This window comes from Campylobacter sp. BCW_4332, from assembly GCF_001763175.1.
Classification (GTDB): Bacteria; Campylobacterota; Campylobacteria; order Campylobacterales; family Campylobacteraceae; genus Campylobacter_D; species Campylobacter_D jejuni.
Genome location: NZ_MJYF01000064.1, coordinates 1 through 115,343 on the forward strand (window position 1 = coordinate 1; position 115,343 = coordinate 115,343).

The following is a 115,343-nucleotide window of genomic DNA, read 5'->3' on the forward strand; positions in this document are numbered from 1 at the left end:
TTATAGATAGTTTAATCTTTTTCTTCAAAGAAAAAGTTATAAAAGATTAAAAGAAAAGCTTTTAATCTTTTTAATATTAGATTGAATAGATTTTACATAATTGCTTATGCCTAAATCTTTCTGGCTCAATCGATCACTTATTTAGATTTCAAAGATTGACTAATAAGATTTGAATAACAATACTAAGTTAAAAGAACAAAACAAAAAATCATTTTTAAAAGAAAAGTTTTTAAATTAAAAACAAGATTTATAAAAAAGCTTTTAGTTTTAAATTAAAAAATTAAGAAAGTTAAAAACTCAAATAATTTAAAAACTTAAAAAATCTAAAATAAAGTTAATTTATAAAATCTACTCAGTTAGTGAAACTTTATAATTTAAAAGATTTTAAGTCCTTTTTTCAAAAAAGGAAATGAAAGTATAACCAATTAAACTTAAAAGGGGATTAAATAAAGGATTAAATAGTATAAATATTTGTGTAAGTATTTATATAAGTATTTGGTGGGTTAAAAAATGGGGGTTATATTTTAGAGCACTCGTAATTTTTATTTTTTATATTAACAAATTGACTTTTAAGTGTTTTAAAATCTGGAATATAAGCATAACCGCTAAGCGTATCTATAACGATACAAAGAGCATCCTTTTTTGATAACAAACGTATAATGCAATCTGAATTATTCTTTGCTAAAGTTTTTTCATATGCATAATTGGCATTTTTTAACGGAGAATACACTCTGCCCATTTCATCAAATACTAATCTAGTAAATCCTGAACAAGATCCTTTAAATTCAACCTTTTCTATTCCGAATCTTTTTGTAAGATTAAATCTTTGTGTAGTTTTTTCATCATCTTTACTAATAACTCCACTTTGACCTGAATTCATTAATTTGTTATGATTGATTACATCAACAGCAATTTCTCTATCTATATTGATTTCAGTTTTACCTAAATTAGCATTTCCATCGCCATTTTTATCCAAGAAAATAGTATATGTTTGATCATAACCTGTGGCAGCTGATTTTATAAAATAAATCTGCCATTTACTTTTAAACCACTCTCTTTTTGCGATAGCCAACTCATCAACTCTTATGCCTTCTTGCATCATGGCTAAACTTTGGGTATATTGGATATCATTAAGAATTTGTATTGCACCTTCTAGTAGATTGTCTTTTTTTAAGTAAAGACTGCCTAAATTAAAAACTATACCTAAAATGAGAATTATAAACACAAATTCCAACAAACTGAAAGCTTTAATCATAGTTTAAAATCTGATATACTTTTTCATATTTTCCAAGTTTTACTTTAACAATTTTTTTGTCCATATCATGCTTATCGGCTTGTTTTAAAGCTTTTAAATAAAACTTATTGCTATTTTTTATTCCATAAAATCGCAATCTTTTTTGCAAACTTGGGGCTGTTGCAAGCTCTAAAACATCTTGTTTTTTTAATTCTAGCGCCAATTCTTTAGCAAAATGATAATTATTGGCAAAATGACGATTTGGATTGTTTATGAAATAATACAATAATTGATTAGCGACGATTAAAAAGTAACAAAATATCAAAAAAATTATAGAACATTCTATAAAGATTTTATACCTTAATCGAAAAACTGGTAATCTCACCCTATAACTTTGCATTAAAGTTTTTATAAGTAAAGGAGTGCAAATAACACAAAAAGGCAAAAAATCATCTAAAAAAAGTTTTTGTCTTAAAGAAAGCAACAAACAAAATACAAATGTTACGCTCATTAAAAACCATAATAAATTTTTATATTTCTGAAAAGTCAAACGATAAATAGTATAAAAAAAATACACAAAAACCAAAGGAGAAAAACATGCAGCAAAAATTCCTAAAGTATCTAAAAAATAACCTCTTGGACGACCACCTGTATCAAAACCATAAAAACTAATACTCGCTCCAAACAAAACAAGAGATAAGGTAAATAAAATAGCATTTCTTTTATAAATTCCAAAAAAGAAAAAAGTTAAAAATAAAATATTAAAAGATTTATCAACAAATAACACTATAATCAATAATATATAAAAAAGCCATTTTTTTTCATATTCGTAAGCACATAATATAGCAAGGGTTAAAAAAATCACCAAAGATGCGGCATTAACCAGTAAAGCACTTGCAACAGTACCCGGCAATAAAACAAATAACAATAAAGAAAAAAAAGCATCAATTTTAGTTTTAGTATATTTTAAAGCTAGCAAATACAAAAGCAAACAACTTAAAAAATGAAAAAATAAAAAAGGAAGCCTTAAACCAAAATCATTTTGCCCAAAAATAAAAGTTCCAAAATGAGATATATAATAAAGCAAACTATGGGAAAAAATAAGTGATTTACCCTGCTCACCAAAATAAATATCAGCTTCATCAGTACTAATACTCAGTGTTGAAATTCCATAAAGCAAAGCCAACAAATCAAGACTAAGTAAAATGATGATAAGTTTATAATTTTTGATTTTTTCCATAATGAAAATTTTACAAAATTAAACTTAAAATATCAATGCAAATCATATAAATATCAAATATCTTAAAAATTAACATCAAATTGATTTTAGTTTTTATAAGTATAATTTTAAACAAAAAAAGGCAAAAATGCAAACTATTGATCAAATTTTTCAAACACAAATCGATATTAAAAAATCTATTTTCTTATCTTTTCTTTGCCCTTTTAAAGATTTTAAATTTTTAATAGAAACGCTAAAAAAAGAGCATCCAAAAGCTGTTCATTTTGTCTATGCTTATCGTGTTTTAAATGATTTTAATCAAATTGTAGAAGATAAAAGCGATGATGGAGAGCCTAAAGGAACTTCTGGAATGCCAACTTTAAATGTTCTAAGGGGGTATGATCTTATCAATGCGGCTTTAATCACTGTAAGATATTTTGGCGGTATAAAACTTGGTACAGGCGGACTTGTAAGAGCTTATAGCGATGTGGCAAATGCCGTGATCAATAATTCTTCTTTACTTTCATTCGAATTGAAAAAAAATATATCCATTGCTATTGATTTAAAAAATTTAAATCATTTTGAACATTTTTTAAAAACTTATTCTTTTAATTTCACAAAAGATTTTAAGGATTGCAAAGCTATATTACATATCAAATTAAATGAAAAAGAGGAGCAAGAATTTGAAATTTTTTGTAAAAATTTTGCACCTTTTGAAATAGAGAAATTATAAATTCTTGCAAGTAAATACAAAAGCTCCAAAATGGAGCTTTTGATTAAATTGCGTTCAATAAATCATTTAACAAAGCATTATTCTTACTTTGTTCATTTGCACCTTGTTGCGCAAGATCATTGTGAATGCTAGCACTTTGAGCTCTCATAGACAACTCGCCTTCATTTTGTCTAAAACGATAAGCGTAAACATTTGACATTTGAGCATAATTACTTAAATTTGAATTTGAGTTTTGCGCATTGCTTTGAAAACTACTGCTAGAATTTAAAGCATCTCCGCTTGACTTCTCATCCGCCTTATTTAACATATCCATAAAATCAGAATCTCCAGATGAAGAATAATCTTCAATCTGTTTATCCACCTGTTTATACTGACCACTAATAGCATCGTATTCATACGAGCTAATCGTTCTATAATTTACCTGCATAGTTTTCTCCTTTCAAAATATGCAAAAACTATACAAGCAAAAAGCGTTCCTTTTTATGTAAAATCAATGTTTTTTAATCATGATGAGTAGGCAAATGCTCCACATCAAGCTCATTGTTGGCTATAAATTCTTCCTTGGCTTTTTTACAGTTTTCATCACGCATTTTGCGGTATTCATTGCGAATGGCGATTTCTTTATCGCTTAGAGGTCTATCTTCTAAAAAACTGATATGAAAATAAGTATCATCGCTCTTTGAATAAGTTTTATAAAAATCTATATAATCAAAATAATCCTTGCCATTATCAAACTCTACCACTTCTTCTATATAAATCGTAGGGCCAAAACCCTTGTGATTTTGTGTATAATGCCCAAAACCTGCGCTGTATTGAATTCTAAATTTAGCCATCATTTTCTCCTAAAAATTCTTGATAAGTTCCACGAAAATCTGTAAGCTTACCATTTTCTAAATGCCAAATTCTATTAGCAAAAGCAGAAACTAATTCCCTATCGTGGCTGATACAAAGCACTACACCTTTGAAATTATACAAAGCCTCACCTAGTGCAATAATACTTTCAAGATCTAAATGGTTATCAGGCTCATCTAAAAGCAAGAAATTCGGACGCTCTAGCATTAAACGAGAAAGCATTAAACGATGTTTTTCACCTCCACTTAAACTTGCTGCCATTTTTTCTTGATCACTACCACTAAAAAGCATTCTACCTAAACACTTGCGGATTTCATCTAGATCTTTAAATTTTTCACTCATCAGCCATTCATAAAGTTTCAAATTTTCACAAATTAAATTACTTGTATCTTGAGGAAAATATCCAAGCTCTATAGTTGCCCCAAGGTGCATAGATCCACTATCTGGACTTATAGCATGAGCGATGATTTTTGCCAAAGTACTTTTGCCCACACCATTTGCCCCAATCAAAGCGATTTTATCATTTTTTTCTATTTTTAGCTCCAAATTTGAAAATAGTTGTTTATCATAAGCCTTGCCTATACCTTTAAATTCTAAAACTTCATTACCTATTTCACGATTGGTTCTAAAAACTATGCTAGGATCTCTACGGCTTGAAATTTTAATCTCTTCAAGCTCTAGTTTTTCAAGTGCCTTAGCACGGCTCGTAGCTTGTTTTGCCTTAGAAGCATTTGCGCTAAAACGGCGAATGAAATTTTCTAATTCTTCTCTTTCTTTTAAGGTTTTATCGCGTTTAAGCTCAGCTTGTTTTGCCAAAAGCGTTGAGGCCATATACCAATCATCATAATTTCCCGCAAAATCACGAATTTGTTTAAAATCCACATCCAAAATTCTTGTGCAAATTTTATTTAAAAAATGCCTATCATGAGAGATGACAACTAAAGTCCCTTCATGTCTTAAAAGTTCATTTTCAAGCCAAGAAATCGCCTCTAAATCAAGGTTATTTGTAGGCTCATCTAAAAAAAGCACATCCGCACCCAAAAATAAAACTTGAGCCAGTAAGACTTTAAATTTATCCGCACTTTGCAAGGTGCTCATTAAAGCATCAAAATCTTTAATCTTTAAAGAACTTAAAATTTTTTCACAACGTGTTTCACAATCATAATTTGGATCTTCTTCGGCCGTTATTATCTCAAGCTCACCTAAGCGTTCATTGATCTCATCAGTAAATTCCTCGCTCATATAAAGCTTTTCTTTTTCTTTTAAAGCCTCATACAAACGCTTATTTGCACACATCACTGCATCTTTGATGGTGTAGTTTTCAAAAGCAAATTGATCTTGCCCTAAAACTGCAATTTTCAAGCCTTCATCAAATGCTATTTCGCCACTACTTGACTCAATTTCTCCTGAAAGAATTTTCAAAAAAGTCGATTTTCCCGCACCATTAGCACCAATAAGTCCGTATCTTTGTCCTCGAACAAGCTTTAAATTCACATTTTCAAATAAAAGCTGATTTGCAAAACGCATAGTAAGATTTTTTACTTCAACCATGATTTTCCTTAAATTTTTTACTTATAAAAATTTTTAAGAAATTGTATCAAAAAAAGACTTGAAATTAATTGAGTATAAATTTTATATAGACAATGAAAATAAAATTTCATTGTCAAAATAAATTAATAATCCAAAAGTTCTACAAAAACTTGCTTTTTATCATCGCTAAATCTAGCACTATAAGAAATTTGAGTTTCATATTCCCCTCCATCAAATAAAATTCCTTTTAAAGCGCCTCTTGAATATTTTTCTCGCATTTCATTAGGCATTTGTGGATAAGTAAATTTTAAACTAGCCATACAAAAACTAGTTTTTTTATCCTTGCTATCTTTGGTTATAAAACTTTCAAAAGAAGTATAAACCACTTCATTAGCATAATCTTTCAAATCAAGTAAAGGTTTAAAATGTGCCCTTAAAACTCCAAGCGTGTCAGTAGATAATGCAGCCTCTAAATCCCTCATATCCATACCATTGGAATTTATCCTTAACGCCCTTAAGGATTGTTCATTTAAACCATACTCAACATAAACCCATTCATCATCATCTAAAATACTTTTTAGCGTAAGCTTAACATCTTCATCATCGCATTTTGGCTTATTATTAAAACATCCTGCAAATAAAAAAACCAACATCAAGCTTAATAAAATATTTTTCATTATTTCTCCATTATTATTTTAATAAATTCTATGATTTCATCATTTTTAGCACCATCTTCCCCTAAAAGACTTTTTAATAAATCTAAGTTAAGCTGTGGAGGAAATATAAGATAAGAATTTACTGGAAAACCATTTGATTTTAAGCCTATGCAAAATTTTCATCTTTATTTGTGTATGCTTTTCCTGCAACAATTTTATAAGTATCTTTCTCATAAAGTAAAGTAGGCTCTACTTCAAAAGGTGTATATTTTTCACTCATTTTCATCTCCATTCTTTCATTAGTTTTAAAATAAAATAATCATCACTGTATGATATTTACAATTTTTTCATAATTTTGTTTGCGAAGTTTTTTACCTACTAAAAACATATCTACAATCCACCAAATAGTCCAATTGACTATCCAATTCATAAGTGCTAATATATATGCTATGTTCTGCAAAGATTCACTTGCAACAATATTAAAAATTATTGGAATAATCACAAATGCTAAACGCACAAAACCTAAAACCATATCACCTATCATAAAACGCCCTACTCCAAAAGGGCCAAATAAAAAAGTTCCTACCCAAAACACCAAAGCAGGGCTTTTTAGTTTAAGCATAGGAAGTTGATTTAACACATCTTTTTTTCTTTCTTCGCTTAAGCGTTCAAATTTTTCTTTTAGCGTAATTGCCGCTAAACCATCTCTTGGTAACTTATCACCAATATTAGAAAGAACTGAATTAAAATCCATAACTTCTCCTTGAAAATTAAAAAATATCTCGAATTATTCCATACTATAACTTAATTAATATTGAAATATTAAATATATTTTATATAAAAGATTGAATATTTCAAGTGTTTTTAATAAAGAAATTTTAATGTAAAATTTTTTAAAGGCTAAATTTTTAAGGTAAAAAATGACAAAAAAGAGCAAGCGTGATATGGCATATGAACTAGACATTGATGTTAGCACTTTATATAATTGGAGAAAATATAAACCCAATTTATATCGTATTGTTATGCTTGGCTTTAAATTTGATGAACTTTTAGAAAATAGCAAAAAAACTCATGAAGAATTACTTCATATAGAACAAACCATACAAGATGAAATTGCTAAATTTAAATAAAGTCCACTTTTAAGCTTTTTTCTATACAATTATCACTTTTATAAAAATCAAGGATTTGAAATGTTTTTATTAGATTTTTTAATATCATTGAGCTTTATTTTTGAAATTTCAGCACTTGTGTTATCCTTTTACTTTAAAAATTCAAAAATTTTCTTTTTGACTTTAGTATTATTAGGAGCTAAGTTACCTTATTTTTATACAAGTTTTTTTCAAGCTAATTTATTTGTCGCCTTGTTTTTACCTATGGTTTTTACCCTATTTTGCCTTGGAAAACATCATGTTTTAATTTTAAATAAAAAAAATATTGCTTCAATTACAACCCTTATTTTTATAGGCATTTTAAGTATCATTTTACCTAGAAATACTACTTTTAATAGCGCTGGTTTAGAATTTCATTTTATTGCATTAGATTTTTTTAAGCCTGTGAGTGAATTAGGATTTTTATTTTTTTTAGTCGGCTTAATACTCATTTTTATCAAAACCTTTAAAACTAAAGAATATTATCTTCTTATCGCATTTTTTACTGCGTATTTTCAATTTTTATTCCAAGAAGGAGCAGGAATAAGATATTTTGAATTTGCAAGCTTGGTTTTTTGTCTTTATCTTTTAAATTACGCTTATAGGTTAGCTTTTTTTGACACCTTAACAAAGCTACCCAATGAAAAAAGCCTTACACGCTTTACAAAAGGAAAAAACAACTATATCATTGCCTTGCTTCATTTTAATGAACTAAAAGATACCAAAGAAAGCTATACCAAACTCATTTTAAAACAAATTGCAAAAATTTTAAAACGCTTTAGAGCAAAAATTTTTATCGTAGAAAATGATTTTATTTTAATTTTTAATGATAAAAATCAAGCTTTAAATCATCTTGCTTTTTTAGAATCCACCTTGAAAAACACGGAATTTAATTTAGAAAATGAAAATTTTAAACCAGATTTTAAATTGATTTGGCAAGAAAGTGAAGAAAATTTGGATAAAAATTTACAAAGTCTAAGAGCAAGACTCTTAGACTAAAAAATTATTTTTCGTTCGCTTCAACTTCGATATTTAAATTAATATCATCACTTAAAGTAATAGTTGAAGTACTTGCTGCAAATTTAAAATCAGAGCGTTTGATTTTTCCATTTAAAGAAAAGCCTATTTTTTCTTTTCCATCTTTGCCTTTAGCTACACCGCCGATTTCAGTATCCAAAACGATATCTTTAGAAACCCCAGCCATAGTTAAAGTTCCTGTCATTTTGCCTTTTTCATTACTGATTTTTTCATATTTTTTCATTGTAAAAGTCATATCAGGATATTTTTTTGCTTTGAAAAAATCATCTTGTTGTAAGTGATTATCTCTTGTTTGATTTTCTGTATTTACAGATGCGATTTTTATAGTTGCATCAAGCTTTTTAAATTCAGCGCTCACAGGATCAAAATCAATCACCGCAGAATAATCTTTGAAATTTCCTTTTACATTGCTAATTTGTAAATGTTTGATTTTAAAACCTACATCTGTATGTGCTTTATCTAAAGTATATTCTTTAGCAAACAAACCTGTGCTTAACAAAGACACCGCAACCAATGAACTTAATAAAACTTTTTTCATTTTTTTCCTTTTTTATAGTAATTTTCAATATAAAAATTTTATTAGATAAAACATAACAAATCATTAATAAAAATTAAAAAATTTTACTATTTAAAAATTTTACAAATTCTTCAAATTTAGGCAAATCAAGCTTTATTGCTTCTCTTTGCTGTTTTCCCCACATACACTCAGGAAAAAACGCATCTTCTTTAAATCTTGCCATAACATGAAAATGCACCCTTGGCACATAATTTGCAAAAGAGGCGATATTGATTTTTTCAGGTTTGTAAAATTCTATCATAGCCTTTTCACAAATTAAAATTTTTTCAAAAAGTTCCTTTTGCAACTCTAAAGGACAATCGCTAAATTCTTTATAAATTTCTTTAGTAAAAATTTTAAGCCAAGGCACTTGAGCCTCCTCTTTCTCTATATAAATCAAATCATTTTCATAAATCATTACATTCCTTTGAAATTGTATTTATGATTATTTTACAAAATTTATCAAATTTTTAAGTCAAAATGCGTTAAAATTCCTAAAATTTAAAAAACAAAAAGGAGGATAAATGCAAATTAGTTCAAGTTATAACTCTTATGATTACTACTCTAGCAAACCTTCTTTTGATAAAACAAATCAATCTGATTCCACTCAAAAAGATGAAAAAAATCTTAGTGAAAATAAAGATGACAAAGAAAAAAATGGCGAACAAACCCAAATGGTTAATGGCGTAGAGCTAAGCCAAAAAGAAGTAGCTCAAGTTCGCGAACTCCAAAGTATCGATAGAAATGTAAAGGCTCATGAAGCTGCACATCAAGCAGCGGGCGGTGGCTTAGCAGGTGCCGCAAGTTTTACTTACACAAGAGGCCCTGATAATCAAATGTATGCTACAGCGGGTGAAGTTCCTATCAGCATGCAAAAAGGAAACACACCAGAAGAAACTATAGCCAATGCAAGACAAATCGCAGCAGCAGCTATGGCTCCTGCTGATCCTAGCCCACAAGACTATAAAGTTGCAGCAAATGCTGCAAAAATGGAATTTGAAGCAAGAGCTGAAGCAATGAAGCTTAAAGCCGAGGAAGCCAAAGAAAAAGAAGAAGAAAATAAAGAAAAAGATGACAAAAATTCAGAAAATAGCTTAGAAAAAACAGATAAAGATTCAAAAAACAACGATAAAAATTCAAATTTTGATAAAGATTTTAAAAATTTCATAGCCAAAACTTATCAACAAAACTCACAAAATAACGACATTAAATTCAACATCGCATCTTAAAATTCTTAATTTAAATAAAAAATTTCCTTATGAAAATGATGGCTTGAATTTATATGTTAAGATATTTAACATTTTTTATCCTTTTTATAATTTAAATTTTTGCATTTTCAAGCCTTAATATCTATACTTTTTGGTGCAGAATTTAAAGAAAGGATTTTGTTAAATTCTCCTGCATCATCACTAAATTTCACACCAAAAAGAAGTTCTAATTCTTTACTAGTGCTAAATTTACCTTCTAATAGTTTTTTTACAAGCTCATTCATTTTACTATCATCTTTGTAAGTTTCTTTGTTTTTACTTTCTGCTTGTATAGGTTTGAAAGTTTCTTTGTCTTCTTTTTGATTGTTTTTATTAGTTAAGAACCTATCTATATCTTCTTGAGTAAGTGGCTTACCAAGTTCATTAAAAAATTGTTTTTCCCTTTGTGCCCTTTCAGCACCCCATATTTTCTCAAATTCATTCATACTTGTAAGAGTTTTTAAAAGATCAACTTTTCGTCTATGAAGTGCGGACAAATCTACGCCTTCTGTAAGATAGTCTGTGCCAAATTTATTAAGTATTTTTATTTCATCCTTGCTTAGTTTATCTTCCATATATCTTTTATATAAAGAGTTTTCTACTTCTTTTACATCAGCAGATCCATTATAGCCATTTTCTTCTTTAAATTTTTCAAGATCTCCAAATTTTTTTATTATGGATTCATAATAAGCATCATCATCATTTTTAAGCACAGCTTTTTTATTGCTTGTGTTATTATTTAGATAATTGATATTTGTATATTGAGTATCAAAATTTACCATAGAAAACCCTTTTTTTATGATATTTTATTAAAATAATCTTGGATTCCAACCACCAAGAGCAGACTACATTTGCCTTTTTGTATAATTATAGTTTGAATAAGAATTTGTACCATTAATCATTTTCGCCTTCCTTGATATTATATACTATATCGGAAGAAAATTAAAAATTTATAATCTTGAGAGTTTTCAAAAACTCTCAAGTTATTATCAAGCTAAGCTTTTTCCACTTTTATGATATTTTAAAATACCTTCAGCACAGCGATAAGCCAAAGCTCCCACAGTATCAGTTGGATTATATCCACTATTGTGTTGGAAATTTCCTGCTCCTACAACAAAAAGATTATCCGCATCCCAGTGTTGTAAATAAGTATTAACCACACTAGTTTCTCTATCTGCGCCCATGGTTGTTCCACCTGTGTTATGAGTAGATTGATAAGGTACAACGCTATAATCCTTAAGATAAGCGCCTTTTTTAATTGATTTTACTCCTTGCATTCTTTTTGCTACCTCAGCTGTTTTATCTGTGATAAATTTATGCAAAGCTCTATCTTGATCGGTGAAATTATAAGTTAAGCGTAAAAGTGGCATACCAAAAGCATCTTTATAAGTTGGATCAAGACTTAAATAATTATTCTTATGAGGCAAAGAAGCACCTTGTCCTGCTACGGTAATAGCTCTTGTGAAATTATAGTTTAATGCTTTTTTAAATTCAGCACCCCAAGTTGGAGCTCCTGCTGGAAGTGGGGCTGATTGTATAGGGCGAGTTCCAAGCTGAACGCTATAAATCATAGCTCCATGAAGGAATTTTTCCTTAGAATGATCAAAATTATCTCCGTTAAAATCATCACTCGTAGTTCCTAAAGCACCTGAACCCATGAAGGTGTTAAATTGCTCATCAAAGAAAGCTGTTGTACCCATATTCATTTGGTAACAATAATTTCTACCTAAAGTTCCTTTACCTGTTTTTGGATCGTATTGCTCACCTATGTTGCTTACCATTAAAAGCTTAGCATTGTTAAACATATAACTTGTAAGCACAACTATATCAGCAGGCTGGATATACTCTTTCATCGTTCTAGTATCGACAAATTTTACCCCTGTTACTTTTCCATCTTTTTTAAGAATTTGCGTTACATTGCTATAAGTGCGTATGGTGTATTTACCTGTGCTCATAGCCTTTGGAATTACTGTGTTTAAAGGACTTGCTTTTGCGCCATACTCACAACCAAAGCGTTCACAATACGCACAGTATTGACAAGGAGCTAAATCTTGACCATCAGGGTTTGTATAGCCACCTTTAGAATTTGAAGCTGGCAAACGATAAGTGTGTAAATTTGAACTTTTTGCTGCACTTTCAAATCGTTTAAGCATTTTAGTATTTTCAAGAGGTTCTTGTGGATAAGGACTAGATCTAAAAGCTCCCATTTTTTCTGCTAAAGGATTTGGCTCACCTGATACCCCACAGGTTTTTTCAAATTTATCATAATAAGGCTCCATATCCTTATAAGTCACACCCCAATCTTGCAAGGTATAATCATTACCTAATTTATTACCATATCTTTGTTTGCTTAGGGTTTGAATTTCAAAGTCATAAGGCATAAACCTAAAAGTCCAACCATTCCAATGCACCCCTGCACCGCCAACATTATTACCCAATAAAAACGAACCCATTTTACGATAAGGCAAGGCTAAACCACTAGGATCATGGCGAAAAGTCACAGTGTCTTTCGAGCAATCTTGCATCAAACCATAATTAATCCCATATCTCCACTCATCATGGATAAAATTAAAATTTTCAGTACTTTGCATATGTCCGCGTTCTAAACTAAGTACATTCAAACCTGCTTTAGTAAGCTCTGCAGCCACTATACCTCCAGTCCATCCTGCTCCAACTGTTACCACATCTACTTTTTTTAATACTTCAGCCATTTTAACTCTCCATATCTGCTAAACCCATAGGTTCAATGTTAAAAAATTCATCACTTGCAATTTTATCCACATAGCTCATTTGTGCGCCTGGATATTGCATCATTCTCCAACCATTTTTATTATCATTTCCGCCATAAATTGGATCAGCTAAAACTCCAGCTACTGTCATATCTCTTAAAAGTGTGAAAAAATAAGAAGATTTAAAACCTGTAGTTTGAATTTTTCCTTTTTCAAAATCGCTTAAAATTTTATCCTGATCTCCACCTTTAAGCAAAGAAAAAGATTTTTTATAACGCTTTTGAGCATTTTCTTCAAGAGCATGCACGCCTTCTAAAAAAATATCTTTGCGTTGCATAGGAGTTTGATAGCCTTGTTCAGCTTTACCCTCCATGAAAGGCCCTTGCATATATTCTCTATCATTATAACCATAAGCACTAGCTAGCTGATTATCGATAAAATAAGGCACGCCTAAACCTATAGCTCCTTCTCCTTGCTCATCTTTAGGATAAATTCTTTCACAGGCTGCACTTAAGGTATCAAATTCAGTTTGAGTTTGAAAAAACATTCTACCTCTAACTTTATTTGATTTCCCTTGTGAAGCTTGATGCGAATGCGTAAGTTCTGCTGCCTTTAAAACAGCACCGCCACCTATAGTGCTAGCTGCTACTACAGAACCACCTAGAAGCCCTAGTTTAAAAAAGCTTCTGCGATCAATAATATTGTCTTGCATTACTTCTCCTTGATAATAATTTAAACAAGACTATATTAGTCCTATTAATATAAATTTAACTTTAAAAAGCGATAAATTTTGTGTTATTCTTAATTTTATTTAAGTATATCTTTGAAAGTAATGAAAATAGAACTTTTAATAAAGCTCTATATCTTTAGAATTAAGTTCTCTATAAGCTGCGCAAGCTTCTTGATGTTTTTGATCGCAAGCCATTCCAAAATATCTTTTTGCCTTTGTTAGATCTTGTTTTTCTAGTTGATTATAGCGTCCTAGCAAATAACAAGCCTCACCAAAACCTAAAGTGCAAGATTTAGAATAAAAAGCAAGAGCAGATTTTACACTTGCTTTAACAAGTTCTCCTTTATCATATAAAGATCCTAACTGATAACAAGCTCTTGCATTTTTTAAGTCACAAGATCTTTTATAAAAACTTGAGGCCATTTGTCCATCTTTTTCTTTTTCATAAAATAAAGCTATATTATTACAACTTAACGATTCTCCTAAAGTGCAAGCTTTATTAAAAGCCAAAAGAGCTTCATTTTTATAACCTTGATTTTGCAAAAGCAAAGCCATATTAGAACACGCATTTGCTAAACCCAATTTACAAGCTTTATCATAAAATTTATAAGCTTGATTTAAATCCTTACTCACACCCCTAGCACTTTCATGCATAAAAGCTAAAGAAAAACAAGCTTTAGAAATATCTTTTTCACAAAGACTTTTAAAAATTTCATAAGCTTTATCAAATTTATTTGCCTCGTAAAGTTTTAAACCCTCTTCTAGTTCACTTAATGCAAATAATGAATTAAAAAATAAAAATAAAGTTAAAAATATTCTCATTAATCTTCCTTTATACTTTCTCTAACATTTAAAATCTGTGCTCTTCTTTTTTGAAGTTCTGCTTTTTTAAGATCTAAAAATTTATTTTTTTCTTGGATTAAATTTTGACTTTGTTCTAAAAAATTTTTTGCAATTTTTGTCAAAATAGGCTTATTAATAAGCAAAGTTTCAAACTCATAAACATTTAATTCATTTAAAACTCTTTCATAAATTTCGCTTTTTTTAGGATAAAAAAGTACGAATTCAGAACTATCAAGCTCATAAAGAACACGACTTTCATTGATTTTACGACTAAAAAATGCAAGGCTTAGTTTCGTAGCATTTTCATAATTTGCAAAAGCCTTAAGATTTAATTTTTCAAAAAATAAATCAAGCTCTAAAATACTTTTAAATAAAAGCTCCTTAAAATCTTTCAAAAAGTACTCATCACTTGCATTGCAAAAAGCTCTTAATTCACTAAAATTTTTATCACTTTGGAAAATGTGATCTTTTTGTATATTTGAAAATTCTGCTTTAAAAAGCAAAATTTCTCTCTCAAGTATGTTTATAAAGTCTTTTAATTTCATCTTGATTTCTTCAAAAGATTTATAAAGTTCATTTTTGATTTTTTTAAACTCTTTACTCATCACATCACTATTATAAAACATCGCCAAAAAAGCATCATCGCTTGAAATATAAGGCGCTTTATAATCATATCTTGTGTATAAATCTTTCTTTAAAAATCCTTTGCTTTCTTTGTAAAAATAAGCATCTTTTTCCTTAACACTTGCAAAAATTTCACTAGAAATTCTTTCGCTAATGCTTTTAAGCTGTTCTAAAATCTGATGATTTAAAATTTCAATCTCTTTTAAAAAATTTTCATATGCTAAAAGTAAATGCTTTTCATAACTTTGAAATTGATTTAATAAACGATCAAAAATACCTACAAAAAGTTGGTTTTCATCTTCTAAAATTTCGCATAAATTTAAAATTTTTCTTTTAACAAATTTTTCTTTTAAAGCTGTTGTATCTAGCTGAGTTAAAAAATCAAGCAAAGATTGAAAATTAGATTTTTCATAGCTTTGCTCATCTTTAGCTTCTTTGCAAGAAATAGCAATAAGCTCATTAAAATATTTTAAAAACACACTTTTTGCATAATTTAAAACATTATCTAGCTCTTCTGCGCTTAATTTATCTTTTTGATTTAATACACAAATGCTATTTTCTCCTAAAAGTTCCAAATTTGCTTTTATGGCATCTTCTTCACTTTTTTTACCTGCATTATCAATTAAACTTAACCAAATCGCCCCATGAATATTTTTAAGCTCATCAAGAGTTGTTAAAGTATCATTTTCATTTGCATTTAAACCTGGAGTATCTACAAGAGTGATTTTTTCAAGTAAAGGAATGGGTGCAAAAATATGCAAACTTTTTGCTTGTTTTACTTCATTTCTTTGATCCGTATAAAAGGCTAATTTTTCTATATTTGTGATAATATCACTTCCATCTTCAAATTCTACTCTTAAAAAATATTCTTTTGCATAGCGTAAAAAAGTAGGTTTAAAAGTAACAGGAACAACACCCGTAGGCAAACAATCACATCCTAAGATCAAATTTAGCAAACTTGATTTACCACTTGAAAACTGCCCTATAATAGCGATATTAACATTCTTATCCAAAGAAAACACAAGCTCTTTTAATTCATTTTCTAAAGCATAACTTGCATGCATAAAAGGCTCGTTAAGTTCCTTACAAAGCTCTTGAATACGCCCTTTAAAACTATCATCAAAACTCACACTATAGGTATTTTCATAGGCTTTTATAAAATCATTTAAAAGATTAATCTGCATTTAAAAGCCCCATTTCAAGTTGTTTTAATTTTTCAATTTTTTCTAAATTTTCTTCAAAAGAATTTAAAATATTAGCATCTTGATTTTTCAGACTCTGTAAAACTTTTTCAAGACTTTCTAATTTTGATTTTTGATTTTTTTCATAATGTTTTAATTTATCATTTAAAAACTCAAAAAATGCTCCATTGATATTTAAAGAGTTTAAAATTTCGCTCATTTTAAATTCTTTAAAAGTATCAAAAATAACCGTATCTAAATTCGTTTCAAGCTCATATAAATCTGATTTTAGATTGCTTAATTTTTCAATTTTCAATCTTAAAAGTGCAAATTTTTCGCTTTGAAAAATACTATCTATATTTTTTGAAATTCCATCTTTAAAACCTTCAAAACCATTGTCAAAATCATCTTTTAAAAAATCATATTTTAAAGATAAATTTGTTTTAAGCTCCTCGATTTTTTTAATATTTTCAAATTTAATTTCTCTTAAAATATCATTAATCCCATCTTTTGTGGTAATATCAACTATATTTAAAATACGAGAAAGATTAAGCTTTTGTGCATTATTTTTCAAATATTTAAACTCATCTATCAAGCGTTCTTTTAATTTTTTAGCCAAAAGTAAAACAAGATTATCTATGCCACTATCTATATTTTTAAGTTTTGCAATGGAATTTGAAATTTCATCTTGTGCTTCTTTTAATAAGGTGTTTTGCTTTTGAAGTTCAAGTAAAAGCTTTTGATTTTCTTCACTTACACCTTGTTTATTCTCCTTAATAAGACGATTTTGCATTTCATATTCGCTTAGAATATTTTTAAGCTCTAAATGCAATTCTTTTTTGTAAGCTCTTAAGGCAATCTTACTTTTTTCTCCTGCATAAAGCTCGTTAAAAAGATAGTTTTCAACTTCTTGCATACCACTTTTTTGCAAGCTTTCATTAGATGCTAAACCTTTATAAAAATCACTTGCCATTTTAGCGCTCACACATAAAAAATCAATCTTTTCCACTAAATTTTCATCTAAATCCACAAGTCTTGATTTTAAGCTTTCCTTGGTATAAACAATGACTTCTTCTAAATCCTTTTTGCTTAACAAATCCGCTTTAGTTAAAACAATTAAAAACTTACTCAGCCTTGAGTTTAAAAGACAATGCACCAAAAAGTCTGCATCTTTTTGAGTTAAGCTTTGAGAAGCATTCATTAAATGAATTAAAAAATCACTTTCTTTAAGATACTCATTTGTAACAATTTCTCTTTGAACTACAACATCATCAAGTCCTGGAGTATCAACTATGGAAATATTATTTTTTAAAAAATCTAAATGACTTTTAATTTCTATTTTTTTAATTAAAGCTGAAATTTTATTTTTAGCTGAACTGAAATTTTTAAGCTCACAAAGTGCGATATTTTGTATTAAAGGTTTATCTTTGATAAAATCCTCTATATTTACACTCTTATCCAGCTTGTCAATAAATTCTTTTAAATCTGCATTAAAGTGCGAACTTTCAAGTATATTTTGCCATTCTTTCTTATCCCAAAAATATATCTTTGCTTCTTCACTCTTACCATAGCTTAATACTGTTAAATTAGCTGTTTCAGGTATGTTTGAAACCCCTAAAAAATCTTCTTTTAAAAGAGCATTTAAAAGACTTGATTTTCCTGCATTCATCACGCCAGTGATGGCTATATTAAACTCTAAATTTTGAAATTTTTCCAAAGTTTTTTGAAGTCTTGATTTTAAATTTTCATCAAAACTTAGCTTTTGAAGCTCTAAATTAATGGTGTTTAATTCTTTAAAATCATTTTGAAATAAAGCTTTTTGATCTATACTTTGAACTTTTTCTTGTGAAATAAAATCAAATATTTCGGTATTTTTCGAAATTTTTTCTAAAATTTTTAGAGCCTTAAGTAAATCTTGCTTTGAAATAAAACCTGATTTAAAAAGATTTAAAATACAAATTTGAGCATTTTGTATACTAAAAATATCCACTCTTAAATCAATTTTTTTGCAAAGCTCTTGAAATTCTTTTAAGAGAAAATATCTTTCATAATTGTCTTTATTGACACTTAAAATAATCGCACACTCGGCCGTATCAAGTTTGTTTTTATCTTGAAATTTAGCATCAAAATTTAAAAATTGGAGTTCATTTTGCCAAATTTTTTGGAATAATTCTTTCATAATCTTCCCCTTAAAAAGGGGAAAGATTTATTTATTTCTTTGAGCGACAAGTTGTCTTCTCATGTAAGCAATTTTACTTTGCAAAGGTAATTCTTTAGGGCAATTATCTTCACAAGCAAGCAATGACATACAACCAAAAACACCATCATCATCGCCCACTAATTCATAAAAATCTTCCACACTTCTATGGTCATGCGGATCTTGTAAATATCTAGCTGTTCTTAAAAGCCCTGTAGCAGCTATGAAATTTGGGCGCATAAGTTTAGTTGCACAAGAAGCTACACAAATTCCACACTCTATACAACGATCAAGTTCAAAAGTTTCATCCGCAACTTCTGGCTCAATGCGTTCTTCAAGTTTAGAAATATCAGTTTCTTTTTCATTATGCACCCAGCTTTCAACACGCTTACACATGTCTTCAAACCACTCGCCTGTATTCACGCTTAAATCTTTAATATGCCTAAATGCAGGCATAGGCATAAGCTCTATCACTCCATCAGGATAATCTTTAGTCAAAGTTTTACAAGCAAGTTTTGGCACTCCATTAATCATCATTGCACAAGATCCGCAAATCCCTGCACGACAAACAAAGTCAAAACTCAGATCTGCATCCATTTTTTCACGGATCAAAGTCAAACATACAAAAACCGTCATAAAAGGAGTTTCTTCAAGCTCATAAGTCACAAAATGTGGTTTAGAAATTTTGCTTAAAGGATTGTATTTAAATGCCTTTATTGTCAATTTTCTACTCATAATCAACTCCTATTCTTTGGTTTGGTGCTTTATATTTAGCTTGCAATTCATAAGGCATTAAGGCGTTTTGAATTTCATAACGACCTTTGCCTTCAGCTTCCATTTTTTCACGGATAGCATCCACTTCAGCTTGGCGTTTTTCACTTAAAGGATTTTCTATAATATTTCCTTTAGCACCGTATCCACGAAATGCTGGTGGAATTTCCATTTTCATAATATCAAGCTCTTCGTATTCTATGCGTGGTAAGGTTTCGCCTTCTACCCAAAAAGTATTGGTTCTTTTCATCCAATTTAAATCATCTCTTTTTGGATAATCTTCCCTATAATGCGCCCCACGACTTTCTGTTCTTAAAAGCGCTCCATAAGCTACGCAAAGTGCTATTTTTAACATTCTTGGCACTCTATACGCTTCTTCAAGCTCTGGATTTGCACAATCAAGTTCTTTACAATGTACTTTAACGTCTTGAGAATCTTTATAAAGTTTTTCAAGTTCATCTACTGCTTCTTTCAAACCTTCACCTGTTCTAAAGATGGCCACCTTATCCCACATGATTTCTTTCATTCTGTTTTTGATTTCAAAAACATTATGTTTACCTTCTTTATCTACTAAAGATTTTAAATATTGATACTCTTTAGTTAAGAAGTCTTTTACTACATTTGTGTCAATTACTTCACCATTATTTTTACAATAATCTGCAAAATAATCTCCCACTATCATACCTGCTACAACAGTTTCAGCACATGAATTTCCACCTAAACGATTAAATCCGTGCATATCCCAGCAAGCTGCTTCTCCACAAGCAAAAAGTCCGTTTAACCATTGACTTTCACCCGTTGGTTTAGTTCTAATTCCACCCATAGAATAATGCTGCATTGGAAGAACTGGCGCCCAACCTTTTGGACCCTCATCTGCTGGATCAATACCATTAAAAGTTTTACAAATATCTTGTACATCGCGGAGATTTTTTTCCACATGAGCTCTTCCAAGTATAGAAATATCAAGCCATAAATGATCCCCATAAGGGCTTTTTACACCTTTGCCTTTACGAATATGTTCCATCATTCTACGACTTACCACATCACGGCTTGCAAGTTCTTTTTTCTCTGGTTCATAATCAGGCATAAAACGATATCCATCCACATCGCGTAAAATTCCACCATCACCACGACAGCCCTCAGTAAGCAAAATACCGCTTGGCACAATAGGAGTTGGATGAAATTGCACTGCTTCCATATTTGAAAGTCTGCAAAGCCCTGTTTCAAGAGCGATGGCTGCACCCGTTCCTTCGCAAATTACCGCATTTGTAGTTTGTTTATAAATTCTACCATAGCCCCCTGTTGCTATCATGGTTCCTCTTGCAATATAAGCAATGAGTTGTCCATTAGTTAAATCTCTAGCAATTACACCTAAGCATTTTTTACCATCATGGATGATTCTTACCGCTTCCATTCTATCGATGATCTTTACTTGGTGCTTAATGGCTTCATTTGCTACACCATAAAGCATACAATGCCCTGTTGCATCTGCGATATAGCAAGTTCTCCATTTTTTAGTTCCACCAAAATCTCTAGCATTAATAAGCCCGTGCGCTTCTTCTTTTTCTTCAATCACAGTTTTTTGTGCATTGATTACAACAGTTCTTGGACCTTTAGCAACTCTAGTCCAAGGCACACCCCAAGCCGCAAGCTCACGCACTGCTTTTGGCGCAGTTTGAGCAAACATTCTTGCTACTTCTTGATCACAGCCCCAATCACTTCCTTTTACTGTATCTGCAAAGTGAAGATCTTCATTATCACCCTCACCTTTTGCCCCATTTGCTAAACTTGCCTGCATACCTCCTTGCACCGCTGCAGAGTGAGAACGCTTCACTGGACAAATACTTAAAAGTGTTACACTTTGACCACTCTTTGCTACTTCAATAGCCGCTCTAAGACCTGCTAATCCTCCGCCTATTACTAAAGCATCACTATATTGTATATTCATAATTTGCTCCATTGTAGTTTTTTATCATCGCAGTAGTTTGGGTTTGATTTTGGTAGTTTTCATAACCTATTTTTATAAATGCTGCAAGACTTAACACACCTAAAACTAGGAAGAAAATACTGATTATCCATTTAGCAGTTTTAAGCTTTTTGCGACTTTCTTTTACATTTTTTCCTTCAAACCAACCCCATTTAACACAAAGTCTATAAAGCCCTATACTTCCATGAAGTTCAACACAGACTAAAAGAACAGCATAAAAAAGCCACATAAAATGACTTACAACCCTATCTCCTGACATATCGCCGCTGATTTTATCTGCATTGGTTACAATAAAAATAAGATGAGCAGAACCTAAGAAAAACATAATAAAACCTGTAAAAGCTTGAACCCACCATAACGAAGTATCGCTGTGATTCATTTTTTTACTGTGTGTTCTTAGTATTTGATACTGACGGTAATTAATAGGAAATTTTCTCATTGCAAGTAAAGCATGAACGAAAAAAACCACTAAAACACAGGCGGCTAAAAATGAAGTAAGATAACTCATAACAGGATTATCGTAAACAAATTTTAATTCTAAAAAATGCACTACAGAATTAAAAAAATCCTCACTGACTAAAATTGTAGAAACAAAAAGCATATGCACCCACATAAAAAGACCTAAAAAAAGCCCTGAAGCACTTTGGATAAAGTCTAATTTCGCAGGCATTTTACTTTTTTTGCCCTCAATGCTCTTACCCAAATAACCTTCGATAAGCTCACGCATCTTTACTCCTTTGTAAAAAGAAATTAAAAAAATCCATTTCATTATATTACAAAAGTCTTTAAGATAGATTAAATATTTACTTTTTTAAACTTTATACAAATATAAACTAACAAAGCTGTTATAAACATTATAAAACTTAAAATTTGTCCCATACTCATACCCCATAAAACAAAACCTATACCAAAATCAGGCTCGCGATAAAATTCACATATAAATCTTGCCAATGAATAAGCACCAGCATACACAAGAATCAATTCCCCTTGAAAGCTTTGCTTAAATCTTGCTAAATAAACTATAATAAAAACAACAATACCTTCTAAAAATGCTTCATAAAGTTGCGATGGATGGCGCAATACTCCATCAACATAAATTCCCCAAGGCACATTTGTAATGCGACCAAAAAGCTCTTGATTTAAAAAATTTCCTATACGACCAAAAACATAAGCCAATGGAACACTTAAAGCAACCAAATCAAGAAAAATCCAAGGATTTGTTTTATATTTTTTACAAAACAATAAAGTAGCTATCAAAAATCCTATAATTGCTCCATGATAACTCATACCTCGAATACCTACAAATTCACCATTAATATAAGGATTAAAAATTTGCCAAGGATGAGTAATATAATACATAGTATTTGCATCATAAATCAAAATATATCCAAGCCTTGCACCTAAAATAACCCCTATTTCAACCCATATAAAATAACTATCCAAATGTTTTTCATTAATGTCTAGTTGAAATTTTCTTACAAAAAATTTAGCCAAAAGCAAAGCCAAAAGCAAAGCTATAACATACATAATGCCATACCAATGCACCTTTAAACCAAAGATGCTAAAAGCTATAACATTAAAATTTGAATAAATATGCTGCCAAAATTCCATATATCTTTCCTAATTTTCTTTTATAAAAATATAACAAAAAAACTTTAACTTGCTATAATTAACACAAACACATTAAATAAAGGTAAAAAATGAAAAAATATATTTTACTTGCTAGTAGTATGTTAATTTTAGCAGCTTGTGGGGGTACAAGCAGTAATTTTGTCAATGTTTCTATGCCAAATTTTAAACCCCAAGTTCCAACAAAGGTTGAACCTATTGATTCTGGAGTAAGCATTGCTCTTGAGCCTATTAATATAGAACAAAATAACAATTATTCTGATTATTTTGAAAATTCAGTGCTTAAAATTCGCATAGAAAAAGAAATTGATCTTTTAAAACGAAATTTAGAAGAGCAGATCAAAACCATCGCTCAACTAAAAGGCTATAAAATAGTTACTACTAATCCAGACTACACTCTTAAAAGTTCAATCAGTATTTATACGGAAGAAAAAAATGCACAAAAAACAAGCAATTTTATGAGTGGAGATTATGTAAAATCCAATTTAGGTATAAATTTTAAAGGTAAAATAGATTTTATAGATGCACACAATCCACAAAATTCAACCAATCTTTCAAGTAGTACTAAACTAGATTCTTTAGTTGCGCTTAACTATCCTATTAAAAATGATGATGGGGTTAATATGTTTAAAACTACTATCTCCACCGTACCAACTCAACTTAATAAAGGTTTAGAGCAACCTGCTTTTGAAATTGATAAAAGTTTTTTAGCTTTTTATAAAAATACATTAAATACACTTTATAACAATCTACCAAAAGCAACAGACATAGGCAAAACTATACCTAATACAAACAGTGGTTTTAATAGTTTTGATGGCGATGCTACCTTTGAAGAAAGCTTACCTCAAACAAATTCTAATCAAAATAATACAATTGAAAACACGCCTACACAAAATATTCCTACAAATCCATCTTCAACAAATCAAAATAATCAAAGTAAAAATCAAGATGGGGTAGAAATATTTGAATGATAAAACTTGTGAGAAAATTAAACTTTCTCACACAAAAAATAAGATTTTCTTATACAAAAAATAACTATCATTCTACTTTAAAATCAATGCCTGTTGCATTGCATTTTTTATCATCTCTCTTTTATCTCGTATTTCAAAAAAAAGCTCAAAAGCAAAAACCCCTTGCCATAAAAGCATATCAAGTCCATCTTTAATTTTTAAATGATACTCTTTACACAATCTATAAAAAGGTGTTTCTCTGCCATAAATTACCTCAAAAGCAAATTTAGCTTTAGGTAAAATTCTATCTAAAAGCTCTCTATCACAAGGTAAATTTTCATCTTTTAATCCAGCAGAAGTTGAATTTATAACCAAATCAAAGTCAAAATCTTGCAAGTTTTTATAAAGATAAGTTGGATAAGCTAAAAAATCTTTAAATCTTTCTTTACTACGATTAGCTATATACACTTCTACGCCTTTTTGTTTTAATGCATAAGCAAGCGCCAAAGCTGTACCTCCAGCACCCAAAATCAAAGCTTTTTTTATATTATCAAAATCCTTAATAGCTTCTAAAAAACCTAAAGCATCAGTATTATAAGCGTAAATTTTATCTTCTTTTAAGCATAAAGTATTTGCAGAGCCAATATTTCTAGCAAAATCATCCTTCACATCAGCAATATCTAAAGCTTTTTCCTTAAAAGGCAAAGTAATATTAGCTCCACTAAGTCCTAATTTAAAAAAATCTTCTCTTAAACAGTTAGCATTTCTTAAATGATAGCGTGTATAAATGCTATCAAGCCCTAAGGCTTTAATAGCATTATTATGCATTCTAGGCGATTTAGAGTGAGAAATAGGATCGCCTATAACTGCTAAAAATTTCATTTTAAAGTAAAAGAAAAAGCATCTTTTGCAATATCCTTGCGGATTTTAGCAAGTTCTGCTGCAATATCTGCCTTTTCAAATGGTCCTATTAAAACCTTGGTAATTTCTTTACCTCCAACTGTAGTTTTATAAAGTTTATAATCATAACCTTTCTGTTTTACAGAAGCAAGTTCTTTTGATTTTTGATCCAAATTACTTACTGAGAAAATTTGCACATAAATACCCGATGCTAAACCACTTGGATGCACAGGTTTAGCATCAACATTTTTAAATAAATCATTTGCATTTTGTTCTTTTTTAGGGGTTTGTTTTGTGCTTTCTTTTTCTTTTTTTACAGCTGTTTGTTTTGCTTCTTCCTTAGGTTTTGCAGTTTGTTTTACTTCTTGTTTGGGAGCACTTGCTTGTGGAGTGGTATTTGCTGAAGTAGTTGCTATTGGTTCTGCTGGAACTTCTTGATCAGGCATAGCAAAATTTGTAGTATCATTGTTATTTGAACTAGAGGTTGTTGTATTTTGAGTTGTATTTTGTTCATCTTGAAATTGTTTTCTTAATGCCTCAAATTGATCTTCTGCTGAAGTATTATCTGTAATTGGCATACTTTCAAAAGAAGTATCATTGTTATTGTCTTGAGTTGCTATAGGTTCACTTGGCAATACACTTTGATTTTGCGTATTTTCATCACCACTACCATTAATAAGCTTCATAACTATCATGATAGCTAAAAACAAAATAACTAAAGCAATAACTCGTAAAAGAATTTTTTTTACTTTTTCACTTTTATTACTTTTTTCTAAAATAATATCATCAAATTCATTTTTTTGATTTTCCATAATTTGTCCTTTCTTACATATGCTTAGACCAAGAACTTCCTCGTTCCTTTTGATAAACCTCATAAGGCAATATTAAAATATTAAATTCCCTAGGTACATCCATACTAGGAAACACCTTCCATTCTACTGGCATTTTACTTGCAAACATCATTGAAAGTTTAGACGCTAAAGAATAACCTTCGTTTAACGCCGTATGTCCTTTATGAATATAAAGATGTAAATGTCCTGGAGTTTTAGTTTTATAGGCTGTGAAATTTATAAAACCTTCTTCTCTTAAAATAAGTTGTGCACGGTGATAAAATCTTTCAGCATTAAAACCATTATAATCAAAGACAATATTTTCTACTTTATTATCTTTTGTTATTAAATCATGAGCGACAACAATTTTTTTAGCAGCGTGTTCTCTCATGACATTTAAATTTAAAGGAGCATCAACTCTTTCAAATTTATCAAAAAATAAGCGACCTCTATGTGTAATTTTATTTACAATTTTATCGCGTCTTATATAATAATGATCGCCAATTATTTTAATTAGCGACATATCCATTGGTGAAATCAAAACATAGCCCTTTCATAAATAATAAAATTACTTGCAAGTTTTTTTAATTCTTGTTTAATATTCTTTTGTAATTTTTCATTATTAATATCATCTAAAATATCTGCAATATAATTTGACACAATTTCCATTTCTTTTTCTTTAAAACCTCTGGCAGTAAGGGCTGGAGTTCCAAGTCTTAATCCACTTGTGATAAAAGGACTTCTAATCTCTCCTGGAACGGTATTTTTATTTGCGGTAATTCCTGCATTTCCAAGAGCTAAATCTGCATCTTTTCCACTAAATTCACGATCTAAAAAACTCATTAAAACAAGGTGATTATCCGTTCCATCGCTAACAAGTTTAAATTTTCTATCCATTAAAACATTAGCTAAAACTTGAGCATTGGTTCTTACTTGTTTTGCATAAACTTTCCACTCATCGCTAAGATTAAATTTAAATCCTACTGCTTTTGCAGCAATTACATGCATCAAAGGACCACCTTGAATACCTGGAAAAATGGCAGAATTAATTTTTTTAGCAAGCTCTTCATCATTTGTCATAATAATACCACCTCTTGGGCCACGCAAAGTTTTATGCGTAGTTGAGCTTACTACATGAGCGTGTGGAAAAGGACTTGGATGCTCACCTGCCACAACAAGACCTGCAATATGTGCTATATCAGCAAAAAGATAGGCGCCTACTTCATCAGCGATTTCTCTAAATTTAGCAAAATCAATCACTCTTGCATAAGCACTAGCTCCACAAACTATAAGTTTTGGTTTTTCTTTTTTAGCAATTTCTCTTACTTTTTCATAATCAATTCTTCCATCAAGTTCTACGCCGTAAAAACAACTTTCGTACATTTTACCTGAAGAACTTACTTTTGCACCATGAGTCAAATGTCCACCATGACTTAAATCCATTCCTAAAATTTTATCACCTGGATTAATCAAAGCCGCATAAACACCTTGATTAGCTTGAGAACCTGAATTAGGCTGAACATTAGCAAATTTACAATTAAAAAGTTTTTTACATCTTTCAATAGCTAAAGTTTCAATCTCATCAACAAATTCGCAACCACCATAATATCTTTTACCTGGATAACCTTCTGCGTATTTGTTTGTCAAGATACTTCCCATAACTTCCATTACTTCAGGTAAAGTGAAATTTTCACTCGCTATCATTTCAAGACCTTCACATTGACGCTCTAACTCTTTGTTTGTCAAATCAAAAATTTCTTTATCAAACATTTCTAAACTCATTCTTTCTCCTTTAGTTCTGATTTTAATGGACGCATTGCAGGAAACAATATCACATCTCGAATAGATTTTTTATTTGTCAAAAGCATAACAAGTCTATCTATGCCTATACCTTGCCCTGCCGTTGGAGGCATTCCATAACCCAAAGCATTTACAAAATCTTCATCCATTTCACAAGCCTCTTCATCGCCTGCATTTTTAGCTTCAATTTGTTTTAAAAATCTCTCATATTGATCAAGCGGATCATTAAGCTCATTAAAACCATTTGCCAATTCTCTTCCGCAAATAAACAGCTCAAATCTCTCAGCAATCTGAGAATCCTCATCACTACGTCTTGATAAAGGACTTATGGAAATAGGAAAATCGATCACAAAAGTAGGATTGATCAATTTTTCTTCCACATAATTATCAAAAAGTTCAGCTTGTAAATGTCCAAGTTCAAGCTTTTCATTCGCTTCAAAACCATCAGCTTTTAATTTAGTAAGAATTTTTTCCTTATCTTCGATTAAATCCCCATCTAAACCACCATATTTACAAAGTGCATCTTTATAGGTTATTCTTTCAAAAGGTTTAGAAAAATCTATCATTTTTCCATCAAATTCTATTGTTTTTCCCAAATTAAGCTTATCTAAAAGTAAAGCAAAAAGTTCTTCAGTTAAATCCATTAAATCTTTATAATTATGATAAGCCCAATAAAATTCTATAGTTGTAAATTCGGGATTATGAGTTAAATCCATACCTTCGTTTCTAAAACAACGATTGATTTCAAAAACTGCCTCAAAACCACCCACTACAAGTCTTTTAAGATAAAGTTCTGGAGCAATTCTTAAAAATCTTTCTACGCCTAAAGAATTGTGAAAAGTTACAAAAGGCTTAGCGTTTGCTCCACCTGCAATCGGATGCATCATAGGAGTTTCTACTTCTAAAAAGCCTTTATTTTCAAAAAAATGACGAATCAAACTCACCACTTTAGAACGCACTAAAAAATCTTTTCTAACTTCTGCATTCATTATCATATCAACATAACGTTTACGATATCTTTGTTCAATATCTGTTAATCCATGATATTTTTCAGGTAAAGGAACAATAGCTTTTGTAGCGAGTTTTACTTCACTTGCATGCAAACTAAACTCACCTGTTTTAGTTACAAAAGGAAAACCTTTAACCAAAACAATATCACCTACTTCTAAATTCTTTTTCAAAATCGCATAAAGTTCTTCACCTACGCTATCTTTACTAAAATAAATTTGTAAATTTGTATCCTCATCTTCAATGTTTGCAAAAATCGATTTCCCAGCTATACGCAAAAGTTTCAAACGTCCTGCAACAACAGCATTGACACTTTCATCTCTTTTTTCAACTTGCTCTAAAATATAAGAAAATTTATCCTTAAAAGTCTTTAAAGACATTTCTTTTTCTAAAAAATGAGGATAAGGATTGATCCCTAAATTTTTTAATTCCTTAGCTTTTTCTATTCTTTGCTGCTCTAAAATATTATCAAACATTTATATTTTTACCTTTGCTTTTTGATTATTACAATCACCACAAACACCATAAAGCTGCATCAAATGCCCTGTAAGTTTAAAACCATGTTCTTTTGCAATCAAGGCTTGCTGTCTTTCTATAATAGGATTTTCAAATTCTATAATTTTTCCACAATTTTTACATATCATATGATCATGGTGAGGTTTATTGGCAAGCTCGTATTTTTTACCTGCTGAACCAAAAGAAATGGAAGTTACCATTTCTGCTTCTTCAAGCAAATTTAAAGTACGATAAACAGTTGCAATTCCTACATTTAAATCAGGTTCAGCTTGTTTGATTTCCATATATAAACTTTCGGGTGTGTAATGAGTATCACTGTGATAAAGAGTTTTTAAAAGCACTTCTCTTTGCTTAGTATATTTAAGTCCGCCTTGTCTTAATATTTTTTTAAACCTCTCAAGTAAAACATCATATTCCACATTTTCTATCAGCATATCACTCCCCTTTTTGAGTATTGTTTAAATCACTTACAATATCTTGCAACTTTTCATTAGCATGATCTAGACTATTTTCTGTTAAAGGTTGATTCATAATAAAAGATCCAGTTTCTTTAAGCAAATTCAAAGTATAGCTATTTTTAGCAAAATTATCTAATTTATCATTTAAAAAATCGATTCTTGCTACACAAAAAACCAAAATTGCAAAAATTAAAAAGATTTTTGCCCCGCCAAATATAAAGCCACTAATACGATCTAAAAAACCTAGGCCACTTAATTTAATCAACTTAGAAAGAAAATTACCCACCAATAAACAAACTATCCAAAAAATAATTAATATGGCCAAAAATCCAGCAAATCCAGCTAAGCTTTGATTTTCTATCTTATAAAAAGTACTTTGTATAAATTCAGCTGCTTGAGTTGCATATTTTGAAGCAATAAAAACACCACCAATAATACCCAAAAGCCCAAAAATTTCTTTTATCAAACCATTGATAATACCCTTAAGCCCTAAAAGCAAGGTAAATCCTAAAATAAAAGCATCAAACCAATAAAAATTCATTTCAATCACTCTCTGATTTTTTTGTTTTAAATTTATTCTACAAATAAGCACTAAATGCTAAGTTAATCATTCTATGATTTTAGGAACAACAAAAAAATGTTCTTGTTTTTTTGGAGCACAATCCAAAACCTCATCAATAACATTGCTATTTCTTATCTCATCAATCCTCAAAGGAGCTCCACCTTTTATAGTACTCACAGTAATCTCTTGGGAATCTAAATCAAGTTCGTTTAATTTTTCAACAAAATTCACAATTTCACTTAACTGTACAATGGTTTCATTTCTGTTTTTTGTTATTTGTAAAGCACTTAATTTTTCAAGCTTGCTTAATAATTTCTCATCTATTTGCATTTCTTAAACCTTAATAAAAAAGTTAAAATTTTGAAAATTATATCATAAAAAGCTTTAAATTGTTTAGGATATTTTGCAATTTATATGATACAATACCATAATTTTTCTATACAAAAATAAAAATATTTTTTCAAGGATAAATTTTGGGACTAAAAGATAATTTAAAAGCTGTTAAAAATGAACTTAACACAGAAGAACAATTTATAGAAAATTTTATCAAAGGAGAGAGATTTATACGCAAGTATAAATTTTATATATCTGCTGTTGTGATAATTTTAGTTGCTTGGTTTGCTGGAAATTTTATAATCTCAAAAATAAACGATTATAAAACAAAAGAAGCAAATGAAATTTATGCCAATCTAATACAAGATCCTAGCAATAAAAATCTTTTAGAACAACTTAAAAATAAAAATACTAATCTTTACGCTATCTTTTTACTAAAAGAAAATATTAATGATTTTAATAATACAACTCTCCAAAATGAACTAAAACAAATTTATAATAATGCTCAAACAAACACTTTACTTAAAAATATTATCGCATTATCTTTAGGGGATAAATCGATATTTTTAAAAAATTATGATAAATTATTAGAAGCTTACAAACTTTTAGAGCAAAATAAAATCGAAGAAGCTAATGTTTTACTTTCTCAGATAAAAGAAAATTCAAGTTTAAATCAAATAGCTAAAAACCTCAAACATTATCAAGGCATTACACAATGAAAAAAATATTTTTAACACTATTTTGTTTAATATTTCTATGTGCTTGTGGCACCAAAAGACAATATTTTGAACCAAAACAAACCGATGGAGATTTAAGTCATAATAGCAATTTAAAAAGTAAAATCGTTGATTGGAATCTAGTTTCTGCAAAACTTAGCAATAATACAGCTATCTTAAAAAATAATATCTCCATAGACAAGTTTAAACTTCCTAAAAATTATATGCTTCTAGCTTATCAAGATGGGGAATATTTTACTGCAGATAACAATGGAAATTTAAAAATTTTTGACAATTCTTATAATGAAATTTATAATTTTCAATTTGACGCTAGTGTTGTAGGAGTAGCTTCTAATGGAGATGATTTAGCCCTTGTACTTGCAAACAATACCATAGTTCTTGCAAATCGTTCTTTGGGTATTAAATTCAGTCAAACCCTAACCTCAGCTCCAGCCCAAGACAGTCGTACCGCTAATCCTATATTTTTAGACAATATCATCGTTTATCCAACACTAGATGGTAAAATTTTAATTCTTTCAAGAAACAATCTTCAAATCATTAAAGATGTGGTTATTTCAGCAGAAAATTTTTTCAACAATGTAATCCATCTAAGTGTAATCGGAGATAAACTTATAGCAGCAACAGCTAAAAAAATCATTGTTGTAAGCCCTGCTAGAACTCTTTATCTTGACGCTGACATAAAAGATGTTGCACTTAGCGATGATGGTATTTTTATACTAGAAAAAGATGGCACTATTATTAAAACTGATTATAACTTAAGAAAAATTGCGGAAAAAAAATTTGAATTTGCTATTTTTGTAAAAAGCAATATATACAATAATTATTTATATATTTTTGAAAAAACAGGCTATCTTATCAAAATGAATCTAAATTTAGATAATGCACAAGTATTTAAACTTTCAGAAGCTGTTGATAAAATTTCTTTCATGGGAAATGGTAAATTTTACTACGGAGATAAAATTTTAGATTTGCTATGATAAAAATTTTAGAACAAACAATAAAGGCTTTAAAATTAAATTTAAAGCCCTATGACTTAAGTATGTTGACTAGAAAAAAAAGTTATATTTGTGCTAAAGATCAAAATAACATTCTTTTTATGTATACAGGAAAAACAAAATTTTTAACGAAAGATGCCTTATTTTTAGAAAATCTAGCACAGCAAATTAACATAAATAACAAATATTTTTTTAGCATGGCTTCTCTTTGCTCTAAAGCAAAAAATCATCTAGAAATGAAAGGATTTAATATCTATGCTACTCTGTGATATTGGGAATTCAAATGCTAATTTCCTAGATGATAACAAATATTTTACTCTTAGTATAGATCAGTTTTTAGAATTTAAAAATGAACAAAAAATTTTTTATATCAATGTCAATGAACATCTCAAAGAACATTTAAAAAATCAAAAAAATTTTATCAATCTTGAACCTTATTTTTTATTTGATACTATTTATCAAGGATTAGGAATCGATCGCATAGCAGCTTGTTATACTATTGAAGATGGAGTTGTTGTAGATGCAGGTAGTGCTATTACAATTGATATTATTTCTAATTCTATACATCTTGGTGGTTTTATCTTGCCAGGTATTGCAAATTATAAAAAAATTTATAGCCATATTTCACCACGATTAAAAAGTGAATTTAACACTCAAGTTAGTCTTGATGCATTCCCACAAAAAACCATGGATGCTTTAAGTTATGGTGTTTTTAAAGGAATTTACCTACTGATAAAAGATGCCGCTCAAAATAAAAAGCTTTATTTCACTGGTGGAGATGGGCAATTTTTAGCAAATTATTTCGATCACGCAATTTATGATAAACTTTTAATCTTTCGAGGAATGAAAAAGATTATAAAAGAAAATCCCAATTTACTTTATTAAAAATGTTACAAAAATTCTCATTGATATCAAACCTTAATGAAATTTAACTTTTTGTAAAACAAATTCAATTAAACTTCTATTTAGAAAAAAGTTTATTAAAATAAAAAAAGGAAAAACAATGAGCCAACAAGAATTTGATGTGCTTATCATCGGAGCTGGAATTTCAGGAGCAGCATTATTTTACGAGCTTGCAAGATATACAAATATTAAAAATATTGCTTTGATAGAAAAATATAATACAGCTGCAACATTAAATTCTAAGGGAACGAGTAATTCTCAAACCATTCATTGTGGAGATATTGAAACCAATTATACTTTAGAAAAAGCGCGAAAAGTAAAAAGAACAGCTGATATGATAGTTAAATATGGACTCATGCAAAATGCGCAAAATAATTTCATGTTTTCTCATCAAAAAATGGCTCTAGCTGTTGGAGATATAGAATGTGATTATATGAAAAAACGCTATGAAGAATTTAAAGAACTTTATCCTTATATAAAATTTTTCGATAAAGCAAAAATCAAACAAATTGAACCCAAGGTTGTTTTAGGAGAAGATTGCAATCAAGATAGACCTGAAAATATCTGTGCCATGGGTGTTGAAAGCGGCGAGGTTTTTACAACTGTAGATTTTGGGAAAATGAGTATAAATCTAATAGAACAAGCCCAAAAACAAAATAAAAATACTTTCGTTGCTTTTAATCAAGAAATTATTCACATAGAAAAAAAGGATGATATTTTTATATTAAAAACCTCAAATCATCAAGAATACCATGCCAAAAGCGTAGTTGTCAATGCTGGAGCGCACTCTTTATATTTAGCACATAAAATGAACTTAGGTATGGATAAGTCTTGTTGGCCTGTTGCAGGAAGTTTTTATTTAACCAAACAAAAACTTTTAAATGGTAAGGTTTATATGGTGCAAAATCCTAAACTTCCATTTGCAGCTCTTCATGGAGATCCTGATTTACTTGCTGATATGAACACTCGCTTTGGACCTACCGCACTTGTTATTCCAAAACTAGAACGTTATCATGGTCTAAAATCAGTTCCAGAATTTTTTGAAGCGCTAAAACTTGATAAAACTGTTTTAAAAGTAACTTTTAATATGTTTAAAGATGCAACAATTAGAAATTACATCTTTTATAATTATCTTTTTGAACTACCTTTTGTTGATAAAAGCTTATTTGTTAAAGATGCCAAAAAAATAGTCCCAAGTCTTAAAGCAAGCGATATTTATTATGCGAAAGGTTTTGGAGGCGTAAGACCGCAAGTTATTGATAAAACTAAAGGAGAATTAATGCTAGGTGAAGCAAGCATCACAGAAACCCCTGGTATTATTTTCAATATGACTCCAAGTCCTGGAGCAACAAGTTGTTTAGGAAATGCTGAAAGAGATGCAAAGCTTGTGTGTAATTACCTAGGAATGGAATTTAACGAAGATAAATTTTCTTCAGAATTATTGTAATCATTTTGTTTCTATTTTTAGCTACAATAATTTCAAAAGGAGTTTACCATGCTTAAAAAAACAAAAATTGTAGCCACAGTAGGTCCAGCAAGTGAAAAGGAAGAAATTCTACGCCAAATGATTATCAATGGTGTAAATGTTTTCCGTTTAAACTTTTCTCATGGAACACATGAGTATCATAAAAAAAACTTAGATACCATAAGAAGAGTAGCTAAAGAATTGCATACTCGTATTGGAATTTTACAAGACATTAGTGGTCCTAAAATTCGTACAGGCGAACTTAAAGAACCATTTGAATTAAAAAAGGGTGATAGACTTGATTTTTATCGTGAAACAATTTTAGGGGAGAAGATTGCTCAAAATCATTATAAAATCAGCATCAATCAAAAATCCATTTTAGATATGTTAAAAATTGATGAATATATTTATCTATATGATGGATCAATTCGTGCTAAAGTAGTAAGCATAGATAATCAAAAAATTGAAACCATTATAGAAAATGATGGTTTTTTAAACTCAAATAAAGGTATTAATTTTCCGAATACTAAAATCAATATTGATGTTATTACACAAAAAGATAAAAATGATTTACTTTGGGGTATAAAAAATGAAGTAGATTTTTTAGCAATATCTTTCGTACAAAATGCACACGATATTGATGAAGTTCGTGAAATTTTAGCACAAAATAACGCAAAAATATCTATTTTTGCAAAAATTGAAAAATTTGATGCAGTAGAAAATATTGATGAGATTATTAAATCTAGCGATGGTATAATGGTTGCAAGAGGAGACTTAGGTATTGAGGTACCTTATTATAAAGTTCCTAATATCCAAAAAGAAATTATACAAAAAGCAAACAATGCCTCTAAGCCTGTTATTACTGCAACTCAGATGCTTTTTTCATTAGCCAAAAGCAAAACCGCCACAAGAGCTGAAATTTCAGATGTTGCAAATGCTGTTTTAGATGGAACAGATGCAGTAATGCTAAGTGAAGAAAGCGCCGTTGGTATAGATCCTGCAAACGCTGTTGATATAATGTGCCAAACTATAATAGAAACAGAAAAACGCTATCCATATAACAAATTTAATGATTTTAATGATTTAGACAATACAGATAAAATCATGCGTTCTTCAGCTCATCTTGCAACAGATCTTAACGCTGATGCTATTTTTTCTTTAACAAGTAGCGGAAAATCTGCTATTAAGATTGCAAGATATCGTCCAAATATAGAAATCATAGCAGTAGGGCATTCTGAAAAAACCTTAAACTCTTTAAGTATAGTTTGGGGAGTTAATCCTGCGATCTTGGTTAACAAAAGTAATGAACTTACAGAATTATTAAAAGACTCTGTAAGATCAAGTGTTGAAAAAGGTTTTATGGATGAAGACAAATGCTATCTTCTAACTGCAGGCTTTCCAACAGGAGTAGAAGGTACTAGCAATCTTATCCGCATTCTCAATAAAGAGCAAATTGCTTATTATCTACAATAAAACATTAAATTCCTTTGAAAATAAGGAATTTAATGTCCTTATAAATTTTTTAAGTCAAAAGTCGATATAAATTAAAGCCTCACACAAAGGAGCAAATATGCAAGTGAATACTTTTTCAAATATCGCTAGCATGGCACAAACACAAGTTAGCAATAAGAAGGCAGATGATGCTAAGGAAAATACAAAAGACAAAAATGTTCAAAGTGCTAATTCTAGCAAGGATGTAGATAAAAATACCCTTGAAAAATTAAATGCACTTGGTGGAAAGGGCATTACACAAATTTACCTAGTTCAGTTTCAACAGCAAACAATGAATGCTGTAATAGGTTCGAGCAATGCCCAAACTGGACTAGATAGTCTTTTAAATGGTGCCAATTTAGATACTGCGAAATCTATACTTACAAATATTGATTTTGCATCCTTAGGCTACAGTGGCAAAAATCCACTTGATATGAATACAGATGAACTTCAACAACTTGTAAGTGAAGATGGTTTTTTTGGAGTGGAAAATACAGCCAATCGCATCGCGGATTTTGTTATTAAAGGCGGTGGCGACGATGTTGAAAAATTGAAAAAAGGTCTTGAAGGTATGAAAAAAGGATTTGAGCAAGCAGAAAAAATGTGGGGTGGAGAACTTCCTCAAATCAGTCAAGATACAATAGATGCGGCACTTAAAAAAGTTAGCGATCGCATTGATGAACTAGGCGGAAAAACTCTAGATCTTCAAGCTTAACTAAAAATGCTTAGAAATTTCTAAGCATTTTTAGTTGTTATTAATATCAAAAGTAAAAAATTCACTCTTAAAATTATTAGGTAAAGTTTTATACTGAGATATCGCAGCTTCATAGTTCTTTACTTCTTGATACAACATACCAAGAGCTGCTTTACTTTCTTTGTTATTTTTATCTGTAAGTTTAGAAAGCTGCAAAAGCGCTATAGCTGAATTTGGATTATTTGCACCTACGGCTGCTACGGCTGCTAAAAATAAAGTTTTAGTATCTTTAGCTCCATAATCATCAATCAAAGAATTGTAAAGCGCATAAGCCTCCTCGTATTGCTGTGCAAAAATATCCAAATAAGCTAAAGTTTGCAAAATACCCTCATCTTTTGCTCCTGAAACATTAATCAACTCTTTAAATTTCTGTCTTTCTAAATTTAAAAGCCCTGCAATATGCATTAAATTAACATAAAATTCCCTAGCTATATTTGGCCCACCAAAAACACTACGATAATCAAGTTTTAAATTTTTAAAATGAATTTGAGCATTTTGAGCATATTCTTTAATATTTAAATTTGAATTTAAAGAATTAAAATACAAAATATTTGCCAAAATATCTTCAGGCAACTCTGAACGCAATTTAGCAATTTTCACATCTACTTGATTATTAAGGTTATTATTTTTAGCAACAATAGCTTCAAAAATCAAACTCAAAGGCGTGTCTTTTTTTGTTTCATCTAAATAAGGAAGCATAGAAATATAATCATTATTAACTAAAAACAACATACTTTTTTGCATATTAGCTTTAAAATTAGAATCAGCAGCTATATTATCAAGAATTTCATTGTAAAGTTTAGTTGTATCAATATCAATTAATTTTGCACAAAACATAGCAAAAGCACCTGCTAAGTAATTTTTAGGATTAAGATGATATGAACTTGAAAAATGCTTATAAGCAAGTTCATAATTTTGCATTTGGGCATAGGTTAAAGCCAAATTATAATGTAAAATACTATGTTCTGGATAATCCTTGATAAGTTTTTGAAATTCTTGGTTAGCAAGGCGTAACTTCTGATTTAATGCATAGTTAATAATATTGGCAATTTTTACATTGGTAGATGAAAGAGCCTTGCTTGTATTAAGATAAACTCCCGCATCAGCACTATCATCAACGAAATCTGTAACATTAGCTTTTTTAATATATAAAGCAGCCTGCTTACTATCAAAAACCTGATAAGGTGCAAAATAAAAAAGCAAATCGAATTGATCTTTTTGTTTTTTTAGCAAATCTTTTGAAAAAGAATTTTGAGCAACTGCTATATTAAAAAGATCCTTATTTAAACGAACTTGAATTTTATAAGTATCTAAAATCTTATATCTATCTTTATCGTTATCATAAGAATTTTGTAAGCGCGCTAACATATCTTGATAATTTCCTGTTTTAATATCAACCAATGTTAAAGCCGCTAAACTTTGATTAAAATCTCTTTCAATTTTCATCGCTGTACTTAAAGCGACTTTAGCTTTAGCATATTCTCCTATTCTAGCGTATAAAAGACCTAAAGATAAACTAGATTCAAAATTGCCTTGAGAATTTAATTGCTGTATAGCCTTGGAATCAAAGTCCATTTTTGCATAAATTTTAGCAGACAAATACTTTGCAACATCAGAATACGGCTCCACATCTGTTCTTTGTAACATTTGTAAAGCCTCAGGGTAATATCCTTTGTAATAATTAATCAAGCTTAAATAATAATCATATAATTTTGATTTTCCTTCTTTTGGAAGATACACTTGAGCTAAATCAATATAATATCTAAATTTTTCCTTATCATTAAGCTTTAAAGCACAAACAGCAGCATTGATAGCAGCTACACTTTGATTTTCTCCATTGGCTATAGCTTTCTTGAAGCTTTCAAAAGCTTCTTGGAATTTATTCTCATTCATTTGAGAAACGCCTAAATTATAATTAGATAAAGATTCGTTATATACGGCAACTTGCTCATAAACTTTTAAAGCCTGTTCAACTTCACCCTTTAAATATAAAGCATTTGCTTTTTGGATCATACCATCAATTCTTTGCATATCATTGTATTTATATGATTCATCAGGCATAACAACAGGTTGTTCTAAAGGCTTAGAAGCTATAATATCTGGTTTAATTTTTCCTTCACTAAAAGTTAAATAAAAAAGTGTAAAAACTAAAATACAAATAATCCCCAAAGATAAACCCACAAGAGACATAAACTTACGATCTTTATACCAAGGCGTAGGCTCTTGACTTTCAACTTCTTCAAAAGTTGATACATCTTCAGGCGCACTTTCTCTTGTAAATTTAAAACCACTATCACTATTTTCTTGAGGTAATTCTTCTGGCAATGATGCAAATTCTTCATCTTCTGGAGCTTGCCCCTCTTGCCCTTTAAATCCCTCTAAACTCTCATCAAGTCTTGGTTGATTTAAGCCATCTTCGGGTTTTTCTAGTATTATATCTTCTTGTTCAGCCATCTATACTCTTTAAAAATATTTTTTCAAAGCATCAGGAATATGAATTTTTCCTTCTTTATCTTGATAATTTTCCATAATCGCTACCAAGGTTCTTCCTACTGCCAAAGATGAGCCATTAAGAGTGTGAACGAGTTCATTTTTTCCTTGTTCATTTTTATAGCGAATTTTAGCACGTCTTGCTTGAAAATCACGACAATTTGAAACCGAGCTGATCTCACGATATTTATTTTGTCCTGGAAGCCACACTTCAAGATCCACAGTTTTTGCTGCACTAAAACCCAAATCTCCAGTGCAAAGCATCAAATGTCTATGCGCTAAACCTAAAGAACTCAGCAAATCACTTGCACACTCAAGCATTTCATTAAACACGCTATCACTTTGCTCAGGTTTAGTAATACTTACAAGCTCTACTTTTTCAAACTGGTGTTGTCTTATAATACCTCTTGTATCACGCCCTGCACTGCCTGCTTCTTTTCTAAAACAAGCGCTATAACAAGTCATTTTTATCGGTAAAGTTTCACTCGCTAAAATTTCTCCACTATAAAGATTGGTTACTGGAATTTCAGAAGTTGAGATCAAATACAAATCCTCATCATCTACCTTATACATATCTTCTTTAAATTTTGGCAACTGACCTGTCCCAAACATAGTAGCACCATTTACCAAAAAAGGCACATTAACAAATTCAAATCCACGACTTCTATTAAAATCTATCATATAATTTACCAAAGCGCGGCTTAATAAAGCTCCTTCGTTTTTAAGCACACAAAAACGACTTTGTGAAATTTTTACCCCACGCACAAAATCAAGCCAATTTAAACTCTCACCTAATTCAAAATGTTCTTTTGGAGTAAAATCAAAGCTAGGTGGATTTAAAACTTTTTTAAGCTCCACATTTTCATCTTCGTCTTCACCCACAGGCACACACTCATCAGGGATATTTGGGATGGCATGAGCAATTTCTTCAAGCTCATTTTCTAAAGCATTTACTTTAGTGCTTTGCTCATTAATTTTGCTTTTATTTTCGCTTAATTTTGCTTTTAAACTTTCTTTATCTTCGGCTGTAGCAAGCTCTTTACTGAATTTATTTTGAAAAGCTTGAAATTCTTCTAAAGCTGTTTTTTCTTTTTTTAAACTTGCAAAAAGTTCAGCAAGTTTTTTTAAGATATTTTCATCAACTTTTTTATTTTTCAACTTTTTAGCCACTTCATCAAAATTATTTTGCAAATTTTTTAAATCTAGCATTTTCTACTCCTTAAAGTCCGATTTTTTCATAAATTTTTTGCATTTTTTCTTGGGCGATTTTTCTTGCTTTAGTCGCACCAAAATCCAAAATTTCTTTCAAATGCGAAGGCTTTTCTAAAAGCTCATTGTATTTTTCTCTTGCTTCTTTAAAATAAGCATTTACAAGCTCGTTTAAATACATTTTAAAATGTCCATAACCCTCACCACCTTTTTCATAGCGTATTTGTAATTCTTTTTGCCCTAATTCATCTAAAAAAAGCTTTGCGATTTTAAAAACATTGCAGCTTTTAAAATCTTTTGGATCTTCTAAAGCGGTACTATCGGTTACTATGGAAGAAATTTGTTTTTTTAAGGTTTTTTCACTGCTAAAAATATCTATAGTATTTTGATAAGATTTACTCATTTTTGCTCCATCAGTACCCACAACTACAGCTACTTCTTCATTCACTCTTGCTTCTGGAAGGGTAAAAATTTCTCCCCATTCATTATTAACTTTTAAAGCAATATCACGTGCGATTTCAACATGTTGGATTTGATCTTTTCCCACAGGGACAATTTGCGTATCAAAAAGCAAAATATCTGCTGCCATTAAAACAGGATAAGAAAAAAGTCCGTGTGAAGCACTAAGCCCCTTAGCAACTTTATCCTTATAACTATGCGCACGCTCTAATAAACCCATAGGAGTAAATTGCGATAAAATCCAATAAAGCTCCATAACTTCCTTAACATCACTTTGCAACCAAAAAACGCTCTTTTGCGGATCTATACCAAGGCTTAAAAAAGCCGCAGCAGCTTTTAAGGAATTTTGTTTAAGTTTTTCTCCATCTTGAGAAGAAGTCATGGCATGATAATTAGCAATAAACATAAACATTTGGCTTTTTTCTTGTGCATCTACCATTTGCTTAATCGCACCAAAATAATTACCTATATGCAAATCGCCACTTGGCTGAAGGCCTGTTAATACTCTCATTTTACCACCTTTTTAATCTCGCTTAAAAGCTCATCTATATTTTTATTTTCTATATTTAAAATAAAATTTGCCTTTAGTTCATACTTGCTTAAACGCTCATTATATAATTTTTTTGCTTTAATTTCATCATAAAATAAAGGTCTTTTAGAAATTTCATCTTTGTCTAAACGCTTTTTTAAATATTCAAAACTTGCTTTTAAATAAATACAAAAACCTACTTTTTCTAAATTTGAAACATTAACAAAACCCCCGCCTGTAGCAATACAAGTTTTCTCACAAGAACTAAAAAAATCAGCCATTTTTTGCTCTTGTTCTCTAAAAAAAATCTCGCCTTTTTGTGCGAAAATTTCACTGATTTTTTGATTAAATTTTTGTTCTATTAAAAAATCACTATCTAAAAAAACAAGATCTAAATCCTTAGCCAAAGCTCTTGCTAAAGTGCTTTTTCCAGAACCCATAAATCCTATAAAAACGATATTTTTAGCTTTCATCATTTTCTTTACTGCCCTTTTTACGCGAAGCAATCACTAAAGGCACACCTTCGAAATTAAATTCTTTTCTGATTTGATTTTGTAAATAACGCTTATAGCTAAAATGCAAGGCCTTAGGACGATTCATAATAAGTGCAATTTTTGGCGGTGCTAAGTCATATTGTACTGCATAATAAATTTTAACCAATTTCCCATAATCATGCGGCAAAGGATGTGCTCTTGTGGCATTTTCTATCAAAGTATTAAGCTTAGAAGTTTGGATTTTTTGAGTGAAATTTTCAAAAATTTGCAAAATTTTATCGAGTAAAACATGCACCCTTTTTCCACTTAAAGCTGATACACTAATCACAGGTGCGTAAGCTAGAAATTTAAAACGATCAAGACGCAATTCTTTTACAGTCTTATCAAAATCCATCTCACTTTTATCCCATTTATTTAAAACAATAATCACACCCAAATAATGCTTAGCCACAAGCCCAGCAATGCGTTCATCAAGCTCGTTAAAGCCCTCATGCGCATCTAAAACCAAAAGTGCTATTTGAGAATGAGATAAAATTTTTTCCGTGCGATTTAGGGCAAAGCGTTCGAGTCCTTGAATTTTACCCCTTTTTCTAATACCTGCAGTATCAACAAATTCTATCACTTTATCTTTATGAACTACACTTTCATTAACAGGATCTATAGTAGTTCCTGCGATAGAACTTACAACACTGCGTTCTTGTTTAACCAAAGCATTTAAAAGACTTGATTTTCCAACATTTACACGCCCTACAATACCCACTCTGATATGATTTTGATCGACTTCTTTAAATTGAAATTCTTTTCCTTCTTCATAATGCTCTAAAAAATCTTCTAAATTTTCTTCTTCATCGGGGATTAAAAACTCTTCATGTAAAAATTTTTCAAGCCATTCATAAAGTTCATCTAAGCCTACATTATGGGTTACTGAAAGATTAAAGATTTCCTTTACGCCAAAATTTGCAAACTCCCAAGCCCTTTCTTCATCTTTTTTATTATCTACTTTATTAATCACTAAGGCTATAGGTTTTCCAAGTTTTTTTAAAGAATAAAAAAACTGTCTATCCTCATCATCAGGCGCTAATTTTCCATCAACTAGATAAAGTATGATATCGCTTTCTTTGGCTACTTTTAAAGTGTTTTTTTTCACATTTTTAAAAAGTTCATCACTTTCATCAAGCCCTCCACTATCAATAAGCATGGCTTTTTTTGAATGAATATGAATTTCTGTTTTATTTGTATCTCTAGTTGTACCTGAAATATCACTTGTAATAGCTATTCTTTGTCTTGCCATTCTATTAAAAAGACTTGATTTACCAACATTTGGCTTACCTATAAGTATGATGCTTTGCATTTTTTTCCTAGAAAATTATATTTTTAAAATTATATAAAATTTGGCTTAATATTAAGCAAAAAAAGACTAGAATTAACCCAGATTTTAGTCAAGGAAAAAAAATGCTAAAAGTAATCAAGCATAATTTAGGAATTTATTTCATGATTTTAGCATGTTTGGACTTTGCACTTATGGGAGCTTGTGCAAAAATTCTTAGCAAGGAAATGAGTTCTATAGAAATTATGTTTTTTAGAAATATTATAGGAATTTTTTTCATAGTCTATCTTTTAAAACGATCTAAGGCACATAAAGAAGGGGGACATTTTTGGCTCTTGGTATTTCGTGGAGTAGTAGGCACGCTTTCACTATATATGTTTTTCTATAATGTTTCAAATATTACACTAGGTGGAGCTTTTGCTTTTCAAAAAACTGCTCCTATTTTTATTACTTTAATAGCTTTTGTTGTTTTTAAAGAAAATATTGGCATCAAAGGCTGGATAGGAATTTTAATAGCATTTGGTGGAGTACTTTTAATCGCTCAGCCTTGGGCTCATAATTTAAATCATTCAGGCTTTGATTTAAAAAATTCAGTTATAGGTATCACGAGTGGATTTTTAGCTGCTTTAGCTCTTACAAGTGTAAGAGAACTTAGAAAATCTTACACTACAGAACAAATTGCCTTTTCTTTTATCCTTTTAGGAACCTTAATGCCTTTAATTTCTATGATCAGTGCTGAATTTTTTGAACCACAGCATCTTGATTCTTTACATTTAGATTTCATTCTAGCACCTTTTGTGATGCCAAGTCTTACAGCTTGGCTTATCATTGCCATTATGGGAACTTTAGGCACCATTTATCAAATTCATGTCACTAAAGCTTATGGTATCGCTAAACAAGCAGGAGTAGTTGCTGGAGTTAGTTATCTTGATGTGGTATTTAGTATGATAGTTGGGATAATTTTAGGAGATAATTTACCAAGTACTATGGTTTTTTTAGGTATAATAGGCATTATTTTTGGTGGATTAATTTTAGTTAAGAACAAAGGAAAAAAATGAAAAAAATGATACTCATTGCTGGTCCTTGTGTGATAGAAAGCAAAGATTTGATTTTTAAAGTTGCCGAACAATTAAAAAATTTTAATGAAAACCCAAATATAGAATTTTATTTCAAATCAAGTTTTGATAAGGCCAATCGCACAAGTATTAATTCTTTTAGAGGTCCTGGTCTTGAAGAAGGATTAAAAATTTTACAAAGCGTAAAAGATGAATTTGGCATGAAAATCTTAACCGATATACACGAAAGCAATCAAGCAAACCCTGTAAGTGAAGTAGCTGATGTCTTGCAAATTCCTGCTTTTTTATGTCGTCAAACCGATTTACTTGTAGCCGCAGCAAAAACTAAGGCAAAAGTTAATATCAAAAAAGGACAATTTTTAAACCCAAGCGATATCAAATACAGCGTTAAAAAAGTTCTACAAACCCGTGGTATAGAAGATGAAGGCTATGAAGCTGCTCAAAAAAATGGTGTTTTTGTAGCTGAAAGAGGAGCTAGCTTTGGCTATGGAAATCTAGTAGTAGATATGCGTTCTTTAGTTATCATGCGTGAATTTGCTCCAGTTATTTTTGATGCTACCCATAGTGTACAAATGCCAGGGGCTGCAGGTGGAAGTAGCGGAGGGAAAAGCGAATTTGTAGAACCTTTAGCAAGAGCGGCAGCAGCCGTAGGCATAGATGGCTTTTTCTTTGAAACACATATTAATCCTTGCGAGGCTTTATGCGATGGACCTAATATGCTTAATCTTACACGCCTTAAAAATTGCGTTAATACATTACTAGAAATACAAAATATCATAAAGGAAAACAAATGAACATTATTGAAGGAAAATTAAATTTAGACTCAAATACAAAAATTGCTATCATTAATGCAAGATTTAATCATATCATCACAGATCGCCTTGTAGAAGGAGCAAAAGATGCTTTTTTAAGACACGGAGGCAAAGAGGAAAATCTAAGCCTTATACTTGTTCCTGGTGCTTTTGAACTTCCGTATGCGTTAAAAAAAGCTATAGAAAGCAAAAAATTTGATGCAATTTGTTGCGTAGGCGCAGTAATTCGTGGCTCAACTCCGCATTTTGACTATGTTTCAGCAGAAACCACCAAAGGCATAGCCAATGTGAGTTTAAATCATAATATCCCTGTAAGCTTTGGTGTTTTAACTACAGATACAATAGAACAAGCCATAGAAAGAGCTGGAAGCAAAGCAGGCAATAAAGGCTTTGAAGCTATGACAACTGTAATCGAGATGTTAAATTTAAGCAAGGAGCTTTAATGGCAACGCGTCATCAAGTTCGCCAAAGCGTCATCTCCTTACTTTATGCTTTTGAATTAAATTCTCAAAACAACGTTTTTGTAGATGAAATTTTAGATGAAAAAAAAATACGCAATGAACAAAAAAATTTTACTTTAAATTTATATCATGGAATTTTAGACAATTTAAACAATATTGATGAAACCTTAAATTCATTTCTAAATGATAATCAAATTACAGCTTTAGGACATGTAGAAAGAGCTATACTAAGACTTGGAGCTTATGAGTTACTTTTTACCGATACTCCTAGCGCCATTGTTATCAATGAGGCTATAGAACTTGCTAAAGAACTTGCTAATGATAATTCTCCAAAATTTATAAATGGAGTTTTAGATGCCTTGATAAAGGCTAAAAAATGAAGCTTTGTGTCGCACTTGATCTTTCTACAAAAGAAGAATGCTTGCAACTTGCTAAAGAATTAAAAAATTTAGACATATGGTTAAAAGTAGGTTTAAGAGCATATTTAAGAGATGGTTTTAAATTCATAGAAGAACTTAAAAAAGTTGATGATTTTAAAATATTTCTTGATCTTAAAATTCATGATATTCCCAACACTATGGCAGATGCTTGCGAAGAAATATCAAAACTTGGTGTTGATATGATCAATATCCACGCAAGTGCTGGAAAAATAGCTATGCAAGAAGTTATGACACGGCTTAGCAAATTTTCAAAAAGACCTTTAGTTTTAGCAGTTTCTGCTCTTACGAGTTTTGATGAAGAAAATTTCTTTAGTATTTATAGACAAAAAATCGAAGAAGCTGTAATTAATTTTTCAAAAATATCCTATGAAAATGGACTTGATGGTATGGTATGCTCTGTTTTTGAAAGTAAAATCATCAAAGAACACACTCAAAGAAATTTCCTAACTCTCACTCCAGGAATTCGTCCATTTGGAGAGAAAAATGATGATCAAAAACGCGTCGCTAATTTAACAATGGCTAAAGAAAATTTAAGCGATTTTATAGTAGTTGGACGCCCTATTTATAAAGATAATAACCCTAGAAAAATTTGCGAAAAAATTCTACAAGAAATTTAATAATCATTATCCTTGTTATGTTTTAATAATAAAAATTTTTAACAAGGAAAAATTATGATTATAACCCCTGAGAATTTATATAAAAAAAGAAGAGATTTTTTAAAACTTGGAGCAGGTGCTTTAATAAGTTCAAGCGTGCTTGCTTCTAAATTATCTGCTTTAAATTTCACAAGCGATACTAATCCAAACAAACTTGAAATCAGCGATGAAGAACTGGCTACAAATTATGTCAATTTTTATGAATTTTCAACAGATAAAAAAAAGGCTGTATCATTGGCACAAAATTTCAATACTCAAAATTGGAAAATCGATATCAGTGGAGAAATAGAAAAACCTTTAACTTTAAGCATGGAGGATATTTTAAAATTCCCGCTAGAAGAAAGAATTTATCGTTTTCGCTGTGTTGAAACTTGGTCTATGGTGGTACCTTGGGTAGGCTTTGAATTGCGTCGTTTGATTGAAATGGCAAAACCTACAAGCGAGGCAAAATTTGTTAAATTCACCACTCTTTTAGATAAGAGCCAATTTCCCGATCAAGACGCTTTATTTCCAACTATAGACTATCCTTATGTAGAAGGACTTCGCATGGATGAAGCTATGCATCCTCTTACCTTGCTTGCAGTAGGAATGTATAAAAAAGCCTTAAAGCCTCAAAATGGCGCTCCAATACGCCTTGTTGTCCCTTGGAAATATGGCTTTAAAAGTATTAAATCCATAGTTAAAATAGAATTTACCAAAGAACAGCCTAAATCCACTTGGGAAAGTTACGCTCCAAACGAATATGGTTTTTATGCCAATGTCAATCCTAATGTCTCTCATCCTAGATGGTCTCAAGCTAACGAGAGGGCTTTAGGAGACTTCTTTACCAAGCCTACTTTAATGTTTAATGGCTATGAAAAAGAAGTAGCAAGTTTATATAAAAACATGGACTTGAAAGTGAATTTTTAATGCAGACAAAATACTTTAAATTTCTTGCTTATTTTAGCTTTATCATAAGTTTAATCTATGGCTTTTATCGCATCATAAAAGCCTTTGATTTTGTAAAAGAAGCCTATATTTACACCGGAATATTTGCTTTGATCTTTTTAAATTTAAGTCTTTTATTTTCTTTGCTTAAATTTAAAAAAACAAAAAATTATCCTAAAATTTTAGGTATTTTTGCAGCTTTTTGGGCGATTTTGCACTTTTTAAATTATTTTATTTTTGATAGAAATGCTCAAATTTTAAGGCTTTTCGATGATATTTCACATCGTTTATTAGAAGCAAGTGGATTTATCGCATTTTTAATCATATTTTTAATGCTTTTAAGTTCTTTTAAAATCTTTAAAAAACTTAGTAAAATCAGAAAACTAGGATATTTATGCTTAGTTTTGGCAAGTTATCATTATTTTTTAACCCCAAAAATTCCTATGTTTTGGGAATGGAGTGCTTTAATTATAGCTTTGTTTTATTTTATAGTTCGCTATACAAAAACATTAAAAAAGTTAAAATCCAACAATCTTACTTTTATCAAAACTTGAATTTAATTCTTTTTGTATGCTTTCTATAAAATCTTGCATTTTAAAAACCCCATCTTGTGATACAGCTACTTTCAAAGCTGTATTCTTCACCACCATTAAAATTTGTGCTCCACTTAATTCATAATTTGATAAAATATTTATATCAAAATCTTTTTCAAATAATGCTTTTTTAGGTAGAAATTTTTCCCAAATTTTAAGCCTATCTTTAAAATCAGGTTTTTTAAATTCTATCTTATAATCAAATCTTCTTGAAAATGCACTATCTAAGCTTTCTAAAAAATTTGTCGTAGCGATAATCACACCACTAAAACGCTCAATTTGCTCTAAGAATATATTTTGCATTTGATTATGCATTTTATCACTACCACTACTTCCATCTACACGCGTACTTAAAAACTGATCGGCTTCATTGAGAAGTAAAATAGGACTTTGTTTGCAAGTTTGCACGATATTTTTATAGGTATCAAAAATTTTTCTTACATTTTGCTCACTCTCTCCAACCCATTTGCTCAAAATTTTAGAACAGTCAAAACTAAGAACAGATTTTTTCATTGATTTAGCCATAGCTAAAGCTGACATAGTTTTTCCAGTACCAGCAGGACCATAAAAAATAATTTTAGCTTCTATATTTTTATTACTCTTTATACCCCAAGAATGAAGTCTTTCTAGGACTTTTTTATCTTGTTGTTTTAAAATATTTTCTAAAAGCTCTTTTGTATTTTCAGGCATAATAATATCATTGATATCAGTACTTGGTTCTATAAGCTCAAAAATATCCTGATCTTTTAAAACACTTTCAATTTTGATTTTTTTACTTTGTTTTGGTTCAAAATTTATAATTCTTTGTAAAATTTCATCAATAATAAAAAAACTTTTAGAAATATCTCCAAAAGCATTTAAATATTCATCATACTCGATTAAGTTTAAAAGAGGAGCATTTTCTTGTAATAGTTTTTTATTTTTATGCCTTTCTAAATCATTTTCACTGATTAAAGAAAGTAAAGAATTCATTTCTCTAGAAATCGAACTTTCATTACTTAAGGCGTATTCTTCTTTTAAAAGTGCTAGAAAAATAATTTGTTCTTTATGTTCAAGATTGTATTCTTTAAAAATATCAGCCAATACATTATAAAATTTACTTTTTTTTAGTCTTTCTTTGATATGTTTTTCATAAAGTTTAATTTGATTTTTTATTTCACTATTATAAGCACTTTTTTGTATAAAACTTAATCTTTCGTATAATTGAATACGCACAAATTCATCTTTTAAATATTCTAAATAATCTGCATAAGCCTCTTGTTTCTCAAAGTTTAAACGAGGTTTTGCTTCTAAAAATTCTAAAAAATATTCACTTAGACTAAGCTCGCTTTGCAATAAGGCAAGAGTTAATGTTTGAGTTTTATTATTTTCTAAACTTTTAAAAAAACTCGAATTTTGATTTACAAAACCTCTTTCGATAAGTTTTTTTAAATCCTCCAAAGCATCAAGATAAAGATACTTATCATTTCCAAAAACTGTCGATAATAAAGTAAAGGCATTGATAGAAGAAATAGAAACGACATAATTTCTACAAAGTTCTCTAAGAATCAAAGCCTCATTTTTAGCACACTTAAGCTCTTTATAAATTTGGGTATCTTCTATATTTTTCAAACTTAAAAAATTTTTTAATTTTTCCATTATTTTTTAAATTCCTTAAGCTCATCTTCGTTAAATTCTACGCAAATATTTTCATCTAAAAAATGACCTTCAAAAGGTAGATAACAAATTTTTAGTTTTCCATTATTAAGCAAAAAATTATTATTAAATTGTAAATTTTGCAGATCTTCAAAACACTCATCACATGTATTTTTAAGCTTCTCATGTAAAAGATTTTGAAATTTTTTATTTTCAGTATTATACAAATCATTTAGTTTTACAAATGCGTGAGCATTAATATCATAAACAAAATTATTTAACTCTAAAATAGCACGACTCATACCATCTTCATAAAAATAATACCATTCTTCAAAACTAATTTTTCCATCTTGTAAAAAAATAGGTTTTTGGCGAATTTGTTCAAAACTAAATACACCCTTATGAACAGGATGAAATTCTTTAAAATCATCATTAAAACCTATAAAATCAAGACTACGCTTTATACGAATGCCATCTTGCGTTTCAACAAGTTCTAAAGTAGTTGTTCCTAAATTTTCTCCTTGAAAATTTTTATTATCATATGTAAGCATTTTAGAAGAATTGATTTTATATTTTTTACGCTCATCCTGCCAAAAATCATTTGTCTTAACGAGCGGAATCTCTAAATTTCCATTTATATCATCAATAATTAAAAAACTAGAACTTGTTTGATTTTTATCCCTGTCAAAAAGTGGAGTCATAGGTGCATTATCATAAACTATGGCAAAAATTTCTTTATCCTGTAAATGATAAAAATACAATTCACCTTTATAAACTTGTGCTAAAGCTAGATTGACAAAGCAAAATACCAGTAAAAAAAATTTCAAACTCTATCCTTCAATTTTGAATATGCGTTAAGATAATTTTAGTATGTGAAATTTTATCAAAAAAACTTACTTTATTATCACAAACTTGATAAAAAATTTCATAATTTTTTGCTTTTAAATTTTGCTCAAAACCACAATCAGTTTTTTCTAAATTTTTACCCTGCCATAAAGCATTTGCCTTTAAAATATCACTTAAAATATCATCATAATATACATTTTTAAAAAATTTTTGATTAAACACTTTTTTATCATAACACACTGCATTGATGCAAATTTTATCCTTGATTTTGAGTTCAAAAAAAGCTTGCCCTAGTTTATAAACTTCCAAATTTAAAGCATTATTTTCTTTTTTTAAAAAAGCTGCATCATTGATTTTTATCATAGGAGAAGCAATCAAAACCATCAAGCTTTGACTTGAAAAATTTTGATTTTTCACACTACAAGCACAAAGAAAAAAAACAAAACATAGAGCTAAACAATGTTTCAAATTTAACCTTATTTGAGATTTTTAAAACTGATATTTAACTCTAAATCAAGCTCTTTTACAAGCTTCATCACAGCTTGTAAATCATCGATTTGTTTTGCTACAACACGAATTTCTTCACCACGAATCGAAGAGTTAACTTTAAGCTTGCTATCTTTAATAGCTTTATTGATTTTTTTAGCATTTTCACTATCAATAGCATCGTTTGCTTTCAAATTTAAACGAAACATTGCTCCACTTTCACGAGAAAGCTCTTTAATAGCATTAGGATTAATTCCTCTTTTGATAAGTTTAGAAATCACTATATCTTTTAGAACATCAAGTTTTCCTTCACTAGAAGAACTGAGTTTAAAAATACTCTCTTTTTCGCTTAAATCAATCTCACACTTAATTCCTTTTAAGTCATAACGACTATCAAGTTCTTTTTTAGCTTGTTCAAAAGCATTTTTTAACTCTTGCTTATCTAAAGCTGCTGAAATATCAAAACTATGTTCACTTGCCATTTTCTATCCATTCTTTTAAATTATTATAAACTATATCCATTAAAGCATTTAAAGCTTCCTTACTCGCCCATGCAACATGAGGGGTGATAATAAGATTTTCTTTATTTTTAATGCTTAAAAGCGGATGATTTTTCATCATAGGTTCAATTTCTAAAACATCGAGCCCTACACGAATATTTTTTTCATCTATGATTTTAGCTAAATCATTTTCATTGACAATCCCACCTCTTCCTACATTAATCAAAATCGCATTATCTTTTAAAAGCTTTAATTCTTCAAAGGTGAGTAAATTTTTAGTTTTTTCATTTAAAGGTGCATGGATACTTATAATATCGCAAGTTTTCAATAAATCTTTTAATTCCAAATGTACAAAATCTGCGTTTTTATTAGCTCCACTCGTAGAATAATAATAAATTTCGGCTCCAAAAGCCTTTGAAATTTTTGCCACTTCTTTACCTATGGTTCCTAAACCTATAATACCATGTTTTTTACCACTTAAGGTGTTTAAAATTCTACTATAATCTGTAAAAATAGAACTTTCACACCATTTACCCTCTTTGCTCCATTTGTCATAATAAAGCACTTGATTTAAAAAAGCAAACATAAACGCAAAAGTATGTTGTACAACACTCATGGTAGAATACCCAGCAGCATTTTTTACAATAATACCTTTTTCTTTAGCATACTCAATATCGATATTATTAACCCCTGTAGCAGTTTCTAAAATGAGTTTTAAATTTTTACAAGCATCAATCACATCTTTATCAATTACAACCTTGTTTGTCATGGCGACATTAGCATCTTTTAAACGCTCTATGGTTTGCTCTTTATTTGTTGTAGTATAAATTTGCAAAGAACCAAATTTTTCAAAAACACTTAAATCATAATCCCCTAAAGTTGCCGCATCTAAACAAACAATTTTCATTTTTCAATCCTTTATAATATGTCCTACAAATTTAGAATAATTATCAAGCACAAGTCCTCCTTTTCTAAATCCTAAGCCACACCCTTCATAAGCAAAGAAAACACCTGCTTGATAGTATTCGTTTTCACATGAATTAAACTCTACATATTCTTGATAAATAGCCTTATTATTCCCGTAAGGACCTACATTCTCATGCAAAGTTTTTCCATCTTTAATTATACTGATATTTGCACCTTCTCTACCAAAAACAGGTTTTTTAACATAGTTTTTACCCTCTAAAGGAGTATCTTTTGTTTCTAAAAGTAATGGATGATTTGGATAAAGTTCCCATAAAATTTTTAAAATTCCCTTAGATTGAAATAAAAGCGTATAAGCAGGATTTAAAATAATTGCTCTTTGATTACGCATAATTTGAGTTAAAAGCATGGCAAGTTCACCCTCTTCTATGGCTATATCTTCCCAAGGAATAAGCTTAAACCAATACTCATAATTTTCGCCCTCTTTAAAAATACCCTCTTCGCTAAATTCCACCTCATCCACAAAGGAAAAATTAGTTTGAAAACCTGCTTCATTGGCTATATGAGAAAGTAATTTTGTAGTGATTTCTTCTTCTTTACTTCCTGCAACACTTGAAAAAAGAATTTTCCATCCTTGATAATGCTCTTCAAACCCTTCAACACTTTCATCAAGGGTAATAAGTCTTTTAAAATTATCCATCAAACTTTCATAAATGCTGTTAAATTGTGCGCTTTCATCCATTCCATTTTGTTTTAAAAGCGCCCATTGTAAAATCGCACTTTCAAAAAGAGCAGTAGGGGTATCAGCATTAAATTCTATAAGTTTTATAGGCTTACCATCAAGTCCACCCGCTAAATCAAAACGCCCATATAAATGCCAATGAACCTCATTTTCCCAACTCATCTTAATCGCATCAATAAGATTAAAAGGAATTCCAAGCTCATCAAAACGATCATTATCAATCACTTCTTGCGCTGCAGCAATAAACATATCATAAAGCTCATTTACCGCTTCATAATAAGCATTAGCTTCACTTTCCTTAACACAAACTAACTTATTGCTAATATAATCACTTCCATCTTCATCTGTATGCCAAGAAAAACCTATATTTTCTAAATAATCTTTTTGAAGTTTGTCTACTTGTAATAATTGCATTATTTATCCTTAAGAACCAAAAGAAGAACTAGAACTTGCAGCTTTAGAGCCTCCACCAAAAAAGCCTGATTTTTTAGCGCTTGAGGTAGAACTCGTTGAGCCTGCTTTATTAAAACTATTCACACTTCTTTGATAAGCACTTTGATTTGAAAAAGCACCGCGTTGTTGATTAGCAAAATTTTGATTATTGAAAAGTTTTGAACCTATCCAACTTCCCAAAATAGCACCTGCAGCACTTGCAAGTAAAGTTTCTCCTAAACTCAATCCTCCGCTACTGATTTGTCCATTGTCTTTAGTTAAATTTGAAGTTCCATTATCAATTTTAGCTGCTTCTTCTTTAATCAAAGCATCCATTTCTTCTTTGGATAAAATTCTTTCTGTACCATTAAGATCTTTTAAAACTACCCTTGTTTCATCACTTGGATATTGATCTTTGATTTTATACTGCCCTGGAGCTGTTTCTTCGATAATTACAAAAGCTCCTTGAGCATTAGCTGCTTGATTTAAAGTATCTGCATTGTCATTATTACTTCCACAACCTGCTAAAGCACCTCCAGCAACAGCTGCTAAACCACCTATCATACCAATTTGAATGATTTTTTTGATTTTTTTCATAAGTTTATCCTAAAAACAGAAAATCTAGATTAGAAATTTTAACAAAAAATAATAAATACTTTTTAATACCAAATGAAGTTTGCAGATATAAAAAAAGCCCTTTCGGGCTTTTGGGTTAGAGTCTTGACTCGTAGCGTCTAAGCATATAAAGTCTTTTAAGCATTTTTTTGCGTGCTGAAATTTTTTGTTTTTTGCGAATTTCAGTCATAGGCTCGAAAAATCTTCTTGCTCTTACTTCAGTTACAACTAGATTTCTATCTACTTGTTTTTTGAATTTACGATACGCTTCATCAAAAGACTCGTTAGGATGCACCTTGATTCCTGGCACAGTCCTCACCACCTTTCTGTGTAAATTTTTGTTGTGAAATATAATTATAAAACACTTCTTATTAATTCTAACTTAGAAAGCATTTAAAAATTGTTTTAGTTTTTATCGGCTATAATCCTTAGTTACAAAGTGCTAAAAATTATAATTAAGGTCTAAAAATGCAAGGACACATTACAAACTATACAAAAAAACGATATTTTATATATTTAATTGCAAGTATTGTCATATTTGCTCTACCTTTCATAAGAATTAATGAAAATCATTTTTTTCTTTTAAGTTTTGATCACTCTAAATTAAACCTATTTTTTATTTCTTTTTCAACACAAGAATTTTATCTCATGCCTTTTATTCTTATATTTCTTTTTTTATTTATTTTTTTTATTACAACTTTAGGTGGAAGAATTTGGTGTGCTTGGAGTTGTCCACAAACAATTTTTAGAGTTATATATAGAGATATCATACAAACTAAAATTCTTAAAATTCGCAAAAATATCAATAACAAACAAAAAGAATATGAGGGACAATATTTTAAAAAATTTCTTGGAGTAATAATTTTTTATTTTATATCTTTAGTTGCTGTTAGTAATTTACTTTGGTACTTTATTCCTCCTGAAGATTTTTTCAATTATATTCAAAATCCTGGTGAGCATCTACTTTTACTTGGAGTTTTATTTTGTGCTAGCTTACTTTTTACTTTGGATATTACCTATTTACAAGAAAAATTTTGTATTTATGTCTGTCCTTATGCAAGAATACAATCTGTAATGTTTGATCATGATACAATGCAAGTGATCTACGATGAAAAACGCGGGGGTTTGATTTATGATGGACACATCAAACTTCATAAAAAACCGCCTGAAGGAGAATGCATAGGTTGTGAAGCCTGTGTTAGCATCTGTCCAACTCATATTGACATACGCAAAGGAATGCAACTTGAATGTATTAATTGTCTTGAATGTGCCGATGCTTGTTCTAAGGTACAAAGCAAATTTAATCGTCCAAGTTTGATCAATTGGACAAGTGCAAAAGCTATTGAAACACATTCTAAGGTTCATTATTTAAGATTTAGAACGATAGCATATTTTATAGTTCTTTTAATTGCTTTATTGGCTTTAATTATCATGGGAAGCAAAAAAGAAAGCATGCTTTTAAATATCAATCGTAGTAGTGAATTATATAATATTTCAAATGTTAAAGGTAAATTAGTCATTTCAAATGCTTATACCTTTTTGTTTCAAAATACAGATTCTAAACCTCATGAATATTATTTTACAGCAAATTTAGAAGGAATAAATGATGGAATTGAAATCATAAGACCAAACAAACCTTTTAAATTAAAAGCAGGAGAGCAAGTTAAAAAAATAGTTGTTATCAAAGCTACAAAAAAATTAGCAAACAATGATAAAAAAGATGTAATCTTTCCTTTACATATAAAAGCTTATGCAAAAGATAATGAAAAAATTTCGGTTTTTAGAAAAAGTATATTTGTATACCCCAAAAACACTCTTACAAAGGATAAAAAATGAACTCAAATAGAACACCATCACAAAAAGTTTTAGCTAGACAAGAGAAAATCAAAGCAGTGGCCTTAGAGCTTTTTTTAACAAAAGGTTACCAAGAAACAAGTTTGAGTGATATTATTAAATTATCCGGAGGATCTTATTCTAATATTTATAATAGTTTTAAAAGCAAAGAAGGATTATTCTTTGAAATTTTAGATGACATATGTAAAAAACATTTTCATCTTATTTATTCCAAAACACAAGAAATTGAAAATGGTACTTTAAAAGAAATTTTAACTTCTTTTGGTTTAACTTTTATAGAAATTTTTAATCAACCAGAAGCTGTAGCTTTTGGTAAAATTGTTTATTCTCAAGTTTATGATAAAGATAGACACCTTGCTAATTGGATAGAAAACAATCAACAAAATTTTTCCTATAACATACTTATGGATTTTTTTAAACAACAAAATAATTCTTATATGAAAAAAAATGCAGAAAAACTTGCTGTTCTTTTTTGCACTATGTTAAAAGAACCTTATCATCATCTTAATGTTTTAATTAATGCTCCTTTGAAAAATAAAAAAGAACAAAAAGAACATGTTGAATTTGTTGTAAACGTTTTTCTAAATGGGATCAATGGCTCCAAAGCTTAAAAAATAATTTTATTAACCAAAATTAAGATATAATTAGTCAAAAATTTTTGTAATAAATATTACAATTTTTAATTTAATTTTTCAAGGTAAAACCATGAAATTATTTCAAAACAATACTATTTTAGCTTTAAGTGTTGTGCTTTTACTCACTGCTTGTAGCAAAGAAGAAGCACCAAAAATACAAATGCCGCCTCAACCTGTAACGACAATGAGTGCTAAATCTGAAGATTTGTCACTTAGTTTTACTTATCCTGCTAAACTTGTCAGTGATTATGATGTTATTATAAAACCTCAAGTTAGTGGCGTAATAGTAAATAAACTTTTTAAGGCTGGAGATAAGGTAAAAAAAGGACAGACATTATTTATTGTAGAGCAAGATAAATTTAAAGCTAGCGTTGATTCAGCTTACGGACAAGCTTTAATGGCTAAGGCAACTTTTGAAAACGCGAGCAAGGATTTTAATCGTTCCAAGGCTCTTTTTAGCAAAAATGCAATCTCTCAAAAAGAATACGACTCTTCTCTTGCTACATTTAATAATGCAAAAGCTAGTCTAACAACTGCTAGAGCACAACTTGCAAATGCAAGAATTGATCTAGATCATACCGAAATAAAAGCTCCTTTTGATGGTACTATAGGAGATGCTTTAGTTAATATAGGGGATTATGTAAGTGTTTCAACAACTGAACTAGTTAGAGTTACAAATTTAAATCCTATTTACGCAGATTTCTTTATTTCAGATACAGATAAACTAAATTTAGTCCGCAATACTCAAAGCGGAAAATGGGATTTAGACAGCATTCATGCAAATTTAAATCTTAATGGAGAAACCGTTCAAGGCAAACTTTATTTTATTGATTCCGTTATAGATGCTAATAGTGGAACAGTAAAAGCCAAAGCTGTATTTGATAACAACAACTCAACACTTTTACCGGGTGCTTTTGCAACAATTACTTCAGAAGGTTTTATACAAAAAAATGGCTTTAAAGTGCCTCAAATAGCTATTAAACAAGATCAAAATGATGTTTATGTTCTTCTTGTTAAAAATGGAAAAGTAGAAAAATCTTCTGTACATATAAGCTACCAAAACAATGAATACGCTATCATTGACAAAGGATTACAAAATGGCGACAAAATCATTTTAGATAACTTTAAAAAAATTCAAGTTGGTAGCCAAGTTAAAGAAATTGGAGCGCAATAATGTTTTCTAAATTTTTTATCGAAAGACCTGTTTTTGCTTCAGTTGTTGCAATTATCATTTCTTTAGCTGGAGTCATCGGTCTTACAAATTTACCCATAGAACAATATCCTTCTTTAACTCCTCCTACAGTTAAGGTAAGCGCAACTTACACAGGAGCTGATGCACAAACCATTGCTTCAACGGTTGCAAGTCCTATCGAAGATGCAATCAATGGTGCAGATAATATGATTTATATGGATTCAACTTCAAGTTCTTCAGGAACTATGAGTTTGACTGTCTATTTTGATATCGGCACAGATCCCGATCAAGCCACTATAGATGTTAATAATAGAATTTCAGCTGCAACTGCAAAAATGCCAGATGCAGTTAAAAAACTTGGAGTAACTGTTAGAAAAACTTCTTCAGCAACACTTGCTGCAATTTCTATGTATTCAAATGATGGTTCAATGAGTGCAGTGGATGTATACAACTACATCGCTTTAAATGTTTTAGATGAGTTAAAAAGAGTTCCGGGAGTTGGGGATGCAAACGCTATAGGAAATCGTAATTATTCTTTAAGAATTTGGCTAAAACCTGATTTATTAAATAAATTTGGAATCACAGCTACTGATGTAATTTCTGCGGTTAATGACCAAAATGCTCAATACGCAACTGGTAAAATTGGCGAAGAGCCCGTAACTCAAAAATCCCCTTATGTTTATTCAATCACTATGCAAGGAAGACTACAAAATCCTAGCGAATTTGAAAATATTATTTTAAGAACAAATGATGATGGATCATTTTTAAGACTTAAAGATATAGCTGATGTAGAAATAGGATCACAGCAATACAGCTCACAAGGACGATTAAATGGCAATGATGCAGTTCCGATTATAATCAATCTTCAATCAGGGGCAAACGCATTGCATACAGCAGAACTTGTCCAGGCTAAAATGCAAGAACTTTCAAAAAATTTCCCAAAAGGTTTAACATATAAAATTCCTTACGACACAACAAAATTTGTGATAGAATCAATCAAAGAAGTAATTAAAACTTTTGTTGAAGCTCTAATTTTAGTTATCATTGTTATGTATATGTTCTTAAAGAATTTCCGTGCAACGCTTATTCCTATGATAGCAGTACCTGTTTCATTATTAGGAACTTTTGCTGGACTTTATGTTTTAGGCTTTAGTATTAACTTGCTTACGCTTTTTGCCTTGATTTTAGCTATAGGGATTGTTGTAGATGATGCGATTATAGTTGTGGAAAATATCGATAGGATTTTACACGAAAATGAACAAATAAGCGTAAAAGATGCTGCTATCCAAGCGATGCAAGAAGTTAGCTCTCCGGTTATTTCAATTGTTCTTGTACTTTGTGCTGTTTTTATACCCGTTTCTTTTATATCAGGTTTTGTTGGAGAAATTCAAAGACAATTTGCCCTTACCTTAGCAATATCTGTAGCCATATCAGGTTTTGTTGCTCTTACTTTAACACCTTCTTTATGTGCACTCTTTTTACGACGTAATGAAGGAGAGCCATTTAAATTTGTAAAGAAATTTAATGATTTTTTTGATTGGAGTACTTCTGTATTTAGCGCAGGAGTAGCATATATTCTAAAAAGAACCATTCGTTTTGTTTTAATTTTTTGTATTATGCTTGGAGCGATTTTTTATCTTAATAAAGCTGTGCCAAATTCTTTAGTTCCCGAAGAAGATCAAGGTTTGATGATTAGTATTATCAACCTTCCTTCAGCTTCAGCACTCCATAGAACAATTTCAGAAGTTGATCACATAAGCCAAGAAGTTTTAAAAACTAATGGAGTTAAAGATGCAATGGCTATGATAGGATTTGATCTTTTTACAAGTTCACTCAAAGAAAATGCCGCTGCAATGTTTATAGGTTTGCAAGACTGGAAAGATAGAAATGTAAGTGCTGATCAAATTATAGCCGAACTTAATAAAAAATTTGCTTTTGATCGCAATGCTTCAAGTGTATTTATAGGCTTACCTCCTATACCTGGATTGAGTATCACAGGCGGTTTTGAAATGTATGTTCAAAACAAAAGCGGAAAAAGCTATGATGAAATACAAAAAGATGTAAATAAACTTGTTGCTGCGGCCAACCAAAGAAAAGAACTATCAAGAGTAAGAACAACACTTGATACAACTTTCCCTCAATACAAGCTTATAATTGATAGAGATAAATTAAAACACTACAATCTTAACATGCAAGATGTTTTTAACACGATGAATGCAACTATAGGCACTTATTATGTTAATGATTTTTCTATGCTAGGTAAAAACTTCCAAGTAAATATCCGCGCAAAAGGTGATTTTAGAAATACACAAGATGCATTAAAAAATATTTTTGTAAGATCAAATGATGGAAAAATGATACCACTTGATTCTTTCTTAACTTTACAAAGAAGTTCAGGGCCTGATGATGTAAAACGATTCAACCTTTTCCCAGCGGCACAAGTTCAAGGTCAACCCGCACCAGGTTATACTTCAGGTCAAGCTATAGAAGCGATTGCTCAAGTAGCAAAAGAAACTTTAGGGGATGATTATTCCATAGCTTGGAGTGGATCAGCTTATCAAGAAGTTTCTAGTAAAGGAACAGCAAGCTATGCTTTTGCTTTAGGTATGATATTTGTCTTTTTAATTCTAGCTGCCCAATATGAAAGATGGCTTATACCTTTAGCAGTTGTAACAGCTGTACCTTTTGCGGTATTTGGATCATTTTTATTGGTATATTTAAGGGGATTTAGCAATGACATATATTTTCAAACAGGACTTTTGCTCTTGATTGGACTTTCAGCTAAAAATGCTATCTTAATAGTAGAATTTGCAATGGAAGAGCGCTTTAAAAAAGGCAAAGGAGTTTTTGAAGCAGCTGTTGCAGCAGCAAAACTTCGTTTTCGTCCTATCATAATGACTTCTTTGGCATTTACTTTTGGGGTCTTGCCAATGATTTTCGCAACAGGAGCAGGAAGTGCTTCAAGACACTCTTTAGGAACAGGGCTTATTGGTGGAATGATCGCAGCATCAACTTTAGCGATATTCTTTGTGCCTTTATTTTTCTATCTTTTAGAAAATTTTAATGAATGGCTAGATAAAAAAAGAGGTAAGGTTCATGAATAAAATAATTTCAATTAGTGCTATAGCAAGTTTTACTCTTTTGATTTCAGCTTGCTCTTTAAGTCCAAATTTAAATATTCCCGAAGCAAACTATAGCATTGATAATAAGCTTGGAGCCTTATCTTGGGAAAAAGAAAACAATAGCTCTATCACAAAAAATTGGTGGAAAGACTTTGATGATGAAAATTTAAATAAAGTGGTTGATTTAGCACTTAAAAATAATAATGATTTAAAACTTGCCTTCATACACATGGAACAAGCTGCTGCTCAATTAGGTATAGATTTTAGCAGTTTGTTGCCAAAATTTGATGGTAGCGCAAGCGGTAGTCGTGCAAAAACAGCTATAAATGCTCCAAGCAATCGAACCGGGGAAGTAAGTTACGGTAATGATTTTAAAATGGGGCTTAATTTAAGCTATGAAATCGATCTTTGGGGAAAATATCGCGATACATATCGCGCCTCAAAATCAAGCTTTAAAGCAAGTGAGTATGATTATGAAGCTGCAAGACTTTCTGTTATTTCAAATACAGTTCAAACTTATTTTAATCTTGTAAATGCTTATGAAAATGAAAATGCTCTTAAAGAAGCCTATGAATCTGCAAAAGAAATTTATAGGATCAATGATGAAAAATTTCAAGTTGGCGCTGTAGGTGAATATGAACTTGCTCAAGCAAGAGCCAACTTAGAAAGTATGGCTTTACAATATAATGAAGCAAAATTAAATAAAGAAAATTACCTTAAAGCTTTAAAAATTTTAACTTCAAATGATTTAAATGACATACTTTACAAAAATCAAAGCTATCAAGTTTTTAATCTTAAAGAATTTGACATTCCAACTGGAATTTCAAGCACCATCTTGCTTCAACGTCCAGATATTGGCTCTTCTTTAGAAAAATTAACTCAGCAAAATTATCTTGTTGGAGTAGCTCGCACGGCTTTCTTACCTAGCCTTTCTTTAACAGGATTATTGGGATTTGAAAGTGGGGATTTAGATACCTTGGTTAAAGGAGGTTCTAAGACTTGGAATATAGGTGGAAACTTTACTCTGCCTATTTTTCATTGGGGTGAAATTTACCAAAATGTAAATTTAGCTAAACTTAATAAAGATGAAGCTTTTGTAAATTATCAAAATACTTTGATTACTGCTTTTGGAGAAATTCGCTATGCTTTAGTAGCTAGAAAAACTATACGCTTACAATACGATAATGCACAAGCAAGCGAACAATCTTATAAAAGAATCTATGAAATTGCTAAAGAACGCTATGATATAGGAGAAATGTCTTTGCAAGATTATTTAGAGGCACGTCAAAATTGGCTTAATGCTGCGGTTGCTTTTAATAATACTAAATATTCTTATGCCAATTCCATAGTAGATGTAATCAAAGCATTTGGTGGAGGATTTGAGCAAAGTGAAGATACGAGTAAAAATATAAAAGAAGAATCAAAAAATTTAGATATGTCTTTTAGAGAATAGTTTGTTCTATTCTCTAAATAAATCAAAAATCTTTGTCTAAATCTGCATCTGTAATTTCATAAGCCTTGTAAATAGCAGGCAATAATTTTCTTATAGCATAATCAAAATGATAAAATTGCTTATATACCTCTTCTGGATTTAAATTTTTAGCATTCTTAAAATCAAATACTTCAGTATTATTGATTTTGGCAATATTTTCATCAAAATAAGAGTAAAACTCTGCTCTTTGTTTAAACAAAGCATTTAAATTTTGAACAATTTTGGCTTTATCCATTTTATATCCTTTTTAAATAATTTAAAAACTTAATCCCATTTTTTATTTAAGAAATAAAAAATTTACTCCTATTTTAGCTAAAAATTGATAAAGTTATGTCTTAAATATTTTAATATATAGGCCACTTATGAATTTATTTCAAAATTTAGCTTTAAAATACTCTCATACTATGATGGAAAAATCCCTCCAAAAAGGTTTCAATGTCGAACTTTTAAAACAACCCAAAGAAAAAATTCCAAAACAAGACAAAAGCTATATGCTTTATGCCCATGTACCTTTTTGCCATACTTTTTGTCCTTATTGTAGTTTTCATAAATACTATTATGATGAAAATTTAGCCAAAGTATATTTTCAAAATCTTAGAGAAGAAATTAAAATCATGAAAGATAAAGGTTTTGATTTTAGCTCCATGTATGTGGGTGGTGGTACAACACTGATTAATGAAGAGGAATTATTAAAAACCTTAGAACTTTGTAAAAAGTTATTTAACATAAAAGAAATTTCATGCGAAAGCGATCCAAATCATATTGATCCAAATAAGCTTTCTATGTTTAAAGGTATAATTGATCGTTTAAGTTGTGGGATTCAAAGTTTTGATGATGAAACTTTAAAAAAAGTGGCAAGATATAATAAATTTGGTTCATCTAAAGAACTTCAAGAAAAAATTTCAAAAGCTTTAGGAATTTTACCTATTTTTAGTATAGATCTTATTTTCAATCTTCCAGGACAAAGCGAAAAACAACTTTTAAATGACTTAGAAATTGCTAAAAATTTAGCCCCGCAACAAATCACAACCTATCCTTTAATGAAATCAAATCTTACCAAAGATAATATCGCTAAAAGTTTAGGAGTAAGCATTAAAGATAATGAATTTACTTATTATCAAATCATACGCGAATTTTTTAAAGACTATACTCAAAACAATGGTTGGAGTTTTTCTTTGGAAAAAAATAAACTCAATGACGAATATGTCAGTTCTCATCATGAATACCTAGGAGTGGGCAGCGGGGCTTTTAGCTTTTTAGATGGGGAGCTTTTAATTAATGCATTTAATCTAAATGATTATGCTAAATTTATACAAGAAAAACAAAATGCTAATATAGCCAAAGCTTGTTTTGATAAAAAAGAAATTATCAAATATATCTTTTTAACTGAAATTTTTTCAGGGAAAATAGAAATTGATAAATTCAACAAAACTCTAAATTGCAACCTCGAAAAAGAACTTTTCATAGAACTTTTAGGGCTTAAAACAAGTGGTGCCATCATAAAAGATCAAAATGCTTTAATCGCAACTGAATTTGGTCAATATCTTTTTGTGGTTTTAATGAAAGATTTTTACACAGGAATGGATCTTGTGCGTGCAGTATTTAGAGATGATAAGCGTCTTAAAAATAAAGATTATATCGATATCATGAAAGAAAATATTGATCCGCTTAACTCCGCTAGTATGGAATTTAAAGCGGAGACAAACTAAAAGGGGCGAATAACCATCATTAAAGCGATAATAATAAACATTATAGTTGGGAATTCATTATAAATTCTAAAGTATTTCCCACTTTTAGCAGAAGTATCATTTGCTAAAGCTTTTAAACAATAATAATTATGTATATGAAAAATAATCAAAAGTGTAACACAGGTAAGTTTAACATGCATAAAACCCGCACCTACCATTAAAACTTCCTTATGAGCATGTAACATTAAACTTCCTGTGATTAAAGTTACAATCATTGCAGGAGTTTGTATATAAAAATAAAGTTTTCTTTCTTGAATTTTTACAATCTCGACAAAACCTTTATTGTCTTTATGTTCAGCATGATACACAAAAAGACGAGGTAAATAAAAAAGTCCAGCCATCCAAGAAACAAATGCCAAATAATGCACCCATTTAATCCAAAAATAATAATCATTAATCCATTCTGTCATCTTTTTTCCTTTTTTTAAATATTTCTTGTATTAAAATCAAAGCCACACTTATATTTATCATGACATCTGCAACATTAAAAATAGCAAAATTAAACCATTTATGCCAAAAAAACATATCCACTACACCTCCGTGTATAAAACGATCCAATAAATTTGAAACGCCAGCACCAAGCATCATTCCAAAAGCTATGCTATGAGTTTTTAAAAGTGTTTTTTGCCAAAAAAGATAAATAAAAAGCACGACAATTAAAGCAAGATGTAAATATTTTAAATTATGTTCTAAAAAACTCAACATTGAAAAAGCTACGCCTGTATTTAGAGCATAAGTTAAATCTAAGTATTCACTCTGCCATCTAAGTCCTGCTAAAGTTAAGGATTTTACCCATTGATCAAGGACAAAAACCAAAACAAAGGCACCCCAAAAATAAAAAATAAATTTAAAAGTTTTAGCCATTTAAAGCTTTCTTAAAAAACTCCACAACATTTTTCATTTCTTTTTCTAAGAGCTTAATATCTTTGGCTTCTAGTAAAAGTCTTATCAAATTTTCTGTTCCAGAATAGCGAAATAAGGTATTGATATTTTTATTTTCTAAATCTTTTTTTAATTCTTTTAAACCTTTAATTTTATCTAAATCTTTTTTTTCTGCAATTTTAAGATTGGTTAAAAGCTGAGGATAAGGTTTGACTTGACCCAAAATAGAGCTTGCAGATTTTTTCTTAGAAAGCATTAAAGCACTAAATTGCAAAGCAGCTATCAAACCATCTCCAGTTTTTGCATAATCACTAAAAATAATATGCCCACTTTGCTCTCCGCCAAAATTTCCACCATTGGCTTTTAATTTTTCAAGCACATATTTATCGCCCACATTACAAGTATCAAGTTCTATGCCATGTTTATTTAAAAATTCTTTTAAAGCACCATTACTCATTATAGTGGCTACAACACTTGATTGTAATTTACCTTGTTCTTTAAGATAAAGTGCTAAAACTCCTAATAAACTATCTCCATTAGCCACTTCGCCTTTTTCATCTACAACCACCAAACGATCTGCATCACCATCAAAAGCAAAGCCTACATCTGCACGCAAACGCTTTACCTCAGCAGCTAAATTTGCAGGATGTAAAGCTCCACAATTTTCATTGATATTAAGTCCATTGGGTTTATCGCTCATTACTATAACTTCAGCACCTAATTCCTTAAAAACAGTAGGTGCTACCTTATAAGCTGCTCCATGAGCCACATCTAAAACCACACGCAAAGACTTTAAAGTAAGATCTTTTGGAAAAGAATTTTTAATAGAAACAATATACCTTCCTATAACATCATCAATTCTTTTTGCTTGACCAATTTTCTCCATATCTACCTTAGAGGCTTGTATAAGCTTATCATCAAAATAAATTTCTTCTATTTTTTTCTCTATATCTTCACTGAGTTTATTTCCATGAGCATCAAAAAATTTAATACCATTATCATAATAAGGATTGTGAGAAGCTGAAATCATAATCCCTGCATCACAACGCATATCTTCAGTTAAGAATGCAATCGCAGGAGTTGGCATAGGACCAATTTGTATAACATTATACCCTATAGAAGTAAGCCCTGAAACAATAGCATTTTCTATCATATAGCCGCTTCTTCTTGTATCTTTTCCTACTAAGATATTATTAGTAATACTTTTATCTTTAAAATAAATACCCGCAGCCATTGCTAAACGCATAGCCAAAAAACTATCTAAAAATTCACCCGCTTTTCCACGAACTCCATCAGTTCCAAAAAGTTTCATTGCAAACCTTTCTAGCAAAATTTAAAGACAATTATAACAAAGCTAAGATAAAGAAATTTAAACAAGCTCTAAAATTAGAGCTTGTTTGGAACCTTATAGTTCAGGTTTAGGAGTTTTTTCAGTAGAAATAGGAAGTTGTGGATAAACAATTGCTGGTTTTGTTCCTGTTAAAGATTTTAAGAAAGTTTCAATACTTTTTGCTTCTTTATCAGAAATTTTAATGCCAAGTTGCACACTACCCATTTCCTTAATAGCATCTTTTAAATTCCAAATCGCACCATTATGAAAATATGGAGCAGTTTCAGCAACATTTCTTAAAGTTGGAGTTTTTACCATGCCATTTGCATCACCTTTAAAATCACCTAAATTTGCAAATTTATATTTACCAGCAACTTCAAACGCTTGCATATTGCCACCTAAATTCACACCATTATGACAAGCTACACAACCTTTATCTATAAAAAGCTTTAAGCCTTTTTGTTCTTCTTTTGTTAAAGCTTTTTCATCGCCTTCTAAAAATTTATCAAAACGAGATGGAGTGATCAAAGTTCTTTCAAAATTTGCAATTGCATCAGCAATATTGTCAAAATTTACACCGCTTTTACCATAGATTTTTTTAAACTCACTCACATATTCAGGCAAAGATGAAATTTTTTCTACTGCAAGTTTAGCAGGAGTTGCCATTTCAGGATCAGCTTGGATTGGACCTTTAGCTTGATCGGCTAATGTTCCTGCACGACCATCCCAAAATTGAGTATTATTTAAAACTGCATTATAAACTGTTGGTGAATTTAAATGATGAGGATTTGCTGTCCATTTATGACCTATTGCAGTACTGATTCCATCTGTTCCACCAAGTCCTACATTATGACAGGTATTACAAGAAATGATACCACTTTTTGAAAGACGTGGTTCAAAATAGAGCTTTTTGCCAAGCTCTGCTTTTTCAAGAGTAAATTCACTAGCCTTTACTCCATTTTGTTTTAAAATTTCATCAACGCCTTTTTGATCTTTTGGTAAGGCAACAAGACCTGAATTTTTAGCTTCATCTATAAGACTTGCAGCATTTAAGCTTGAAAAAGCAACTAAGGATGCGATTAGCAATGATTTTACTTTCATTTATAAACTCCTATTAAAGATAAATTAAAATAAAATAATAATCATTTAGAGCTTAAATAAAAATAAATATTATTAAAAAATATTTACAATTAATTAATACTATTTTTATCTTAAAAATTATTTTTTGTTTATTTATTTTCATAAGATATAATTTTTAGTTATAAATCTTAAAATTTTAAGATGATTTGAAAAGGATATTATGGAAAATTTAATAATTTACGCTTTTATATATCTTTTAGGTTCAATCCCTTTTGGGCTAATCCTAGCTAAATTTTTTGCTAAAACTGATATCAAAAAAGAAGGTTCAAAAAGTATAGGAGCAACCAATGTTTTAAGAGTAGTAAAAGAAAAAAATCCCAAACTAGCAAAAAAACTTGCCATTGCTACAATAATTTTAGATTTTGCAAAAGCAGCTATTCCTTTACTAATCTTGAAATTTCTTCATTATGATCAAGCTTTGCTTTGGAGCGTCGCAGTTTTGGCTATTTTTGGACACTGTTTTTCAATTTACTTGTTATTTGAAGGAGGGAAAGGCATAGCAACAGGAGCAGGCGCTATGATAGTTTTACTTCCATTGGAAGTGCTTACAGCATTTATTGTGTGGGTAGTTATTGGAAAAATTTTTAAAATATCTTCGCTAGCTTCTTTAGCAGCGTTACTTGCTTTTGTTATAAGTTCTTTTATATTTAATTATGACTTAGAAATTCATACACATGCACCCGTTTTCATTATCGCTTTTATTATAGTATATAAACATCTACCTAATATTAAAAGATTGATTTTTAAAGAAGAATGCAAAGTCATATAAAAATAAAATTTCACTTTAAGTGTATCATTGGTATATTAGATTTCGAAAGAAGAAAAAAACAAAAAATTATTATCAAGCTTAAAGCTAAAGCAAATGAATTTTTAAATTATGCAGAGGTAATTACCAAAATTAAAACATGGTATAAAAAAGAACAATTTTACACCCTTGAAGAGTCTTTAGACTTTGTAAGCTTAAATTTAAAAAAAGATTTTCCTAATTTAACCAATCTTAACATAAAAATTTTCAAACCCCATATAATAAAAAATGCTACAGTTGGGGTTAAATTGAAAAAAAAATATTAATTTTTTTTTAAAGATATCTAAACATTTACTTAAGCTATGATATAATTCTTTAAATTTTTCTTAATAAGGATAGAACAAATGAGAATTTTAGTTATAGAAGATGAGATTAGCCTAAATAAAACAATTATAGACAATCTTAATGAATTTGGTTATCAAACTGATTCTTCTGAAAATTTTAAAGATGGAGAATACTTTATCGGCATTAGACATTATGATTTAGTTTTAGCAAACTGGACTTTACCTGATGGAGATGGAGCGGAACTTGTTAACACTATTAAGCATAAATCTCCAAGAACTTCGGTTATGATTATGTCTTCAAAAACAGACAAAGAAACAGAAATCAAAGCTTTGAAAGCTGGAGCTGATGATTTTGTTAAAAAACCTTTAGATTTTGATATTCTACTCGCAAGAATTGAAGCAAGACTAAGACTTGGCGGAACCAATGTTATTAAAATTGAAGACTTAGTTATTGATCCAGATGAGGAAAAAATTACTTATAAAGGTCAAGATATAGAACTTAAAGGAAAACCTTTTGAAGTTTTAACGCACTTAGCAAGACATTCGGATCAAATTGTATCCAAAGAACAACTTTTAGATGCCATCTGGGAAGAACCTGAGCTAGTAACTCCAAATGTTATCGAAGTAGCTATCAATCAAATTCGTCAAAAAATGGATAAACCATTAAATATATCTACCATAGAAACAGTTCGTCGTAGAGGATACCGTTTCTGCTTCCCTAAAAAATCTTAACAATTTTGCACCTTCGGTGCAAAAAATTTATCTTTATTTCTATTTTTATATTTTATTTAAGTTTGGTTATTGTATAAACTAAAATTATTTTTTAAATTTTTGAAAGGTTATGATGTCTCTTTTAATTACAAAAGACTGCGTATGTTGTGATGCTTGCAGAGAAGAATGTCCTGATGAAGCTATTTATGAAAATAGTCCAATTTATGTAATAGACCCTGATCTTTGTTCAGAGTGCGTTAATGATTTTTCAGAGCCTGCCTGTATTGTTGCTTGCCCATATGAATGTATCATTCCTGATCCTGATAATGTAGAAACTATAGAAGAATTAAAACTCAAACATAGAGATAGAGAATTTTAATGGCAAAAAAAACAGCCGTTGTTGATCTTGGCTCAAACTCCATTAGAATGGTGATTTTTGAAAAAACTTCTAGATATGGTTTTTATACAACTTGCGAATACAAACGCAAAGTAAGACTTGGAGAAAATGCTTATAATAATGGCAAAATTCTCCAAGAAGAAGCCATGCAAAGAGCCGAAGATGCCTTAGCTTTTTTCAAACAATGCGCTTTAAAGCATAAGTGCAAAAAAATATTTATAGTAGGCACATCAGCCTTAAGAGATGCCCCAAATTCAAAAAATTTCATTAAAAGAATCAAAGATAATCTGTCTTTAAATATACGCTGTATAGATGGAAAAAGCGAAAGTTACTTAGGTGGTCTTGCAGCTCTAAATTTATTAAGTCCTTTTAAAGATGGAACCACTTTAGACATAGGTGGTGGTTCTAGTGAATTGTGTTTAATAAAAAATAATAGAATTATTTCTTGCATATCTCTTGATATTGGCACTGTTAGGCTAAAAGAATTGTTCTATGATACTGGAAAAATGGATTCTTTAGAAGAATTTATAAAACCAATTTTAGAACAAATTCCTAAAGAATTTTGCAATCAAAACCTTATTGCAATAGGTGGAAGCTTAAGAGCAATATCTAATTCCATCATGCAAAAAAATTCCTATCCACTGAAAAATTTACATGATTTTCGCTATATGCTAGATGAAGAAAAAGGGCATATTTTAAAAATTTTTAATTCAAACTTAGACTCTTTAATCAATTTTGGCATAAAAAAGGATCGTTTTGATACCATTAAAGAGGGTATATTTATTTTTTTAAAGATTGCGGAAAAAATAAAAGCCAAACAAGTTATCACGAGTGGGGTTGGAATCAGAGAAGGAGTTTATTTGCAAGATTTACTTCGTCCTAAAATCACTTTTCCACCAAATTTTAATCCTAGTTTAAAATGTTTACAAGATAAATTTTTACAATCAAAACAAAAAAATAAAACTCCACATTTTGCTCTGCAAATTTTTACAACCCTTAAAAATCTTCATAAACTTAACGATAACTATAAGCATACTTTACTAAATGCTGCTAAATTATGCCATATTGGAGAATATTTAAATTTCTATTTTGCTAATGAACACTCTGCTCATTTTGTACTAGGTGGATTAAATTATGGATTTTCACATAAAGAAAAAGCTTTAATTGCTAGCATTATTAAGCTTAATGGAAAAAAAGTTAACCCTTATAATCTTGAACCCTATAAACAACTTTTACCCAATATTCATACCATTTCATGGCTTAATTTTATTTTGTGCCTAGCTAAAACTTTAAGCACAAATGAAGATAAGATTGATTTTGCTTTTGCAAACAATACTCTTTATATATATCAAGAAAACAAAATTCTTAATTTACCCAAAGATGAGCTCAAAAAAATTGCAAAACCAGCTACCATAGCATTAGCAATCAATCAAAAAATTTAAGATTTTTTACCTTTTTGACGCTGCTCTATAAGATTTTGAATTCTTTTTTTATTCTCTTCAAAAAAAGAATCAAAATTTTTCTCTGTTTTTTCTGTATGTTTTATTATTTGTTCCTCTGGAATTTCAACACTTTCTAAAAGCACATTGGAATTACCTATTATCATTGTATAACGTTTATTAGCGTGATCAAAAACAACAAGTTGATTATTTTTATCTAAAAATCTTTGGAAAATCATAGTAAAATCTCTAGAAACATTGTTATTTTTATAAACCATAGTCTTTTTAAACCACCAAAGCACTATTAACAAAATAACTAAAATCAGCATTACTAAGATATAATTTGTATAATCATACCCTTCTAAACTTGTACTTTTTGGTTTAGGCATTAATTCTTGAGAATTATTCGCAGTAGTTGTAGGTACAGATTCGATATTTGCTTTTCCTTGCTCTATAGCTCGTATCCTTACTCCAAATTTATCATTGATAGAGCTAAGTTCTAAATTAATATTTTGTTTGTTTTGTAGCATAATATAGGTATTATTATTTTTAGAACTAATACTAATTTTATCTACAAGTTGAGAGTTAAGTTCTTTTAATTCATCTTTAGAATACGTTAAATCACTAAAAGTTAAAAGAGTTAAATTTTTTTCTTTTTTTTGAGAAATCTTGCCATTATAGGCATTATCAAAAGAAAGCATTAAATCTACTCGATCATTTCTATCGTAGATATTAAAACTAATCAGCTCAACACTATATAAAGGTAAAATTAAAAAAAATAATACTAGCAATCTCATTTAAATTTCTTTTTTAAAGTATTGAAGCACAGTCTTAGAATCCAAAATTTCATTAATTCTTATAGCGAGATTTTTTTCATAAACCATAACCTCGCCTTTGCCAAAAATTCTTTTATTGATATAAAGCTCAACGCTTTCTCCAGCAGGCTTTTCAAGATCAATAACCGAACCTACTTCAAGTTTTAAAAGCTCCGCTACACTCATATTTGTAGTTCCAAGCTCGCTTACAAAATCTACTGTAATATCTAAGATATCTTCATAAGATTGTAAAAGCCCATGATGAATGTTAAACTCTATATCATCGCTCATTATTTGCAATATCCTATTCTAAAATAACAATTTTCAAATTTATAAGTTAAAGCTTCATCTAGAACTATTTCAGAAAAATCAACTTTTCCTAAATATTCCGGAATTCCGAGTTTATACTCGTCATCACCCTTGGCATCATTTAACAAATTTTTAGCATAACCTATAATCTGATTGGCACATTCTTTAGTTAAATCGCACCAGTCATCTTCTTTAAATTTTTCATCATTAATTAAAATTTCTGCAATTTTTTTTAAAAATTCTTTTGGAAAAAATAAATAAAAATTACATTCTCCTTCGCTTTTGCCCATGATAGGAATACTCGCTCCATAAAGTTCACCGCTTATATCTTGAGCTGCTTCAATGCGAAGTCTTAAGATATGCTCGCAAAAATGAGTGATGGAATACTCAAGAATCTTTAACATAGCTACCACCTTTATAAAAAACTTAATTTAAAATTATAGTAAATATAAAATAAAAATATGTTTTAAAATTTTATTTTTTGAAAATTTCTTCAATATCTTTCATTATTATATCCAAATTTCCTTGTTTAAAACACTTTACTATGCTAGTTCCCACAATCACTCCATCAGCAACTTTTCTCATTCTTTTTACATCTTGATTATTTTGAATGCCAAAGCCTACAAAAATAGGCAAATTTGTAAAAGATCTGATTTCTTTTACTTTATCTTGTAAGATTGCTTCTTCGACACTTTTCGTACCTGTAATACCTATGCTTGCTAATAAATAAATAAAACCTTTAGCATGTTTTACTAACTTTTTAACCCTTTCTTTAGGGGTTGTAACACTTACAAGTGTAATTAAAGCTATATTATATCTTTCACACTCTTTAATTAAATCATCACTTTCTTCAAAACTCAATTCAGGCACAATCAAAGCACAAATCCCTAAAGATTTTGCTTTTTTCACAAATTTTTCCAAGCCATAAGAAAAAATTAAATTATAATAAACCATAAAAACCAAAGCTTTTTTAGTTTTTATCCTAGCTAAAAGCTCAAAAACACTATGAATATCCACGCCTTGATCAAGAGCTATTTTTGCCGCATCTGCAATAATCTCACCATCGGCAATAGGATCACTATAAGCAACACCAAGTTCTAAAATATCAATAGGGCTTTGATCCAATCTTTGCAAAAAAGCTTCACTTGTTTGAAGATTTGGATAACCTAAAACCGTATAAGCCACATTTGCATTTTCTTTATAAAATTTTCTAAAATCAACCATAAATCACCCCTTTTTTATAATCTCTAATCATTTGCATATCTTTATCTCCCCTGCCTGAAAGATTTACTACTATCACGCTTTTCTTTTTTAAAGTTGGACAAAGTTTTTCTAAAAATGCCAAAGCATGCGAACTTTCAATCGCTGCAATAATACCTTCTTCTTTACAAAGTAATTTTAAAGCCTGCATACATTCTTCATCACTTATAGCATGATATTGCGCTCTTTTGCTTTCAAATAAAAAAGCATGCAAAGGACCAATTCCTGGATAATCAAGCCCTGCAGAAACACTATGTACAGGCAAGATATTGCCTAAATCATCTTGTAAAACCTTGGTTTTCATACCGTGAATAATGCCTGTTTTTCCCTTATTTAAAGTCGCTGCATGATAAGGCGTATCAATGCCAAGCCCCCCTGCTTCAATACCTATAAGTTTAACATTTTCATCTTTGATAAAATCATAAAAAATCCCAGCTGCATTGCTTCCACCCCCAACAGCTGCGATAATATAATCTACTTTTTTATTGAGTTTTTGAAGTTGCATTTTGCATTCTTTTCCTATAATACTTTGAAAATGCATTACCATTTTAGGATAAGGATAAGGACCTACCGCACTTCCAACCACATAAAAAATATTTTTAATATCTCCAACCCAAGCTTGAATAGCCGCAGTAGTAGCTTCTTTTAGAGTTTTAAGCCCACTTTGTACTGCATGAATTTTAGCACCCAAAAGCTCCATTTTATAAACATTTAAAGCCTGTCTTTGCACATCGGTTGCCCCCATATAAATTTCACATTCAAGTCCTAAAAGTGCTGCTGCAGTGGCTGTTGCAAGCCCGTGTTGACCTGCTCCTGTTTCTGCTATGATTTTTTTCTTTCCCATTTTTTTTGCTAAAAGGGCTTGAGCGATGGCATTATTGATTTTATGTGCTCCGGTATGATTTAAATCCTCGCGTTTTAAATAAATTTCATGCTGATATTTTTTGCTTAAATTTCTAGCAAAATAAAGTGGAGTAGGACGCCCTACATAAGTTTTTAAAAGCTCGTTTAATTCTTTTTTAAAGAGTTTATCTTTAGAAAATTTCAAAAAAGCACCTTCTAGCTCATTTAAAGCAAACATTGCACTTTCAGGCAAAAACTGCCCACCAAAATCCCCATAATACGCTTTTTTCATTTTTTCAACTCCTTTAAAATTTGTTTTATTTTGTTGATATCTTTTAAGCCTTTTTCATCTTCAAGTTTTGAATTAAGATCTAAAATTTTAGCTCCCGTTTGTACAGCCTTATGAACATTATCCAAACCTATGCCTCCAGCTAATATAAAATCTTTAGTATAAGAACCTAATAAAGTCCAATCAAAACTTATTCCATTACCGCCCTTTAAAATTCCCTTAGCATCAAAAAGTACTAAATTAGCAAAAATTTCACTTTTTAAATCTAAACTATTTTCCACACTAATCACCTGCCAAACAAAAACATTTTGCACCTTTAAAATTTCAAATTCTTCTTTGGTAATAGTGCGATAAATTTGTATCCCATCAAGCTTAGCTTCTTTAATACATCTTAAAATTTGTTCCAAATTTTCATCTACAAAAACACCGACAACTTTTTTATCTTTTTCATGAAAAATTGCACTTAAATTTCTTGCTTGTTCTAAACTCACTCTTCTTGGACTTTTAGCAAAAATAAATCCAAAAAAATCAATATTTAAAAAAGCTAAATCTTTGGCATTTTTTTCATCTTTAATACCACAAATTTTAAGCTTTAGCATAAGCTTGATACTCCTTAAAATATTCTATAACCTTACCTGAATAAATGGCTTCTAAAATCATATCTTTAGCCACTAAAGGCGAACTTGCTTTATTGGCTGTATAAAGTGCAAACATAGCATTTAAAACTACCAAATCAAATTTTGCCCCTTGCATTCTACCGCTTAAAATATCTTTTAAATCTTTAGCGTTGTCATATGCACTAGATCCTATGATTTCACTATGAAAAGCTCTTTTAAAACCAAATTGTTCAGGACAGATAGAATACTCTAAAATTTCTCCTTCACAAAGCTCATAAATTTTACTTTCATCGCAAATACTAAGCTCATCCATACCATCATTTCCTCTTACCACTAAAGCTTTTTTGCGTCCTAAATTTTTTAAAACCTCTATCAAAAGCCTATGCACAGGTGCGTGATAATTTCCCATAAGTTGATATTTTAACTTTAAATTAGGGTGCAATAAAGGACCTAAAACATTAAAAACCGTTCTTACTCCAAGTCTTGATCTGATCTCTTTAAGTTCTCCTACTAAAGGATGAAAAAATGGAGCATGTAAAAAACTAAGCCCTTGATTATTTAGTTGTTTTAAAACTGATTCTAAAGTATTTGGAGTAGTTATACTTAAAGCTTCTAACACATCTGTACTTCCACTAGAACTTGAAATGGCACGATTTCCGTGTTTGGCTACTTTTACTCCTAAAGCTGCTAAAATAAAAGCACTAGTCGTAGAAACATTGATACTTTTAAAACCATCTCCACCCGTTCCACAAATATCAATCATCTCACTCTCATCACTAAAAGTTTGAGAATATCTTAAAATTTGTCTTACAAAAGCACTTAAAGATTTTTCGTTTAAAGACTTTTCAGTGATTAAAATCAACAAAGCCGCCACTTGCAAAATTTCATAATCTTTAGACATAATAATCTTACAAATTTGCTCAAAATCATCGCTTTGTAAAAAATGATTTTCACTCATTTTTTGCAAATAAAAACTTAAAGGATTTTCTTGTTTTTGTGATTTTTTTATATCTTGTTTTAAAAAATTAGAAAAAAGTTGTAAGCCATATTCACTAAAATAGCTTTCAGGATGAAATTGCACACCATAATAAGGTAAATTTTTATGTCCCAAAGCCATAATCACACCCTTTTCATCAAGGGCTAAAATTTCAAGCTCATCACTAAGCTGTTTAACCTCTAAAGAATGATAACGCATCACGCTAAAATTTAAAGGTAAATTAGAAAATAATTCATTTTCCTTGCATTGTTTTATCAAAGAATTTTTTGCATGCATAGGCTCTTGCATCTTAACCACTAAAGAATCAAAAGCTAAAGCTAAAGCTTGATGTCCTAAGCAAATGCCCAAAACAGGGATATTAAGCCTTGCTTTAAAAATTTCAAGACAAATCCCACTTTGACTTGGATGCTTTGGACCAGGACTTAAAATAATATGAGTAGGATTTAAATTTTTAATTTCACTCAGAGAAATTTCATCATTTCTTCTTACTAAAATTTCATCATTGCTGAGTTGCTCTAACATGCTTTTAACATTAAAAACAAAAGAATCATAATTATCAATTAAAAGTATCATTGATTTTCCTTTTTTAAATTTTCAAAAGCTACCAAAAGCGCCCTACGTTTAGCACAAATTTCTGCATATTCTTTTTGACTCTCACTTTGCAAAACAATACCCGCCCCACTTGCCAAATAAGCCTTATCTTGAGTAAAAAAAGCGCAACGAATTAAAATCGCTAAAGTTATGTCTTCGTTAAAATTTAAAAATCCTACCGCACCACCATAAACTCCACGATCGCAATCCTCAAGCTCACTAATGATCTCTAAAGCTCTTATTTTAGGAGCTCCGCTTAAAGTTCCCGCTGGAAAAACTGCCTCAATCACATCGAAAATACTCGCATCTTCTTTCATATTGGCATACACTTCACTCACTATGTGCATTACAAATTTATTTTTAATAATAGAAAAAAGATTTTCCACTCTTGTTTGAGTGCCAAATTTAGAAGCATCATTTCTTGCTAAATCTACAAGCATCTTATGTTCACTAAGTTCTTTTTCATCACTTAAAAGATCTTTTTCTAAAGCTAAAAGATCACAGTTATTTTCCAAATTTCTAGTTCCTGCAATAGGGGCTAAATAAATCTCTCTTTTTTTAATTTTTAATAAAAACTCTGGAGAAGAACCCAAAACAACACCATATTTGCTTGGAAAATAAAACATATAAGCACTTGGATTTAAAGTACTTAAACTCTCATAATAGTCAAAAGCATTTACTTGATGCTTGATGCAAAGTTGCTTACTTAAGACCACTTGAAAAATATCTCCACTTAAAAGATATTCTTTAGCTTTTTCACACATTTTTAAAAAATCATTTTTCTCATCTTCTAAAGAGTTTAAAATTTCAAAATCATTTTTTTGTTTCGTTTTTATTGGCTCAATATCATCTTTTAAATATTCAAAATATTTTGAAGCGCCAAATTTAAAAAACATTTTGCTATTTTTCTCATAAATCAAATAAGCTTTAGCATTGGCAAATAAAAATAAAGGAAAATCATAATTTTTCTTAGAAGAAAGTGGAATTTTTTCAAACAAAGATACAAAATTCGCACTAAAAACTCCAAAAAATCCAGCAAAGTCACAAATTTTATTCTTGCTTAAAGCTTCATAATATTTTGCCTTAAACTCGCTAAATGATAATTCATTAGCATCTAAATAATCACAATCAATCCCTATAATTACCTTAGTCAAATCCTCTGCAAAATAAGAATTTTCAAATTTTTCAAGGATTTGTCTGTAATAAAAATTTACATTTTTAACAAACATAATAAACCTTTTTTTAAAAAATAAATTAAAATAATATTAAAGAAAAAATTTAGATAAAAAGAAGTTTAGAAACGCCAAGAGCGAAGAGTATGTGTAAGTTTTAAAATCAAAGAATTACTAAAAAAATCATTTTCACTCATCTTTTACCTTTCTTATAAAATATTTCAAAAATTAAGACTTTTATGAAAATTTTTAAAGTCTAAATTAATTTTAATCAATAAATATAAATTTTGCTTTAAATTTAAAATAGATATTATAAAATCTTTATATTTTATAATATTTTGAAACATTTTTACGATGCTTAAAGTTACCAAAAAATATTCTATTGTTATAAAAAACTAAGATAATACTTAGCTTAATAAGATAAAATTATTCCGTATTTGAAATATTTAATATTTTTTAGGAAAAGCTATGGAAATCACAGATTTACCTTATCTAATCATAGGAATCATTTCAGGTATTGCTTCTGGACTTTTTGGCATTGGTGGAGGTATGATTATCGTTCCTTCTATGTTCGCACTTGGAGCAAGTGCTCACCATGCTATCGGAATTTCAGTATTGCAAATGATTTTTGCAGCAGTTTTTGGCTCTTATATTAATTATAAGAAAAAAAATCTAAATCTTAAAGATGGTATTATGATAGGTTTTGGAGGACTCATAGGGGCAAGCTTTAGCGGAATGCTTTTAAAAGCTTTAAGTGATGTAGCTCTTACTAGCGTATTTTTGGCGGTAAGTTGTATATTTTTTATCAAATATGCTTTTGGAATTAAAGAAAACATTGTGCAAAATCAAAGAAGCGTTTGGGTAAAGAATGTCATTTTATTTATTGCTGGAGCTTTTACTGGTATTTTTGCTATTTCTTTGGGAATTGGTGGTGGACTTTTAATTGCTCCGATTTTAGCTTATTTTTTAGGCTATGATAGTAAAAAAGTTGTTTCTTTATCCTTGTTTTTTGTTATTTTTGCTTCAGTCTCTGGTATTATATCTTTTTCAAATTCTGGAGTTATAGACTCTGAAGTTATTCATAAAGGAATACTAGTAGGTATAGCTTCTATGGTTGGAGTTTTTATAGGAATTAAAATCATAGAAAAAATGCATATTTCAGCTCATAGAAAAATTTTACTTTGCGTATATGCCTTATCAATACTTGGAACCACCCACTCTTTACTTAATAAGCTAAATCTTATAAATTTTTAACTTGGATTTATCCAAGTTCTTTTAATATTATTATGCTAAAATCTTAAATTTATTTAATGTTTAGGAAAGACTATGAACGATACCATAAAAATCATTGGTGCAAGAGAAAATAACCTAAAAAATATCCACCTTGAAATTCCCAAAAACAAACTCATTGTTTTTACAGGACTGAGTGGGAGTGGAAAATCAACCCTTGCTTTTGGCACTCTTTATGCCGAAGGACAACGCCGTTATATAGAAAGTTTAAGTGCTTATGCCAGACAATTTTTAGATAAGGTAGGCAAACCTGATGTCGATAAAATCGAAGGTTTAACCCCAGCCATTGCTATAGATCAAAAAACCACTTCTAAAAACCCACGCTCTACTGTAGGAACCATCACTGAAATTTATGATTATCTAAGACTTTTATATGCAAGAGTGGGCATTCAACATTGTCATCAATGTGGACAAAAAATCTCATCTATGAGTGCAAGTGATATAGTCAGTGAAATTTTAAAATTTCCAAAAGGTGCAAAAATCATCATCTACGCTCCACTCATACGAGAAAAAAAAGGAACTTATGCAGATTTACTTGAAAATTTACGCAACAAAGGCTATGTAAGAGCTCAAATTGATGGAGTTTTAGTAAGACTTGATGAAGAAATTGAACTGGCCAAAACCAAAAAACACACCATTAAACTTGTCATAGATAGGCTTGAAATTCAAGAAGATTTACTTTCTCGTCTTGCAAGCGATATAGAAAAAGGCTTACAAGAAAGCTTTGGAGAAATAGAAATAGAAGTTTTAAATCATGAGGAAATAAACCTTAATAAACACTATCATTTTAGCGAACACTGCGCTTGTTTTGATTGTAAAATTTCCTTTGTTCCACTTGAACCTTTAAGCTTTTCTTTTAATTCTCCAAAAGGAGCATGCGAAGCTTGTGATGGACTTGGCATTCGTTATACTTTAGATATGAAAAAAATTATCGATGAAAATTTAAGCCTCGAAAATGGTGCTGTTAAAATCATGTATGGTTTTAACAAAAGTTATTATTATAAATTCCTAATCGCCTTTTGCGAACAAAATGAAATTCCTATCAAAATACCTTTTATGCAATTAAACGAAGAACAAAAACGTCTTGTATTGTATGGTAATGCCAAAACTATAGAATTTCTTTGGAAAAGAAATCGTCTAAAACGCACCTTTGAAGGCGTGGTTAAAATGGCTTATGAAATGCTAAAAGATGAAAAAGATTTAGCCGAATATATGAGTGAAAAAATTTGTAAAGACTGCGGTGGGCATCGTTTAAAACCCGAAAGTTTAGCCGTGAAAGTAGCCAAAAAAGGCTTGGGTGAAATTTTAGATATGAGCATAGAAGATAGTACGGCCTTTTTTGCAGATGAGAAAAATTTTTCCTATTTAAGCGAGCAACAAAAACTTATTTCTAAACCTATCCTAAAAGAAATCAACGAAAGATTGTTTTTCTTGTATGATGTGGGGCTAGGTTATCTTTCCTTAGGGCGCGATGCAAGAACGATTAGTGGGGGTGAAGCACAAAGAATCCGCATAGCTTCACAAATTGGCAGTGGTTTAAGTGGAGTGATGTATGTCTTAGATGAGCCTAGCATAGGACTTCATGAAAGAGATACTGCAAAACTGATTAAAACTTTAAGAAATTTACAACAAAAGGGCAATACCCTAATTGTCGTAGAGCATGATAAAATGACTATAGAAGAAGCAGATTTTATTGTAGATATTGGCCCAAAAGCAGGAAAATTTGGAGGTGAGGTTGTATTTAGTGGAACTTATAAAGAACTTTTAAAAAGCAAAAGCGAAACTGCACTTTATATGAATGGTAAAAAACAAATTTCACAACTTCAAAACAGAGCACAAAAAGAATGGCTTGAACTTAAAAATGTAAATATTAACAATATCCAAGATTTAAGCGTAAAATTTCCTTTACAAAATTTAGTCGCTATAACAGGAGTTTCAGGTTCTGGAAAAAGTTCTTTGATACTTCAAACCCTACTTCCTTTTGCACAAGAGGAATTAAACCGCGCTAAAAAAGTTAAAAAACTTGGTGGGGTGCAAATAGAAGGACTTGAAAAACTTGATAAAGTCATTTATCTTGATCAAAGCCCAATTGGACGCACACCACGTTCAAATCCTGCCACCTATACAGGTGCTATGGATGAAATCAGAAATCTTTTTGCCGCCACTAAAGAAGCTAAAATGCGTGGTTATAAAGCAGGACGCTTTTCTTTTAATGTTAAATGTGGAAGATGTGAGAAGTGTAGCGGAGATGGAGAAATCAAAATAGAAATGCATTTTTTACCTGATGTTATGGTAGTTTGTGATACTTGTCAGGGCAAACGCTACAATGATGCCACGCTAGAAATCAAATATAAAGGCAAAAATATCAGTGAAATTTTAAATATGAGTGTTTTAGAAGCGAGTGAATTTTTTACAGCCGTTCCTAAAATCAAGCAAAAATTAGACACTCTAGTAAAAGTGGGTTTAGACTATCTAACCCTAGGACAAAATGCCACCACCTTAAGTGGAGGTGAAGCACAAAGAATCAAACTTGCTAAAGAACTAAGCCGTAGCGATACAGGAAAAACGCTTTATATACTTGATGAACCTACAACAGGACTGCATTTTGAAGATGTCAATAAACTCATCTTAGTTTTACAACATTTGGTTGATCTTAAAAATTCGGTTTTTGTAATAGAGCATAATTTGGATGTGATTAAAAATGCTGATTATATCATCGATATGGGGCCTGAAGGCGGAGTTAAAGGTGGAAAAGTTATAAGCACAGGAAGCGTGGAAAAAGTCGCTAAAGAACACAAAAAAACCCGTTCTTACACAGGATATTATCTAGACTTAGAGCTTAAAAATACACAAAAATCATAATTTTATGTTTGATTTTTTATATAATGATATAAGTTATTTAGGACTTTTTATAGTGTGTTTTCTTTCAAGCACACTATTACCTTTGGCAAGCGAAGCCTTTGTTTTAGGCTTTATAAAACTTGATTTTAATCCAAATTTAGTGCTTATCGTAGCTACTTTGGGTAATACCTTAGGAAGTTTAAGTACTTATGGCTTGGCTTATCTTGGTAAGCAAAAAATTTTAGAAAAATACTTTAGCAAATCCTTGAAAAAATTAGAAAATTTCAATGCTAATTTTGCTAAATTTGGAAGTATATTTGCTTTTTTTACTTTTTTACCTTTGGTGGGAGATCTTTTTGCCTTGGGACTTGGTTTTGCGAAATATTCTTTTTTAAAAACTATATTTTTTATCTTACTTGGAAAATTAAGTCGTTATGCTTTCATAATTTTCATAGCAAACTCCTTTTAAAAGCCTCTCTTTTATAAGTTTTAAAAGCTTTGTATTATCTACATTTTTTAAAATTTTAACACAATTTTTAGTGCTTAAATCCACCCCCATACTCATTTTTGGCTCTTTAAAACAACGCCAACTCATACCTCTTGCCAAAGAACTATCGCAAATAACATCAGCATAACACTCATCAAAATCTGCAATACTAGAATCTAATGCGTAAGCTATCGTTAAAGCGTCATGTATCCAAGTTCCCTTTGTACCACGTGTTTTAGAAGCATAATCAATCCAAACACCTAAAGTTTCAACGATAAAATCACATAAAATATTCTTACCTTGCAACTCTTTTAAATCCTCGTGTGTTAATAAAGTCTGCATGGTTGCATTATAAGGCACGAGTGTAATTTTAGCTCTTGAATTTAACACTATACTAGCCGCCTCAGGATCGAAACCAAAATTTGTATCTTTAGTATAATAAGGCATATCAAAACTACCGCCCATAATAAAAAGCTCTTTAAGATTTATATCAAAATCTTTAAAAATTTTCATAGTCATAGCGATATTTGTCAAAGGTCCTATCGCACAAATAGAAATTTCTTTAGGATTTTTACTCACCAACTCACCCATTTTAAAAATCGCATCAGGATTTATATTTTCTAAAATTTCGGGACTTTTTATATTTTCCCAAAGATATTCAAGTTTAAAATTTTTTACACTTTCATCAAGTCTTTGACGCCAAGCTTTACTTGGTTCTTTTAGGGCTTCATTCGCTCCTAAATAAACAGGAATATTTAAATTTAAACGTTTAAATAAATCCTTAGCCACACTATAGGCAACAAGGCTTGGAACATTACCGCAAACCGTGCTTAGCATTTCAAGTTTGATTTCTTTAGATGCCAAAATCAAAGCAAGCGCTAAACCATCATCGGTATTTGCTCCTGCAATAGCATTGCCTATATCTGTGTCTAAGATAAGTCTCATATCGCATCTTCTATTTTATTTAAATCTCTACCTCTAGTTTCTGGCGCAAAAAATGTAGTCACAAAACCTATACCTGCAGTTAATACAAAATATGTCGCAATAGGCCACCAAGTGCCATAATACGCAAGCAAAGCAGAAGCCACCATAGGCGCTGTTCCTCCTGAAAGAATAGAACCTAGCTCCTTAGCAAAAGCCATTTTTGTATAACGGTTTTTTACCCCAAAAAGTTCTACACCCCAAGCCGCTTGTACACCAAAAATCCCTAAAGATGCTAAAGACATACCTACAATAATAGTTAAAATCACAATAATTTCATTTTTACTATCTAAAAGCATAAAAGCAGGAAAAGCATAAATCATCAAAAGTAAACAAAACATTCTATAAGTAATACGTCTTCCAAATCTATCACTTAAATAACCTGCCAAAGGAATAACCAAAAAACCCACCAATGAAGCTATCATCACTGCTGTAGTAGCTACTGATTTGTCTAAAAGTAAAATTTTAGTCACATAACCTACAATAAAACCTTGCGCAAGATAAGAAGGTCCATTTTCACCTATTCTTAAGCCCACCATAGTCCAAAAAGCACGACTTCTTTGCCAAAAACTTCTTTCATCTTTTTTCATATGCTTTTCGTTATTAAGACGCAATTTCATCATTTCATTTTTTTGCTTTTCAAAAACAGGGGTTTCTTTGACATGAAAACGAATATATACAGCAAAAAGAGCGATTAAAATACTTCCCATAAAAGGAACTCTCCAACCCCATTCTTTAAAACTTGCCTCATCCATTTGCACCATCAAAAGCCACACAAAAGACGCAAGTAAAGTTCCACTATTTGATCCTAAAGCAATCACAGAAGAAACAAGCCCTCTTCTCTTGCTAGGAGCATATTCTCCTAGCATAACTGTTCCACCTGAAAGTTCAGCTCCTGCACCAAAACCTTGCATAAAACGTAATATAACCAAACAAATAGGCGCCCAAACACCAATTACTGCATAACTTGGAATAAAACCTATGAGAGTAGTTGAAATTCCCATTAAAGCAACAGTACTCATCATAACATTTTTTCTTCCATGTTTATCACCTAAATAACCAAAAAACAAAGCCCCAATAGGTCTTGCAATAAAACCTATGCCATAAGTTACAAAACTAAGCAAAAGTGCGATTACTGGAGTTTGCTCAGGAAAAAATACTTCTGAAAAAATTGTTGCAGCTGCTAAACCATAAAGTGCAAAATCTGCATATTCCATAGCAGTTCCCAACCAGCAAGAAAAAACTGCCTTTTTAAAAACTTTCCTACCTTCAGGTGTATTAAAATTCTTATCCGCAATTCCATCAATTTGCTGATTTGTCATTACATTATCCTTATATTTTAATATATTTTTTTATAAATAATTTGTAATTATGGCTAAAAATTGCAGTGTTTTTGCTTAAAGATCTTAAATTGTAGACATTTTAAGCAAAATTTTGAAATAATACAGCTTAAAAATATATTTTATTAAAGAAGAAATTATTATGAAAACTTTAACTATTATCGATACTTTTGGATTTTTTTTCAGACTTTACTACGCATTAAAAGGTTTTAAAAATTCACAAGGACAAGCTAGTGGAATGATTAGCGGTTTTGCAAATTTTATTTATAGCTTAAAAAATGAACATAAAAGTGATTATATTGTTTTTGCATTAGACTCCAAAGGAAAAACTTTTCGTAGCGAAATTGATCCAAACTATAAACAAAATCGCACTCCACCACCACCTGAACTTCTAGAACAAATTCCAATTTGCATAGAGATGATAGAAAAAATGGGTTTTATAAGCGTTTCTCAAGAAGGTTATGAAGCCGATGATATCATCGCTTCTTTTGTAAGAACTTGTGAAGATAGGGATATTTTTGTACGCATTATCACTCAAGATAAAGATCTTTATCAACTCATAAAAGATGGTAAAACAAGCATTTACAGTCCTATTTCTAAAAACGACTATGATGAAGCAGCGTGTTTAGAAAAATACGGAGTAAAACCTCATCAAATCAGAGATTTTTTAGCTCTTTGCGGAGATAGTTCTGATAATATTCCAGGCGTTAAAGGTATAGGTGCAAAAGGGGCTAAAACCTTACTTGATGAATTTGGTAGTATAGAAGGAATTTATGAAAATTTAACCCTAGTACGCAACGAAAGAAGTCGTAATTTGCTTTTAGAGGGTAAGGAAAATGCATTTTTAAGCAAAAAATTAGCCTCTTTGTATGAAAATTTAGAAGTGCAAGATCTTATAGAAAAAGCAACTTATCCTGATGAAGAACCTCTTTTAAAAATACTTGAAATTTTAGAACATTACGAACTTAATACTTTGCTTAAAAAACTGCGTCAAAATCCTGATAATAAAGATAAAAATTTAGGTTTTAAAGCCACTTTAATACAAGATGAAAACAAACTTTTTGAAATTTTAAATACCCTTGATAAAGAAAGTATTATTGCTTTTGATACCGAAACCACAGGACTTGATACAAAAGAAGCAAAAATTGTTGGTTTTAGTTTTTGCATGAGTGAAAATGAAGCTTTTTACGTGCCTTTAACTCATAACTATCTTGGAGTAGGTGAGCAAATCTCATTGCAAAGCGCCAAAAAAGCTATAGAAGTAATCTTTAATCATTTTGTTATAGGACACAATCTCAAATATGATTTTAAAATCATTCAAAACAATTTTGGATTAAATTTACCTCAAAAATACGCAGATACAATGATTTTAGCATGGCTTAAAAATCCTTCTTTAAGAGTAAATATGGATGATTTAGCTTTAAGACTTTTTAATTATGAAACCTTACATTTTGAAAGCCTTGTTAAAAAAGGAGAAAATTTTGCAAGTGTAGAGCTTGAAAAAGCTTGCAAATATGCTGCGGAAGATGCTTATATCACTTTAAGATTTTATCTTTATTTTTTAAAAAATCTTGAAACTCCTTTGCTAGAACTTGCTAAAAACTGCGAATTTGATTTCATTAAAATCATTATGATGATGGAAGAAAATGGCATAAAGCTTGATACAAATGCACTTGAAATCCTTATGAAAAAATTTGAAAATGAAATCAAAAATTTAAGTGAAGAAATTTATACTCTTTGTGAGGATAGATTTAACCTAAACTCACCTAAACAAGTAGGTGATATACTTTTTGAAAAACTTAAACTTCCAAGTGGAAAAAAAGGAAAAACAGGATATTCTACCGATGAAAAAGTTTTAAATGCACTTTTAGATAAACATCCTGTAATTGCCAAAATTTTAGATTATAGAGAACTTGCCAAACTTTATTCCACTTATTGCGAACCTTTGTTAAAACTAGCGTTAAAAGATAAAAATTCACGCATTTATTCAAGTTTTTTACAGACTGGAACCGCTACAGGACGCCTTTCATCTAAAGATCCAAATTTGCAAAATATTCCTGCACACGGACAATACGCAAAAGATTATAAATCTTGCTTTGTAGCTAAAGATGGATTTAGTTTTATCTCTCTTGATTATTCTCAAATCGAACTGAGAATGCTTGCGCATTTTAGCGAAGATGAAAAACTTTTAAATGCTTTTGCTAACGATGAAGATATACATGCAAGAACAGCTATAATGATTTTTGGAGAAAGCAATTATGAAACCAGAAGTGTTGCAAAAAGTATAAATTTTGGACTTATTTATGGCATGGGCTATAAAACTTTAAGTCAAAATTTAAAAATAGAAGCTCATTTAGCCAAATCTTACATAGAAAAATATTTTGAAAATTTTACTAGTATTAAGAAATATTTTGAAACAGTTAAAAACAAAGCTAAACAAAATGGTTTTATCACTACTTTAAGCGGTCGCAAGCGTTATTTTGATTTTGAAAACGCAAAACCTATGCAAATTGCCATGTATGAAAGAGAAAGCATTAATTCAATCTTACAAGGCTCAGCAGCTGATGTAATCAAACTTGCAATGTTAGAAATCAACAAGGAATTAAATGAAGATAAAAAGCTTATTTTGCAAATTCACGATGAATTAATTTTTGAAGTAAAAGATGATTTATGTGAAAATTTTGTGAAAAAAACTAGAGATATTATGGAAAATATAGTAAAATTAAAAGTAAAATTAAAAACAAGCTCAAGTATCGCCAAAAATTGGGGCGATTTAAAATAATCAAGGAGATATTTAATGGATCTTTCAACCATACTGGGAATGGTGCTTGCAGTTACTAGTATTTCAGTAGGAGATATACTAGAAGGTGGTAATCCTTTACATGTTGTGCATCTTTCTTCCTTTCTTATAGTTATGCCAACGGCTGCATTTTGTGCAATGACTTCTACACATAAAAAAATTGTAAAAGCAGCTTATAAAGAACTCAAAGTTGTCTTTAAAGGTTCTGGAGTAAATCTACCTGAAAGGATAGCCCAGTTAATAGAATTTGCTATTATTGCAAGAAGAGATGGTCTTTTAGCGTTAGAATCAAGAACCAATGAGATTGAAAATGAATTTTTAAAAAATGCTATGATGATGCTTGTAGATGGTAAAAGCTTTGAAGAAATTCACGAAAGCATGGAAATACAAATCGAACAACTTGAAGAGCATTATAAAGAATGCGCAGAATATTGGATAGTATTTGGAGAAACTTGCCCTACTATGGGACTTGTTGGTGCGGTTTTTGGTCTTATTCTAGCTCTTAAATTACTAGATAATCCTCAGGCAATGGCAGCGGGTATTTCAGGTGCTTTTACAGCTACGGTTACTGGGATTTTTGGTGCTTATGCGCTTTTTGCCCCTTGGGGAAGAAAAATGAAAGCTAACGGAATGGATCTTGTAAAAGAGCAAATTGTCATCACTGAAGCCATAAAAGGAATTGCAGAAGGTGCGAACCCTAGAGATTTGGAAGCTAAGCTTTTTAATTTCTTAAGTCACGATGATCCAAAAATTTCACAATTTGATAAAGGTTAAAAATGGCCAAGAAACATAAATGTCCAGAATGTCCTGCAGGTGAAAAATGGGCTGTACCTTATGCAGACTTTCTAAGTTTGCTTTTGGCACTTTTTATTGCTCTTTGGGCAATTTCTAAAACAAATCCTGCTAAAGTAGAGGCTTTAAAAACTGAATTTGTTAAAATCTTTGATTACACCTCTACTCAAACAGTCAAAGAAGAGAGTAAAACTCAAGAAAAATATAAAGGCGCAGCAAAAGAAGAAAGTGATGAACTCAAATCATTAAAACAAATGACTATGACGCAGCAAGAAACTATCAAACGTCTTCAAGCGGCTCTAGATCAAAGCGACAATCAGGTTGCTCTTAACCTTCCATCTAAAGTTGAATTTGAAAGAGGTAGCGCTCAAATCGTTTCAGCTGATATACAAGATTATTTAAAACGTATGGCTGAACTAACAACATATTTGCCACCTCAAGCAAAAATAGAAATTAGAGGCTATACAGACAATAGCGACTCTATTATAAGAAGTTATGAACTCGCCTACCAAAGAGCGGAAAATGTATTAAAATATTTTATAGAAGGTGGAGCAAATTTAAAAAACATTAGCATTAAAAGCTACGGGCTTAATAATCCTATCAATGGAAATCCACAAGCTCTAGAAAATAATAGAGTAGAAATATATTTTAAAGTCGATACAGTAGATACAAGTACTCAAAAATCGGTTCTTGAGCTTATTAACAAAATAGAAACTAAAACACCTTAAAAGTTTTAGTTTCCTTTTTTTACTTGACCAGCTAAACGACTCTTATTATTTGTATTATAAACAAATCCTAGCACCTCAGCTACAGCTTTAAACATTTCCCTAGGAATAAGATCATTAACATCACAAGCTTTATAAAGCTCTCTTGCTAAAGGAGGATTTTCATAAACTACAACATTATTTTCATAGGCTACTTGTTTTATGCGAAGAGCGAGAAAATCCACTCCTTTGGCAACAACCCTAGGAGCTTGTTCTTTACTTGTATCATAACGAATAGCTACGGCATAATGCGTTGGGTTTGTGATCACCACATCCGCACCTGCAACATCTTGAACCATACGACGACGCGCAGCTTCCATTTGAAGTCTACGAATTCTACCTTTAACCTGAGGATCTCCTTCCATTTGTTTATACTCATCTTTTATTTCTTGTTTGCTCATACGCAAACCTTTAAAATACTGAAAACGCACCAAAAAAACATCTAAAACAGCAATAATTAAAAAAGCAACTATAACAATAGCTGCTAAAACAATAGCTCTGTCTCTTAGCCAAGTAAGCTGTGCAACCATAGTATAAAGCTCAACTCTTGGAAGCTCTTGCATAAATTTAAGTAAAACTATAAAAGCTATAGTAAAAACAATGCCCACTTTTAAAATAATTTTTATACTTTCAACAATTTTTTTCAATGAAAAAAGGTTTTTTAAACCTTTTAGAGGATTGATTTTTCCTAAATTTGGCATAATAGGTTTAGTTGTAAAAATAAAACCAAATTGCATAATATTTCCCAAAACCCCAGCAATCATAATACTTAAAACAATAGGCGCAAGAATAATTAAAACCTCAAAAATGCTTTTAATCATAATGGCTTGAATAATACGCAAATCAAATTCAACACCAATAAAACTTTGATAGTATCTATATAAATTTACAATTCTCTCGCCCATAAAACTCATCATAAATAAAGTTATAGTTACTCCAATTATCAAAGTTACAATAGCTGCCGCATCTTGAGACTTTGGAACATTACCTTCTTTACGCGCATCTTCTATCTTTTTGGACGTGGGTTCTTCTGTTTTTTCTTGATCTTCGCCTGCCATATTTTAGCCTAAGTAAAAATTTTAATATGTGTGTAAAATTATAGTAGAAAATTTATGAATTTCAATTAAAGAATAAAAATGAAGAAAAAGCCTCGTAAAGAGGCTTTATACTAAGAAATTAAAGTTTAGCTTCGTTTTTGCCAAGATATTCAGCCACGCCTTTAGGGTTAGCTTTCATACCTTCATCGCCCTTATTCCATCCTGCAGGACAAACTTCACCATGCTCATTTGTAAAAAGCATAGTATCAACCATTCTTAACATTTCATCTATATTTCTACCTAGTGGTAAATCATTAACCACAGCATGGCGAACTGTTCCATCAGCATCAAGCAAGAACGAACCACGAAGGGCAACTGCTTCTGCATAAAGTACATCAAAATTTCTAGCAATCTGCTTAGTTAAGTCAGCAACAAGCGGAAATTTAACCTGACCAATACCACCTTGATTTACTGGAGTATTTTTCCAAGCAAAATGTGAAAATTCATTATCTCCTGAAATTCCAATTACTTCAATGCCACGATTTTTAAATTCTTGATATCTTTTGTCAAAAGCTATAATTTCTGAAGGACAAACAAAAGTAAAATCTTTTGGATAAAAGAATACTACCGCTCCTTTTGGACCTATGTTTTTATAAAGATTAAAATCTTGAACAATTTCATTGTTTCCCAATACTGCTGGAGCAGTAAAATCTAAAGCTTTTTTAGTAACTATCATATTTTCTCCTAAATAATAAATTTTATTGATAACGAAATTATATCGTTTAAATCTTTATTTTTTTTTAAATATCTAAAATAATATTAAAAATTTAAGAAAGTTATAATTATTATCAAATAAGGTAAATTTTTGATTATCAAAATTTACATTATTTAAGAATTTTATGCTAAAATCTTTTAAATCTTAATATTAAAAAGGAGAAAAAATGGCTGTAAAAATTACAGATATATGTATTGCTTGTGGTTCTTGTATTGATGAGTGTCCAGTGAGTGCTATCGTTGATGATGCTAACAATCCAGAAGGTGAAGATAGATATTATGTTTATGCAAACAAATGCGTTGAATGCGTAGGACATAATGATCAACCAGCTTGTGCTAGTGCTTGCCCAACAGATGGATGTATAGTTTGGAGTGCTGTAGAATCAGGACAACCAAGTCGTGATAATATTGGCGCTGATATGAGAAGTGGGGACACTCCAGTTTTTGCATAATTTTAAAAAATTAAAAAGCTAGAGATTCCTAGCTTTTTCTTTTAATTTAACTTTCTTTAAACAAATTCAAGTATAATTTTAAGCTTTATTAAAATAAGGAGTTATTACAAAGATGGAAAAAACTTTATCTATAATTAAACCTGATGCTGTTAAAAAAGGTGTTATAGGAAAAATTTTAGATCGTTTTGAAAGCAATGGATTAAGAATCGCTGCAATGAAAAAAGTTCAACTTAGTAAAGAACAAGCTGAAAATTTTTATGCTGTTCATAAAGAAAGACCTTTTTTTAAAGACTTGGTTGAATTTATGATTAGCGGTCCTGTTGTTGTTTCTGTGCTAGAAGGAGAAGGTGCTGTATTAAAAAATAGAGATTTAATGGGAGCGACAAATCCTAAAGAAGCTAAAGCAGGAACAATTAGAGCCGATTTTGCTGAGAGTATTGATGCTAATGCTGTTCATGGAAGTGACAGCTTGGAAAATGCAAAAATAGAAATTGAATTTTTCTTTAAACCAAACGAAATTTGCTAAATGAAAATCCCTTTTTCTAAGATTAACATAAAGGAATATCCTTTTAAACTTAATCTTGAAAATATGATTTTTGAGGGAAATTTAGTAAAAATAAATCCTAAGCTTGTTAAAATAAATGCTATTATGCAAGGTTTTATCTATAGACCTTGTGATAGTTGTGGAACTGAGTTAGAACTTGAAATTAAAGAAAATTTAGAACTTTTTGCAAGTGATGGTATTTTTAAAGATGAAGCAAACGAATTGAGCAATACTATAGAATTTTTCGATGGACATATTGATTTAATAGAAGTTGCTATCAGCGAGCTTGAAGCTTATTTAAGTGATTATTTTTATTGCATAAATTGCAATAATTAATTAAATTTTATAAAGGAGAAAAAATGGCAGTACCAAAGAGAAGAGTGAGCAAAACTCGTGCAGCTAAACGCAGAACTCACTATAAAGTTAGTCTTCCTATGCCTATAAAAGACAAAGATGGAAGCTACAAAATGCCTCACCGTGCGAATCCAACAACTAAGGAATATTAAAATCAATGATTAACATTGCCATTGATGCAATGGGTGGTGATTTTGGAGAAAAACCCATTATAGAAGGCGTTTTAAAGGCGCTAGAAGCAAAACCTTTTAACGCTATCTTAGTGGGAAATTCTAAAATTCTAAAACCTTTAATACCAAAAAAATTAGAGCAATATATACAATACGAAGAATCTAGTGAAATTTTTTCGATGAATGAAAATGCCACAGATGCTTTAAAAAATAAAGAAACAACCATTTATAAAGCTATTAATTTATTAAAAGAAAAAAAAGTAGATGCTGTAGTTTCAGCGGGTCATAGTGGAGCAAGTATGTCTTTGGCTACCTTAAGGCTTGGAAGACTTAAAGGTATTTCAAGACCTGCTATTGCCACTTTAATGCCAAATATCGTTAACAAAACTTTACTTTTGGATGTTGGAGCTAATACAGATTGTAAAGCTGAAAATTTATTTCAATTTGCCATAATGGGTGAAGTTTATGCTAAAGAAATTATGCAAATTCAAAAACCACGCCTTGCTTTACTTTCTAATGGCGAAGAAGAATGCAAAGGTAATGAACTTACCAAAGAAAGTCATCAGCTTATGAAAAAAATTCCAAATTTTATAGGTAATGCTGAAGGTAGAGATATTTTCAATGGTGAAATAGATGTTTTAATCTGCGATGGTTTTGATGGAAATGTTATCTTAAAGGCTTGTGAAGGTGTGGCAACAGCAATTTTTCAACTTTTAAAAAATGAAGTAAAGCAATCTTTTATTTCTAAAATAGGTGCTTTACTTATGAAGCCATCTTTTAAAAAATTAAAAAAACACATAGATTGGCAAGAATATGGCGGAGCACCCCTTCTTGGAGTTAATGGTTGTGTGATTATAAGTCATGGAAAAAGTGATTCTAGGGCTATTAAAAATGCAATTTTTCAAGCTATAAATTTTAGCCAGTCTCATATCAATGAACTTATAGAAAATGAACTTGGGAAATACAATGCTTAAAGCCAGTCTTAAAAGTATAGCTTCTTATATTCCAGAAAAAATTTTAAGCAATGCTAATCTTGAAAAGATGGTAGATACCACCGATGAATGGATCACTAGACGCACAGGCATTAAAGAAAGACGTATTGCTGGTGAAAATGAGAATACTAGCGATTTGGGTACAAAAGCTGCATTAAAAGCCATAGAAAGAGCAAATTTAAAACCTGAAGATATTGATGCAATTCTTGTGGCCACTTTAAGTCCTGATTATTTTACTATGCCTTCAACAGCTTGTAAAATTGCTTCAAATTTAGGACTTGTAAATATTAGTGCTTTTGATATTTCAGCAGCTTGTTCTGGTTTTATCTATTTGCTTGAACAAGCTAAAGCCTTAATAGAAAGTGGTTTGAAAAAAAATGTTTTAATCGTAGGAGCTGAAAAAACAAGTTCAATTATGGATTACAATGACAGAAGCATTTGCATACTCTTTGGAGATGGTGCGGGTGCTGGAGTTGTAAGTTTGGACAATGAAAATCATATCCTTGATGTACATACTGCAAGCAATGGTAATTATGGAGATCTTTTAATGACTCAAAGATCGCAAAAATCAAGCCTATGTCAAACACTTTCTATGCAAATGAGAGGCAATGAAGTTTTTAAAATAGCAGTAAACACGCTTAGCAATGATGTTGTAGAAATTTTAGCTAAAAATAACATTTTAGCACAAGAAATTGATCTTTTTATTCCTCATCAAGCTAATCTACGCATCATTAAAGCCGTCCAAGAAAAACTCAATCTAAGTGATGAAAAATGTGTGATTACCGTACAAAAATATGGCAATACTTCAGCTGCTTCTATACCTATGGCAATGAATGATGCCTATGAAGAAGGTCGACTTAAAAAAGGAGATCTAATCTTACTGGATGCTTTTGGTGGTGGTTTTACTTGGGGATCTGCGCTTTTAAAATTTGGAGGGGAGAATTTTTAATTCTCTCTTAGCTTTCCAAAAGCTTGAATTTCTACCAAATAACCCTCTGCTAAAGCACTTCCTACACAAGCTCTAACAGGTTTAGGATAATTTTTAATCCAAGCATCATAAATTTCATTCATTGCATCAAAATCTTGCATATTAGCTAACCAGATTTGAATTTGAATCAAATCTCCTTTGTTTGCGCCTATTTTTTCAAACAAAGCATCAAGTTCTGCAAGCGCTTCTTTAGTTTGTTTTTTAATATCTCCGCTAGGTTCAAAAGCCACTTGTCCTGCAGTCTTAAAATATTTATCAAAAACAATAATTTGCGACATTCTATCGCACTCATCAAAACGCTTTATCATGCATATTTTCCTTGAAATTCTTTCATAAATTCACACAAGGTTTTTACCTGATCCAAATTAAGCGCATTATAAATACTTGCACGAATTCCCCCTAAAATTCTATGTCCTTTAAGTCCTATCATTCCAGCTTCTTCGGCTTCCTTTACAAAAAGAGGCTCTAAATCTTTATTTTTAGCAATATTAAAACTCACATTCATTAAAGATCTATCCTTTTTATCTGCATGTCCTTTATAAAATCCATTACTTAAATCAATACACTCATAAAGCATAGCAGCTTTTTGAGAATTTTTCTCATGTACTTTATCAAGTCCGCCTTGATTTAAAAGCCAATCCATTTCAAGATTAAACATATAAATAGCAAAGGTTGGAGGCGTGTTAAACAAGGACTGATTCTCAGCATGAGTCAAATAATTTAACATGCTAGGAATTTGTTTATTTTTAGATCTTTCTAACATATCTTTACGGATAAAAATACAACTTAAACCCGAAATTCCAGCATTTTTTTGCACTCCGCCATAAAAAAGAGCAATATTTGAAAAATCTACTTTTCTAGAAAAAAAATCACTCGATGCATCCACAATCAAAGGAGTTTTACTTTTGGGATAATTTTGATATTGAGTGCCGTAAATAGTATTGTTAGAACAAATATAAGCATAATCAGCATTATCGCTAAATTCCACTCTAGGAATATGATTAAAATTACTTTCCTCGCTACTTGCTACAGTTTTAACATTGACACCTAAAATTTGTGCTTCTTTAATCGCTTTTTTTGTCCAAACTCCTGTATTTGCATATTCACAAACCCCATTTAAAGCTAAATTCATAGGAATCATAGCAAATTGCAAACTTGCTCCACCTTGTAAAAATAATACTTCATAATCATCATTTAACCCGTAAAGTTTTTTAGCTTTCTCTTGTGCTCCAAAATGCACTTCTTCAAATACTTTTGTGCGGTGAGAAATTTCCATTATAGAATAACCCCTACCCTGATAATCACAGAATTCTTTTTGAGCTTGCTCTAAAATTTCTAAAGGTAAAGTCGATGGCCCTGCACTGAAATTGATTTTTCTCATAATTTATCCTTATAAAATTTTTGCTTCTTTTTGAGAAGTTTGAGAACTTAAAATAACGATATCATCACTCTTAAGATCTTCTAAATTTGCTATTTTACCATTTTTTGTGATACAAATAAACTTTTTGCTTTTATTAAAAAAATTCTCATGTTGCAAATAAGCATTTTGCAATTTATCTAATTTTAATTCATTATAACGCATTTGATTTGCCAGTAGATGATTTAATTGCTTTTCTATATTATGGCTTTGTTTTATTTTTTCATCTATTATTTTTGGCAAAGAATTAAATTTGAAAAATTTGCTTAAATTTAAAAGCAAATTTTCATAATTTTGTATTTTATGATTCCAAAGTTGCATTAATTTTTCTTCCATTAAATCCAAACTTTGTTCTATATCTAACTTAGAATAAAACAAAGTATCTATAGCAGCTGAGGGCGTTGGAGCTCTAAAATCTGCAACAAAATCACTAATAACATAATCAATCTCATGTCCTATGGCTGAAATGATAGGAGTTTTTGCTTTAAAAATCTCTCTTGCTAAATTTTCATCATTAAAACAAAAAAGATCTTCCCTGCTTCCTCCACCACGTGCTATAATAAGAACATCTAAATCCATATCATCGGCTTTTTTTAAAGCTTGTATAAGAGAAAAAGGAGCATTATTTCCTTGAGTTAAAGCATCAAAAATATAAATTTTTGCCAAAAAATATTCTTTTTGATGAATAAGTTTTAACATATCTTGCAAAGCAGCAGAAGTTTTTGAAGTGATAATGCCTACTTTTTTAGGAAATTTTGGCAAAGATTTTTTAAAGCGTGGATCAAAAAGTCCTTCTTTTTGCAAACGCTCTTTTAAAGCCAAAAACTGTGCTTCTAAATCCCCAAAACCTGCTTTTTTCATACTAGTAGCGATAAATTGATAACGACCGCTTTCAGGATATAAACTCACACTTCCACAAAGCTCTAAAAAATCCCCCACCGCTGGTTTAAACCCGACTTTTAAATTAGCTCCTTTAAACATAGCACAAGCAATGCTTGATCTTTCATCTTTTAAATCAAAATACCAATGCCCTGAACCATGCAAAGTAATTTTTGAAATTTCTCCACTTAAAACTATATTATCAAAATGTGTTTCTAATAAAGCCTTTGCTTTAAGATTTAATTCTGTTGGTGTCATAGTTTTTTTGCTATAAACATTGAACTCACGCCAAAGCTAAAACTTTTATAATCAAGCATTTCAAAACCAGCATTTTTAAGTTCTAAGATGAATTCTTCCTTACTTAAAAATCCTTCAATAGAGTTTGGCAAATACTCATAAGCACTTTTATTTTTACTGATTATCCCACCTATACTTGGTAAAATATTTTTAAGATAAAAATCTCTACAAGCTGCTATAAATCCACCCTTTTCTCTTTTTGTAAATTCCAAAACTACCAAAATACCATCTTTTTGAAGTACTCTAGCAAATTCACTTAAGGCTTTTTGTCTTTCTACAACATTGCGAATGCCATAACTAATGCTTAAAATATCTAAACTTTGACTTTCTAAAGGTAAATTTTGCGCCCCTGCTTCTATAAATTCGACATTTGGAAATTTTTCTTTTGCAACATTTAGCATGCCACTACTTGGATCAATACCTTTAATATTTAAAATATTTTTTTCCATTTTTAAAGCACTCTCTTGCCAAATCTCTATCATATCCCCTGTGCCACAGGCAATATCAGCGATTTTTAAATCTTTTTTTAAATACAAACTCATCACTCTTTGACAAGCTTTTTTGCGCCACGCTACATCAGCTCCAAAGCTTAAAATTCTATTCGCCTTATCATAAGTAGGTGCAATTTGATTAAACATTTCTATAATTTTTTCTTGTTTTTGCATTTTTATCCTTTGTAAATTTTCAAATTTTTACTTGATTTTTTAAGCAATTTGCAAAATTTATTTTTATTATTGATTATTTTCGAAAAAATATTTTTATCTCTATCTTTGCAATATTTTTCATAAAGTTTGTTTAAATTTTTTATCTCTAAAAAACGATAAAAATATTCTAAAAATATTGCCAATTCAAAAAAACTATTTTCAAAAAGCTCTAAATCAAAATTTTTTAGTATATTTTTTCTAAATAAAATAATTTTTTTTCTAAGTTCTAACGCAACAAGTTGTTTAAAAAACCTATCTTTGCAATCGCCTTCATAAAAAGAATTTTCCTTTATGAAAAAATCAAAATCATTAAACAAATCTTGGATTTTTTCATCGCTTAAAAATAGCAATAAATCTTGATTTGAATTTTCACTTGCTAAAATATCTTGAGTTTTTTTCGTTATATCTTTAAACTTTAAAGCCAAAATATTACTCAAATTTTTATCTAAAATAGTATTCATGCTTGATAAAACTATATACAAACTTCTTGAATAAAATAAAAATTCACATAAACTTTGCTTATCTTTTCTCTCTAAAGATAAAGTCCAATAAAATTTTAATTTTTTAAATAAATAAAATAAAAAAATCCTAAATCCATCATAAGCATTAATATAATTTGGAAAATCCAAGCTAAAATTCTGATTTTTTTCTATAATTTTAAAACATTTCTCTATATCAAACTTTTGATATTCAAAACCATATAAAACGATATGTTTAGAATTTAAATCATGATGTAATTCTTTTTGAATTTTAAAATCTTTAGGGATTTTAAATTCATTGGAACTATCCAACGTTGGAAAAAATATTTTTAAAATACAAATTTTAGGCTCTTCATAAATATCAATATAACTTTTTAAAGAACACAATTTAAATTCGAAGCGTTCTTTTTTAATGCTCTTTCCTATAATCTTTTTTCGAGCTTTTTCAAATTTTTTTTTAGAAATTTTCTCTTCTTGATTCTGTTCTAAAATTGAATTATTAAATTTTGTAATTTTATAAAATTCATTGCAAAAACTTTGAAATTTAACACTATGATTTGAAGTTATTTGAGTATAAAAAGTTTCAAATTTAGAATTTCGAAAAGGTATATTATCTTTTTTTAAATTCTCTAAAAGAGTGCAATCAGATAGTAAAAAGTTTTTTTGAATTTCATAAACCATTAAAATAACCCTTAAAATATATGGGCTATTTTAACCTTATTTTGCTTAATGACACTTTTTACAACTATCAACATAAGCACAAACGGACAGATGATTGACGAGATTGCCTATCTTTTTTTCTAAATGCTCTTGATATTCATAAAGCTTAGCATCTTTAAAACTTAAATCCTCTATACCACCACATTTGGCGCAAACTACATGAATATGTTCTTCTTCATAAATATCGTAACAAGTTTTTTGATTTAAAACATTGATTTCAACAACTAAACCTTGTTCTTGTAAAGTATTAAGATTTTTATAAACCGTCGCTAAAGAGATTGAAGGGTATTCTTTTTTAATTTCTGCATATAATTCATCAATATTAGGATGCTCATGTCTTTTTAAAATTTTTAAAACACATAGTCTTTGCGGAGTAGCTTTTAACTCATGTTTTTTAAGCATTTGTAGTAATTCCATTGTATTTATTCCTTGCTTTTTTAAGTGGAAATAATAATAAAATTTTTATTAAAAGAAGTTTATATTAAATAATATTTTTTATTATTTAATGATAAAATTTTAAAACTTTCGTCAACAAACTATTGACATCTTTTTCTAGATTTTTTTCCACCTCACTTGTTTTTCCATGTTCAATAAATTTGTCTTCATATTCAAAGCTAATAACTTTTACATGCAAATCATATTTTTGTAAAAAATTATTAATTAAACTTTCTATACCGCCAATTTTAACATTTTCACTAAAAATAAACCAAATTTTACTTTTTTTAGCAAGCTCACGCAAAAGTTCTTCATCTAAAGGTTTAGCAAAAATTAAATCGATCAAATTAGCATTATTATTCATTTCTTGCAAGGCTCTTAAAACTTGCCACGCTTTTGCCACACCTTGTCCATAACCTAAAAAAGCAATTTCACTACTATTTTTTACAAGCCATTGTGCCTTACCAAGTTTTATCTCACAAGGATTAAATTCTTTATCCAAAATAAAACTCCCTCTAGGATAACGAAAAGCAATAGGTCCTTGATGTAAATAAGCGTACTCCATTATATTTTGCATCATTTGCTCATCTCTTGGGGCTAAAAGAGTGAAATTTGGCAAAGGAGCTAAAAAACTAAGATCAAAAACACCTTGATGTGTCTCCCCATCTTCACCTACTATCCCTGCTCTATCCATAGCAAAAACCACATTTAAATTCATAATTGCACAATCATGGATCACTTGATCATAAGCACGCTGCAAAAAGGTGCTATATATTGCAATAAAAGGTTTAAATCCTTCTTTTGCCATAGCAGCCATAGAAGTTACTGCATGCTGTTCTGCAATAGCCACATCCCAAAAACGATTTGGATATTTTTCTATAAGCTTATCAAGACCTGTTCCACTTGGCATAGCCGCCGTAACCCCAACAATATTTTCATATTTTGAGGCTAAATCAAGCAAATTCTTAGAAAAAATTTCAGTAGCAGATTTTTTAGTATCACTTTTTTTAACACTCTCTCCACTATCTATATCAAAAGCTCCCACCCCGTGCCATTTAGCATGTTTTCCTTCGGCTAAAGCATAGCCTTTACCCTTTATGGTTTGAGCATGTATCACACAAGGCTTTTGCATAGCTTTTGCTTGTTTTAATGCAGAAATAATTTCACCTAGATTATGTCCATCAATAGGCCCTATATATTCAAGCCCTAATTCTTCAAACAAAAGCCCAGGAGTAATAAGTTTGAAACTCTCTTCAAAACGCTTGGCCATATAAGTAGCACTATCAGGCAATATATCCAACATTTTAGCAATACGCTTTTTAAAACTTTGATAAAACTGCGTTGCCATAGCCTGAGAAAGATACTTTGAAATTGCTCCAATTGGTTTTGAAATACTCATTTCATTATCATTTAAAAGTATTACGCAAGGAAATTTAGAATCACCCAATTCATTTAAAGCCTCATAGGCCATACCCGCACTTAAAGCACCATCTCCAATCAAAGCAACAGGAATACGCTTTTCACCTTTTAAAGCAATGGCCTTACAAGCACCTACTGCCAAAGAAATAGAGGTGCTAGAATGCCCTGCTACAAAATAATCTCCCTCGCTAGGTTTTGTATAACCGCTCAAACCATTGATTTGTCTTAAAGTATCAAATATTTCTTCTTTTCCGCTTAAAAGCTTGTGTGTATAAGATTGATGTGACACATCAAAAATAAAAGGATCTTTTTTTGCATCAAAAACCAAATGCATTGCTATACTAAGTTCTACAGCACCCAAATTTGAACTTAAATGTCCACCATTTTTACTCACAACTTGTATGATTTTTTCACGTATAGATGCTGCTAAATTTTCTAATTCTTTTAAACTTAGCTTTTCTAACTCTTCTTGAGTATGGGCAAATTTTTTACTCATTATTCACCATTTTTTTAATTTTAGTTAGACGAGAGTTAAGATTGGACTCTATATTGCCTGCGTCACTTATAATAATAACACTTCCTTTACTAATTGCATCATCAAGACTTATTTTAATATGAGCATTCTGATCAAATTGCTCTTTTAAATACTCATAATCCTCTGCATTAACCTTAAGCTCAATTGCACTAGCACCCTTAAGCTCGCCGATTAAATCTTTGGCCAAAGCATAAGCTATCTTACTTGAATTTAGTTCAAGTTCTTTTAAGATTACTTCTTTAGCGATATCTATAGCAGTATCTGCTAATTCTTTCTCGTTTTTTTCTATAAAATTTTCAAGATTTTCACAAGCATTATCGAGCTTGGCTATACTTTTTAAATACTTATCTTTAAAATCACTCAATTCCTTTTGAAATTCTTCTTTTGCTTTCTCATAACCTTCTTTGGCAAATTTTTCTTTAGCATTTTCAAGTTCTGAATTTAAGCGGTTATTAAATTCATTCTCTTGACTTTCTATTTGCATTTGAAGTTTAATAATATTGCTTGACATTTCATCTGTTTTTTTAAGCAAATCTTCAACAAAACTTGGTTGAAATGTTGGAATTTGAGTTTCCATAACAGCTTGCGTAGGGGCAATAGCATGATTTTCTTCGACTGGTTTTTCATCATTTAAAGATATATTAGCATTTTCTTCATCTGGAGTTTGAGTATGTTTTTTTTCACCTGTATGATTATCAAATTCTGAAATAACTTTAAAACGATATCCTTCAACAACATGCTGATCAGAAGCCCCACCAGAAATTACATTGCTACGATTAACCATCTCTCACCTACTCTATCATTTCATCCGCATCGCCTGTTTGAACAAGACCTTGTTCTGCAAGTTTTTGCACCACTTCAACAACCTTTCTTTGTGCATCTTCAACATCTTTAACACGCACAGCACCCAAAAAACCCATTTCTTCAAGAAAAGCTTCGCTTGCACGCGTAGACATATTGGCTAAGAATTTTTGCTTTAACTCTTCACTTGCGCCTTTTAAACCTATCATTAAATCACGCTTATCAGCTACTTTTAAAATTTCTCTTATAGCTTGAGTACTAAGTTTTTGTATATCATCGAAAGTGAACATAAGCTCTTTAATAGTCTCTGCTAAGCGTTCATCACTTTGTTCAATATAAGTAATGGTTGATTTGCTTGCTTTTTGACCCAAACGATTAAGCACTTCTGCTACTGCTCTTGGGCCGCCCACTTCAACCTTATAAGAGGTAAGACTTTCAAGCTTGCTTTCTAGCACTGCAGAAACTCTTTTAATAATACTTGGAGAAATATCGCCAAGATTTGCCATTCTTATAACCACCTCAGCCCTTAATTCATCACTAAAATACTCTAAAGTTTCTGCCGCATGAATAGAATCCATATGTGCCAAAATAAGAGCGATGGTTTGTGGGTGCTCTTTAGTAATAAAGTCTGCAAGTTGCTGTGGTTTAATTTGCGCCAAATAAGCAAAATTTTGATTATTCTCCATACTTTTAGTGAGTTTTTCAAGAATTTTATTTGCAATCTCTGGCCCAAAAGTACGAAAAAGTATTTCTTTAGCATATTCCAAACCACCACTTTTAATATATTGATTTGATTGAAGCAGAGTGTAAAATTCTTCTAAAACTGCAGTAGCTACGGATCTATCAACATTTTTAGCCATAGCAATATAACGTGAAATTTCTGTAATTACATCAATTTCCATATGTGAAAACACAGAAGTTGTTGCATCTTCGCCAAGTTGTATAAGAAATATCGCCACCTTTTCAGGCATCGATAAATCATCATAGACCATTTTTTGTTCTTCACTTAGCTTTATCATCACATATCCTTTTCACCAAATTCACTATCGTTTTGAATTAAATTTTGCAAAAGTGCAGCAATTTCCTCGCTTTTATCACTTACCAAACCACGCAATTTTTCAAGCAAAACCTCATACTGGATAGAATCTTCATTGAAATTATCTCCGAAACCAAGTTGTTCTTCAACTTTTTTCCTTGCTGCATTCATTTTTTCCAAAGTATCTTCAACATCATCTAAAACAGCATTTGGACCTTGCTGCATTTCTTCTTGCGCTGCGACATCTTCAAGCATTTTTTGAGTAAATGGAGTAATAACTTTTTTGTAAAAAATAAAAAGTAAAATCGCTGCAATAAAATACTTAACCGGTGGAATAAACGGCTCAATAAAACGATTATAAAAAGTTTTAACTTTACTCTCAACTCTAATCGACTCACGATGAAATGGTAAATTTTGAACTACAACACTATCACCTCTAGTAGCGCTAAAATTAATAGTATTTTTAACTATACTCTCAACACTTGCAAGCTCTTCTTTGGTTAATGGAACATATTCGCTTTTCACATCCCCATTTTCATCAACCACATCTTGATATTTTCCATCTATAGTAACAGCTGCTGAAGTGCGTAAAACTGTTGCAAATTGTTTTTTGGTATTTGTAATAGTTTTAGAAAGTTCATTATTCGTAGTAACTTGATTTTTTTTATAAGTGTCAATTTGACCCTTATTGTCAAGTCCTTCAACAGGACCTATATTAGAAACAGCACCTGGAACACCCTGAATTTCTGGATCTTTTCTACCTGTTCTTTCCTCGTTTAAAGTTTGCTCGCTACGCACTATAGGATTTGGATCATAAATTTCACTTTGAGATTCTTGCTTGGAAAAGTCAAAATCTATATTTACACTCACTTTTACTTTATCCATACCACCTGCAAAAGGAGCTAAATTTTCTATAATCTTATCTTCTAAAGCTTTTTCTTGATCACTTTTAAATTTAATTTGCGCACGAACCAAATCATCTTCATATGCTTCTTGCTCATCTAAAGGCACACCACTTTGATCACTAATCTTAACATTTTCTTTAGTAAGTTTTGGAACCGCCGCTGAAACAATATTTTTTATACCATCAATTTGTTTTCTAGTAAGCTTTAAGCCTTCGCGAACATTAACAACAACTGAAGCTGTAGGCGGAATTTGCCTTTCGGTAAAAACACTATCTTTAGGAAATGCTATGTGTACAACAGCGCTACGAATAGGTTCTAAAGTCTCAATAGTTCTTGCAAGTTCGCCTTCTATGGCTCTTTGGTATTTTACCTTTTGTTCTTCATTTGTAGCTCCAAAAGCTTGAGTATCAAAAGCTTCAAAACCCACGCGACTATCTTTTATAAGACCTTCGCTTGCAATAAACATTCTTTGACGATAAACCTGATCTTGTGGAACTAAAATTTTATTTTCACTTTCTAATTTATAGGGAATATTATTTTGTTCAAGTTTAGCTACAATTGCAGCAGAAGAACTTGGACTTACATTTTCAACTAAAACTGCATATCCATTATTTGCATTACTACCACTTCCGCGAAATAAAGCTAAAAAAACCAAAAACCCAACCACCACTACAATAGATGCAGCAATCACTATACGCTGCTTGCGAGTTAAATTTTGATAAAGTTGCCCAATTTGATGAAACATATTTTTAAAATCCATTAATTCTCATCCCTTAGTTTGGCGAATTTTACATATTTTTATTTGATTTATATCTATCTTAAAATCTTATCAAATTCTGTAAAAAATCTTTCATTTTCATAAGATGTTCCTATAGTAATGCGTATAGCATTTAAACCATAGCTTTTTAAATTTCTTATTATTATACCCTTTTTAAGCAATTTTTCAGACAAATCTGTACTATTTTTTTCATCAAAAAAATAAGTGATGAAATTTGTATAACTATCAATGATTTTGATATTATGTTTTTTAGCAAATTCTTTATAAAGCTCCATTTGAGAAAAATTATTCTCTAAAGTTTTTTCAGTAAATTCATCATCATCCATTGCTGCAACTGCTGCTTTTAAAGCAAGATTGCTCACATTAAAAGGCGCACGAAGCTTGTAAAATGCACTAATAATACTAGCATCAGCTATGCCATAACCAATGCGTAAGCCTCCTAATCCATAAAGCTTGGAAAAAGTTCCCAAATAAAGTACATTGTCAAATTCTTTAATCAATTCACAAGGTTCTAAATGTTTTTTGCTATCTTTAAAACTTGCAAATTCATTATAAGCTGCATCAATCACAACTAAACAATCCTCCTCCACACCTTTAATAAATTTGGTCACTTCACTTGCATCCAAACACTCGCCTAAAGGATTGTTTGGCAAGCATAAGAAAATAAGTTTAATCTCATCTTTATGTATTTCATAAAGTTTTTTAAATTCATCTAAATTATGAGTAATGCTTTGAGTTTTATAGCACTTTGCACCGCATTGTTTGGCATAAATTTCATACATAGCAAAGGTAACTCCAGCTTGCAAAAAAGCATTTTTAGAATTTAACTTAGCATGTATAGCAAATTCAATCACTTGATCACTGCCTGCACCAATAATAATATTTTCATTTTGAACTTTGTATTTTTGAGCCAATATGCTTTTAAGTTCTATCATACTATCATCAGGGTAAAGATGAGCTTTGTTTGCATTTTGTCTTAAACATTCTATGGCTTTTGGTGGCGTACCAAAAGGATTTTCATTACTTGCTAATTTTATCACTTCTTTAACGCCATATTCTTTGGCAATAACTTCTATATCTTTTCCGGGTTCATAATTGCTTAAATGACTTAAAAATTCATTAAATTTCATCTTTTTCTCCTGATAAATAAGATCCAAGCCAAACAATCTCTTGTATATCTTTTAAAGCTTTTTTTACATTTTCATCATCAATATGCCCTTCAAAATCTATATAAAAACTGTGTAAAAATTCTTTTGATTTTACAGGACGAGATTCAAGCTTGGTAAGATTGATATTTTCTTTTTTAAACTGCTCTAATAAAAAGCTAAGCCCCCCAGGTTTATGTGCTGTGTGTGCTAAAATAGAAGTTTTGCAATTTGGTATTTTAGGATTTTTAATATCGCTTAAAATTAAAAATCTTGTTTTATTGGCTGCATTATCTTCTATTTTATCAAAAAGCACAGGCACATTATAAAGCTTAGCCGCTATTTTAGAGCAAATTGCTGCTGCATATTTATCTTGCGAAGCTAGATAAGCCGCATTAGCTGTAGATTTTGAAGGAACAAATTCTATAGCACTAAGTTCATGACTTTCTAAAAATTTACGACATTGATTATAACCTTGTGGATGCGAATAAATACGTTTGATTTCTTTTAAATTTTCATTAATTCCCACAAAAGAATGATGAATATCCATATAAATTTCACCAAAAATTTTAAGCTCATTATACCTACCTAGACAATCTAAAGTAATACCTACTGCACCTTCGGTATTATTTTCTATAGGCACAACACCGTATTTTGCTTCTTTGTTGCTTAACTCTTTAAAAACATCTTCGATATTAGCCAAGGCTATATAACGACTCATCGCTCCAAAACGACTTCTTGCTGCTTGATGAGTATAAGTTCCTTCAGGCCCTAAATAAGCTATAGTTTGAGGCATTTCTAAATTTCTTGAAACTGCAAAAATTTCTTGATAAATTGCCTCTATGGCATTTTGATCTAAAAGTCCTAAATTTGCATTTTTTAAACGATTGATAATGGCTCTTTCGCGCTCAGGACGATAAATACTTCCCCCGCTACTTTGTTTAAGCTCGCCTATGCTTTTAACATAAGTCATTCTTTCGTTTAAAAGTTCTAAAATTTTATCATCAACCGCATCGATTTTATTTCTAAATTCTTCTAAATTTAGCATTTTAGCTCCTTTAAAAACTCAAAAACACTAGGATAAACTCCATCAAGCAAATCCGTATCAAGCCCTTTTGTGTCGCTTATTTTGCCGCTTAAAACTAGTAAGGTTTTCATGCCGAGTTCTTTTGCCTTAAGCAAATCTCCTCTAAAATCATCACTAATGATTTTAATATCTTCAAAATCGATTTTTGAATTTTGTCTTCTTATCAAATTTAAAGCTTCTTTATAAAAAGCAATGCTAGGCTTACCCACAACCTCGTATTTAAAATCAATAGCATTTTTAAGCATAGCCATAATGCTACCTACACCAGGATAAGGCCTGCCATCTTTTTTATAAATGCTAGTTTCGTGCATAGCTATAAACCTAACTTCTCTTCTAGCAAATTCTATCATAGTGGCAAAATCTTTAAATTTAAAATCATCATAACTAGCTACAAGCACAGCACTAGGATTTACAAAATCAAATTCAAAACCAAGATTTTCAAGACTTTTTACAAACTCATCTGCACCAAAAGCCGCAACTTTACAAGGTTTTAAAAGGTGTTTTAAAACGCTAAAAGGATCAATATAAGCATTTTCTTTTATAGCCAATCCTTTTTGCTGTAATTTTTCTAAAAAATCAAGTTTTTTTGTATTGTTAGTAATAATAACATAAGGAAGATTTTTTGCATTTAAAAAATCGATCAATTCTTTAGCACCATGGATTAAACTCTTATCATGATCAGAAATTAAAGTCCCTTGAACATCTAAAAAAAACATTTTAAGCCTTTAAAAATTTCTCTTCTAAAGCGATTTGATCTTCAAAATTTTCTCTTTGACGGATCAATCTTACCTGTCCTTCTTCGAGGGCTAATTCGCAAACTTTATTACGAGTATTGTAATTACTACTCATGCTAAAACCATAAGCTCCAGTATTTTTAATAACCATTATATCACCACTTTGAGTGCTGGGTAAAGACCTTGCTTTAGCAAAAAAGTCTCCACTCTCACAAATTCCGCCCACAACATCACATAAACTCTCTTGAGCTTGATTATAAGGTAAGATTATTTCATGATAAGCCTCGTATAAACTTGGGCGTATAAGATCATTCATCGCTCCATCTACTACAACAAAACGCTTGATTTTATTTTGTTTTTCATAAAGCACTGAACAAACAAATTCTCCACTTTTAGCAACTAAATACCTTCCAGGCTCCATTCCTATAGTTAAATCAAGCCCATGAAGTTGTGCTAATACACCTTGTGCATAACTATAAAGATCAACTTCACACTCATCTTTTTCATAAGCCACACCCAAACCACCGCCTATATCAAAAAATTTAAGATCGATTTGCAAGGCTTTTAACTCTCTTACAAGTTTTGCAACGATGCCTGCTGCTTCATGAATAGGAGAAATATCTAAAAGTTGCGAACCTATATGAAAATGTACTCCAACGGGCTCTAAAAAAGATGAATTTTTTGCATAAAGATACATTTTTCTTGCTATGTCAATTTCAACACCAAATTTATTTTCATTTAATCCTGTAGAAATATAAGGATGGGTTTTTGCATCAACATTTGGATTAACACGAATGCTAATTCTTGCTTTTAGATTAAGTTCTTTAGCTACACTTTCTAAAAGCATCATTTCAGCTTCGCTTTCAAGGTTAATATATAAAATATCATATTCTAAAGCTTGTCTTAACTCTTCTTTGGTTTTTCCTACTCCACTAAAAATAATCTTATAAGCTTTTGCCCCTGCTTTTAAGGCACGCTTTACCTCGCCTATACTCACACAATCAAATCCACTATCTAAATTTGCAAGCATTTGCAACAAACTTAAATTTGAATTGGCTTTTACAGCGTAAAAAATTTGAGATTTTCTAGCCTTAAAAGCCTCTTTGAGATTTAAAAAACGCTCTTTTATGAAATCAAAATTGTAAATATAAAAAGGAGTATTAAATTCTTGCTTTAATTGTTTATAATCCATATTTAACCTTTAATTTTTATAATTTTACTACACAAAGCTTAATTTATCGATGCTTATAATACATATAAGCACTTAAACAACCCAAAATTATAATAGGCGCTACAATGCCAATTTCACTTGCAATCACACTATTTTCGCTTAATCTAGCAAGCAAAAACAAGACTCCCCAAATCATCAAAGTCGCTACAAAAGCTATAAAAGTTACAAAAGCAAGATTAAAAAATCTTGCTATTACAGGAAAAAAATAATACATAATAAGCATTAAAAATGGTGCAAAAAAAGGAGTAAAAACAAATTTATAAAGATTGATTTTAAGAGCATCTGTATTGACATTTTGTGCTTTAAAAAGCTCAAAACTTTCAAGTGCATCAGATATTGAATAATCACTATTACTAGCAACCCCTTCTATAATCTTTGGTTTAAAACCCTCAAGTGATTTAAGCTCGGAGAAATCTTGTATTTTTAAACCATCATTAGCAAGTTCATAGTTTTTAGGTAATAATGTAATATTACCATCTCGCAAAATCCAACTTTCACCTTCAAAATGAGCATTTTTAGCACTTACAAAAGAACTTAAATTTAAATCATTGATATTAAAAATTTTTATATTTTGAGCACTATTTTGTCCATTGTTTATCTTTGAAATATAAACAAAATTATTGTTAAATTTCAAAAACACTTCTCCACTTTGATTCATAATAGTGCCATTTTTTAAAATATTTCTCTTATAATCATTTGCATAAGCAAAAGAAGTAAAATTCAATCCTATATAAACACAACAAAAAAATAAAGCCCATAAAAAAGGAAATAAAATAACATAATTTCTGCTCAGTCCTAACGCATAAAGACTTACAAATTCATTTGCTCTGATCATAGAAATCAAAGAAACTACCAAGGCAAAAATCAAAGAAATGGGTAATACATAAGGCACTGCCGAGAAAGATAAAAACATAACATAAAGCAAATCAAGATTTGCGGCTTTTGGTAGATCTTTAAAATTTAAGAGCAAATCAATACCGCAATAAAAACCAAGTAAAGAAAAAAATATGATAAAAAAATTTTTTAGATAAATCCCTGAAATAAAACGAAAAAATATCCACATCTTAAGCCTTTAGGCTGTATTTGGATGATATAGCAGACAAATCATCATTTTCAATAAGCTCAAGCAAAGCTTTTTTTGTATGCTCTAAAACTTTGCTTAAGGTTATTTCTTCTTCGGGTTTAAATTTACCTAAAACATGGGAAATCACATTTTCACCCTTTCCCACTCCTATACGCACTCTTTCATAATCATTTCCACATAAAGTATCTATGCTTTTAAGCCCATTATGTCCACCACTTGAACCGCCTTTTTTAAAGCGCAAGGCTCCTAAATTTATATCTATATCATCATGGATAACTATCATTCTTTCGCATTTATAAAAATCATTCACTGCTTTTACACTAAGTCCTGAATTATTCATATAAGTGCTAGGTTTAAGAAGAAGTAAAGAAGAACCTATTTTAAAAAGTTCTCCTTTAAATTTAGAGTTTGTAAGATTTGTAAAATTGCTTTCTTTTAAAAGCAAATCAATTAGCATAAAACCGACATTATGACGGGTATTTTCATACTCTACGCCTATATTGCCAAGCCCTACGACTAAAATCATCTAGCTTTTTCTACACCTACAACCGCTACTCTATCAGCATCAATCATAGTTACTCCCGCAGGAACTACAATATCACGAACAAGTAAAGCATCACCCACATCAAGTTTACTTACATCAAGTTCGAAAAAATTTGGTAAATTTTCAGCTGCACATTTTACTTTTAATCTTCTTTTTGATTGGATTAAAACACCTTTATTTTTAAGACCTATAGCTGTTCCTGTGATTTTAACTGGAACCATGTATTTAGAAATCACACCTTTTTGTGCAACTTTTAAATCCACATGTTTAAGTTCTGCAGTTACAGGATCTTTTTGATAATCCACAACTACAACACTTAAAGTTTGAGAACCTACTTTTACATCAAAAATTAAAGTAGTTTTTTTACGAACTTCTTTAATAAACTCATTTACTTTAAAAGCGGCATTGATATTTTCTAATCCTTTTCCATAGATGTTTGCGATTAGATAACCATCTCTTTTTAAAGCTTTAGCAGCTTTTCTACCGATACTCTCTCTAACGATACCTTCTAACATCTTTTGTCCTTTCTTAAAAAATGAGCTTTGATTATATCTAATTTTGGCTTATGGAAAAGTAAATTTATAGCTTCTTTTAATTTCTTTAAGATATAATTTGTTTTACAAATATTATGTTAATTTAAGGCTTCATGTGAATGAAAAATTCAATATCAATATAGCTTGGTTTTTAATAATCTTAGGTGGGATTATAGAATGCTTTTGGGTAAGCGGACTTAAATATTCTACAGAAATTTGGCATTATATTTTAACAGCCATTGGAGTTTGTATTTCTTTTACTTGTTTTTTAAAAGCTTGTGAAAGACTTGAAGTAAGCATTACTTATAGTGTTTTTGTAGGCATTGGCACTATAGGAGTGGTTTTAAATGAAATGTTTATTTTTAACGAGGCTGTTTCTGTAATTAAACTTGTGCTTATAGCGATTTTACTTTTAAGCATTATAGCCCTTAAACGGGTAAGCAAGGAAGCTTAGTTATGGAATGGTTTTATTTGTTTTTAGCTACTGCTTGTGAAATTTTTGGTGTGCTGATCATGAAAGAACTTGTAAGCACTAAAAACAAGCTTTACCTTTTGGCTTTGATAGTGTGTTTTGGATTTTCTTTTACTTTTTTAAGCTTAAGTATGCAAAATATCGCTATGAGTGTTGCTTATGCTATATGGACAGGAGCTGGAACTGCTGGTGGGGTAATGATAGGAGTACTTTTTTATAAAGAAAGTAAAAGTTTTTTAAAACTTTTTTTAATCGCTGTGATTATTGCTTGTACAGTAGGTTTAAAATTTCTTTCTTAAGGATTTTTTGTGCAAATTTATGTAAGTGGAATACATACTGATGTAGGAAAAACACATTTTAGTGCAGCTTTTTGTGCGAATTTTAACTATGATTATTTTAAACTCATTCAAGCAGGAACTCCAACAGATAGCGAGTTTATTGCAAAATTTAGCCCAAAAACAAAGATTTTTAAAGAGGGTGTTTTTTTACAAACTCCTGCTTCTCCTCATCTTGGAAAAATCAAAGAAAAGCTTGATTATAAAGCCTTAGATATCATTTTACCAAAAAGTGAGAACCTACTTATTGAGCTTGCGGGTGGGCTTTTTTCTCCTATGGATGAAAATTACACTATGATTGATTTTGTGAATATTTTTAAACACCCTACGATTTTAGTAGCAAAATACTATCTTGGAAGCATTAATCATATTTTACTTAGCATTGAAGCTTTAAAGCAAAGAAATATCAATCTTTTAGCCCTTGTGATGATGGGTAAAAAAGATATCTTACAAGATGAATTTATAAAAAATTATGCAAAAATTCCTATAATCAATCTTGATTTTTTTGATGAAAATAGTATTTTAAATAAAGATTTTAAGGAGCAAATGCAAGAAATTTTACAACTTAAAATTCCTTAAAAATCTGCTCTAAACTTTCCACCACATAAACGATTTGTTCTTTTGTGATGATGTAAGGAGGCATAAAATAAATCGTATTTGCTAAAGGTCTTAAAAGCAAGCCTTTTTCTAAGGCTTTTTGAAATACAAAAAGTCCCATGCGTTCGTGTTTATGGCTTAAAATATCAAAAGCACTGATCATTCCACAAGTTCTAAAATTTCCTAAAAAATCAAATTTTTTAAGTTTGGAAAATTCTTGCTGGATAAAGGTACTTAAAATTTGATTTTTTTCTAAAATATTTTCATTTTCAAAGATATCTAAAACCGCATTAGCTGCTACACAAGCTAGAGTATTTCCTGTATAACTATGAGAATGTAAAAAGGCTTTTTGCTCACTATAGGGTGCATAAAAGGCATTATAAATTTCATCCTTTGTAAGCACTACAGAAAGAGGCATAAATCCTCCTGTAATTCCCTTTGAAAGACAGATAAAATCGGGGCTTTGTTTGCATTGATGTAAAGCAAACAAAGTTCCTGTGCGTCCAAAACCCACTGCAATTTCATCAAAAATCACTTGCACATTAAAAGCATGGCAAAGCTTGATCGCTTCATCGATAAAACCAACTTCATACATGTGCATATTTCCCGCACATTGCACCAAGGGTTCAAGAATAAAAGCACAAATTTCACTCGAGTGTTTTTCTAAAATATCTTTTAAAATTTCAAGCTCTTTAGTATAGTCTTTACCTTGTGGTACAGGAGTGCTTAAACACTCCAAAAGCAAGGCTTTGTAAGTATCTTTATAAAGTGCAATATCGCCCACACTTAAAGCCCCTAAGGTTTCGCCATGATAGGAATTGCTTAAAGATAAAAATTTATTTTTTTTCAAACCTTTATTTAAATGATAATGAAAACTCATTTTAAGTGCTACTTCAATGGCACTTGATCCATTATCCGCATAAAAACATTTATTAAAATCATGCCCCACTTTTTCACAAAGTCTCGTAGAAAGCTTGATGATAGGCTCATGTGTAAAACCTGCTAAAATCACATGTTCAAGCTCATCAACTTGTTTTTTGATGGCATTTGCGATTTTTTCATTACAATGACCAAAAAGATTTACCCACCAAGAACTCACACAATCCATATAAGCCTTATCATCAAAATCATAAAGCCACACGCCTTTTGCTGTTTTTATAGGGATTAAAGGTAGGGTTTCGTGATCTTTCATTTGTGTGCAAGGGTGCCAAATGTGTTTTAAATCGAGATTTTTTAAGATTTGATTTTGCATTATAACTTCTTTTTTAAAAATATTTTGGCAAAATAATACTTTAAATTTTTAAATTTACAGGAAAAAAATGAAGCTTGAAAAAATTTTGCAAGATCTAGAGCAAAATCACAATCTAAGAACTCTAACGCCTTTAAAACATGAAAATAAATTTGTTTATAAGCAAAATCAAAAACTTTTAAATTTAGCAGGAAATGATTATCTTTATTTGGCGTCTTCTAAAGAGTTAAAAGCTGAGTTTTTAAATACCTTAAAAGAGCAAGATTTGTTTTTTTCAAGTTCTAGTTCAAGAAGTTTGAGTGGAAATTTTGAAATTTATGAAGAATTAGAAAGTTTTTTAAAGACTAAATTTAAAGATAAGGAAATTTTACATTTTAATAGTGGCTATCATCTAAATATCTCTTGTATAGCAGCACTTTCTAGCGTTTCTAAAACGCTTTTTTTAGCCGATAAATTTATTCATGCAAGTATGATTGATGGCTTAAGACTTGGCGGGGCTGATTTTTTTCGTTTTCATCATAAAGATATGAATCATTTAGAGAGTTTAATCCAAAAACATTATGAAAATTATGAAAATATCATCGTTTTAAGCGAAGCTTTGTTTAGTATGGATGGAGATTTTAGCGATTTTAAAACTTTGTGTGAGCTTAAAAAGCGTTATGATAAAATTAAGCTTTATATAGATGAAGCACACAGCGTGGGTTGTTTCGATGAGGAGGGTTTGGGGCTTGTTAAAAAACTAGCCTTAGAAAATGAAGTGGATTTTTTGGTTTTTACCTTTGGTAAAGCCATTGCTTCCATGGGTGCTTGTATGATATGTGATGAAAAATATAAAAAATTTTTCATCAACAAAGCTAGAGCTTTTATTTATTCTACAGCCTTGCCACCTATTAATGTAGCTTGGACGCAATTTATTTTTAAAAAAATGCCTTATTTTAGGAAAGAAAGAGAAAAATTAGAGCTTTTAAGCACTTTTTTTAAAAGTAAATTGCAAGAAAAAAATCACACTGTTTTAGGCGATGCTTATATTATTTGCTTACTTTTAGGTGAAAATAAAAAAGCCTTAGAAATTTCACAAAAACTTCAAAAAGCTGGATTTTTTGCTCCTGCGATTAAAGAACCTACTGTGCCAAAAAAT

Annotated in this window: 120 protein-coding genes and 2 pseudogenes (1 of these 122 running past the window's edge); 46 read left to right on the forward strand and 76 right to left on the reverse strand. The window is 30.3% G+C overall.

Features of this window, described 5'->3' with window-relative positions:
- Nucleotides 1-517 precede the first annotated feature (517 nt).
- Together AJN64_RS07310 and AJN64_RS07315 are read right to left on the reverse strand one after the other, a co-directional pair.
- A complete protein-coding gene (locus tag AJN64_RS07310) occupies nt 518-1,255 on the reverse strand; it encodes a hypothetical protein (RefSeq protein ID WP_053872949.1) in 738 nt (245 codons plus the stop codon).
- The gene (locus AJN64_RS07315; protein ID WP_070210152.1) at nt 1,248-2,474 is read right to left on the reverse strand and encodes a hypothetical protein; all 1,227 of its coding nucleotides are present in this window, start codon (nt 2,472-2,474) and stop codon (nt 1,248-1,250) included. Before AJN64_RS07315 ends, AJN64_RS07310 begins: the two co-directional genes overlap by 8 nt.
- Nucleotides 2,475-2,601: 127 nt before the next feature.
- Here AJN64_RS07315 and AJN64_RS07320 point away from each other — a divergent pair, with 127 nt between their 5' ends.
- On the forward strand, nt 2,602-3,186 hold the full coding sequence (locus tag AJN64_RS07320; protein ID WP_053872211.1) for an IMPACT family protein: 585 nt from the start codon (nt 2,602-2,604) through the stop codon (nt 3,184-3,186).
- Nucleotides 3,187-3,229: 43 nt separating this feature from the next.
- Here the strand turns inward: AJN64_RS07320 and AJN64_RS07325 are convergent, their stop codons facing one another.
- From AJN64_RS07325 to AJN64_RS07350, 5 genes are all read right to left on the reverse strand, one after another.
- On the reverse strand, nt 3,230-3,613 hold the full coding sequence (locus AJN64_RS07325; protein WP_002870423.1) for a hypothetical protein: 384 nt from the start codon (nt 3,611-3,613) through the stop codon (nt 3,230-3,232).
- Nucleotides 3,614-3,686: 73 nt separating this feature from the next.
- Nucleotides 3,687-4,022 carry a hypothetical protein gene (locus AJN64_RS07330; RefSeq protein WP_079728952.1) on the reverse strand — a complete coding sequence of 112 codons (336 nt, stop codon included), beginning with the start codon at nt 4,020-4,022 and terminating at the stop codon, nt 3,687-3,689.
- On the reverse strand, nt 4,012-5,589 hold the full coding sequence (locus AJN64_RS07335) for an ABC-F family ATP-binding cassette domain-containing protein (protein WP_053872209.1): 1,578 nt from the start codon (nt 5,587-5,589) through the stop codon (nt 4,012-4,014). Before AJN64_RS07335 ends, AJN64_RS07330 begins: the two co-directional genes overlap by 11 nt.
- Nucleotides 5,590-5,711: 122 nt before the next feature.
- Entirely contained in the window at nt 5,712-6,245 is a 534-nt protein-coding gene (locus AJN64_RS07340; protein WP_002861172.1) for a hypothetical protein, read from the reverse strand.
- A 301-nt stretch (nt 6,246-6,546) separates the two neighbouring features.
- Entirely contained in the window at nt 6,547-6,978 is a 432-nt protein-coding gene (locus AJN64_RS07350; RefSeq protein ID WP_053872208.1) for a hypothetical protein, read from the reverse strand.
- A 166-nt stretch (nt 6,979-7,144) separates the two neighbouring features.
- On the opposite strand from AJN64_RS07350, the gene AJN64_RS07355 reads away from it, so the two are divergent.
- Both AJN64_RS07355 and AJN64_RS07360 read left to right on the forward strand, forming a co-directional pair.
- The gene (locus AJN64_RS07355; RefSeq protein WP_002778401.1) at nt 7,145-7,354 is read left to right on the forward strand and encodes a transcriptional regulator; all 210 of its coding nucleotides are present in this window, start codon (nt 7,145-7,147) and stop codon (nt 7,352-7,354) included.
- Between the two features lie 60 nt (nt 7,355-7,414).
- Nucleotides 7,415-8,371: a hypothetical protein gene (locus tag AJN64_RS07360; protein ID WP_053872207.1), complete on the forward strand. Its 957-nt coding sequence runs from the start codon at nt 7,415-7,417 to the stop codon at nt 8,369-8,371.
- Nucleotides 8,372-8,375: 4 nt separating this feature from the next.
- Here AJN64_RS07360 and AJN64_RS07365 read toward each other — a convergent pair whose 3' ends face one another.
- Both AJN64_RS07365 and AJN64_RS07370 read right to left on the reverse strand, forming a co-directional pair.
- Complete coding sequence (locus AJN64_RS07365; RefSeq protein WP_053872206.1) at nt 8,376-8,948, reverse strand: YceI family protein; 573 nt, start codon at nt 8,946-8,948, stop codon at nt 8,376-8,378.
- Nucleotides 8,949-9,021: 73 nt separating this feature from the next.
- On the reverse strand, nt 9,022-9,384 hold the full coding sequence (locus AJN64_RS07370) for an HIT family protein (RefSeq protein ID WP_044778533.1): 363 nt from the start codon (nt 9,382-9,384) through the stop codon (nt 9,022-9,024).
- 106 nt (nt 9,385-9,490) lie between these two features.
- Here AJN64_RS07370 and AJN64_RS07375 point away from each other — a divergent pair, with 106 nt between their 5' ends.
- The gene (locus AJN64_RS07375) at nt 9,491-10,195 is read left to right on the forward strand and encodes a putative metalloprotease CJM1_0395 family protein (protein ID WP_053872205.1); all 705 of its coding nucleotides are present in this window, start codon (nt 9,491-9,493) and stop codon (nt 10,193-10,195) included.
- 107 nt (nt 10,196-10,302) lie between these two features.
- On the opposite strand, the gene AJN64_RS07380 is transcribed toward AJN64_RS07375, so the two are convergent.
- The 10 genes from AJN64_RS07380 to lgt all read right to left on the reverse strand — a co-directional run bounded on the left by AJN64_RS07380 (nt 10,303) and on the right by lgt (nt 22,886).
- A complete protein-coding gene (locus AJN64_RS07380; RefSeq protein WP_053872204.1) occupies nt 10,303-10,995 on the reverse strand; it encodes a hypothetical protein in 693 nt (230 codons plus the stop codon).
- 207 nt (nt 10,996-11,202) lie between these two features.
- Entirely contained in the window at nt 11,203-12,924 is a 1,722-nt protein-coding gene (locus AJN64_RS07385) for a GMC family oxidoreductase (protein WP_070210148.1), read from the reverse strand.
- Nucleotide 12,925: 1 nt separating this feature from the next.
- Complete coding sequence (locus tag AJN64_RS07390; RefSeq protein ID WP_002870810.1) at nt 12,926-13,654, reverse strand: gluconate 2-dehydrogenase subunit 3 family protein; 729 nt, start codon at nt 13,652-13,654, stop codon at nt 12,926-12,928.
- A 135-nt stretch (nt 13,655-13,789) separates the two neighbouring features.
- Entirely contained in the window at nt 13,790-14,494 is a 705-nt protein-coding gene (locus tag AJN64_RS07395; protein WP_070292848.1) for a tetratricopeptide repeat protein, read from the reverse strand.
- Nucleotides 14,494-16,323, reverse strand: coding sequence for a dynamin family protein (locus AJN64_RS07400; protein ID WP_044778527.1), 1,830 nt, complete (start codon nt 16,321-16,323; stop codon nt 14,494-14,496). Before AJN64_RS07400 ends, AJN64_RS07395 begins: the two co-directional genes overlap by 1 nt.
- A complete protein-coding gene (locus AJN64_RS07405; RefSeq protein WP_044778526.1) occupies nt 16,313-18,499 on the reverse strand; it encodes a dynamin family protein in 2,187 nt (728 codons plus the stop codon). The genes AJN64_RS07400 and AJN64_RS07405 overlap by 11 nt, the downstream gene beginning before the upstream one ends.
- Nucleotides 18,500-18,526: 27 nt before the next feature.
- Nucleotides 18,527-19,252 (reverse strand): fumarate reductase iron-sulfur subunit, encoded by a 726-nt coding sequence (locus AJN64_RS07410; protein ID WP_002854302.1) that lies wholly within the window; start codon nt 19,250-19,252, stop codon nt 18,527-18,529.
- Nucleotides 19,245-21,236, reverse strand: a complete 1,992-nt coding sequence (locus AJN64_RS07415) for a fumarate reductase flavoprotein subunit (RefSeq protein ID WP_038400328.1) — start codon at nt 21,234-21,236, stop codon at nt 19,245-19,247. Before AJN64_RS07415 ends, AJN64_RS07410 begins: the two co-directional genes overlap by 8 nt.
- A complete protein-coding gene (locus AJN64_RS07420; protein ID WP_002854660.1) occupies nt 21,220-22,002 on the reverse strand; it encodes a fumarate reductase cytochrome b subunit in 783 nt (260 codons plus the stop codon). Before AJN64_RS07420 ends, AJN64_RS07415 begins: the two co-directional genes overlap by 17 nt.
- A 68-nt stretch (nt 22,003-22,070) precedes the next feature.
- Complete coding sequence (gene lgt / locus AJN64_RS07425; protein WP_002854600.1) at nt 22,071-22,886, reverse strand: prolipoprotein diacylglyceryl transferase; 816 nt, start codon at nt 22,884-22,886, stop codon at nt 22,071-22,073.
- Between the two features lie 89 nt (nt 22,887-22,975).
- On the opposite strand from lgt, the gene AJN64_RS07430 reads away from it, so the two are divergent.
- On the forward strand, nt 22,976-23,875 hold the full coding sequence (locus AJN64_RS07430; protein WP_002861157.1) for a membrane lipoprotein lipid attachment site-containing protein: 900 nt from the start codon (nt 22,976-22,978) through the stop codon (nt 23,873-23,875).
- Nucleotides 23,876-23,947: 72 nt separating this feature from the next.
- On the opposite strand, the gene AJN64_RS07435 is transcribed toward AJN64_RS07430, so the two are convergent.
- From AJN64_RS07435 to gatC, 8 genes are all read right to left on the reverse strand, one after another.
- A complete protein-coding gene (locus AJN64_RS07435; protein WP_002861156.1) occupies nt 23,948-24,736 on the reverse strand; it encodes a shikimate dehydrogenase in 789 nt (262 codons plus the stop codon).
- The gene (locus AJN64_RS07440) at nt 24,733-25,566 is read right to left on the reverse strand and encodes an SPOR domain-containing protein (RefSeq protein ID WP_053872461.1); all 834 of its coding nucleotides are present in this window, start codon (nt 25,564-25,566) and stop codon (nt 24,733-24,735) included. Before AJN64_RS07440 ends, AJN64_RS07435 begins: the two co-directional genes overlap by 4 nt.
- Nucleotides 25,567-25,579: 13 nt before the next feature.
- The gene (locus AJN64_RS07445) at nt 25,580-26,125 is read right to left on the reverse strand and encodes a DUF1882 domain-containing protein (protein ID WP_002859481.1); all 546 of its coding nucleotides are present in this window, start codon (nt 26,123-26,125) and stop codon (nt 25,580-25,582) included.
- Nucleotides 26,122-27,366, reverse strand: a complete 1,245-nt coding sequence (locus AJN64_RS07450) for a serine hydroxymethyltransferase (protein ID WP_002861154.1) — start codon at nt 27,364-27,366, stop codon at nt 26,122-26,124. The genes AJN64_RS07445 and AJN64_RS07450 overlap by 4 nt, the downstream gene beginning before the upstream one ends.
- Complete coding sequence (lysS, locus tag AJN64_RS07455; RefSeq protein ID WP_053872460.1) at nt 27,363-28,868, reverse strand: lysine--tRNA ligase; 1,506 nt, start codon at nt 28,866-28,868, stop codon at nt 27,363-27,365. The genes AJN64_RS07450 and lysS overlap by 4 nt, the downstream gene beginning before the upstream one ends.
- Nucleotides 28,869-29,342, reverse strand: a complete 474-nt coding sequence (locus AJN64_RS07460) for a Fur family transcriptional regulator (protein ID WP_002854230.1) — start codon at nt 29,340-29,342, stop codon at nt 28,869-28,871.
- A 1-nt stretch (nt 29,343) separates the two neighbouring features.
- A complete protein-coding gene (locus AJN64_RS07465) occupies nt 29,344-29,907 on the reverse strand; it encodes a CvpA family protein (RefSeq protein WP_053872459.1) in 564 nt (187 codons plus the stop codon).
- A 66-nt stretch (nt 29,908-29,973) separates the two neighbouring features.
- Nucleotides 29,974-30,258: an Asp-tRNA(Asn)/Glu-tRNA(Gln) amidotransferase subunit GatC gene (gene gatC / locus AJN64_RS07470; protein WP_002854550.1), complete on the reverse strand. Its 285-nt coding sequence runs from the start codon at nt 30,256-30,258 to the stop codon at nt 29,974-29,976.
- A gap of 143 nt (nt 30,259-30,401) precedes the next feature.
- Between gatC and AJN64_RS07475 the strand changes: the two genes are divergently transcribed.
- The 7 genes from AJN64_RS07475 to AJN64_RS07505 all read left to right on the forward strand — a co-directional run bounded on the left by AJN64_RS07475 (nt 30,402) and on the right by AJN64_RS07505 (nt 36,567).
- Complete coding sequence (locus tag AJN64_RS07475; RefSeq protein ID WP_002851102.1) at nt 30,402-30,980, forward strand: hypothetical protein; 579 nt, start codon at nt 30,402-30,404, stop codon at nt 30,978-30,980.
- On the forward strand, nt 30,977-31,975 hold the full coding sequence (locus tag AJN64_RS07480; protein ID WP_002861152.1) for a hypothetical protein: 999 nt from the start codon (nt 30,977-30,979) through the stop codon (nt 31,973-31,975). The genes AJN64_RS07475 and AJN64_RS07480 overlap by 4 nt, the downstream gene beginning before the upstream one ends.
- Nucleotides 31,972-32,262 (forward strand): hypothetical protein, encoded by a 291-nt coding sequence (locus tag AJN64_RS07485; RefSeq protein ID WP_053872458.1) that lies wholly within the window; start codon nt 31,972-31,974, stop codon nt 32,260-32,262. The genes AJN64_RS07480 and AJN64_RS07485 overlap by 4 nt, the downstream gene beginning before the upstream one ends.
- Nucleotides 32,249-32,878 carry a type III pantothenate kinase gene (locus AJN64_RS07490; protein ID WP_002854234.1) on the forward strand — a complete coding sequence of 210 codons (630 nt, stop codon included), beginning with the start codon at nt 32,249-32,251 and terminating at the stop codon, nt 32,876-32,878. The genes AJN64_RS07485 and AJN64_RS07490 overlap by 14 nt, the downstream gene beginning before the upstream one ends.
- A 118-nt stretch (nt 32,879-32,996) precedes the next feature.
- Entirely contained in the window at nt 32,997-34,343 is a 1,347-nt protein-coding gene (locus AJN64_RS07495; protein WP_002861151.1) for an FAD-dependent oxidoreductase, read from the forward strand.
- A 48-nt stretch (nt 34,344-34,391) separates the two neighbouring features.
- On the forward strand, nt 34,392-35,834 hold the full coding sequence (gene pyk, locus AJN64_RS07500; RefSeq protein WP_002865887.1) for a pyruvate kinase: 1,443 nt from the start codon (nt 34,392-34,394) through the stop codon (nt 35,832-35,834).
- A 97-nt stretch (nt 35,835-35,931) separates the two neighbouring features.
- Nucleotides 35,932-36,567 (forward strand): hypothetical protein, encoded by a 636-nt coding sequence (locus AJN64_RS07505; protein WP_002860276.1) that lies wholly within the window; start codon nt 35,932-35,934, stop codon nt 36,565-36,567.
- Between the two features lie 30 nt (nt 36,568-36,597).
- Here the strand turns inward: AJN64_RS07505 and pflB are convergent, their stop codons facing one another.
- Genes pflB through der form a run of 5 tightly spaced genes read right to left on the reverse strand, consistent with a single transcriptional unit; the run spans nt 36,598 to nt 43,138 of the window.
- Nucleotides 36,598-39,060 carry a motility protein PflB gene (gene pflB / locus AJN64_RS07510; RefSeq protein WP_044778521.1) on the reverse strand — a complete coding sequence of 821 codons (2,463 nt, stop codon included), beginning with the start codon at nt 39,058-39,060 and terminating at the stop codon, nt 36,598-36,600.
- Nucleotides 39,061-39,069: 9 nt separating this feature from the next.
- Nucleotides 39,070-40,305, reverse strand: coding sequence for a serine--tRNA ligase (gene serS / locus AJN64_RS07515; protein ID WP_002882722.1), 1,236 nt, complete (start codon nt 40,303-40,305; stop codon nt 39,070-39,072).
- Nucleotides 40,306-40,315: 10 nt separating this feature from the next.
- Nucleotides 40,316-41,275, reverse strand: coding sequence for a tryptophan--tRNA ligase (trpS, locus tag AJN64_RS07520; RefSeq protein WP_002922505.1), 960 nt, complete (start codon nt 41,273-41,275; stop codon nt 40,316-40,318).
- Nucleotides 41,272-41,769 (reverse strand): shikimate kinase, encoded by a 498-nt coding sequence (locus tag AJN64_RS07525; RefSeq protein WP_079264319.1) that lies wholly within the window; start codon nt 41,767-41,769, stop codon nt 41,272-41,274. The genes trpS and AJN64_RS07525 overlap by 4 nt, the downstream gene beginning before the upstream one ends.
- A complete protein-coding gene (gene der / locus AJN64_RS07530; RefSeq protein ID WP_002922512.1) occupies nt 41,756-43,138 on the reverse strand; it encodes a ribosome biogenesis GTPase Der in 1,383 nt (460 codons plus the stop codon). The genes AJN64_RS07525 and der overlap by 14 nt, the downstream gene beginning before the upstream one ends.
- 101 nt (nt 43,139-43,239) lie before the next feature.
- Between der and AJN64_RS07535 the strand changes: the two genes are divergently transcribed.
- The 7 genes and pseudogenes from AJN64_RS07535 to AJN64_RS07565 all read left to right on the forward strand — a co-directional run bounded on the left by AJN64_RS07535 (nt 43,240) and on the right by AJN64_RS07565 (nt 48,040).
- A complete protein-coding gene (locus tag AJN64_RS07535) occupies nt 43,240-44,172 on the forward strand; it encodes a DMT family transporter (RefSeq protein ID WP_002877515.1) in 933 nt (310 codons plus the stop codon).
- On the forward strand, nt 44,169-44,984 hold the full coding sequence (gene kdsA / locus AJN64_RS07540; RefSeq protein ID WP_002854449.1) for a 3-deoxy-8-phosphooctulonate synthase: 816 nt from the start codon (nt 44,169-44,171) through the stop codon (nt 44,982-44,984). The genes AJN64_RS07535 and kdsA overlap by 4 nt, the downstream gene beginning before the upstream one ends.
- Nucleotides 44,981-45,445 (forward strand): 6,7-dimethyl-8-ribityllumazine synthase, encoded by a 465-nt coding sequence (gene ribE, locus AJN64_RS07545; RefSeq protein WP_002854278.1) that lies wholly within the window; start codon nt 44,981-44,983, stop codon nt 45,443-45,445. Before kdsA ends, ribE begins: the two co-directional genes overlap by 4 nt.
- Nucleotides 45,445-45,843: a transcription antitermination factor NusB gene (gene nusB / locus AJN64_RS07550; RefSeq protein WP_002854405.1), complete on the forward strand. Its 399-nt coding sequence runs from the start codon at nt 45,445-45,447 to the stop codon at nt 45,841-45,843. Before ribE ends, nusB begins: the two co-directional genes overlap by 1 nt.
- A pseudogene (gene pyrF, locus AJN64_RS07555) lies at nt 45,840-46,517 on the forward strand (orotidine-5'-phosphate decarboxylase); the annotation flags it as partial. The gene nusB and the pseudogene pyrF, both read left to right, overlap by 4 nt.
- A gap of 57 nt (nt 46,518-46,574) precedes the next feature.
- Nucleotides 46,575-47,468: a protein-methionine-sulfoxide reductase catalytic subunit MsrP gene (gene msrP, locus AJN64_RS07560; protein ID WP_070210143.1), complete on the forward strand. Its 894-nt coding sequence runs from the start codon at nt 46,575-46,577 to the stop codon at nt 47,466-47,468.
- Nucleotides 47,468-48,040, forward strand: coding sequence for a sulfite oxidase heme-binding subunit YedZ (locus AJN64_RS07565; protein WP_053872455.1), 573 nt, complete (start codon nt 47,468-47,470; stop codon nt 48,038-48,040). The genes msrP and AJN64_RS07565 overlap by 1 nt, the downstream gene beginning before the upstream one ends.
- Here AJN64_RS07565 and AJN64_RS07570 read toward each other — a convergent pair.
- From AJN64_RS07570 to rpsU, 8 genes are all read right to left on the reverse strand, one after another.
- Nucleotides 48,005-49,717 carry an AAA family ATPase gene (locus AJN64_RS07570; protein ID WP_044778513.1) on the reverse strand — a complete coding sequence of 571 codons (1,713 nt, stop codon included), beginning with the start codon at nt 49,715-49,717 and terminating at the stop codon, nt 48,005-48,007. The two genes, AJN64_RS07565 and AJN64_RS07570, sit on opposite strands and share 36 nt — an antisense overlap.
- On the reverse strand, nt 49,717-50,541 hold the full coding sequence (locus tag AJN64_RS07575; RefSeq protein WP_044778512.1) for a hypothetical protein: 825 nt from the start codon (nt 50,539-50,541) through the stop codon (nt 49,717-49,719). The genes AJN64_RS07570 and AJN64_RS07575 overlap by 1 nt, the downstream gene beginning before the upstream one ends.
- Nucleotides 50,542-50,551: 10 nt before the next feature.
- A complete protein-coding gene (locus AJN64_RS07580) occupies nt 50,552-51,028 on the reverse strand; it encodes a hypothetical protein (protein WP_002861137.1) in 477 nt (158 codons plus the stop codon).
- An 8-nt stretch (nt 51,029-51,036) separates the two neighbouring features.
- A complete protein-coding gene (locus tag AJN64_RS07585; RefSeq protein ID WP_002854188.1) occupies nt 51,037-51,528 on the reverse strand; it encodes a YajQ family cyclic di-GMP-binding protein in 492 nt (163 codons plus the stop codon).
- On the reverse strand, nt 51,518-52,453 hold the full coding sequence (locus AJN64_RS07590; RefSeq protein WP_053872679.1) for a D-2-hydroxyacid dehydrogenase: 936 nt from the start codon (nt 52,451-52,453) through the stop codon (nt 51,518-51,520). Before AJN64_RS07590 ends, AJN64_RS07585 begins: the two co-directional genes overlap by 11 nt.
- Nucleotides 52,454-52,456: 3 nt before the next feature.
- On the reverse strand, nt 52,457-53,626 hold the full coding sequence (locus AJN64_RS07595) for a glutathionylspermidine synthase family protein (protein ID WP_002831077.1): 1,170 nt from the start codon (nt 53,624-53,626) through the stop codon (nt 52,457-52,459).
- 9 nt (nt 53,627-53,635) lie between these two features.
- Nucleotides 53,636-54,241 carry a UPF0323 family lipoprotein gene (locus AJN64_RS07600; RefSeq protein WP_044778507.1) on the reverse strand — a complete coding sequence of 202 codons (606 nt, stop codon included), beginning with the start codon at nt 54,239-54,241 and terminating at the stop codon, nt 53,636-53,638.
- A 115-nt stretch (nt 54,242-54,356) separates the two neighbouring features.
- A complete protein-coding gene (gene rpsU / locus AJN64_RS07605) occupies nt 54,357-54,569 on the reverse strand; it encodes a 30S ribosomal protein S21 (protein WP_002780697.1) in 213 nt (70 codons plus the stop codon).
- A 158-nt stretch (nt 54,570-54,727) separates the two neighbouring features.
- On the opposite strand from rpsU, the pseudogene ccoG reads away from it, so the two are divergent.
- From ccoG to cmeC, 5 genes and pseudogenes are all read left to right on the forward strand, one after another.
- Nucleotides 54,728-56,105 (forward strand): annotated as a pseudogene (ccoG, locus tag AJN64_RS07610) (cytochrome c oxidase accessory protein CcoG).
- Complete coding sequence (gene cmeR / locus AJN64_RS07615; RefSeq protein ID WP_002861132.1) at nt 56,092-56,724, forward strand: multidrug efflux system transcriptional regulator CmeR; 633 nt, start codon at nt 56,092-56,094, stop codon at nt 56,722-56,724. Before ccoG ends, cmeR begins: the two are co-directional and overlap by 14 nt.
- A 94-nt stretch (nt 56,725-56,818) precedes the next feature.
- Nucleotides 56,819-57,922 carry a multidrug efflux RND transporter periplasmic adaptor subunit CmeA gene (gene cmeA, locus AJN64_RS07620; protein ID WP_070292849.1) on the forward strand — a complete coding sequence of 368 codons (1,104 nt, stop codon included), beginning with the start codon at nt 56,819-56,821 and terminating at the stop codon, nt 57,920-57,922.
- Nucleotides 57,922-61,044, forward strand: a complete 3,123-nt coding sequence (cmeB, locus tag AJN64_RS07625) for a multidrug efflux RND transporter permease subunit CmeB (protein ID WP_083271927.1) — start codon at nt 57,922-57,924, stop codon at nt 61,042-61,044. The genes cmeA and cmeB overlap by 1 nt, the downstream gene beginning before the upstream one ends.
- The gene (cmeC, locus tag AJN64_RS07630) at nt 61,037-62,515 is read left to right on the forward strand and encodes a multidrug efflux transporter outer membrane subunit CmeC (protein ID WP_002866635.1); all 1,479 of its coding nucleotides are present in this window, start codon (nt 61,037-61,039) and stop codon (nt 62,513-62,515) included. The genes cmeB and cmeC overlap by 8 nt, the downstream gene beginning before the upstream one ends.
- A 22-nt stretch (nt 62,516-62,537) precedes the next feature.
- Here the strand turns inward: cmeC and cmeU are convergent, their stop codons facing one another.
- The gene (gene cmeU / locus AJN64_RS07635) at nt 62,538-62,789 is read right to left on the reverse strand and encodes a CmeU family protein (protein ID WP_002857293.1); all 252 of its coding nucleotides are present in this window, start codon (nt 62,787-62,789) and stop codon (nt 62,538-62,540) included.
- A gap of 127 nt (nt 62,790-62,916) precedes the next feature.
- Here cmeU and AJN64_RS07640 point away from each other — a divergent pair, with 127 nt between their 5' ends.
- On the forward strand, nt 62,917-64,263 hold the full coding sequence (locus AJN64_RS07640) for a coproporphyrinogen III oxidase family protein (RefSeq protein ID WP_002877497.1): 1,347 nt from the start codon (nt 62,917-62,919) through the stop codon (nt 64,261-64,263).
- Here the strand turns inward: AJN64_RS07640 and hemJ are convergent.
- The 4 genes from hemJ to AJN64_RS07660 all read right to left on the reverse strand — a co-directional run bounded on the left by hemJ (nt 64,260) and on the right by AJN64_RS07660 (nt 67,615).
- On the reverse strand, nt 64,260-64,712 hold the full coding sequence (gene hemJ, locus AJN64_RS07645) for a protoporphyrinogen oxidase HemJ (RefSeq protein WP_002866637.1): 453 nt from the start codon (nt 64,710-64,712) through the stop codon (nt 64,260-64,262). The two genes, AJN64_RS07640 and hemJ, sit on opposite strands and share 4 nt — an antisense overlap.
- Nucleotides 64,696-65,166: a signal peptidase II gene (gene lspA, locus AJN64_RS07650; RefSeq protein WP_002877495.1), complete on the reverse strand. Its 471-nt coding sequence runs from the start codon at nt 65,164-65,166 to the stop codon at nt 64,696-64,698. Before lspA ends, hemJ begins: the two co-directional genes overlap by 17 nt.
- Nucleotides 65,159-66,496, reverse strand: coding sequence for a phosphoglucosamine mutase (glmM, locus tag AJN64_RS07655; RefSeq protein ID WP_002857318.1), 1,338 nt, complete (start codon nt 66,494-66,496; stop codon nt 65,159-65,161). Before glmM ends, lspA begins: the two co-directional genes overlap by 8 nt.
- Before the next feature lie 93 nt (nt 66,497-66,589).
- Nucleotides 66,590-67,615 (reverse strand): cytochrome-c peroxidase, encoded by a 1,026-nt coding sequence (locus AJN64_RS07660; protein ID WP_002857587.1) that lies wholly within the window; start codon nt 67,613-67,615, stop codon nt 66,590-66,592.
- A 199-nt stretch (nt 67,616-67,814) separates the two neighbouring features.
- Here AJN64_RS07660 and plsY point away from each other — a divergent pair, with 199 nt between their 5' ends.
- From plsY to AJN64_RS07685, 5 genes are all read left to right on the forward strand, one after another.
- Entirely contained in the window at nt 67,815-68,423 is a 609-nt protein-coding gene (gene plsY / locus AJN64_RS07665) for a glycerol-3-phosphate 1-O-acyltransferase PlsY (protein WP_002860289.1), read from the forward strand.
- Entirely contained in the window at nt 68,408-68,725 is a 318-nt protein-coding gene (locus AJN64_RS07670) for a dihydroneopterin aldolase (RefSeq protein WP_070292851.1), read from the forward strand. The genes plsY and AJN64_RS07670 overlap by 16 nt, the downstream gene beginning before the upstream one ends.
- 78 nt (nt 68,726-68,803) lie before the next feature.
- Complete coding sequence (gene hsrA / locus AJN64_RS07675) at nt 68,804-69,475, forward strand: homeostatic response regulator transcription factor HsrA (RefSeq protein ID WP_002857553.1); 672 nt, start codon at nt 68,804-68,806, stop codon at nt 69,473-69,475.
- A gap of 112 nt (nt 69,476-69,587) precedes the next feature.
- Entirely contained in the window at nt 69,588-69,833 is a 246-nt protein-coding gene (locus AJN64_RS07680; protein ID WP_002854647.1) for a YfhL family 4Fe-4S dicluster ferredoxin, read from the forward strand.
- Nucleotides 69,833-71,293 carry a Ppx/GppA phosphatase family protein gene (locus AJN64_RS07685; protein WP_002866641.1) on the forward strand — a complete coding sequence of 487 codons (1,461 nt, stop codon included), beginning with the start codon at nt 69,833-69,835 and terminating at the stop codon, nt 71,291-71,293. The genes AJN64_RS07680 and AJN64_RS07685 overlap by 1 nt, the downstream gene beginning before the upstream one ends.
- Here the strand turns inward: AJN64_RS07685 and AJN64_RS07690 are convergent.
- From AJN64_RS07690 to AJN64_RS07730, 9 genes are all read right to left on the reverse strand, one after another.
- Entirely contained in the window at nt 71,290-72,087 is a 798-nt protein-coding gene (locus tag AJN64_RS07690; RefSeq protein WP_002876919.1) for a hypothetical protein, read from the reverse strand. The genes AJN64_RS07685 and AJN64_RS07690 overlap by 4 nt on opposite strands.
- The gene (gene fliN / locus AJN64_RS07695; RefSeq protein WP_002824739.1) at nt 72,088-72,396 is read right to left on the reverse strand and encodes a flagellar motor switch protein FliN; all 309 of its coding nucleotides are present in this window, start codon (nt 72,394-72,396) and stop codon (nt 72,088-72,090) included.
- Nucleotides 72,396-72,818: a chemotaxis protein CheX gene (locus AJN64_RS07700; RefSeq protein ID WP_002854524.1), complete on the reverse strand. Its 423-nt coding sequence runs from the start codon at nt 72,816-72,818 to the stop codon at nt 72,396-72,398. Before AJN64_RS07700 ends, fliN begins: the two co-directional genes overlap by 1 nt.
- 70 nt (nt 72,819-72,888) lie before the next feature.
- The gene (gene trpA / locus AJN64_RS07705) at nt 72,889-73,638 is read right to left on the reverse strand and encodes a tryptophan synthase subunit alpha (protein ID WP_002854645.1); all 750 of its coding nucleotides are present in this window, start codon (nt 73,636-73,638) and stop codon (nt 72,889-72,891) included.
- Nucleotides 73,631-74,809 (reverse strand): tryptophan synthase subunit beta, encoded by a 1,179-nt coding sequence (gene trpB, locus AJN64_RS07710; protein WP_002854204.1) that lies wholly within the window; start codon nt 74,807-74,809, stop codon nt 73,631-73,633. Before trpB ends, trpA begins: the two co-directional genes overlap by 8 nt.
- Nucleotides 74,806-75,405: a phosphoribosylanthranilate isomerase gene (locus AJN64_RS07715; protein ID WP_002866645.1), complete on the reverse strand. Its 600-nt coding sequence runs from the start codon at nt 75,403-75,405 to the stop codon at nt 74,806-74,808. The genes trpB and AJN64_RS07715 overlap by 4 nt, the downstream gene beginning before the upstream one ends.
- On the reverse strand, nt 75,392-76,993 hold the full coding sequence (gene trpD, locus AJN64_RS07720) for an anthranilate phosphoribosyltransferase (RefSeq protein ID WP_052785448.1): 1,602 nt from the start codon (nt 76,991-76,993) through the stop codon (nt 75,392-75,394). Before trpD ends, AJN64_RS07715 begins: the two co-directional genes overlap by 14 nt.
- Nucleotides 76,990-78,240 carry an anthranilate synthase component I family protein gene (locus AJN64_RS07725; protein WP_002866647.1) on the reverse strand — a complete coding sequence of 417 codons (1,251 nt, stop codon included), beginning with the start codon at nt 78,238-78,240 and terminating at the stop codon, nt 76,990-76,992. Before AJN64_RS07725 ends, trpD begins: the two co-directional genes overlap by 4 nt.
- Nucleotides 78,241-78,404: 164 nt before the next feature.
- Entirely contained in the window at nt 78,405-78,530 is a 126-nt protein-coding gene (locus AJN64_RS07730; protein ID WP_002866648.1) for a hypothetical protein, read from the reverse strand.
- A 121-nt stretch (nt 78,531-78,651) separates the two neighbouring features.
- Between AJN64_RS07730 and AJN64_RS07735 the strand changes: the two genes are divergently transcribed.
- The 3 genes from AJN64_RS07735 to AJN64_RS07745 all read left to right on the forward strand — a co-directional run bounded on the left by AJN64_RS07735 (nt 78,652) and on the right by AJN64_RS07745 (nt 82,783).
- Nucleotides 78,652-79,437 carry a sulfite exporter TauE/SafE family protein gene (locus AJN64_RS07735; RefSeq protein ID WP_002854334.1) on the forward strand — a complete coding sequence of 262 codons (786 nt, stop codon included), beginning with the start codon at nt 78,652-78,654 and terminating at the stop codon, nt 79,435-79,437.
- Between the two features lie 72 nt (nt 79,438-79,509).
- Nucleotides 79,510-82,335 carry an excinuclease ABC subunit UvrA gene (gene uvrA, locus AJN64_RS07740; RefSeq protein ID WP_002876915.1) on the forward strand — a complete coding sequence of 942 codons (2,826 nt, stop codon included), beginning with the start codon at nt 79,510-79,512 and terminating at the stop codon, nt 82,333-82,335.
- Between the two features lie 4 nt (nt 82,336-82,339).
- A complete protein-coding gene (locus AJN64_RS07745; protein ID WP_002866650.1) occupies nt 82,340-82,783 on the forward strand; it encodes a YqaA family protein in 444 nt (147 codons plus the stop codon).
- Here AJN64_RS07745 and AJN64_RS07750 read toward each other — a convergent pair.
- Together AJN64_RS07750 and AJN64_RS07755 are read right to left on the reverse strand one after the other, a co-directional pair.
- Complete coding sequence (locus tag AJN64_RS07750) at nt 82,739-83,746, reverse strand: nucleoside hydrolase (RefSeq protein WP_002866651.1); 1,008 nt, start codon at nt 83,744-83,746, stop codon at nt 82,739-82,741. The genes AJN64_RS07745 and AJN64_RS07750 overlap by 45 nt on opposite strands.
- A complete protein-coding gene (locus AJN64_RS07755; protein ID WP_002866652.1) occupies nt 83,743-85,104 on the reverse strand; it encodes an MFS transporter in 1,362 nt (453 codons plus the stop codon). The genes AJN64_RS07750 and AJN64_RS07755 overlap by 4 nt, the downstream gene beginning before the upstream one ends.
- Before the next feature lie 160 nt (nt 85,105-85,264).
- Here AJN64_RS07755 and polA point away from each other — a divergent pair, with 160 nt between their 5' ends.
- The 3 genes from polA to motB are packed head-to-tail and all read left to right on the forward strand — an operon-like array spanning nt 85,265 to nt 89,442.
- Nucleotides 85,265-87,904 (forward strand): DNA polymerase I, encoded by a 2,640-nt coding sequence (gene polA, locus AJN64_RS07760; RefSeq protein WP_002854726.1) that lies wholly within the window; start codon nt 85,265-85,267, stop codon nt 87,902-87,904.
- A 15-nt stretch (nt 87,905-87,919) separates the two neighbouring features.
- A complete protein-coding gene (gene motA, locus AJN64_RS07765; protein WP_070292852.1) occupies nt 87,920-88,696 on the forward strand; it encodes a flagellar motor stator protein MotA in 777 nt (258 codons plus the stop codon).
- 2 nt (nt 88,697-88,698) lie between these two features.
- Nucleotides 88,699-89,442, forward strand: a complete 744-nt coding sequence (motB, locus tag AJN64_RS07770; protein ID WP_070292853.1) for a flagellar motor protein MotB — start codon at nt 88,699-88,701, stop codon at nt 89,440-89,442.
- A gap of 5 nt (nt 89,443-89,447) precedes the next feature.
- Here the strand turns inward: motB and flhB are convergent, their stop codons facing one another.
- Together flhB and AJN64_RS07780 are read right to left on the reverse strand one after the other, a co-directional pair.
- Nucleotides 89,448-90,536 (reverse strand): flagellar biosynthesis protein FlhB, encoded by a 1,089-nt coding sequence (gene flhB / locus AJN64_RS07775; protein ID WP_002857279.1) that lies wholly within the window; start codon nt 90,534-90,536, stop codon nt 89,448-89,450.
- A gap of 118 nt (nt 90,537-90,654) precedes the next feature.
- On the reverse strand, nt 90,655-91,251 hold the full coding sequence (locus AJN64_RS07780; protein WP_002854219.1) for a peroxiredoxin: 597 nt from the start codon (nt 91,249-91,251) through the stop codon (nt 90,655-90,657).
- A gap of 205 nt (nt 91,252-91,456) precedes the next feature.
- Between AJN64_RS07780 and AJN64_RS07785 the strand changes: the two genes are divergently transcribed.
- From AJN64_RS07785 to AJN64_RS07810, 6 genes are all read left to right on the forward strand, one after another.
- Nucleotides 91,457-91,741 (forward strand): DUF362 domain-containing protein, encoded by a 285-nt coding sequence (locus AJN64_RS07785; protein ID WP_002854354.1) that lies wholly within the window; start codon nt 91,457-91,459, stop codon nt 91,739-91,741.
- A 112-nt stretch (nt 91,742-91,853) separates the two neighbouring features.
- Complete coding sequence (ndk, locus tag AJN64_RS07790; RefSeq protein WP_002859435.1) at nt 91,854-92,267, forward strand: nucleoside-diphosphate kinase; 414 nt, start codon at nt 91,854-91,856, stop codon at nt 92,265-92,267.
- Nucleotides 92,268-92,621: a hypothetical protein gene (locus tag AJN64_RS07795; protein WP_070292854.1), complete on the forward strand. Its 354-nt coding sequence runs from the start codon at nt 92,268-92,270 to the stop codon at nt 92,619-92,621.
- A gap of 23 nt (nt 92,622-92,644) precedes the next feature.
- A complete protein-coding gene (rpmF, locus tag AJN64_RS07800; RefSeq protein ID WP_002858674.1) occupies nt 92,645-92,791 on the forward strand; it encodes a 50S ribosomal protein L32 in 147 nt (48 codons plus the stop codon).
- Between the two features lie 5 nt (nt 92,792-92,796).
- Complete coding sequence (gene plsX / locus AJN64_RS07805; RefSeq protein WP_044778468.1) at nt 92,797-93,783, forward strand: phosphate acyltransferase PlsX; 987 nt, start codon at nt 92,797-92,799, stop codon at nt 93,781-93,783.
- A complete protein-coding gene (locus AJN64_RS07810; RefSeq protein WP_044778553.1) occupies nt 93,776-94,750 on the forward strand; it encodes a beta-ketoacyl-ACP synthase III in 975 nt (324 codons plus the stop codon). The genes plsX and AJN64_RS07810 overlap by 8 nt, the downstream gene beginning before the upstream one ends.
- On the opposite strand, the gene AJN64_RS07815 is transcribed toward AJN64_RS07810, so the two are convergent.
- The 17 genes from AJN64_RS07815 to AJN64_RS07895 all read right to left on the reverse strand — a co-directional run bounded on the left by AJN64_RS07815 (nt 94,747) and on the right by AJN64_RS07895 (nt 111,534).
- Complete coding sequence (locus AJN64_RS07815) at nt 94,747-95,097, reverse strand: RidA family protein (RefSeq protein ID WP_002854323.1); 351 nt, start codon at nt 95,095-95,097, stop codon at nt 94,747-94,749. The two genes, AJN64_RS07810 and AJN64_RS07815, sit on opposite strands and share 4 nt — an antisense overlap.
- Nucleotides 95,094-96,170, reverse strand: a complete 1,077-nt coding sequence (gene serC, locus AJN64_RS07820; RefSeq protein WP_044778466.1) for a phosphoserine transaminase — start codon at nt 96,168-96,170, stop codon at nt 95,094-95,096. The genes AJN64_RS07815 and serC overlap by 4 nt, the downstream gene beginning before the upstream one ends.
- Nucleotides 96,171-96,179: 9 nt before the next feature.
- Nucleotides 96,180-97,343, reverse strand: a complete 1,164-nt coding sequence (gene xseA / locus AJN64_RS07825) for an exodeoxyribonuclease VII large subunit (protein ID WP_053872709.1) — start codon at nt 97,341-97,343, stop codon at nt 96,180-96,182.
- Nucleotides 97,340-98,047: a bifunctional demethylmenaquinone methyltransferase/2-methoxy-6-polyprenyl-1,4-benzoquinol methylase UbiE gene (ubiE, locus tag AJN64_RS07830; RefSeq protein WP_002872421.1), complete on the reverse strand. Its 708-nt coding sequence runs from the start codon at nt 98,045-98,047 to the stop codon at nt 97,340-97,342. Before ubiE ends, xseA begins: the two co-directional genes overlap by 4 nt.
- Before the next feature lie 2 nt (nt 98,048-98,049).
- Nucleotides 98,050-99,246 carry a hypothetical protein gene (locus tag AJN64_RS07835; RefSeq protein ID WP_002880500.1) on the reverse strand — a complete coding sequence of 399 codons (1,197 nt, stop codon included), beginning with the start codon at nt 99,244-99,246 and terminating at the stop codon, nt 98,050-98,052.
- Nucleotides 99,247-99,291: 45 nt separating this feature from the next.
- Nucleotides 99,292-99,702 (reverse strand): peroxide-responsive transcriptional repressor PerR, encoded by a 411-nt coding sequence (perR, locus tag AJN64_RS07840; RefSeq protein WP_002861102.1) that lies wholly within the window; start codon nt 99,700-99,702, stop codon nt 99,292-99,294.
- An 85-nt stretch (nt 99,703-99,787) separates the two neighbouring features.
- The gene (gene dxs / locus AJN64_RS07845) at nt 99,788-101,635 is read right to left on the reverse strand and encodes a 1-deoxy-D-xylulose-5-phosphate synthase (RefSeq protein ID WP_002861101.1); all 1,848 of its coding nucleotides are present in this window, start codon (nt 101,633-101,635) and stop codon (nt 99,788-99,790) included.
- Nucleotides 101,628-102,458: a flagellar assembly protein FliH gene (fliH, locus tag AJN64_RS07850; protein ID WP_002880502.1), complete on the reverse strand. Its 831-nt coding sequence runs from the start codon at nt 102,456-102,458 to the stop codon at nt 101,628-101,630. The genes dxs and fliH overlap by 8 nt, the downstream gene beginning before the upstream one ends.
- Nucleotides 102,459-102,465: 7 nt before the next feature.
- Nucleotides 102,466-103,494: a flagellar motor switch protein FliG gene (gene fliG, locus AJN64_RS07855; RefSeq protein WP_002854670.1), complete on the reverse strand. Its 1,029-nt coding sequence runs from the start codon at nt 103,492-103,494 to the stop codon at nt 102,466-102,468.
- Nucleotides 103,494-105,176 carry a flagellar basal-body MS-ring/collar protein FliF gene (gene fliF, locus AJN64_RS07860; protein WP_002861099.1) on the reverse strand — a complete coding sequence of 561 codons (1,683 nt, stop codon included), beginning with the start codon at nt 105,174-105,176 and terminating at the stop codon, nt 103,494-103,496. The genes fliG and fliF overlap by 1 nt, the downstream gene beginning before the upstream one ends.
- Before the next feature lie 53 nt (nt 105,177-105,229).
- Complete coding sequence (hisC, locus tag AJN64_RS07865; protein WP_053872731.1) at nt 105,230-106,324, reverse strand: histidinol-phosphate transaminase; 1,095 nt, start codon at nt 106,322-106,324, stop codon at nt 105,230-105,232.
- Nucleotides 106,314-107,387, reverse strand: coding sequence for a prephenate dehydratase (gene pheA / locus AJN64_RS07870; RefSeq protein ID WP_044779539.1), 1,074 nt, complete (start codon nt 107,385-107,387; stop codon nt 106,314-106,316). Before pheA ends, hisC begins: the two co-directional genes overlap by 11 nt.
- The gene (locus tag AJN64_RS07875) at nt 107,381-108,142 is read right to left on the reverse strand and encodes an HAD-IIA family hydrolase (protein WP_044793926.1); all 762 of its coding nucleotides are present in this window, start codon (nt 108,140-108,142) and stop codon (nt 107,381-107,383) included. The genes pheA and AJN64_RS07875 overlap by 7 nt, the downstream gene beginning before the upstream one ends.
- Nucleotide 108,143: 1 nt before the next feature.
- Complete coding sequence (gene lysA, locus AJN64_RS07880) at nt 108,144-109,352, reverse strand: diaminopimelate decarboxylase (protein ID WP_044793925.1); 1,209 nt, start codon at nt 109,350-109,352, stop codon at nt 108,144-108,146.
- Nucleotides 109,353-109,395: 43 nt separating this feature from the next.
- Nucleotides 109,396-110,454 carry an LptF/LptG family permease gene (locus AJN64_RS07885; RefSeq protein WP_070283892.1) on the reverse strand — a complete coding sequence of 353 codons (1,059 nt, stop codon included), beginning with the start codon at nt 110,452-110,454 and terminating at the stop codon, nt 109,396-109,398.
- 1 nt (nt 110,455) lies between these two features.
- Entirely contained in the window at nt 110,456-111,001 is a 546-nt protein-coding gene (gene pth / locus AJN64_RS07890) for an aminoacyl-tRNA hydrolase (RefSeq protein ID WP_002854409.1), read from the reverse strand.
- On the reverse strand, nt 110,998-111,534 hold the full coding sequence (locus AJN64_RS07895) for a 50S ribosomal protein L25/general stress protein Ctc (protein WP_002791314.1): 537 nt from the start codon (nt 111,532-111,534) through the stop codon (nt 110,998-111,000). The genes pth and AJN64_RS07895 overlap by 4 nt, the downstream gene beginning before the upstream one ends.
- A gap of 133 nt (nt 111,535-111,667) precedes the next feature.
- Between AJN64_RS07895 and AJN64_RS07900 the strand changes: the two genes are divergently transcribed.
- Genes AJN64_RS07900 through AJN64_RS07910 form a run of 3 tightly spaced genes read left to right on the forward strand, consistent with a single transcriptional unit; the run spans nt 111,668 to nt 112,938 of the window.
- Nucleotides 111,668-112,006, forward strand: a complete 339-nt coding sequence (locus AJN64_RS07900; RefSeq protein ID WP_002880510.1) for a DMT family transporter — start codon at nt 111,668-111,670, stop codon at nt 112,004-112,006.
- Nucleotides 112,007-112,008: 2 nt separating this feature from the next.
- Nucleotides 112,009-112,323 (forward strand): DMT family transporter, encoded by a 315-nt coding sequence (locus AJN64_RS07905; protein ID WP_052949496.1) that lies wholly within the window; start codon nt 112,009-112,011, stop codon nt 112,321-112,323.
- Nucleotides 112,324-112,332: 9 nt separating this feature from the next.
- Entirely contained in the window at nt 112,333-112,938 is a 606-nt protein-coding gene (locus tag AJN64_RS07910; protein ID WP_053872734.1) for a dethiobiotin synthase, read from the forward strand.
- Here the strand turns inward: AJN64_RS07910 and AJN64_RS07915 are convergent.
- Nucleotides 112,925-114,208 carry an adenosylmethionine--8-amino-7-oxononanoate transaminase gene (locus tag AJN64_RS07915; protein ID WP_053872735.1) on the reverse strand — a complete coding sequence of 428 codons (1,284 nt, stop codon included), beginning with the start codon at nt 114,206-114,208 and terminating at the stop codon, nt 112,925-112,927. The genes AJN64_RS07910 and AJN64_RS07915 overlap by 14 nt on opposite strands.
- Nucleotides 114,209-114,275: 67 nt before the next feature.
- Here AJN64_RS07915 and AJN64_RS07920 point away from each other — a divergent pair, with 67 nt between their 5' ends.
- Nucleotides 114,276-115,343: the 5' portion of an aminotransferase class I/II-fold pyridoxal phosphate-dependent enzyme gene (locus AJN64_RS07920; RefSeq protein ID WP_053872736.1), read on the forward strand. The gene runs 75 nt beyond the window's last position; 1,068 of the gene's 1,143 nt are visible here — the first part of the coding sequence; the start codon lies at nt 114,276-114,278; the stop codon falls past the right edge of the window.

Coding starts and splice junctions, on each gene's coding strand:
- trpB (WP_002854204.1), bottom strand. CDS start 74,809: ATGAAAAAAGCGTATTATGGGGATTTTGGTGGGCAGTTTTTGCCTGAA.
- AJN64_RS07660 (WP_002857587.1), bottom strand. CDS start 67,615: ATGAAAGTAAAATCATTGCTAATCGCATCCTTAGTTGCTTTTTCAAGC.
- AJN64_RS07640 (WP_002877497.1), top strand. CDS start 62,917: ATGAATTTATTTCAAAATTTAGCTTTAAAATACTCTCATACTATGATG.
- gatC (WP_002854550.1), bottom strand. CDS start 30,258: ATGCAAATAGATGAGAAATTATTAAGCAAGCTTGAAAAATTAAGTGCT.
- rpmF (WP_002858674.1), top strand. CDS start 92,645: ATGGCAGTACCAAAGAGAAGAGTGAGCAAAACTCGTGCAGCTAAACGC.
- AJN64_RS07440 (WP_053872461.1), bottom strand. CDS start 25,566: ATGGAAAATCAAAAAAATGAATTTGATGATATTATTTTAGAAAAAAGT.
- plsX (WP_044778468.1), top strand. CDS start 92,797: ATGATTAACATTGCCATTGATGCAATGGGTGGTGATTTTGGAGAAAAA.
- AJN64_RS07535 (WP_002877515.1), top strand. CDS start 43,240: ATGCTAAAAGTAATCAAGCATAATTTAGGAATTTATTTCATGATTTTA.
- pheA (WP_044779539.1), bottom strand. CDS start 107,387: ATGCTAAATTTAGAAGAATTTAGAAATAAAATCGATGCGGTTGATGAT.
- AJN64_RS07590 (WP_053872679.1), bottom strand. CDS start 52,453: ATGAAAATTGTTTGTTTAGATGCGGCAACTTTAGGGGATTATGATTTA.
- AJN64_RS07490 (WP_002854234.1), top strand. CDS start 32,249: ATGCTACTCTGTGATATTGGGAATTCAAATGCTAATTTCCTAGATGAT.
- AJN64_RS07755 (WP_002866652.1), bottom strand. CDS start 85,104: ATGACAAATCAGCAAATTGATGGAATTGCGGATAAGAATTTTAATACA.
- AJN64_RS07495 (WP_002861151.1), top strand. CDS start 32,997: ATGAGCCAACAAGAATTTGATGTGCTTATCATCGGAGCTGGAATTTCA.
- lysS (WP_053872460.1), bottom strand. CDS start 28,868: ATGTTTGATAATATTTTAGAGCAGCAAAGAATAGAAAAAGCTAAGGAA.
- AJN64_RS07595 (WP_002831077.1), bottom strand. CDS start 53,626: ATGCAATTATTACAAGTAGACAAACTTCAAAAAGATTATTTAGAAAAT.
- AJN64_RS07370 (WP_044778533.1), bottom strand. CDS start 9,384: ATGATTTATGAAAATGATTTGATTTATATAGAGAAAGAGGAGGCTCAA.
- fliH (WP_002880502.1), bottom strand. CDS start 102,458: ATGGTTAATCGTAGCAATGTAATTTCTGGTGGGGCTTCTGATCAGCAT.
- AJN64_RS07835 (WP_002880500.1), bottom strand. CDS start 99,246: ATGGTTTATGAAATTCAAAAAAACTTTTTACTATCTGATTGCACTCTT.
- AJN64_RS07715 (WP_002866645.1), bottom strand. CDS start 75,405: ATGCTAAAGCTTAAAATTTGTGGTATTAAAGATGAAAAAAATGCCAAA.
- AJN64_RS07410 (WP_002854302.1), bottom strand. CDS start 19,252: ATGAGTAGAAAATTGACAATAAAGGCATTTAAATACAATCCTTTAAGC.
- pth (WP_002854409.1), bottom strand. CDS start 111,001: ATGATTTTAGTCGTAGGGCTTGGCAATATAGGCGTAGAGTATGAAAAT.
- AJN64_RS07405 (WP_044778526.1), bottom strand. CDS start 18,499: ATGAAAGAATTATTCCAAAAAATTTGGCAAAATGAACTCCAATTTTTA.
- ndk (WP_002859435.1), top strand. CDS start 91,854: ATGGAAAAAACTTTATCTATAATTAAACCTGATGCTGTTAAAAAAGGT.
- AJN64_RS07330 (WP_079728952.1), bottom strand. CDS start 4,022: ATGATGGCTAAATTTAGAATTCAATACAGCGCAGGTTTTGGGCATTAT.
- AJN64_RS07585 (WP_002854188.1), bottom strand. CDS start 51,528: ATGGCAAGTGAACATAGTTTTGATATTTCAGCAGCTTTAGATAAGCAA.
- hisC (WP_053872731.1), bottom strand. CDS start 106,324: ATGAAATTTAATGAATTTTTAAGTCATTTAAGCAATTATGAACCCGGA.
- AJN64_RS07875 (WP_044793926.1), bottom strand. CDS start 108,142: ATGTTTTTTTTAGATGTTCAAGGGACTTTAATTTCTGATCATGATAAG.
- trpS (WP_002922505.1), bottom strand. CDS start 41,275: ATGAGAGTATTAACAGGCCTTCAGCCAAGTGGCGATTTGCATATAGGT.
- AJN64_RS07745 (WP_002866650.1), top strand. CDS start 82,340: ATGTTTGATTTTTTATATAATGATATAAGTTATTTAGGACTTTTTATA.
- pyk (WP_002865887.1), top strand. CDS start 34,392: ATGCTTAAAAAAACAAAAATTGTAGCCACAGTAGGTCCAGCAAGTGAA.
- AJN64_RS07795 (WP_070292854.1), top strand. CDS start 92,268: ATGAAAATCCCTTTTTCTAAGATTAACATAAAGGAATATCCTTTTAAA.
- AJN64_RS07670 (WP_070292851.1), top strand. CDS start 68,408: ATGCAAAGTCATATAAAAATAAAATTTCACTTTAAGTGTATCATTGGT.
- AJN64_RS07885 (WP_070283892.1), bottom strand. CDS start 110,454: ATGTGGATATTTTTTCGTTTTATTTCAGGGATTTATCTAAAAAATTTT.
- kdsA (WP_002854449.1), top strand. CDS start 44,169: ATGAAAAAAATGATACTCATTGCTGGTCCTTGTGTGATAGAAAGCAAA.
- AJN64_RS07315 (WP_070210152.1), bottom strand. CDS start 2,474: ATGGAAAAAATCAAAAATTATAAACTTATCATCATTTTACTTAGTCTT.
- lysA (WP_044793925.1), bottom strand. CDS start 109,352: ATGGATTATAAACAATTAAAGCAAGAATTTAATACTCCTTTTTATATT.
- AJN64_RS07680 (WP_002854647.1), top strand. CDS start 69,588: ATGTCTCTTTTAATTACAAAAGACTGCGTATGTTGTGATGCTTGCAGA.
- AJN64_RS07390 (WP_002870810.1), bottom strand. CDS start 13,654: ATGCAAGACAATATTATTGATCGCAGAAGCTTTTTTAAACTAGGGCTT.
- AJN64_RS07915 (WP_053872735.1), bottom strand. CDS start 114,208: ATGCAAAATCAAATCTTAAAAAATCTCGATTTAAAACACATTTGGCAC.
- fliN (WP_002824739.1), bottom strand. CDS start 72,396: ATGAGCGATGATATAGAGTTTAACATTCATCATGGGCTTTTACAATCT.
- AJN64_RS07525 (WP_079264319.1), bottom strand. CDS start 41,769: ATGATGAAAGCTAAAAATATCGTTTTTATAGGATTTATGGGTTCTGGA.
- AJN64_RS07600 (WP_044778507.1), bottom strand. CDS start 54,241: ATGAAAAAAATCAAAAAAATCATTCAAATTGGTATGATAGGTGGTTTA.
- AJN64_RS07350 (WP_053872208.1), bottom strand. CDS start 6,978: ATGGATTTTAATTCAGTTCTTTCTAATATTGGTGATAAGTTACCAAGA.
- AJN64_RS07465 (WP_053872459.1), bottom strand. CDS start 29,907: ATGAATTTTTATTGGTTTGATGCTTTTATTTTAGGATTTACCTTGCTT.
- AJN64_RS07430 (WP_002861157.1), top strand. CDS start 22,976: ATGAAAAAATATATTTTACTTGCTAGTAGTATGTTAATTTTAGCAGCT.
- cmeA (WP_070292849.1), top strand. CDS start 56,819: ATGAAATTATTTCAAAACAATACTATTTTAGCTTTAAGTGTTGTGCTT.
- cmeU (WP_002857293.1), bottom strand. CDS start 62,789: ATGGATAAAGCCAAAATTGTTCAAAATTTAAATGCTTTGTTTAAACAA.
- trpA (WP_002854645.1), bottom strand. CDS start 73,638: ATGGTTGATTTTAGAAAATTTTATAAAGAAAATGCAAATGTGGCTTAT.
- serS (WP_002882722.1), bottom strand. CDS start 40,305: ATGCTAGATTTAAAAAATTTGCAAAATAATTTTGATGAAGTGGCTAAA.
- fliG (WP_002854670.1), bottom strand. CDS start 103,494: ATGATAAAGCTAAGTGAAGAACAAAAAATGGTCTATGATGATTTATCG.
- AJN64_RS07810 (WP_044778553.1), top strand. CDS start 93,776: ATGCTTAAAGCCAGTCTTAAAAGTATAGCTTCTTATATTCCAGAAAAA.
- plsY (WP_002860289.1), top strand. CDS start 67,815: ATGGAAAATTTAATAATTTACGCTTTTATATATCTTTTAGGTTCAATC.
- AJN64_RS07505 (WP_002860276.1), top strand. CDS start 35,932: ATGCAAGTGAATACTTTTTCAAATATCGCTAGCATGGCACAAACACAA.
- glmM (WP_002857318.1), bottom strand. CDS start 66,496: ATGAAACTTTTTGGAACTGATGGAGTTCGTGGAAAAGCGGGTGAATTT.
- AJN64_RS07785 (WP_002854354.1), top strand. CDS start 91,457: ATGGCTGTAAAAATTACAGATATATGTATTGCTTGTGGTTCTTGTATT.
- nusB (WP_002854405.1), top strand. CDS start 45,445: ATGGCAACGCGTCATCAAGTTCGCCAAAGCGTCATCTCCTTACTTTAT.
- AJN64_RS07570 (WP_044778513.1), bottom strand. CDS start 49,717: ATGGAAAAATTAAAAAATTTTTTAAGTTTGAAAAATATAGAAGATACC.
- hemJ (WP_002866637.1), bottom strand. CDS start 64,712: ATGACAGAATGGATTAATGATTATTATTTTTGGATTAAATGGGTGCAT.
- AJN64_RS07395 (WP_070292848.1), bottom strand. CDS start 14,494: ATGAGAATATTTTTAACTTTATTTTTATTTTTTAATTCATTATTTGCA.
- serC (WP_044778466.1), bottom strand. CDS start 96,170: ATGAGAAAAATCAATTTCAGTGCAGGGCCATCGACTTTACCTTTAGAA.
- AJN64_RS07700 (WP_002854524.1), bottom strand. CDS start 72,818: ATGTTAAAGATTCTTGAGTATTCCATCACTCATTTTTGCGAGCATATC.
- cmeC (WP_002866635.1), top strand. CDS start 61,037: ATGAATAAAATAATTTCAATTAGTGCTATAGCAAGTTTTACTCTTTTG.
- xseA (WP_053872709.1), bottom strand. CDS start 97,343: ATGACACCAACAGAATTAAATCTTAAAGCAAAGGCTTTATTAGAAACA.
- AJN64_RS07320 (WP_053872211.1), top strand. CDS start 2,602: ATGCAAACTATTGATCAAATTTTTCAAACACAAATCGATATTAAAAAA.
- ubiE (WP_002872421.1), bottom strand. CDS start 98,047: ATGCAAAAACAAGAAAAAATTATAGAAATGTTTAATCAAATTGCACCT.
- AJN64_RS07360 (WP_053872207.1), top strand. CDS start 7,415: ATGTTTTTATTAGATTTTTTAATATCATTGAGCTTTATTTTTGAAATT.
- AJN64_RS07415 (WP_038400328.1), bottom strand. CDS start 21,236: ATGAATATACAATATAGTGATGCTTTAGTAATAGGCGGAGGATTAGCA.
- AJN64_RS07905 (WP_052949496.1), top strand. CDS start 112,009: ATGGAATGGTTTTATTTGTTTTTAGCTACTGCTTGTGAAATTTTTGGT.
- AJN64_RS07365 (WP_053872206.1), bottom strand. CDS start 8,948: ATGAAAAAAGTTTTATTAAGTTCATTGGTTGCGGTGTCTTTGTTAAGC.
- AJN64_RS07380 (WP_053872204.1), bottom strand. CDS start 10,995: ATGGTAAATTTTGATACTCAATATACAAATATCAATTATCTAAATAAT.
- AJN64_RS07385 (WP_070210148.1), bottom strand. CDS start 12,924: ATGGCTGAAGTATTAAAAAAAGTAGATGTGGTAACAGTTGGAGCAGGA.
- AJN64_RS07335 (WP_053872209.1), bottom strand. CDS start 5,589: ATGGTTGAAGTAAAAAATCTTACTATGCGTTTTGCAAATCAGCTTTTA.
- uvrA (WP_002876915.1), top strand. CDS start 79,510: ATGAACGATACCATAAAAATCATTGGTGCAAGAGAAAATAACCTAAAA.
- AJN64_RS07355 (WP_002778401.1), top strand. CDS start 7,145: ATGACAAAAAAGAGCAAGCGTGATATGGCATATGAACTAGACATTGAT.
- cmeR (WP_002861132.1), top strand. CDS start 56,092: ATGAACTCAAATAGAACACCATCACAAAAAGTTTTAGCTAGACAAGAG.
- AJN64_RS07435 (WP_002861156.1), bottom strand. CDS start 24,736: ATGAAATTTTTAGCAGTTATAGGCGATCCTATTTCTCACTCTAAATCG.
- lspA (WP_002877495.1), bottom strand. CDS start 65,166: ATGGCTAAAACTTTTAAATTTATTTTTTATTTTTGGGGTGCCTTTGTT.
- AJN64_RS07780 (WP_002854219.1), bottom strand. CDS start 91,251: ATGATAGTTACTAAAAAAGCTTTAGATTTTACTGCTCCAGCAGTATTG.
- perR (WP_002861102.1), bottom strand. CDS start 99,702: ATGGAATTACTACAAATGCTTAAAAAACATGAGTTAAAAGCTACTCCG.
- AJN64_RS07400 (WP_044778527.1), bottom strand. CDS start 16,323: ATGCAGATTAATCTTTTAAATGATTTTATAAAAGCCTATGAAAATACC.
- AJN64_RS07480 (WP_002861152.1), top strand. CDS start 30,977: ATGAAAAAAATATTTTTAACACTATTTTGTTTAATATTTCTATGTGCT.
- AJN64_RS07895 (WP_002791314.1), bottom strand. CDS start 111,534: ATGTTAGAAGGTATCGTTAGAGAGAGTATCGGTAGAAAAGCTGCTAAA.
- msrP (WP_070210143.1), top strand. CDS start 46,575: ATGATTATAACCCCTGAGAATTTATATAAAAAAAGAAGAGATTTTTTA.
- fliF (WP_002861099.1), bottom strand. CDS start 105,176: ATGGATTTTAAAAATATGTTTCATCAAATTGGGCAACTTTATCAAAAT.
- AJN64_RS07815 (WP_002854323.1), bottom strand. CDS start 95,097: ATGATAAAGCGTTTTGATGAGTGCGATAGAATGTCGCAAATTATTGTT.
- AJN64_RS07450 (WP_002861154.1), bottom strand. CDS start 27,366: ATGAGTTTAGAAATGTTTGATAAAGAAATTTTTGATTTGACAAACAAA.
- motB (WP_070292853.1), top strand. CDS start 88,699: ATGGCCAAGAAACATAAATGTCCAGAATGTCCTGCAGGTGAAAAATGG.
- AJN64_RS07460 (WP_002854230.1), bottom strand. CDS start 29,342: ATGCTGATAGAAAATGTGGAATATGATGTTTTACTTGAGAGGTTTAAA.
- hsrA (WP_002857553.1), top strand. CDS start 68,804: ATGAGAATTTTAGTTATAGAAGATGAGATTAGCCTAAATAAAACAATT.
- AJN64_RS07340 (WP_002861172.1), bottom strand. CDS start 6,245: ATGAAAAATATTTTATTAAGCTTGATGTTGGTTTTTTTATTTGCAGGA.
- AJN64_RS07325 (WP_002870423.1), bottom strand. CDS start 3,613: ATGCAGGTAAATTATAGAACGATTAGCTCGTATGAATACGATGCTATT.
- AJN64_RS07735 (WP_002854334.1), top strand. CDS start 78,652: ATGGAAATCACAGATTTACCTTATCTAATCATAGGAATCATTTCAGGT.
- AJN64_RS07565 (WP_053872455.1), top strand. CDS start 47,468: ATGCAGACAAAATACTTTAAATTTCTTGCTTATTTTAGCTTTATCATA.
- AJN64_RS07750 (WP_002866651.1), bottom strand. CDS start 83,746: ATGAGACTTATCTTAGACACAGATATAGGCAATGCTATTGCAGGAGCA.
- AJN64_RS07375 (WP_053872205.1), top strand. CDS start 9,491: ATGCAAATTAGTTCAAGTTATAACTCTTATGATTACTACTCTAGCAAA.
- AJN64_RS07420 (WP_002854660.1), bottom strand. CDS start 22,002: ATGCGTGAGCTTATCGAAGGTTATTTGGGTAAGAGCATTGAGGGCAAA.
- flhB (WP_002857279.1), bottom strand. CDS start 90,536: ATGGCAGGCGAAGATCAAGAAAAAACAGAAGAACCCACGTCCAAAAAG.
- AJN64_RS07730 (WP_002866648.1), bottom strand. CDS start 78,530: ATGTTTCAAAATATTATAAAATATAAAGATTTTATAATATCTATTTTA.
- dxs (WP_002861101.1), bottom strand. CDS start 101,635: ATGAGTAAAAAATTTGCCCATACTCAAGAAGAGTTAGAAAAGCTAAGT.
- polA (WP_002854726.1), top strand. CDS start 85,265: ATGAAAACTTTAACTATTATCGATACTTTTGGATTTTTTTTCAGACTT.
- der (WP_002922512.1), bottom strand. CDS start 43,138: ATGCAAAGCATCATACTTATAGGTAAGCCAAATGTTGGTAAATCAAGT.
- AJN64_RS07310 (WP_053872949.1), bottom strand. CDS start 1,255: ATGATTAAAGCTTTCAGTTTGTTGGAATTTGTGTTTATAATTCTCATT.
- motA (WP_070292852.1), top strand. CDS start 87,920: ATGGATCTTTCAACCATACTGGGAATGGTGCTTGCAGTTACTAGTATT.
- AJN64_RS07690 (WP_002876919.1), bottom strand. CDS start 72,087: ATGAGATTGCTAGTATTATTTTTTTTAATTTTACCTTTATATAGTGTT.
- ribE (WP_002854278.1), top strand. CDS start 44,981: ATGAACATTATTGAAGGAAAATTAAATTTAGACTCAAATACAAAAATT.
- pflB (WP_044778521.1), bottom strand. CDS start 39,060: ATGGCTGAACAAGAAGATATAATACTAGAAAAACCCGAAGATGGCTTA.
- trpD (WP_052785448.1), bottom strand. CDS start 76,993: ATGATACTTTTAATTGATAATTATGATTCTTTTGTTTTTAATGTTAAA.
- AJN64_RS07485 (WP_053872458.1), top strand. CDS start 31,972: ATGATAAAAATTTTAGAACAAACAATAAAGGCTTTAAAATTAAATTTA.
- AJN64_RS07725 (WP_002866647.1), bottom strand. CDS start 78,240: ATGTTTGTTAAAAATGTAAATTTTTATTACAGACAAATCCTTGAAAAA.
- cmeB (WP_083271927.1), top strand. CDS start 57,922: ATGTTTTCTAAATTTTTTATCGAAAGACCTGTTTTTGCTTCAGTTGTT.
- lgt (WP_002854600.1), bottom strand. CDS start 22,886: ATGGAATTTTGGCAGCATATTTATTCAAATTTTAATGTTATAGCTTTT.
- AJN64_RS07685 (WP_002866641.1), top strand. CDS start 69,833: ATGGCAAAAAAAACAGCCGTTGTTGATCTTGGCTCAAACTCCATTAGA.